General features: G+C 72.8%; 92 protein-coding genes, 1 tRNA gene, 3 pseudogenes and 1 riboswitch. Of the genes and pseudogenes, 47 read left to right on the top strand and 49 right to left on the bottom strand.

All coding sequences use genetic code 11. From position 1 onward, the window contains the following. Positions 1-138 precede the first annotated feature (138 nt). The gene (locus ACH5AO_RS28395) at positions 139-1,965 is read right to left on the bottom strand and encodes an endonuclease/exonuclease/phosphatase family protein (RefSeq protein ID WP_398929491.1); all 1,827 of its coding nucleotides are present in this window, start codon (positions 1,963-1,965) and stop codon (positions 139-141) included. Between the two features lie 184 nt (positions 1,966-2,149). On the opposite strand from ACH5AO_RS28395, the gene ACH5AO_RS28390 reads away from it, so the two are divergent. From ACH5AO_RS28390 to ACH5AO_RS28370, 5 genes are all read left to right on the top strand, one after another. After that, on the top strand, positions 2,150-3,586 hold the full coding sequence (locus tag ACH5AO_RS28390) for a hypothetical protein (RefSeq protein WP_398929489.1): 1,437 nt from the start codon (positions 2,150-2,152) through the stop codon (positions 3,584-3,586). Positions 3,587-3,731: 145 nt separating this feature from the next. Further along, entirely contained in the window at positions 3,732-5,189 is a 1,458-nt protein-coding gene (locus ACH5AO_RS28385) for an alkaline phosphatase PhoX (protein ID WP_398929487.1), read from the top strand. A 45-nt stretch (positions 5,190-5,234) separates the two neighbouring features. After that, positions 5,235-5,304 (top strand) — tRNA-Met (locus tag ACH5AO_RS28380). Between the two features lie 363 nt (positions 5,305-5,667). Continuing rightward, on the top strand, positions 5,668-7,251 hold the full coding sequence (locus ACH5AO_RS28375) for a TROVE domain-containing protein (protein WP_398929485.1): 1,584 nt from the start codon (positions 5,668-5,670) through the stop codon (positions 7,249-7,251). A gap of 79 nt (positions 7,252-7,330) precedes the next feature. Next, complete coding sequence (locus ACH5AO_RS28370) at positions 7,331-7,897, top strand: TetR/AcrR family transcriptional regulator (protein ID WP_398929483.1); 567 nt, start codon at positions 7,331-7,333, stop codon at positions 7,895-7,897. A 30-nt stretch (positions 7,898-7,927) separates the two neighbouring features. Here the strand turns inward: ACH5AO_RS28370 and ACH5AO_RS28365 are convergent, their stop codons facing one another. The 7 genes from ACH5AO_RS28365 to ACH5AO_RS28335 form a co-directional block, all read right to left on the bottom strand. Further along, positions 7,928-9,121 carry a TerD family protein gene (locus tag ACH5AO_RS28365; protein ID WP_398929503.1) on the bottom strand — a complete coding sequence of 398 codons (1,194 nt, stop codon included), beginning with the start codon at positions 9,119-9,121 and terminating at the stop codon, positions 7,928-7,930. A 206-nt stretch (positions 9,122-9,327) separates the two neighbouring features. Then, positions 9,328-10,317, bottom strand: coding sequence for a zinc-dependent alcohol dehydrogenase family protein (locus ACH5AO_RS28360; protein ID WP_030858624.1), 990 nt, complete (start codon positions 10,315-10,317; stop codon positions 9,328-9,330). Next, on the bottom strand, positions 10,314-11,165 hold the full coding sequence (locus ACH5AO_RS28355; protein ID WP_030858622.1) for a carbohydrate ABC transporter permease: 852 nt from the start codon (positions 11,163-11,165) through the stop codon (positions 10,314-10,316). Before ACH5AO_RS28355 ends, ACH5AO_RS28360 begins: the two co-directional genes overlap by 4 nt. Further along, complete coding sequence (locus ACH5AO_RS28350) at positions 11,162-12,103, bottom strand: carbohydrate ABC transporter permease (protein WP_398929481.1); 942 nt, start codon at positions 12,101-12,103, stop codon at positions 11,162-11,164. Before ACH5AO_RS28350 ends, ACH5AO_RS28355 begins: the two co-directional genes overlap by 4 nt. Continuing rightward, positions 12,100-13,473, bottom strand: coding sequence for an ABC transporter substrate-binding protein (locus tag ACH5AO_RS28345; protein WP_398929479.1), 1,374 nt, complete (start codon positions 13,471-13,473; stop codon positions 12,100-12,102). Before ACH5AO_RS28345 ends, ACH5AO_RS28350 begins: the two co-directional genes overlap by 4 nt. A 90-nt stretch (positions 13,474-13,563) precedes the next feature. Beyond that, on the bottom strand, positions 13,564-14,334 hold the full coding sequence (locus tag ACH5AO_RS28340; protein ID WP_030858617.1) for a DeoR/GlpR family DNA-binding transcription regulator: 771 nt from the start codon (positions 14,332-14,334) through the stop codon (positions 13,564-13,566). A 282-nt stretch (positions 14,335-14,616) separates the two neighbouring features. Further along, complete coding sequence (locus ACH5AO_RS28335) at positions 14,617-15,426, bottom strand: NAD-dependent epimerase/dehydratase family protein (protein WP_398929476.1); 810 nt, start codon at positions 15,424-15,426, stop codon at positions 14,617-14,619. A gap of 242 nt (positions 15,427-15,668) precedes the next feature. Between ACH5AO_RS28335 and ACH5AO_RS28330 the strand changes: the two genes are divergently transcribed. Both ACH5AO_RS28330 and ACH5AO_RS28325 read left to right on the top strand, forming a co-directional pair. Beyond that, positions 15,669-16,610 carry a 5-dehydro-4-deoxyglucarate dehydratase gene (locus ACH5AO_RS28330; RefSeq protein ID WP_398929475.1) on the top strand — a complete coding sequence of 314 codons (942 nt, stop codon included), beginning with the start codon at positions 15,669-15,671 and terminating at the stop codon, positions 16,608-16,610. Then, the gene (locus ACH5AO_RS28325) at positions 16,607-17,770 is read left to right on the top strand and encodes a hypothetical protein (RefSeq protein WP_398929473.1); all 1,164 of its coding nucleotides are present in this window, start codon (positions 16,607-16,609) and stop codon (positions 17,768-17,770) included. The genes ACH5AO_RS28330 and ACH5AO_RS28325 overlap by 4 nt, the downstream gene beginning before the upstream one ends. Here ACH5AO_RS28325 and ACH5AO_RS28320 read toward each other — a convergent pair. Beyond that, entirely contained in the window at positions 17,707-18,939 is a 1,233-nt protein-coding gene (locus ACH5AO_RS28320) for an MFS transporter (protein ID WP_398929471.1), read from the bottom strand. The two genes, ACH5AO_RS28325 and ACH5AO_RS28320, sit on opposite strands and share 64 nt — an antisense overlap. A gap of 131 nt (positions 18,940-19,070) precedes the next feature. Here ACH5AO_RS28320 and ACH5AO_RS28315 point away from each other — a divergent pair, with 131 nt between their 5' ends. From ACH5AO_RS28315 to ACH5AO_RS28245, 15 genes are all read left to right on the top strand, one after another. Then, positions 19,071-19,664 (top strand): TIGR03086 family metal-binding protein, encoded by a 594-nt coding sequence (locus tag ACH5AO_RS28315; RefSeq protein WP_398929469.1) that lies wholly within the window; start codon positions 19,071-19,073, stop codon positions 19,662-19,664. An 89-nt stretch (positions 19,665-19,753) separates the two neighbouring features. Continuing rightward, positions 19,754-20,512 carry an MBL fold metallo-hydrolase gene (locus ACH5AO_RS28310; protein ID WP_398929467.1) on the top strand — a complete coding sequence of 253 codons (759 nt, stop codon included), beginning with the start codon at positions 19,754-19,756 and terminating at the stop codon, positions 20,510-20,512. Between the two features lie 145 nt (positions 20,513-20,657). After that, the gene (locus ACH5AO_RS28305; protein ID WP_398929465.1) at positions 20,658-21,344 is read left to right on the top strand and encodes a GntR family transcriptional regulator; all 687 of its coding nucleotides are present in this window, start codon (positions 20,658-20,660) and stop codon (positions 21,342-21,344) included. Further along, positions 21,341-22,249 carry a dihydrodipicolinate synthase family protein gene (locus ACH5AO_RS28300; protein WP_030858603.1) on the top strand — a complete coding sequence of 303 codons (909 nt, stop codon included), beginning with the start codon at positions 21,341-21,343 and terminating at the stop codon, positions 22,247-22,249. Before ACH5AO_RS28305 ends, ACH5AO_RS28300 begins: the two co-directional genes overlap by 4 nt. Continuing rightward, on the top strand, positions 22,246-23,976 hold the full coding sequence (araD, locus tag ACH5AO_RS28295; protein ID WP_398929463.1) for an L-arabinonate dehydratase: 1,731 nt from the start codon (positions 22,246-22,248) through the stop codon (positions 23,974-23,976). Before ACH5AO_RS28300 ends, araD begins: the two co-directional genes overlap by 4 nt. 99 nt (positions 23,977-24,075) lie before the next feature. After that, positions 24,076-25,008, top strand: coding sequence for a carbohydrate ABC transporter permease (locus ACH5AO_RS28290; protein ID WP_398929461.1), 933 nt, complete (start codon positions 24,076-24,078; stop codon positions 25,006-25,008). Then, positions 25,005-25,901: a carbohydrate ABC transporter permease gene (locus ACH5AO_RS28285; protein ID WP_398929459.1), complete on the top strand. Its 897-nt coding sequence runs from the start codon at positions 25,005-25,007 to the stop codon at positions 25,899-25,901. Before ACH5AO_RS28290 ends, ACH5AO_RS28285 begins: the two co-directional genes overlap by 4 nt. Beyond that, the gene (locus ACH5AO_RS28280; protein WP_398929457.1) at positions 25,898-27,091 is read left to right on the top strand and encodes a Gfo/Idh/MocA family protein; all 1,194 of its coding nucleotides are present in this window, start codon (positions 25,898-25,900) and stop codon (positions 27,089-27,091) included. Before ACH5AO_RS28285 ends, ACH5AO_RS28280 begins: the two co-directional genes overlap by 4 nt. Next, positions 27,088-27,933: a PmoA family protein gene (locus ACH5AO_RS28275; RefSeq protein ID WP_398929455.1), complete on the top strand. Its 846-nt coding sequence runs from the start codon at positions 27,088-27,090 to the stop codon at positions 27,931-27,933. Before ACH5AO_RS28280 ends, ACH5AO_RS28275 begins: the two co-directional genes overlap by 4 nt. Continuing rightward, complete coding sequence (locus ACH5AO_RS28270; protein WP_398929453.1) at positions 27,930-29,495, top strand: family 43 glycosylhydrolase; 1,566 nt, start codon at positions 27,930-27,932, stop codon at positions 29,493-29,495. Before ACH5AO_RS28275 ends, ACH5AO_RS28270 begins: the two co-directional genes overlap by 4 nt. Before the next feature lie 74 nt (positions 29,496-29,569). Continuing rightward, the gene (locus tag ACH5AO_RS28265; RefSeq protein ID WP_398929451.1) at positions 29,570-30,931 is read left to right on the top strand and encodes an ABC transporter substrate-binding protein; all 1,362 of its coding nucleotides are present in this window, start codon (positions 29,570-29,572) and stop codon (positions 30,929-30,931) included. 135 nt (positions 30,932-31,066) lie between these two features. Further along, positions 31,067-31,864, top strand: a complete 798-nt coding sequence (locus ACH5AO_RS28260; RefSeq protein WP_398929449.1) for a rhamnogalacturonan acetylesterase — start codon at positions 31,067-31,069, stop codon at positions 31,862-31,864. 33 nt (positions 31,865-31,897) lie between these two features. Continuing rightward, on the top strand, positions 31,898-33,232 hold the full coding sequence (locus tag ACH5AO_RS28255; protein ID WP_398929447.1) for a polysaccharide lyase family 1 protein: 1,335 nt from the start codon (positions 31,898-31,900) through the stop codon (positions 33,230-33,232). A gap of 85 nt (positions 33,233-33,317) precedes the next feature. Next, entirely contained in the window at positions 33,318-34,439 is a 1,122-nt protein-coding gene (locus tag ACH5AO_RS28250) for a pectinesterase family protein (RefSeq protein WP_398929445.1), read from the top strand. Then, positions 34,423-35,499 carry a dienelactone hydrolase family protein gene (locus ACH5AO_RS28245; RefSeq protein ID WP_398929443.1) on the top strand — a complete coding sequence of 359 codons (1,077 nt, stop codon included), beginning with the start codon at positions 34,423-34,425 and terminating at the stop codon, positions 35,497-35,499. Before ACH5AO_RS28250 ends, ACH5AO_RS28245 begins: the two co-directional genes overlap by 17 nt. Here ACH5AO_RS28245 and ACH5AO_RS28240 read toward each other — a convergent pair. From ACH5AO_RS28240 to ACH5AO_RS28230, 3 genes and pseudogenes are all read right to left on the bottom strand, one after another. Continuing rightward, positions 35,480-35,809 (bottom strand): annotated as a pseudogene (locus ACH5AO_RS28240) (family 43 glycosylhydrolase); the annotation flags it as partial. The gene ACH5AO_RS28245 and the pseudogene ACH5AO_RS28240 overlap by 20 nt on opposite strands. A 35-nt stretch (positions 35,810-35,844) precedes the next feature. Then, the gene (locus tag ACH5AO_RS28235; protein WP_398929441.1) at positions 35,845-37,041 is read right to left on the bottom strand and encodes an RNA-guided endonuclease InsQ/TnpB family protein; all 1,197 of its coding nucleotides are present in this window, start codon (positions 37,039-37,041) and stop codon (positions 35,845-35,847) included. 181 nt (positions 37,042-37,222) lie between these two features. Then, positions 37,223-37,405 (bottom strand): annotated as a pseudogene (locus ACH5AO_RS28230) (family 43 glycosylhydrolase); the annotation flags it as partial. Between ACH5AO_RS28230 and ACH5AO_RS28225 the strand changes: the two are divergent. Next, positions 37,391-37,636, top strand: a pseudogene (locus ACH5AO_RS28225) (zinc ribbon domain-containing protein); the annotation flags it as partial. The pseudogenes ACH5AO_RS28230 and ACH5AO_RS28225 sit on opposite strands and share 15 nt — an antisense overlap. A gap of 35 nt (positions 37,637-37,671) precedes the next feature. Here ACH5AO_RS28225 and ACH5AO_RS28220 read toward each other — a convergent pair. The 6 genes from ACH5AO_RS28220 to ACH5AO_RS28195 all read right to left on the bottom strand — a co-directional run bounded on the left by ACH5AO_RS28220 (position 37,672) and on the right by ACH5AO_RS28195 (position 43,301). Beyond that, entirely contained in the window at positions 37,672-38,502 is an 831-nt protein-coding gene (locus tag ACH5AO_RS28220; RefSeq protein ID WP_398929439.1) for a pectate lyase, read from the bottom strand. Between the two features lie 85 nt (positions 38,503-38,587). Further along, positions 38,588-39,454: a hypothetical protein gene (locus ACH5AO_RS28215; protein ID WP_398929437.1), complete on the bottom strand. Its 867-nt coding sequence runs from the start codon at positions 39,452-39,454 to the stop codon at positions 38,588-38,590. Then, on the bottom strand, positions 39,451-40,053 hold the full coding sequence (locus ACH5AO_RS28210) for a SigE family RNA polymerase sigma factor (protein ID WP_398929435.1): 603 nt from the start codon (positions 40,051-40,053) through the stop codon (positions 39,451-39,453). The genes ACH5AO_RS28215 and ACH5AO_RS28210 overlap by 4 nt, the downstream gene beginning before the upstream one ends. A gap of 446 nt (positions 40,054-40,499) precedes the next feature. Further along, positions 40,500-41,957 carry a peptidoglycan D,D-transpeptidase FtsI family protein gene (locus ACH5AO_RS28205; protein ID WP_398929433.1) on the bottom strand — a complete coding sequence of 486 codons (1,458 nt, stop codon included), beginning with the start codon at positions 41,955-41,957 and terminating at the stop codon, positions 40,500-40,502. Positions 41,958-42,050: 93 nt separating this feature from the next. Then, entirely contained in the window at positions 42,051-42,524 is a 474-nt protein-coding gene (locus tag ACH5AO_RS28200) for a GNAT family N-acetyltransferase (protein ID WP_398929431.1), read from the bottom strand. Between the two features lie 3 nt (positions 42,525-42,527). Next, positions 42,528-43,301, bottom strand: coding sequence for an IclR family transcriptional regulator (locus ACH5AO_RS28195; protein ID WP_030224445.1), 774 nt, complete (start codon positions 43,299-43,301; stop codon positions 42,528-42,530). Positions 43,302-43,443: 142 nt separating this feature from the next. On the opposite strand from ACH5AO_RS28195, the gene ACH5AO_RS28190 reads away from it, so the two are divergent. Then, positions 43,444-44,973, top strand: a complete 1,530-nt coding sequence (locus ACH5AO_RS28190) for an aldehyde dehydrogenase (NADP(+)) (RefSeq protein WP_398929429.1) — start codon at positions 43,444-43,446, stop codon at positions 44,971-44,973. A gap of 3 nt (positions 44,974-44,976) precedes the next feature. On the opposite strand, the gene ACH5AO_RS28185 is transcribed toward ACH5AO_RS28190, so the two are convergent. Together ACH5AO_RS28185 and ACH5AO_RS28180 are read right to left on the bottom strand one after the other, a co-directional pair. Next, positions 44,977-45,639, bottom strand: a complete 663-nt coding sequence (locus tag ACH5AO_RS28185; protein ID WP_030858561.1) for a response regulator transcription factor — start codon at positions 45,637-45,639, stop codon at positions 44,977-44,979. 92 nt (positions 45,640-45,731) lie between these two features. Next, positions 45,732-47,453 (bottom strand): histidine kinase, encoded by a 1,722-nt coding sequence (locus ACH5AO_RS28180; RefSeq protein WP_398929427.1) that lies wholly within the window; start codon positions 47,451-47,453, stop codon positions 45,732-45,734. Between the two features lie 273 nt (positions 47,454-47,726). Here ACH5AO_RS28180 and ACH5AO_RS28175 point away from each other — a divergent pair, with 273 nt between their 5' ends. The 4 genes from ACH5AO_RS28175 (at position 47,727) to ACH5AO_RS28160 (ending at position 50,923) form a co-directional block, all read left to right on the top strand. Continuing rightward, positions 47,727-48,314, top strand: a complete 588-nt coding sequence (locus ACH5AO_RS28175; RefSeq protein WP_398929501.1) for a hypothetical protein — start codon at positions 47,727-47,729, stop codon at positions 48,312-48,314. A 53-nt stretch (positions 48,315-48,367) separates the two neighbouring features. Continuing rightward, positions 48,368-48,976 (top strand): DUF1349 domain-containing protein, encoded by a 609-nt coding sequence (locus tag ACH5AO_RS28170; RefSeq protein ID WP_398929425.1) that lies wholly within the window; start codon positions 48,368-48,370, stop codon positions 48,974-48,976. Between the two features lie 87 nt (positions 48,977-49,063). Beyond that, the gene (locus ACH5AO_RS28165) at positions 49,064-49,774 is read left to right on the top strand and encodes a DsbA family oxidoreductase (protein ID WP_398929423.1); all 711 of its coding nucleotides are present in this window, start codon (positions 49,064-49,066) and stop codon (positions 49,772-49,774) included. Positions 49,775-49,870: 96 nt separating this feature from the next. Next, entirely contained in the window at positions 49,871-50,923 is a 1,053-nt protein-coding gene (locus ACH5AO_RS28160; protein WP_398929421.1) for an aminotransferase class V-fold PLP-dependent enzyme, read from the top strand. An 80-nt stretch (positions 50,924-51,003) separates the two neighbouring features. Here ACH5AO_RS28160 and thpD read toward each other — a convergent pair whose 3' ends face one another. From thpD to ACH5AO_RS28135, 5 genes are all read right to left on the bottom strand, one after another. Next, entirely contained in the window at positions 51,004-51,903 is a 900-nt protein-coding gene (gene thpD / locus ACH5AO_RS28155) for an ectoine hydroxylase (RefSeq protein WP_398929419.1), read from the bottom strand. A gap of 6 nt (positions 51,904-51,909) precedes the next feature. Continuing rightward, positions 51,910-52,308 carry an ectoine synthase gene (locus ACH5AO_RS28150; protein ID WP_398929417.1) on the bottom strand — a complete coding sequence of 133 codons (399 nt, stop codon included), beginning with the start codon at positions 52,306-52,308 and terminating at the stop codon, positions 51,910-51,912. Between the two features lie 35 nt (positions 52,309-52,343). Continuing rightward, a complete protein-coding gene (gene ectB / locus ACH5AO_RS28145; protein ID WP_398929415.1) occupies positions 52,344-53,615 on the bottom strand; it encodes a diaminobutyrate--2-oxoglutarate transaminase in 1,272 nt (423 codons plus the stop codon). A gap of 77 nt (positions 53,616-53,692) precedes the next feature. Further along, complete coding sequence (gene ectA, locus ACH5AO_RS28140; protein WP_398929413.1) at positions 53,693-54,199, bottom strand: diaminobutyrate acetyltransferase; 507 nt, start codon at positions 54,197-54,199, stop codon at positions 53,693-53,695. 560 nt (positions 54,200-54,759) lie between these two features. Next, positions 54,760-55,860, bottom strand: coding sequence for a pyridoxal-phosphate-dependent aminotransferase family protein (locus tag ACH5AO_RS28135; protein ID WP_398929411.1), 1,101 nt, complete (start codon positions 55,858-55,860; stop codon positions 54,760-54,762). A 186-nt stretch (positions 55,861-56,046) separates the two neighbouring features. Between ACH5AO_RS28135 and ACH5AO_RS28130 the strand changes: the two genes are divergently transcribed. The 4 genes from ACH5AO_RS28130 to ACH5AO_RS28115 are packed head-to-tail and all read left to right on the top strand — an operon-like array spanning position 56,047 to position 59,646. After that, positions 56,047-56,898, top strand: coding sequence for a transporter substrate-binding domain-containing protein (locus tag ACH5AO_RS28130; protein WP_398929409.1), 852 nt, complete (start codon positions 56,047-56,049; stop codon positions 56,896-56,898). A 4-nt stretch (positions 56,899-56,902) separates the two neighbouring features. Beyond that, complete coding sequence (locus tag ACH5AO_RS28125) at positions 56,903-57,739, top strand: amino acid ABC transporter permease (RefSeq protein WP_398929407.1); 837 nt, start codon at positions 56,903-56,905, stop codon at positions 57,737-57,739. After that, the gene (locus ACH5AO_RS28120) at positions 57,736-58,533 is read left to right on the top strand and encodes an amino acid ABC transporter ATP-binding protein (protein WP_398929405.1); all 798 of its coding nucleotides are present in this window, start codon (positions 57,736-57,738) and stop codon (positions 58,531-58,533) included. The genes ACH5AO_RS28125 and ACH5AO_RS28120 overlap by 4 nt, the downstream gene beginning before the upstream one ends. A gap of 21 nt (positions 58,534-58,554) precedes the next feature. After that, on the top strand, positions 58,555-59,646 hold the full coding sequence (locus tag ACH5AO_RS28115; RefSeq protein ID WP_398929403.1) for an amidohydrolase family protein: 1,092 nt from the start codon (positions 58,555-58,557) through the stop codon (positions 59,644-59,646). A gap of 154 nt (positions 59,647-59,800) precedes the next feature. On the opposite strand, the gene cobC is transcribed toward ACH5AO_RS28115, so the two are convergent. Genes cobC through cobM form a run of 6 tightly spaced genes read right to left on the bottom strand, consistent with a single transcriptional unit; the run spans position 59,801 to position 66,088 of the window. After that, positions 59,801-60,868 carry an Rv2231c family pyridoxal phosphate-dependent protein CobC gene (cobC, locus tag ACH5AO_RS28110; protein ID WP_398929401.1) on the bottom strand — a complete coding sequence of 356 codons (1,068 nt, stop codon included), beginning with the start codon at positions 60,866-60,868 and terminating at the stop codon, positions 59,801-59,803. Next, positions 60,858-61,778, bottom strand: a complete 921-nt coding sequence (locus ACH5AO_RS28105; RefSeq protein WP_398929399.1) for a sirohydrochlorin chelatase — start codon at positions 61,776-61,778, stop codon at positions 60,858-60,860. Before ACH5AO_RS28105 ends, cobC begins: the two co-directional genes overlap by 11 nt. After that, positions 61,775-62,362 (bottom strand): precorrin-8X methylmutase, encoded by a 588-nt coding sequence (locus tag ACH5AO_RS28100; protein ID WP_398929397.1) that lies wholly within the window; start codon positions 62,360-62,362, stop codon positions 61,775-61,777. Before ACH5AO_RS28100 ends, ACH5AO_RS28105 begins: the two co-directional genes overlap by 4 nt. Then, entirely contained in the window at positions 62,359-64,041 is a 1,683-nt protein-coding gene (gene cobJ, locus ACH5AO_RS28095; RefSeq protein WP_398929395.1) for a precorrin-3B C(17)-methyltransferase, read from the bottom strand. The genes ACH5AO_RS28100 and cobJ overlap by 4 nt, the downstream gene beginning before the upstream one ends. After that, positions 64,038-65,273 (bottom strand): precorrin-6y C5,15-methyltransferase (decarboxylating) subunit CbiE, encoded by a 1,236-nt coding sequence (gene cbiE / locus ACH5AO_RS28090; protein ID WP_398929393.1) that lies wholly within the window; start codon positions 65,271-65,273, stop codon positions 64,038-64,040. Before cbiE ends, cobJ begins: the two co-directional genes overlap by 4 nt. Next, complete coding sequence (gene cobM, locus ACH5AO_RS28085) at positions 65,270-66,088, bottom strand: precorrin-4 C(11)-methyltransferase (protein WP_398929391.1); 819 nt, start codon at positions 66,086-66,088, stop codon at positions 65,270-65,272. The genes cbiE and cobM overlap by 4 nt, the downstream gene beginning before the upstream one ends. Before the next feature lie 95 nt (positions 66,089-66,183). Between cobM and ACH5AO_RS28080 the strand changes: the two genes are divergently transcribed. Beyond that, a complete protein-coding gene (locus ACH5AO_RS28080; protein WP_398929389.1) occupies positions 66,184-66,912 on the top strand; it encodes a ZIP family metal transporter in 729 nt (242 codons plus the stop codon). A gap of 17 nt (positions 66,913-66,929) precedes the next feature. Here ACH5AO_RS28080 and cobI read toward each other — a convergent pair whose 3' ends face one another. The 9 genes from cobI to ACH5AO_RS28035 all read right to left on the bottom strand — a co-directional run bounded on the left by cobI (position 66,930) and on the right by ACH5AO_RS28035 (position 79,797). Then, positions 66,930-67,661, bottom strand: coding sequence for a precorrin-2 C(20)-methyltransferase (gene cobI, locus ACH5AO_RS28075; protein ID WP_398929387.1), 732 nt, complete (start codon positions 67,659-67,661; stop codon positions 66,930-66,932). Next, positions 67,658-69,115, bottom strand: coding sequence for a cobyrinate a,c-diamide synthase (locus tag ACH5AO_RS28070; RefSeq protein WP_398929385.1), 1,458 nt, complete (start codon positions 69,113-69,115; stop codon positions 67,658-67,660). Before ACH5AO_RS28070 ends, cobI begins: the two co-directional genes overlap by 4 nt. After that, a complete protein-coding gene (cobO, locus tag ACH5AO_RS28065; protein ID WP_398929383.1) occupies positions 69,109-69,708 on the bottom strand; it encodes a cob(I)yrinic acid a,c-diamide adenosyltransferase in 600 nt (199 codons plus the stop codon). Before cobO ends, ACH5AO_RS28070 begins: the two co-directional genes overlap by 7 nt. After that, complete coding sequence (locus ACH5AO_RS28060) at positions 69,708-71,726, bottom strand: putative cobaltochelatase (RefSeq protein WP_398929381.1); 2,019 nt, start codon at positions 71,724-71,726, stop codon at positions 69,708-69,710. The genes cobO and ACH5AO_RS28060 overlap by 1 nt, the downstream gene beginning before the upstream one ends. Beyond that, positions 71,723-75,376 (bottom strand): cobaltochelatase subunit CobN, encoded by a 3,654-nt coding sequence (cobN, locus tag ACH5AO_RS28055; RefSeq protein WP_398929379.1) that lies wholly within the window; start codon positions 75,374-75,376, stop codon positions 71,723-71,725. Before cobN ends, ACH5AO_RS28060 begins: the two co-directional genes overlap by 4 nt. Beyond that, positions 75,373-76,920, bottom strand: coding sequence for a cobyric acid synthase (locus ACH5AO_RS28050; protein ID WP_398929377.1), 1,548 nt, complete (start codon positions 76,918-76,920; stop codon positions 75,373-75,375). The genes cobN and ACH5AO_RS28050 overlap by 4 nt, the downstream gene beginning before the upstream one ends. Further along, positions 76,917-77,858, bottom strand: a complete 942-nt coding sequence (locus ACH5AO_RS28045) for a cobalamin biosynthesis protein (RefSeq protein WP_398929375.1) — start codon at positions 77,856-77,858, stop codon at positions 76,917-76,919. Before ACH5AO_RS28045 ends, ACH5AO_RS28050 begins: the two co-directional genes overlap by 4 nt. 120 nt (positions 77,859-77,978) lie before the next feature. After that, a riboswitch (cobalamin riboswitch) is annotated at positions 77,979-78,117 on the bottom strand. 164 nt (positions 78,118-78,281) lie between these two features. Continuing rightward, positions 78,282-78,503 (bottom strand): hypothetical protein, encoded by a 222-nt coding sequence (locus tag ACH5AO_RS28040; protein WP_030858504.1) that lies wholly within the window; start codon positions 78,501-78,503, stop codon positions 78,282-78,284. 31 nt (positions 78,504-78,534) lie between these two features. Next, positions 78,535-79,797 carry an anion permease gene (locus tag ACH5AO_RS28035; protein WP_398929373.1) on the bottom strand — a complete coding sequence of 421 codons (1,263 nt, stop codon included), beginning with the start codon at positions 79,795-79,797 and terminating at the stop codon, positions 78,535-78,537. Positions 79,798-80,442: 645 nt separating this feature from the next. On the opposite strand from ACH5AO_RS28035, the gene ACH5AO_RS28030 reads away from it, so the two are divergent. The 6 genes from ACH5AO_RS28030 to ACH5AO_RS28005 all read left to right on the top strand — a co-directional run bounded on the left by ACH5AO_RS28030 (position 80,443) and on the right by ACH5AO_RS28005 (position 88,113). Beyond that, entirely contained in the window at positions 80,443-81,171 is a 729-nt protein-coding gene (locus ACH5AO_RS28030) for a class II aldolase/adducin family protein (protein ID WP_398929371.1), read from the top strand. 247 nt (positions 81,172-81,418) lie between these two features. Then, positions 81,419-82,546 carry an alpha/beta hydrolase gene (locus ACH5AO_RS28025; RefSeq protein ID WP_398929369.1) on the top strand — a complete coding sequence of 376 codons (1,128 nt, stop codon included), beginning with the start codon at positions 81,419-81,421 and terminating at the stop codon, positions 82,544-82,546. A gap of 243 nt (positions 82,547-82,789) precedes the next feature. After that, positions 82,790-84,214 (top strand): hypothetical protein, encoded by a 1,425-nt coding sequence (locus ACH5AO_RS28020; protein ID WP_398929499.1) that lies wholly within the window; start codon positions 82,790-82,792, stop codon positions 84,212-84,214. Positions 84,215-85,027: 813 nt separating this feature from the next. Then, on the top strand, positions 85,028-86,626 hold the full coding sequence (locus ACH5AO_RS28015) for an ABC-F family ATP-binding cassette domain-containing protein (RefSeq protein ID WP_398929367.1): 1,599 nt from the start codon (positions 85,028-85,030) through the stop codon (positions 86,624-86,626). A gap of 355 nt (positions 86,627-86,981) precedes the next feature. Continuing rightward, complete coding sequence (locus ACH5AO_RS28010) at positions 86,982-87,203, top strand: helix-turn-helix domain-containing protein (protein WP_016826854.1); 222 nt, start codon at positions 86,982-86,984, stop codon at positions 87,201-87,203. A gap of 106 nt (positions 87,204-87,309) precedes the next feature. Next, positions 87,310-88,113, top strand: a complete 804-nt coding sequence (locus ACH5AO_RS28005; RefSeq protein ID WP_398929365.1) for an enoyl-CoA hydratase/isomerase family protein — start codon at positions 87,310-87,312, stop codon at positions 88,111-88,113. A gap of 299 nt (positions 88,114-88,412) precedes the next feature. Here ACH5AO_RS28005 and ACH5AO_RS28000 read toward each other — a convergent pair whose 3' ends face one another. Then, a complete protein-coding gene (locus tag ACH5AO_RS28000; RefSeq protein WP_398929363.1) occupies positions 88,413-89,165 on the bottom strand; it encodes a nucleopolyhedrovirus P10 family protein in 753 nt (250 codons plus the stop codon). A gap of 86 nt (positions 89,166-89,251) precedes the next feature. Here ACH5AO_RS28000 and ACH5AO_RS27995 point away from each other — a divergent pair, with 86 nt between their 5' ends. The 5 genes from ACH5AO_RS27995 to amaP all read left to right on the top strand — a co-directional run bounded on the left by ACH5AO_RS27995 (position 89,252) and on the right by amaP (position 91,586). Then, positions 89,252-89,746: an Asp23/Gls24 family envelope stress response protein gene (locus ACH5AO_RS27995; protein ID WP_398929361.1), complete on the top strand. Its 495-nt coding sequence runs from the start codon at positions 89,252-89,254 to the stop codon at positions 89,744-89,746. An 85-nt stretch (positions 89,747-89,831) separates the two neighbouring features. Beyond that, positions 89,832-90,017, top strand: coding sequence for a hypothetical protein (locus ACH5AO_RS27990; RefSeq protein ID WP_398929359.1), 186 nt, complete (start codon positions 89,832-89,834; stop codon positions 90,015-90,017). Next, positions 90,014-90,394: a hypothetical protein gene (locus ACH5AO_RS27985; protein ID WP_398929357.1), complete on the top strand. Its 381-nt coding sequence runs from the start codon at positions 90,014-90,016 to the stop codon at positions 90,392-90,394. Before ACH5AO_RS27990 ends, ACH5AO_RS27985 begins: the two co-directional genes overlap by 4 nt. Continuing rightward, entirely contained in the window at positions 90,391-91,005 is a 615-nt protein-coding gene (locus ACH5AO_RS27980) for a DUF6286 domain-containing protein (RefSeq protein ID WP_398929355.1), read from the top strand. The genes ACH5AO_RS27985 and ACH5AO_RS27980 overlap by 4 nt, the downstream gene beginning before the upstream one ends. A 2-nt stretch (positions 91,006-91,007) precedes the next feature. Then, positions 91,008-91,586 carry an alkaline shock response membrane anchor protein AmaP gene (gene amaP, locus ACH5AO_RS27975; RefSeq protein ID WP_398929353.1) on the top strand — a complete coding sequence of 193 codons (579 nt, stop codon included), beginning with the start codon at positions 91,008-91,010 and terminating at the stop codon, positions 91,584-91,586. 172 nt (positions 91,587-91,758) lie between these two features. Here amaP and ACH5AO_RS27970 read toward each other — a convergent pair whose 3' ends face one another. From ACH5AO_RS27970 to ACH5AO_RS27960, 3 genes are all read right to left on the bottom strand, one after another. Continuing rightward, positions 91,759-92,514 (bottom strand): SDR family oxidoreductase, encoded by a 756-nt coding sequence (locus ACH5AO_RS27970; RefSeq protein ID WP_398929351.1) that lies wholly within the window; start codon positions 92,512-92,514, stop codon positions 91,759-91,761. Positions 92,515-92,518: 4 nt separating this feature from the next. Next, positions 92,519-94,300: a glycoside hydrolase family 15 protein gene (locus ACH5AO_RS27965; RefSeq protein WP_398929349.1), complete on the bottom strand. Its 1,782-nt coding sequence runs from the start codon at positions 94,298-94,300 to the stop codon at positions 92,519-92,521. 120 nt (positions 94,301-94,420) lie between these two features. Next, positions 94,421-95,215: an SURF1 family protein gene (locus ACH5AO_RS27960; RefSeq protein WP_398929347.1), complete on the bottom strand. Its 795-nt coding sequence runs from the start codon at positions 95,213-95,215 to the stop codon at positions 94,421-94,423. A 247-nt stretch (positions 95,216-95,462) separates the two neighbouring features. Between ACH5AO_RS27960 and ACH5AO_RS27955 the strand changes: the two genes are divergently transcribed. After that, positions 95,463-95,711: a hypothetical protein gene (locus tag ACH5AO_RS27955; protein WP_398929345.1), complete on the top strand. Its 249-nt coding sequence runs from the start codon at positions 95,463-95,465 to the stop codon at positions 95,709-95,711. Between the two features lie 183 nt (positions 95,712-95,894). On the opposite strand, the gene ACH5AO_RS27950 is transcribed toward ACH5AO_RS27955, so the two are convergent. From ACH5AO_RS27950 to ACH5AO_RS27930, 5 genes are all read right to left on the bottom strand, one after another. Next, the gene (locus ACH5AO_RS27950; protein ID WP_398929343.1) at positions 95,895-96,878 is read right to left on the bottom strand and encodes a DEDDh family exonuclease; all 984 of its coding nucleotides are present in this window, start codon (positions 96,876-96,878) and stop codon (positions 95,895-95,897) included. 339 nt (positions 96,879-97,217) lie between these two features. Continuing rightward, positions 97,218-98,204, bottom strand: a complete 987-nt coding sequence (locus ACH5AO_RS27945; protein WP_398929497.1) for a CopD family protein — start codon at positions 98,202-98,204, stop codon at positions 97,218-97,220. A 199-nt stretch (positions 98,205-98,403) separates the two neighbouring features. Further along, entirely contained in the window at positions 98,404-99,765 is a 1,362-nt protein-coding gene (locus tag ACH5AO_RS27940; RefSeq protein WP_398929341.1) for a CoA transferase, read from the bottom strand. 99 nt (positions 99,766-99,864) lie between these two features. Beyond that, entirely contained in the window at positions 99,865-101,397 is a 1,533-nt protein-coding gene (locus ACH5AO_RS27935) for a S8 family peptidase (RefSeq protein WP_398929339.1), read from the bottom strand. 59 nt (positions 101,398-101,456) lie between these two features. Further along, positions 101,457-102,986 (bottom strand): S8 family serine peptidase, encoded by a 1,530-nt coding sequence (locus ACH5AO_RS27930; RefSeq protein ID WP_398929337.1) that lies wholly within the window; start codon positions 102,984-102,986, stop codon positions 101,457-101,459. Between the two features lie 267 nt (positions 102,987-103,253). Between ACH5AO_RS27930 and ACH5AO_RS27925 the strand changes: the two genes are divergently transcribed. Beyond that, on the top strand, positions 103,254-103,610 hold the full coding sequence (locus tag ACH5AO_RS27925) for a DUF485 domain-containing protein (RefSeq protein WP_398929335.1): 357 nt from the start codon (positions 103,254-103,256) through the stop codon (positions 103,608-103,610). Next, the gene (locus ACH5AO_RS27920) at positions 103,607-105,235 is read left to right on the top strand and encodes a cation acetate symporter (RefSeq protein WP_398929333.1); all 1,629 of its coding nucleotides are present in this window, start codon (positions 103,607-103,609) and stop codon (positions 105,233-105,235) included. Before ACH5AO_RS27925 ends, ACH5AO_RS27920 begins: the two co-directional genes overlap by 4 nt. Positions 105,236-105,365 lie beyond the last annotated feature (130 nt).

Raw genomic sequence — 105,365 nt, 5'->3', positions numbered from 1 at the left:
GGGGGGGCGGCCCGCGGGCCGGCGCCGGCCCGGGCGGGCCGCGGGGGGGCGCGGGGGGGGCGCCGCCGGGGGGGGGGGGGGGGCGGCGCGGGGCGCCCCCCCCCCCCCCCCCCCCCCCCCCCCCCCGCCGCGCGGGTGCTACGGTCGGAAGCGGAGCACCTGCGGGTCGTGGTCGCTGATCTGGTCGTGGAACTCCGCGTTGATGTGCACGCTGTCGTACGCGAAGGTGCCGCGGCGGATGGACGGGCTGATCAGGATCTGGTCCAGGGCCTGGCTGTTGCCCTGGTAGACGTACGAGTAGCGCTCGCTCCGGGGGAGCGACTTGATCGCCGACCAGAGGGTGCCCCTGCCTTCGAGGAGCTCGGTGGTCTTCGAGAACTCGAAGTCGTTGATGTCGCCCAGGGCCACCACGTCGGCGTTCTTCTGGGTCTTGAGGATCTTCGCGGTGAAGTCGTGGACCGCCTTCGCCTGGAGGTGGCGCTGGGTCTCCGAGCTGCGGGACGGGGGCTGGTACTGGGCGGTCAGGCCCTGGTCGCCGCCCTTCGACGCGAAGTGGTTGGCTATGACGATGACCGTGCGGCCCCGGAAGCCGAACTCGCCGGCGAGGGGCTTGCGGCTGTTGGCGAAGGCCTCGGAGGCGGGGTCGATCCGGCCCGGGGAGAGGGTCAGGGCCGCCTTGCCGCGGACCTTGGTGACGCCGGTGGCCGTGGTGGCGTCGCCGCCCGCGCGGTCGGTGAACGAGACCCGGGCGGGGTTGAAGAGGAAGGCCTGGCGGATGTTGCCGCCCGGTTCGCCGCCGTCCTGCTTGTCGGCGGGGTCGACGGAACGCCAGTCGTAGCGGGGGCCGCCGGCCGCCTCGATGGCCTCGATCAGCTCGGCCATCGTCAGGTCGGCGGCGACCGTGCCGTCGTCGGTGGCGCCGTTGTTGTCCTGGATCTCCTCCAGGGACACGATGTCGGGCGACTTGAGGTTGTGCACGATCGCGGCGGCGTGGGCGGCGAAGGTGTCGTCGCCCGGGTCGAGGTTCTCGACGTTGTAGGTGGCGACGGCCAGTTCGTCGCCGCGCTGCTCGCGGGTCGTCTCGCGCCGCAGACCCGCGCTCTCGAGCGTGCCCAGCTCGCTCGCCACGAGGGTGTAGCCGCCGTACTGGTTGTAGTCCAGGGGGCCCGCGGTGGTGCCGGCGAGGGTGTCACCGACGTTCGCGTCGGGGAAGTCGGACGCCTTGCCCAGCGACTGGATCTGGAGACGGCCGGTGTTCTGGGCGCCGTAGGAGCCGTAGACCGTGCCGCCCCGGTGGTTGCGGTGCTCGTGGGGCTTCACCGTGACCCAGAGTTCGGTGTACGGGTCGGTGGCGCCCACCACACGGGTGTCGGAGACCTGGACGTTCATGCCCTCCAGGGACTCGTAGAAGTCCAGGGCGTACCGGGTGGGGCGCAGGGGGAGCGCGTTGACCGAGCCGCCGGCGGCGGGGTCGCCCGCGGGGGTGTAGGCGGCGGGGACGGAGCGGGCGTCGACGGTGGTGGCGGCCGGGAGCGGGTTGCCGCTGGAGGTGACCGTGAACGTGGGGCGGGTGATCTCCGTCAGGGACTGGTTGCCCGAGGACGTGCCGCCGGGGACGTACTCCGAGACCGTGCCGGAGACGGTGACGGCGTCGCCGACCGCCACGCCCTTCGGGGTGGAGCTCGTGAAGACGAAGACGCCCTCGCTGGTGGCCGGGTCGGCGTCCGGGGCGGGGTCCTGGATCCAGAAGCCGCGGGACGAGCCGTAGGTGCGGACGCCGGTGACGACGCCGGTCACGCCGGTGACCTGCTCGCCCGCCAGCGGCGAGATGCGGGTGTCGCCCTGGATGTCGTGGACGCGCACGGTGTCGGCGTGCGCGGGCGACGTGAGGACGACGGTGGATGCCGCGGAACACACGGCGGCGACGGTGAGCGCGGCGAGGCGCGCGGACGACTTGCTAGGCAAGGGATTCCCTCCGGGAAACGTGTGATCCGCCCATTTCTACGCGCGTCAATCTCCAGCCGGGCCGGGCCGCTTGTCAAGGTTTCGGCCATGTACGGCGCCTGAAGGGGAGATGAAGCGGGCGGCATGGGTGGAAATCCGTCTAGGCTGAGCGGCTGAGTCGTTCACGGGCTAGGAGAAACAGCCGATGTCAGACAGCTCCATCATGCCGCCCGCGCGGCTGCGACCCCAAGCGGAGCTGGCGCGCGACGCCCTGTCCACCCCGGTGCTCTCCCGGGCCGCCAGGCTCGCCCGCTGGGCCGGACCGGACACCAGGGTCGACGCCGGCGGTGGGCTCGTCGACGAACAGGTGCCGGCGGCCGCCGCGGAGCTGGGGCTGACCGGGGAGGACGCCGCGGCCGACGCCGGTGAGGCCTGGCGCGTCGCCGTGGACACCGGACTCGTCGAGGTGACCGACGAGGAGGAGGGAACCGTCACCGCGGGGGCCGCACTGGCGCTGCTCACCGGCGGTTCGCCGCAGGACGTGCTCGAGGTGTGGCTCGCGGCCCTGGAGACGGTGCTCGGTGACGCGAGCGTCCCGGACCTGGGCGGACTGGTCGACGCCATCGCCGAGGGGGAGGGGTCCGGAGAGCTCGACCTCACCGCGCTGGACTGGGACCCGGAGGCCGAGGCGGAGTTCCTGGACGGGGTGCTCGGCAACCTCTACTTGCTGACCGTGGGCGGGGAGGGCGTCGAGGGCGCGATGGTGCCGTTGCCCGGGCTGGCCGCGTCGGTGATCGTGCCCGGTGACATGGCCGAGCCCACCAACGACGTCCTGCAGCAGGTGTCCGACGCGATGATGCGGCTGGACGACCAGTTCCGGATGCTGGAACCGGTCGGGCTGGTGGAGTACCGGCCGGTGGACGAGGCGCTGATGGCCGACACCGACGAGGAACCCGCCGCCCCGGGCGACGACACCGACGTCGCCCGGTACGGCATGGTGCGGCTGACCCCGCTCGGGCTGTACGGGCTGCGCGCCCGGCTGCTGGAGGCCGGGTTCGAGGCGCCCGCGGTGGGCGACCTCGTGGACAAGGGCGCGGACGCGCTGCTCGACGGCACGGCCGTCTTCCCGCCGGCCGCCGCCCACGCGGAGACCGAGCAGTGGCTGGCCCGGCGTGAACCGCTCGCCTCCGCACGCGAGTTGCTGGCGGCGGCACGGGGAGCGGACGAAGGCGCGCCGCTGCGGCGGCTGCGGTGCCAGCAGGCGCTGTCGCTGGTCGGCGCCTCGGCGGAGCCCGCGCTGCGGGAGGTGCTGGACGATCCCGAACTCGGCGGGCTGGCCCGGGTGTGGCTGGCCGAGCACGGGGCGACCGACGTACCGCCGCCGTCCGAGGCCCTGATCTTCTGGCTGACCGTCGACACGGTCGCCGCCCAGCTCGCCGCCGAGGGCAACTCCGAGGAACTGCGCTCCCTGGTGGAGGGACTGGCCCGGCAGCACAGCGGCTTCTTCGACACGGCCTGGCGGGTGGAGCACCCGGCCACCGCCGACGTGCTGGAGGCCATGGGACGGCTGCACCCCGACAAGAGGATCGCGAAGGAAGCGCGCAAGGCGGCGTTCAAGGCGCGGTCGCAGCACGGGAACTGAGCTCCGCGGCGGGACCCGCGCGGTTCACGGAAAGGAGGAACTCCGTGACCCTCGGTGTTCAACCGGCGTTCAGGCATGGGCGGGAGCGTGGCGGGCGCACGAGGTTCGCCACCCTCCACGGCCCAGCCACGTCACAGGAGACAGCATGTCGCTCACCCGCAGGGACTTCGCCAGAACGTCCGCGATCGCCGGCGCCGGTGTCGCGCTGACGGGCAGTGTGGCCGCCCTCGCTTCCGCACCCCACGCCCTCGCCACCGCCGACACCGAGAGCGCGGACGACGGAGCGCGGGAAGCGGCGGAGCGGCACGACGGGGTCGGCTACGGGCCGCTCGTCGCGGACCCGGACGGACTCCTCGCCCTGCCCGCCGGGTTCACCTACCGCGTCCTCACCCATGCCGGCAGGACCCGGCTGGAGACGGGCGAGTTCACGCCCGCCGACCACGACGGCACCGCCGCCTTCCCCGGACCTCGCGGCAGCACCCTCCTGGTCAACAACCACGAGATGGACGGCCCGCGCGAGGAGGCCGAGTTCCCCGTCCCGCTCACCGAGGGCCTCGTCTACGACCCGGCCGCACCCGGCGGCTGCACGATCGTCGAGGTGCGCCGCGACGGCGGCGTCGCCGAGTGGGTCGGCATCGCCGGCACCGCCAACAACTGCGCCGGCGGCAGCACCCCCTGGGGCACCTGGCTCACCTGCGAGGAGAACTCCGACCGGGCCGGCGAGAACGGCATGACCAAGGACCACGGCTACGTCTTCGAGGTCGACCCCGCCGACCGGCGCGCCAACCGCGACCCCAAGCCGCTGAAGTTCTTCGGCCGTTACGACCACGAGGCCGTCGTCATCGACGTCAAGCGCGGCCACGCCTACCTCACCGAGGACGCCGACGAGCCCAACGGCCTCTTCTACCGCTGGACCCCGCCGGAGGGCTTCCGCTACGGACCCGGCACCCTGCGCACCCTCGCCGACGACGCCGGCGTCCTCCAGGCGCCCAGGTGCTACGACTCCGGCGGCCGGTACGTCGACGACCTCTCCCGCGCCACGAGGACCGGCACGGTGTACGGCGTCGACTGGGTGGACGTACCCGACCGCGACGCGCGGACCGTCGACGTGCGCGAGCAGTTCGCGGAGGGCGAGGTCACCCGCGCCCGCAAGCTGGAGGGCATGTGGTGGGGCGACGGCGGGGCGTACATCGTCTCCTCGTACGCCCGCGAGGAGAGCCCCGTGCAGCACGACGGCCAGGTCTGGTTCTACGACCCCGGGCGCCGCACGCTGACCCTGAAGGTCCTGCTCGGTGTCAACAGGGACCCGTCCGGGGACGGCGCCTTCGACGGCCCGGACAACATCACCGTCTCGCCGTACGGCGGCCTGATCATCGCCGAGGACGGCGAGGGTGCGCAGCACCTGTTCGGCGCCACCGACAGCGGGCGCACCTACCCCATCGCCCGCAACGAACTCAACATCGGCACCGAGGACGAGCCGGAGTTCAGCGAATTCACCGGCGTCACCTTCTCGCCCGACGGGAAGACCCTGTACGCCAACATCCAGGAACCCGGCATCATGCTCGCCATCACCGGGCCCTGGAAGCGGCAGAAGCGCCGCTGATTAATTCGCTCGCCCGACCGAGGACCGCCCTCCTAGAGTGATGCACGTCCAGGTGCGAAGGCAGGACCTACTTCCACTCATAATGGGGCGGTCACGGGTTCGAGTCCCGTCACCGGCACAACGCGCCGGTGTAGCTCAGGGGTTAGAGCACCATCGTCGGTTCCGCCGGCCTTGATCTCTGGACACCACAACTTCACGCACCTCCCGGTGCGTGGGCGACGGCTCCTTCGCTGCAGACGAATCCAGGCCGCCGCCGACTTGATCTCGGGAGGTGCGGCATTTGGTGGGTGCCCGGTGCGCAGGCAGCGGGTACTTCTCGGATCGGGTTCACTGCGGGTTCGAATCCCGTCATCGGCTTCGGGCCGGTGTGGCGGAAGTGGAAGACGCGCCCGACTTGTTCCGCGGCCGACTCGTTTCTCGGGCACCCTCCTTTGTCGCGCCTCCCTCCGACAGCAAGAAGAATTCGGGGGAATTCACCATGGCGCGATTCAACACCCGGACTGCCAAGGCGCAGCCGGCGTCGCGCGTGACGTCGACCGGCCGTGTGCTGCGTACGTACGAGGGCGGCCGGGGCCGCGAGCGGGAGCCGCGCTCCGAACTCTTCCTGCTCGCCGTGTCCAACTTCGTGACGCAGCAGACCTTCTACGAGACCGGCGACGACCGCGACGACCGGTTCGCGGAGCTCGTGCGCGAGCTCGCCGTGAGCGATCCGTCCTGGACGGCCGGGCTGCTCGGCTGGCTGCGCGGCGAGGGCAACCTGCGGACCGCGTCGATCGTGGGCGCCGCCGAGTACGTCAAGGCCCGCCTGGACGCCGGCGCGACCGACGGCCCCTCGAACCGCCAGGTCGTGGACTCCGTACTGCGGCGCCCCGACGAGCCCGGCGAACTCCTCGCGTACTGGACCTCCCGGTACGGGCGCGGCATCCCCAAGCCCGTCAAGCGCGGTGTCGCCGACGCCGTACGACGGCTCTACGGCGGCAAGGCCCTGCTGAAGTACGACACCGCGTCCAAGGGCTACCGCTTCGGCGACATCCTCAACCTGGTGCACGCGGCACCCGACCCGGACAAGCCGTGGCAGGGAGAGCTGTTCCGGTACGCCCTCGACCGCCGGCACAACCCGGACACCGCGGTGCCGCCCGCCTCGGACCGTGTCCTCACCGCGCACCGCGAGCTGATGGCGCTGCCCGTCGAGGAGCGGCGCGCGGTCGTCACGGCGCCCGACGGGGCCGAGCGGCTCGCCGCCGCGGGTCTCACCTGGGAGGCGCTGGCGGGCTGGCTCCAGGGACCGATGGACAAGGCGGCCTGGGAAGCCGCGATTCCCTCCATGGGGACGATGGCGTTGATCCGGAACCTGCGGAACTTCGACGGGGCCGGGGTCTGCGACGAGGTGGCGGCGCGGGTCGCCGCCCGCATCGCCGACCCGGCGGAGGTCGCGAAGTCCCGGCAGTTCCCCTTCCGGTACCTCGCCGCGTACCGGCACGCGCCGTCGCTGCGCTGGTCGTACCCGCTGGAGCAGGCGCTCGGCCACTCGCTGGCCAACGTGCCCGCGCTGCCCGGCCGCACCCTGGTGCTCGTCGACCGCTCCGGCTCGATGTTCTACTCGCGGATGTCGGACCGCTCCGAGCTCACCCGCGCGGACGCGGCGGCGGTCTTCGGCACGGCGCTCGCGCTGCGGGCCCGGAAGGCGGACCTCGTCGAGTTCGGCTCGACGAGCAGGCCGGTGCCGTTCCGCCGGGGCGAGTCGGTGCTGAGGATCCTCGGCCGGTTCGGCGACCTCGGCGGCACCGACACCACCGAGGCGGTGCGCCGGCACTACCGGGGGCACGACCGGGTGCTGATCGTCACCGACGAGCAGTACGCCCACAGCCACCACGGCGACCCGACCGAGCAGGTCCCGGCGGACGTGCCGGTCTACACCTGGAACCTCGCCGGGTACCGCGCGGGCCACGGCCCGTCGGGCACCGCGAACCGGCACACCTTCGGCGGTCTCTCCGACGCGGCCTTCCGGATGGTTCCGCTGCTGGAGGCCGGCCGGGACGCCGACTGGCCGTGGGCCGTGTGAGGCGGTGCTCCGTTCCGGGACCCTCCCCGCTGCCCGCTCGGTAGGGTACGGGGAGGGTCCCCGGGGTGAGGAGTGGGTGATGGCGCAGGTCAGGTCCATGCGCGCGGACGCCCGCCGCAATCGTGAACTGCTGCTCCAGGCCGCGGTGGAGGCGTTCGCCGCGCACGGTGAGGGCGCTTCGCTCGACGACATCGCCAAGCGGGCGGGCGTCGGATCCGGCACGCTCTACCGGCACTTCCCGACCCGTCAGGCGCTGCTGGAGGCCGCCTACGTCGACCGCATCGAGTCGATCGCGGCCAGTGCCGGCGACCTGGCCGGGCGGCTGCCGCCGGGCGAGGCGCTGGTGGAGTGGCTGAACGAACTCGGCGCCGGGATGCTCCGGATCCGGGGGCTGCGGGCGCTGCTGGGTGCCGCCGTCGGGGACGGCGGCACGGAGTGCTGCGATCCGCTGAAGGGCGCGGTGGGCCGGCTGGTCGGGGCGGCGCGGGAGGCGGGCGTGCTGCGGCGCGACGTCGAGCCCGTCGACGTGCTGCGGCTGGCCCACGGGGTGGCGACGGCCTCGGAGCTGGCGGGCGGGGAGGGCACGCAGATCCGCCGGTACCTGGAGCTGCTGATGACCGGGCTGCGGGCCCCGGACGCCCCCTGAGCGGGGGACGCCCGACGGCTCGCGGAGTGGTTACAGTGCCTGGCCGGCCGGCTTCACCATCCCCCGTACGGTGCGGGACTTCACGAAGTCGCCCATCGCGGTCATCTCCCACTCGCCGGAGTACTGCCGGATCAGCTTCGCCATCATCACGCCCGTCTGCGGTTCGGCGCTGGTGAGGTCGAAGCGGACCAGCTCCTCGCCCGTGGTGGCGTCCAGGAGGCGGCAGTACGCCTTGGCGACCTCGGTGAACTTCTGGCCGGAGAAGGAGTTGACCGTGAAGACCAGGCCGGAGACCTCCTGGGGGAGGCGGCCGAGGTCCACGGTGATCACCTCGTCGTCGCCGCCGCCCTCGCCGGTGAGGTTGTCACCGGAGTGCCGGATCGCGCCGTTCACGATCTGCAGCTTGCCGAAGTAGCAGCTGTCGATGTGGTTGCGCTGCGGGCCGTAGGCGATGACCGAGGCGTCGAGGTCGATGTCCTTGCCGCGGTAGGCCGGCTCCCAGCCGAGGCCCATCTTGACCTGGGAGAGCAGCGGCCGGCCGCCCTTGACCAGGGAGACCGTCTGGTTCTTCTGGAGGCTGACCCGGCCCTTGTCGAGGTTGATCTTCCCGGTGCCGGGGGCGGCGGCGGGCGGGGCCGGGGGAGCGGCGGGCGCGGCGGGTGCCGTGGGAGCGGCGGCCGGCATGGGGGGTGCCTGCGGGGCGGCGGCCGGCTGGGGCGGGGCGGCGGCCGGTTCCTCGACCGTGACGCCGAAGTCGGTGGCGATGCCGGCCAGGCCGTCGGCGTAGCCCTGGCCGACGGCGCGGGCCTTCCAGGCGCCGTTGCGCAGGTAGATCTCGACGATCACCAGGGCCGTCTCGGTGCCGAGGGCCGGGGGTGTGAAGGTGGCCAGGACCGTGTTGTCGTCCGCGTTGCGGAGGGTGGCGGTCGGTTCGATGCCCTGGAAGGTCTGGCCGGCGGCGTCGGGGCTGGCGGTGACGACGATCTTCTCGATGCCGGGGGGTACGGCCGAGGTGTCGACCGTGATGGCGTCGGGGGCGGTGCCGCCCCCGGACCGGTAGGTCACGCCGGGGCCGGCGGGCTGGTTGTAGAAGATGAAGTCGTCGTCGGAGCGCACCTTGCCGTCGGCGGTGAGCAGCAGGCCCGATACGTCGAGCCGCACGGGGGCGGCGACGTCCACCGTCACGCGGACGGCGGGAAGAGGGATGTTCGAGCCGGGGGTCATAGCGGTCATGCGGGGTGAACGAGCGGGGGCGTTTTGCCGTTCCCTTACCTGGGCCCGATCGGGTCGGAGGGAGGTCGCCCCCGCCGCCCCTTCCCGTCCCGAACCCGGGGCTCCGCCCCGGACCCCGCTCCTCAAACGCCGGAGAGGCTGGATTCCAGCCTCTCCGGGGAGTTCGAGGAGCGGAGGTCAGGCGGGGGCGAAAACCCCTACGGCACCACCACGATCTTCCTGCCGACGCCGGACGCGAACTGCTCCAGCGCCTGCGGGTACTGGTCGAGCGGCAGACGGTCGCTGATGAAGACGTCCGGGTCCAGGACGCCCCCGGCGAACAGCTCCGCCGCCCGCTCGTAGCTGTGCAGCACGGCCATGGACCCCGTGATGGTGATCTCCTGGTTGTAGATCCGGTACGGGTCGATCGTCACCCGCGTCGCGTAGTCGGCCACCCCGAACTGGAGGAACGTACCGGCCTTGGCGACCCGGTCCAGGCCGTCCTGGATCGCCGCCGCGTTGCCCGTCGCGTCGATGACGAGGTCCCAGCCCTGGGGCCGGTCCAGCTCGTCCGGCGACGCCGCCGCCGCGGAGACCCCCAGCTGCCGCGCCGTCTCCAGCCGCGCCGGGTTCAGGTCCACCACGTCCACGCTCGCGGCGCCGGTCCGCTTCGCCAGCTCCAGCATCATCAGGCCCATGGTCCCGGACCCGTAGATCAGCACGTGCGCGCCGAGGCGCGACTGGAGCACGTCGTAGCCGCGCACCGCGCACGACAGCGGCTCGATCAGCGCCGCGTCCTGGGTGCGGACGTGCTCGGGGAGCTTCACGCAGTTCGCCACCGGCGCCACCGCGTACTGGGCCGCGCCGCCCGCCGTGGTGACGCCGATCGCGGCCCACCGCTCGCACATGTTGTTGTGGCCGACGCGGCAGTAGCGGCACTCGTGGCAGTACAGGGAGGGGTCGACCGCGACCCGGTCGCCGAGCGACACCTCGGTGACCTGGGAGCCGATGCCGACCACTTCGCCGGCGAACTCGTGCCCCGGCACGATCGGCAGCTTCGGCGCGAACTCGCCCTGGAGGATGTGCAGGTCCGTGCCGCACAGCCCGCACGCGGCGACCTCGACGACGACGTCGCGCGGCCCTGGCGTCGGGTCCGGGACCTCGGCGACGACGGCCTTGCCCACGGACTCGATGACGGCGGCCTTCATTTCACGGCTCCCAACGACAGGCCCTGGACGAGTTTGTCCTGGGCGGCGAACCCCGCGGCGAGCACCGGCAGGGAGATGACGAGCGACGCGGCGCACACCTTGGCCAGGAACAGGCCCTGGCTGGTGATGAAGCCGGTCAGGAAGACGGGGGCGGTCTCGGCGACCACGCCCGTCAGGACCCGGGCGAAAAGCAGTTCGTTCCAGCTGAAGATGAAGCAGATGAGGGAGGTGGCGGCGATGCCGGGGAGCGCGATGGGCGCGACCACCCGGGCCAGGATCGTCGGCAGTTTCGCGCCGTCCACCCGCGCGGCCTCGATGATCGCGACCGGGACCTCGGCGAGGAAGGACTGCATCATCCACACCGCGATCGGCAGGTTCATGGAGGTGTAGAGGATGACCAGCAGCCAGATGTTGTCCAGCATGTCCGTGTTCTTGGCGAACAGGTAGATCGGCAGCAGGCCGGCCACGACGGGCAGCATCTTGGTGGAGAGGAAGAAGAAGAGGACGTCCGTCCACTTCTTCACCGGGCGGATGGACAGGGCGTACGCGGCGGGCAGCGCCAGGACCAGGACGAACAGGGTCGACACGATCGACGCCACCGCGGAGTTGATCAGCGCCGGCCAGGGGCTGGCGCCGCCGTCGGCGCCGAAGAACTCGCGGTAGCCGTCGAGGGTGAGGGCGGCGGTGAAGGACGGCGGGTTGGTGGCCGCGTCCGTCTCGGAGTGGAAGGACGTCAGCGCCATCCAGGCGATGGGCAGGAAGAACACGATGCCGGCCAGCCAGGCGACCAGGCCGAGACCCGCTCCGCCGCGGAACCGGCCGCCGGTGCGTACGGTGGTGCTGCTCATGCGCGGGACACCTCCTCGCGGAACAGGGACGAGACCACGCGCAGGGCGAAGGTCGCGATGATGATGGAGCCGATGACGACCAGGACGCCGGCGGCCGAGGCGAGGCCGTTCTCGTGGGCCTGGTAGAAGGTCTGGTAGACGGTGTAGGGCAGGTTGGCGGTGCCCAGGCCGCCGGACGTGATGGTGAAGACCGCGTCGAAGTTCTGCACGATGTAGATCGAGCCGAGCAGGGCGCCCAGTTCGAGGTAGCGGCGCAGGTGGGGCAGGGTGAGGTGGACGAAGATCTGCCAGTCGCTGGCGCCGTCGACGCGGGCGGCCTCGATCTGCTGCTGGTCCCGGCTCTGCAGTCCGGCGAGCAGGATCAGCATCATGAACGGGGTCCACTGCCACACCAGTGAGGCCTCGACGGCGAGCAGCGGGGTGCCCGAGATCCAGTCGGGCTGGGGGCCGCCGACGTAGTGCAGCAGGCCGTTGAGGAGTCCGTACTCGGGGTTGTAGAGGACGTGTTTCCACAGCAGCGCGGCCGCCACCGGGACCACCAGGAACGGGGCGATGAGCAGGGTGCGGACGATGCCCCGGCCGCGGAACTTCCGGTCCAGCAGCAGGGCGAGCAGCAGTCCGAGGACCAGGCTGGCGAGGACGACCGCGACGGTCAGCAGGATCGTCGTCCAGACCGACTTGCGCAGGGCCGCGTCGGTGAGGACCTCCTGGTAGTTCTCGAAGCCGGCGAAGTGACGGGCGTCGGGGTAGAGGGAGTTCCAGTCGAAGAAGGAGATCACCAGCGTCGCCACGAAGGGCAGCTGGGTCACCGCGATCATGAAGATCAGGGCGGGCAGCAGGGGGGCCCGGGTGGCCCAGGCGCGCAGCCGGGCGGAGGGCGGGCGGAGGGCGGAGCGTGTCTCCGGTGCGGCCACGGGGGCCGTTGTCGTGGCGGTCATCGTCCCTCGTACTCCTCGGCGATCTCTTCTGCCAGCTGCTGGGACTTCTTCAGGGCCGACTCGACGGACTGGCGTCCGGCGATGGCCGCGCTGATCTCCTGGGAGACCTTGGTGCCGAGATCGGTGAACTCGGGGATGCCGACGAACTGGATGCCGGGCGCCGGACGGGGCTGGACGCCGGGGTCGTCGGGCCGGGCCTGCTCGATGGCCGCCTTGGTCATCTCCTGGAAGGCGGCGGCCTCCGCGCGGTAGTCGGGGCTGGCGTAGGTGGAGGCGCGCTTTCCGGCCGGGATGTTCGACCAGCCGATCTCGTCGCCGACCAGCTGCTCGTACTCCTTGCTGGAGGCCCAGGAGACGAACTTCCAGGCGTTGTCGGGGTTGCGGGAGGCGTGCTGGATGCCCCAGGCCCAGGTGTAGAGCCAGCCGGAGGACTCGGTCTTCTCGACGGGCGCGGGGGCGTAACCGACCTTGCCCTTGACGGGGGAGTCGGCGGCCTCCAGGGAGCCGGCCGCGGAGGTGGCGTCGTACCACATGGCGACCTTGCCCTGGGTCATGTTGTTCAGGCACTCGGCGAAGCCGGCCTGGGGGGCGCCGGACTCGCCGTGCTCGCGGACCAGGCCGACGTAGAACTCCACGGCCTCCTTCCACTCGGGGGAGTCGAGCCGGGCCTTCCAGTCCTTGTCGAACCAGGTGCCGCCGAAGGTGTTGACCACGGTGGTCAGCGGGGCCATGACCTCGCCCCAGCCGGGCAGCCCGCGCAGGCAGATGCCCTTCATGCCCGGTTCGGCGCCGTCGAGTTCGGCGGCGAGGTCGGCGACCTGTTGCCAGGTGGGGTCGGCGGGCATGGTCAGGCCCTCCTTCTCGAAGATGTCCTTGCGGTACATCAGGAAGGACGACTCGCCGTAGAAGGGCTGGCCGTAGAGCTTGCCGTCGTCGCCGGTGAGGGACTGGCGCATCGGCTTGAGGACGTCCTGCTCGTCGTAGGAGGCGTCCTCGTCGACATAGGAGTCCATCTCGTGGAGCCAGCCGTTGCGGGCGTAGATGGGGATCTCGTAGTTGGACAGGGTGGCCACGTCGTACTGGCCGGCCTGGTTGGCGAAGTCCTGGCTGATCTTGTCGCGGACGTCGTTCTCCGGCAGCACGGTGAAGTTGACCTTGATGCCGGTTTCCTCGGTGAAGTGGTCCGCGGTCAGCTTCTGCAACTCGACCATCTGCGGGTTGTTGACCATCAGGACGTTGATGGAGTCACCGCCGGATCCGGCCCCGCCCGCTCCGACCCAGCAGCCGGAGAGCAGCGGGGCGAGCAGCGTCCCTGCGGCGGCCGCGGCGAGTGTGGCTCGCGGCGGCCTCCGTCGGCTCTGGGTTCGCATGGATCGCTCCTGGACATAGAGGGAGGTAACGGGCGCGACCCGGTGTGGGTCGGCCCGAGGGGGGGAGGTGGAACGGTGTGCTGATCTGGTTCAGACCCGGATGACCTGCGGCCCCAGCAGGGAGTAGCGATGGGCCTCGGCCGCCGGGAGCAGGGTGCTCGTGACGATCGCCTCCAGCGCGCCGACCTCGGCGAACCGGCAGAAGCTGACCGCCCCGAACTTGGTGTGGACACCGGCGAACACCACCCGGCGGGAGGCCCGGACCGCCTGTGCCTTGACCTCGCTGACCGCGGGGTCGGGCGTGGTCAGTCCGTGTTCGCGGGAGATCCCGTTGGCGCCGATGAACGCCAGGTCGATGACGAAACCGGAGAGCATCCTCGTCGTCCAGTGGTCGACGGTGGCGAGGGTTCCGGAGCGGACCCGGCCGCCGAGCAGCAGGACGGACGTGGTGCCGGTCTCCGCGAGCGCGCCCGCGACCGGCAGGGAGGCGGTGACCACGGTGAGCGGCCGGTCGGTGGGCAGGGCCTCGGCGATGAGCTGGGGGGTGAAGCCCTCGTCGACGAAGACCGTCTCGGCGTCCCCGATCAGCTCGGCCGCGGCGGCCGCGACCCTGCGCTTCTCGGGGACGTGGCTGGTGGCGCGGAAGGCGAGCGTCGTCTCGAAGCCGGCGCTCTCCACGGGATAGGCGCCGCCGTGGGTGCGGCGCACCAGACCGTGGTCCTCCAGGGCGCGCAGGTCCCGTCGCACGGTCTCCTTGGCCACGCCCAGGTCGGCGGCGAGCGCGCTGACGTCGACCGAGCCGGTGGTGCGCGCCACCCGTACGATCTCCCGCTGGCGTTCTTCGGCCGTCCTGTTGCTCATGGCCGGACTCCCGTTTCCTGGTCTCGCTGCCCGTTCGGGCCCGGTGGGACCCATGCAGGAAGTTCTACAGCGGGCTTTCGGAGCTGACCAGGCCTGTCGCGAGTCCGTTGCTGCCCGGTTGTGCCCGTTCGGATCGTCCGGTGTCCGGCTCGGACCTGGGAGGGCGCGGGGGAGCGGGTGGGAGCGGGCAGCGCGGATGCCCGAATGCCGCGGCGGGCGGGCCCGTTCGGTGCCCGCCCGCCGTCGGATGCGTCGATTTTCCGCCGGAGTTGCTCCGTCGGTTCAGTACGGCCAGATGGGCGGGTCGGTGACGAAGTGGCCGCCCAGGCGGGCGTGCGCCGGGTTGTCCGGGTCCAGTTCGCCCTGTTCGGCAATGAGCTTCTCGGCGTACGGCTCGGAGTCGTCCTGGGGTTCGTAGCCGAGCGCCCGCGCGGAGGAAAGGTCCCACCACAGGCGGGTGTTGGCGGAGGAGCCGTGGACGACGGTGTGGCCGACGTCCTCGGCGGTCAGGGCGGCGTGGAAGAGGCGGGCGCCGTCGGCGGGGCTCATCCACACCGAGAGCATGCGCACGCTGGTCGGTTCGGGGAAGCAGGAGCCGATGCGCACGGAGACGGTCTCGATGCCGTGCTTGTCCCAGTAGAGCTGGGCGAGGTCCTCGCCGAAGCACTTGGACAGGCCGTAGAAGGTGTCGGGGCGGCGCGGGGTGTCGACGGGGATGAGGGGGTCGTCGCCCCGCGGGCGCGGGGTGTAGCCGACGGCGTGGTTGGAGGAGGCGAAGACGACGCGCTTGACGCCCTCCTCGCGGGCGGCCTCGTACAGGTGGTACGTGCCCTCGATGTTGGCCTTCAGGATCTTCTCGAACGGGGCTTCCAGGGAGATGCCCGCGAGGTGGATGATCGCGTCGACGCCGCGGACCGCCTCGCGCACGGCGTCCCGGTCGGCGAGGTCCGCGACGATCGCGTCCGGTTCGCCGTCGATCGGGCGCAGGTCGAGCAGGCGCAGGTCGTAGCCGAGGTCCGGGAGCAGGCCCCGCATCAGCGTGCCGAGGCCGCCGGCGGCGCCGGTGAGCAGAACGGTGCGGGGAGCGGGCATCCTCGGGTCTCCTTGCCTCGCCGGCCGTGTCACCCCTACACGTGGGTGCACGATGTTCATATTCTTGGACACGCTAAGAAGGCGGGGTGTGGCGCGTCAAGTATTCCGCGACTTCCCGCGGAACGAAAGAATTCGCTGGTGTGTGGCGGGATGGAATGCTTGACCGGGGTCTCCGGGGAGTCTTAGCGTGGACATGTTCAAAGATGGGGACGTGAATCATAAATGTGGACCTGGGAGAGCTCGTGACGTCAGCCCCTCTCGCCGCCCGACTCGGTGTCCCCAGCGGGCCGCTGTTCTTCCCGGTCACCGCCTACGGACCGGACGGCTCCGTCGACCTCGACACCTACCGCCTCCATGTGCGGCGCGGGGTGGAGGCCGGGGCCGCCGCCGTGTTCGCCTGCTGCGGCACCGGTGAGTTCCACGCGCTGACGCCGGAGGAGTTCGAACTGTGCGTCACGGCCGCCGTGGAGGCCGCCGACGGGCGCGTCCCGGTCGTCGCGGGCGCCGGGTACGGCACCGCGCTCGCGGTCCGTTACGCCCGCCTCGCCGAACGCGCCGGGGCCGACGGACTGCTCGCGATGCCGCCGTACCTCGTCAAGGCCGCGCAGGAGGGACTGCTGCGGCACTACCGGCAACTGGCCGCGGCCACCTCCCTGCCGGTCGTCGTCTACCAGCGCGACAATGCCGTCCTCACCCCTGGGAGCGTCGTCGAACTGGCCCGCACCGAGGGGATCGTCGGCTTCAAGGACGGCCTCGGCGACCTCGACCTGATGCAGCGGATCGTCAGCGCCGTACGCTCCGAGGGCCCCGCCGACTTCCTGTACTTCAACGGGCTGCCGACCGCCGAACTGACCCAGCCCGCCTACGGCGGCATCGGCGTCACCCTCTACTCGTCCGCGGTGTTCTGCTTCGCGCCCGAGATCGCCCTCGCCTGCCACACCGCCTTCCGCACCGGCGACACGGACACCGCGCACCGCCTGATCGACGGCTTCTACCGGCCGTTCGTCGAACTGCGCGCCCAGGGCGCCGGCTACGCCGTCTCCCTGGTCAAGGCCGGCGTACGCCTGCGCGGCCTCGACGTGGGCGAGGTCCGGCCGCCGCTGCACGAACCGGCCGGGGATCATGTCAAACAGCTCGCTCGGCTGATCGAGCGGGGACACGCACTGCTGGAGGAGAGCCGGTGAAGGCGTCGGCGTTCGTCTACCCCTGGGACGTCAACGGGGACCCGGAGGCACCCGCGCGGATCGCCGCGCTCGGCACGGCGCAGGTGACGCTCGCCTCCGCCTATCACTCCACCCGTGCGCTGACCCCGCGCCACCCGCGCCACCGCGTCGTCACCGCCGAGCACGCGGCCGTGCTGTACCCGGCGGGCGACCACTGGTCCGGCCGCACCCCGCGCCCGTACCCGGCCGGCGACTGGGCTCCCGGGGACGCCTTCGGCGAGGCCGCCGCCGCGCTCGCGGACGCGGGCCTGGAGGTGCACACCTGGGTGGTGCTGGCGCACAACTCCCGCCTGGGCGCGGAGCATCCGGACACCTCGGTGGTCAACGCCTACGGCGACCGCTACCCCTGGGCGCCGTGTATCGCCCAGCCCGCCACCCGCGCGTACCTGACCGACCTGGCCGCCGAGGCGGCGGTACGTCCCGGGGCGCGCGGCACCGAGCTGGAGTCCCTCGGCTGGTACGGACTGGCCCATCTGCACGCCCACGACAAGATTGCCGGGGTCAGCCTCGGGGACGCCGGGCAGTACCTGATGTCCCTGTGCTTCTGCCCCTCCTGCCGGGAGGGTTACGGGGCGCACGGCCTGGACGCCGGCGAACTCGCCGCCGCCGTACGCGCCGCGCTGGAACCGGTGTGGCGGGGGGCGCCCTCCGACGGGGGCTGGGCGGGCGTCGAGAAGCTCCTCGGCGAGACACCGGCGAACGCCACGCGCGCGTGGCGCGACACGACGGCCCGCACGCTCCAGGAGGCCGCGGTCCGAGCCGTACGGGAGGCCGCGCCCGAGGACTTCCAGGTCCTCCTGCACGCGGACCCGGTCTCCTACCACTGCGGCGCCAACGCCGGCGTCGACCCGGCCCACGTCCTCTCCGTCGCCGACGGCGTGGTCGTGCCCTGCACCGGAGGCGCCGGGCTGCTGACACCGTTCGCGGGGGAGGCCCGCGCGGACACCGTCCTCGCCGCCAACCTCACCGTGGTCTCCGGCATGGGCGGCAGCCCCGGCACCCTGGCGGCGGACGCGACGGAGGCCCGCCGGCTGGGCGCGACGGAGCTGCGGCTGTATCACGCGGGGCTGGCGTCGGACGGGGACCTGGAGGCGGTGCGCTCGGCGCTCGCCGGCCTGTGAAACAGCATCGCCGACGTCACCGCCAGGACACCCCCGAGCACGGCCAGCGGCAGCCGGTGGTCGACGAGCTCGACCAGGGCCGCGCCCGCCGCCAGGCCGAGGACGTTCGGGGTGAACACCAGCGTGTCGGCGGTGGCGGTGACCCGGCCCAGCAGCGGTGGCGGGGTCTCGTGCTGCACGGCGGTCAGGGTGGCGATCAGCACGGCGGGCAGGCCCGCGCCGATCGCCGCGCTGCACACCCACGCCAGTGGGTCCTCCGGCACCGCGCGCAGCGCCACCGCGACCGCCAGTACGGCGATGCCGTACGCCGCGAGGCGCCGGGCGCCGAGGCGGCGCAGGGCCGGACCGGAGAGCAGGCCCACCGCCACCGACCCCGCGCCCTGGACGGCGTACAGCACACCGGCGTACGCGGGGGAGTGGCCGAGGGCGTCGACCACGGCGTGGAGCAGCGCCCCGCTCAGGCCCGCGCACAGCATCGTGGCGCCGCCCGCCAGCACCAGGGGGCGCAGTACCGGGTGCGCCCACAGGTGGCGGGCGCCCTCGGCCGTCCGCTTCCGGCGGTTGCCCGACGGGGGCGCCGTCCGGTCCTCCCGTACCCGCAGGAACGCGTACACGACCGCGGCGAGCAGGAAGGTGGCCGAGTCCAGTACGGCGACGCCCGCCCCGCCGTACGCCGCGTACAGGCCCGCGCCCGCCAGCGGGGCCAGCAGCTTCATGCCCTCGTCGGCGGTCATCCGCAGCCCGTTGAAGTCGCCGAGCAGGGAGCGGTCCACGGCGGTGGCGATCAGCGCCGACTCGGCCGCGTCGTGTACGACGCCCGCCGCGCCGTACACGAACAGCACCGCGTACAGCAGCCACAGCCCGCGCGGTGAGTCGACGGCGCAGAGGGTGAGCAGCAGCACCGCCATGAGCAGGCTCGCGGTGATCAGCAGCGGCCGGCGGCGGAACCGGTCGGCCAGGGTGCCCAGCAGCGGGCCGGCCAGGGTGGGTGCCCACATCGCCAGCAGGCACAGGGCCGCGAGACCGTCCGAGCCGGTGAGGTCCTTGACCCACACTCCGGAGGCCGGCCACAGCGCGGAGGTGCCGAACCCGGAGATCACCACCCCGGTGAGGTAGAGCCCGGCGTTGCGGTCCCGCACCACGCGGGTCACCGTCCATGTCGTCGTCATGCCTGCCCATCATGGACCTGAGGACCCTCCGTGGGGATCGGGCAGGTGCCTTGGATCCGGGACGGTCGGGCGATGAGTTTCGCGGCCGGGACAGGTCCACCTCCCAGGAGCACCGTCAGGAGGGCAGCGCGATGACCGACACCACCCTCGACCTCGGACCGCAGACCCGGATCGTGGCGCGTCTCGCCGAGGGCGTCACCGACGAGCAGCTGGCGGACGGGACGCCCTGTCCGCGGTACGCGGTACGGAACATGCTGGGCCACCTCCTCGGGCTGGCCGTCGCCTTCCGGGACGCCGGCCGCAAGAGCCCGGGGGCCACCACCGACACCGGCCCGGAGGCCGCCCTGCCGGACATCGGGCCCGGCTGGAGGGAGGAACTGCCCGAGGTGCTCGACGAGCTCGCCGGGGTCTGGCGGGACCCGGCGGCCTGGACCGGCATGACCCGCGCGGGCGGCCTGGACCTGCCGGGCGCCGTCACCGGTGCCGTCACCGCCGACGAGCTCGTGATCCACGGCTGGGACCTGGCCCGCGCGACCGGCCAGTCGTACGCGCCCGACCCCGCCCTGCTGCGGGCGTCGTACGACTTCCTCCTGGCCGCCGCCGCGGACTCCGACAGGGACGGCGGCGTCTTCGGCCCCGTCGTCCCCGTCCCGCCCGACGCCCCGCTCCTGGACCGGACGATCGGGCTGAGCGGCCGGGACCCGGGCTGGACGCGGCCCGCGTGAAGGGCGAGGACCGCGTTGAAGCAGGCGCGCGGGCCGAGGGCCGCGTAAAGCAGGCGCGCGGGCCGGGCAGCGCCTCATAGCCTCCCCGCATGACTCCCGATCTCACGCTCACCGTCCTCGGCACCGCCTCCCCGCACCCCGGCCCCGACCGCCCCAGCTCCGGGTACCTCCTGCGCGGCGGGGGCGCCGAGGTGTGGGTCGACGCGGGGTTCGGGACGTTCGCCGAGTTGCGGCGGCACACGGACCCGGCGCGCATCGACGCCGTGTGGATCTCCCATCTGCACGCCGACCACAGCGCCGATCTGCTCGCAGCCGTGTACGGCCTCGCGTACGGCGGACTCACCCCGCCCGCGCCGATCCCGGTCCACGCGCCGGCCGGCTGCGCACAGAGGCTCGCCGGGTTCTTCGGGCGCCCCGACGCCGGTTTCCTCAGCGGCGTATTCGACTTCCGGCCCCTGTTCGACGGGCAGACCGTCCGGTACGGCGGCCTGACCCTCACCTCCACCGCCGTCGTCCACGACGTCGAGGCCTACGGGCTGCGTGCCGAGTGCGCGGGGCGGGTCCTCGCCTACTCCGGGGACAGTGGGCCGTGCGACGCGCTCACCGGACTCGCCCGTGACGCCGACCTGTTCCTCTGCGAGGCGGACATCGACGAGCATCGCGAAAGCGAACAGGTCCACCTGACGCCCGAGGACGCCGGCGACACCGCCCGGCGGGCGGCCGTGCGCGCACTCCTCGTCACCCACGTCGGCCCCACGCTCACCCCCGAGGCCGCGACCGTCCGGGCCGCCTCCGCCTTCGGCGGACCCACCTCCACCGCCCGGGAGGGCCGTACGTACGCCATGTGAGGCAGCGGAAACTTTCTGTGTCAGAAGCATTGACGAAACATTGGGCCACTCCTACGGTCATCGCGTCGTACTCCGTACGTCATATATGAGACGCGATACGCGAGATCCGATACGCGAGATCCGACGCGACATCCGAGAGGCGCGCATGACCTCTGTGCCCACGCCGATCCCCTCCCGCACGCAGTACGTGCGGGAGGAGATCAAACGCCGCATCCTCACCGGCCGGTTCACACCGGGCCAGGCCCTGGTCGAGACCGACCTCGCCGCACAGTTCGGGGTGTCCAAGACCCCGGTGCGCGAGGCGCTCAAGACCCTGGCCGGCACCGGTCTGGTCGTGATGAGCCAGTACAAGGGCGTCACGGTGCGCATGGTCGACGCGGACATGGCACGCGAGGTCTACGACGTGCGGCTGCTCCTGGAACCCGAGGCACTCAGGCGCGCCGTGCGCCGCGGCGCCTCCCTGGACGCCGCACGTGACGCCCTGACCCGCGCCGACGAGGCCGATGACACCGCCGAACGGTCGCTCGCCAACCGCGAGTTCCACCGCGCCCTCTACCTGCCCTGCGGCAACCCGCTGCTCGGCCGGATGCTCGACGAGGTCCGCGACCAGGCCGCCCTCGTCTCGGCCGTCGCCTGGGCCGCCGACCCCTCCTGGGAACGGGAGGCGAGCGAACACCGCGAGATCCTGCGGCTCGCGCTCGACGGGGACGCGGACGGCGCGGCGCGCGCCCTGCACTCGCACATCGCGTCGTTCGTGCGACGGGCCTTCCCCGAGGTCGAAGCGGACCTCGAGGCGGCCCCGGAAGCCCAGAAAGAGGACGGTCAGGCATGACAACGACCTTCGAGACCCAGCGGGCGGCCCTGGCCGGCGTGGTGGCGATCCCGGTGACCCCGTTCGCCGAGGACGGCTCCGTCGATCCGGACACCTACCGGACCCTGCTGCGTCGTCTCCTCGACGGTGGCATCACGACCCTCACCCCCAACGGCAACACCGGCGAGTTCTACGCCCTCACCCCCGACGAGCGCCGGCTGGTCACCGAGCTGACCGTCGAGGAGGCCGGCGACCGCTCGGTGATCCTGGTCGGCGTGGGCCACGACGTGCCCACCGCCGTCGCCTCCGCGCGGCACGCCCGGGAGCTCGGCGCGCAGATGGTGATGGTGCACCAGCCCGTCCACCCCTACGTCTCGCAGAGCGGCTGGGTCGACTACCACCGCGCGATCGCCGAGGCCGTGCCCGAGCTCGGCGTCGTCCCCTACCTCCGCAACGCCCAGCTCACCGGCGCCCGGCTCGCCGAACTCGCCGACGCCTGCCCCAACGTGATCGGCGTGAAGTACGCCGTGCCGGACGCGGCGAAGTTCGCCGCCTTCGCCCGCGACGCGGGCCTGGAGCGGTTCGTGTGGGTGGCGGGACTGGCCGAGCCGTACGCCCCCTCCTACTTCTCGGCCGGCGCCACCGGCTTCACCTCGGGCCTGGTCAACGTCGCCCCGTCCGTCTCGCTGAACATGCTCGAGGCGCTGCGCTCCGGCGACTACCCGACCGCCATGAAGGTGTGGGAGCAGATCCGCCGCTTCGAGGAACTGCGCGCCGCCAACGGCTCCGCCAACAACGTCACCGTCGTCAAGGAGGCCCTCGCCTCCCTCGGCCTGTGCCGCCGCGAGGTCCGCCCGCCGAGCAGGCCGCTGCCGGAGAGCGAGCGCGCCGAGGTCGCCGCCATCGCCGCGGGGTGGTCGATATGAGCGCCAGGAAGTCCCCCGAGCAGCTCCGCAGCCACCAGTGGTACGGCACCGACGGCCTGCGCTCCTTCAGCCACCGCGCCCGCACCCGCCAGCTCGGCTACCTCCCCGAGGAGCACCTGGGCAAGCCGGTCATCGCGATCCTCAACACCTGGTCCGACATCAACCCCTGCCACGTCCACCTGCGCGACCGCGCGCAGGCCGTCAAGCGGGGCGTGTGGCAGGCGGGCGGCTTCCCCCTCGAGTTCCCGGTCTCCACCCTCAGCGAGACCTTCCAGAAGCCGACCCCCATGCTCTACCGCAACCTCCTCGCCATGGAGACCGAGGAGCTGCTGCGCTCCTACCCGGTCGACGGGGCCGTGCTGATGGGCGGCTGCGACAAGTCCACACCCGCCCTGCTGATGGGCGCCGCCAGCGCCGACCTGCCCACCGTGTTCGTGCCCGCCGGGCCCATGCTGCCCGGGCACTGGCGGGGCGAGACCCTCGGCTCCGGCACCGACATGTGGAAGTACTGGGACGACAAGCGCGCCGGCCTCATCGGCGACTGCGAGATGCAGGAACTGGAGAGCGGCCTGGCCCGCTCGCCCGGCCACTGCATGACCATGGGTACGGCGTCCACGCTGACCGCCGCCGCCGAGGCCCTCGGCGCCACGGTCCCGGGTGCGTCCAGCATCCCGGCCGTCGACTCCGGGCACGACCGGATGGCCGCCAGGGCGGGGATGACCATCGTCGACCTGGTCCACAAGGACCGGAGACTGAGCGACATCCTCACCGCGGACGCCTTCGAGGACGCGGTCACGACCGTCCTCGGACTCGGCGGCTCCACCAACGCCGTCATCCACCTGATCGCCATGGCCGGCCGCGCGGGCGTCAGGCTCACCCTCGACGACTTCGACCGCATCGCCCGCACCGTCCCGGTGCTGGCCAACGTGCGGCCCGGCGGACAGACGTACCTGATGGAGGACTTCCACTTCGCGGGCGGACTGCCCGGGTTCCTCTCCCGGATCCCGGACCTGCTCCACCTGGACCGTCCCACCGTCTGCCACGACACCCTGCGCGAACAGATCGCCGGCGCGCGGGTGCACGACGACGACGTCATCCGGCCCCGCGACAACCCGGTCGCGGACGAGGGCGGGGTCGCCGTACTGCGCGGCAACCTCTGCCCGGACGGCGCCGTCATCAAGCACATCGCCGCCGAACCGCACCTGCTGAAGCACACCGGCACCGCCGTCGTCTTCGACGACTACAAGCAGATGCAGCGCACCATCAACGACCCGGCGCTGAACATCACCGCCGACAGCGTGCTGGTGCTGCGTAACGCCGGGCCCAAGGGCGGCCCCGGCATGCCCGAGTACGGGATGCTGCCCCTGCCCGACCACCTGCTCAAGCAGGGCGTGCGGGACATGGTGCGGATTTCCGACGCCCGGATGAGCGGGACGAGTTACGGCACGTGCGTCCTGCACGTCGCCCCCGAGTCGTACGTCGGCGGACCGCTCGCCCTGGTGCGCACCGGGGACTCGATCACCCTCGACGTCGAGAACCGCGTCCTTCAGCTCAACGTCGACGACGAGGAGCTTCAGCGCCGCCGCGAGCGGTGGACGCCACCGCCCGTGCGCTACGAACGCGGCTACGGCGCGCTCTACAACGAGCAGATCACGCAGGCCGACACCGGCTGCGACTTCGAGTTCCTCGCCCGCCCAGGCACGGTCCAGGACCCGTACGCCGGCTGACCGGCCGCGGGTCCAGGCCCCCGCACATCTACGAAGAAAGCGCTTCCCCTCCCGTACACGCGCCACACAGCACGACGTACCGAGAAACGGAGAACAGTCATGGCCCATGCCGCAGCCGTGGCGAAACCGCCCAGGCCACCCCGGCGGCGCCGTGCCTCCGCCACGCCCCGCAGGCTCCCCTACCTGCTGATCGGGCCGGCCGCCCTGCTCATGCTGGGTTTCATCGCCTACCCGGTCATCAGCGTCTTCTACTACAGCCTGCAGAACTACAACCCCACCAAGCCCTGGCGGAACGGCTACGCGGGCTTCGACAACTTCACCCGCATCTTCACCGAGGACCCGCTGTTCTGGGACACCCTCGTCTTCAGCGCCAAGTGGGTCTTCGTCGAGGTCGGACTGCAGCTGCTGTTCGGCCTGGCCCTCGCCCTCATCGTCAACCAGACCTTCGTCGGCCGCGCACTGGGCCGCGCCATGGTCTTCTCGCCGTGGGCCGTCTCCGGCGTGCTGACCTCCGCGATCTGGGTGCTGCTCTACAACTCCCAGACCGGCATCACCCGTTACCTCGCGGACATGGGCATCGGCGACTACGGCGTCAGCTGGCTGTCGGACACCTCCACCGTCTTCCCGGCGGTGGTCATCGCCGACCTGTGGCGCGGCGTCCCCTTCTTCGCGATCCTCATCCTCGCCGACCTCCAGTCCGTCTCGAAGGACCTCTACGAGGCCGCCGAGGTCGACGGAGCGAGCCGCTTCAAGCAGTTCTGGCACATCACGCTGCCGCACCTGAAGGACGCCATCATCCTGTCCACGCTGCTGCGCGCGGTGTGGGAGTTCAACAACGTCGACCTGCTCTACACGCTGACCGGCGGCGGACCCGCGGGCGAGACCACGACACTGCCGCTGTACATCGCCAACACCTCGGTGGACGCCCACAACTTCGGCTACGCGTCGGCCCTGACCACGGTCGCGTTCCTCATCCTGCTCTTCTGCTCGATGGTCTACCTGCGGCTGAGCAAGTTCGGAGGCGAGAAGTGATCACCAAGGAGGCCACCGTGGCCGCCCCCGCCCCCGCCCGCACCGCCCCCGCGCCACCGCGGCCGGACAAGAAGCGCCGGGCCTGGGACGAGGCCCCCCGCTGGCAGATCTACCTGCCGCTGGGCATCTACCTCGTCTTCACCCTCATCCCCTTCTACTGGATCCTGCTCTTCGCGCTCCGCCCGGCCGGCTCCACCTCGCTGGTCCCCTGGCCGATGACGACCGTCCACTTCGAGAAGGTCTGGACGGACCGCAGCTTCGGCACCTTCTTCTACAACAGCGTGCTGGTCGGCGTCGCCACCCTGATCATGACGACGCTGGTCGCCCTGGCCGGCGGCTACGCCCTCGCCCGGTTCGACTTCAAGATCAAGCGGGGCTTCATGCTCGCCCTGCTCTGCTCCCAGTTCGTGCCCGGCGCGCTGCTCCTCGTCCCGCTGTTCGAGATCTTCGCCGAACTGCAGATGATCAACTCGCTCGGCAGCGTCATCATCGCCGAGACGGTCTTCCAGCTCCCCCTGTCGATCATCCTGATCAGCAACTTCATCAAGAACGTGCCGTACTCCCTGGAGGAGGCCGCCTGGGTCGACGGCTGCAACCGGTTCAAGGCCTTCCGGGTGGTCGTCCTGCCGCTGCTGCGGCCCGGTCTGATCGCCGTCGGCTCCTTCGCCTTCGTCCACTCCTGGAACCACTTCCTGTTCGCCCTGATGTTCCTCAACAACCAGGAGAAGCAGACCATCCCGGTCGGCCTCAACACCCTGATGAGCGCGGACAGCGTCGACCTCGGCGCGCTCGCCGCGGGCGGCATCATCGCGGCCGTCCCCGTCGTGATCGTCTTCGCCTTCATCCAGAAGTGGCTGATCACCGGGTTCAGCGCGGGGGCGGTGAAGGGATGACCGCGCCTCGGACCGCGCCCGGGACCGCCCCCGGCACCCCGCTGCCCGTCGTCCTCGCCGGCGCCCGCGGCCACGGCCGCTGGCACGTGGCGAACATCCGCCGCCTCGAAGCGGAGGGCATCGTACGGCTCGCCGGGATCTGCGAGCTCACCCCGCTCACCGAGGACGAGTTCGGCGGTGAACTCCCCGAGCAGTCCGCCGACTTCGGCGCGCTGCTGGAGTCCACCGGCGCCCGGATCGCGGTGATCTGCACCCCGATCCCGACCCACACCGACCTCGCCCTCACGGCGGCCGGGCGGGGCGTGCACATCCTGCTGGAGAAGCCGCCCGCGCCGTCGTACGCCGAGTACCGGCGGATGGCCGACGGGGTCGCCGCGGCCGGGGTCGCCTGCCAGATCGGCTTCCAGTCGCTGGGCTCGCACGCCGTGCCCGCCATCCGCGACCTGGTCGAGGGGGGCGCCGTCGGCCGGGTGACGGGGATCGGCGGAGCCGGCGCCTGGGTGCGGCCCGAGGAGTACTTCCGTCGGGCGCCCTGGGCGGGCCGGCGCCGGCTCAACGGCGTCGACGTCGTCGACGGCGCGCTCACCAACCCGCTCGCCCACGCCGTCGCCACCGCCCTCGCGCTCGCCGGCAGCACCCGCGCCGAGGACGTCGCCGGCATCGAGACCGAGCTGCTGCGCGCCAACGACATCGAGTCCGACGACACCTCCTGCGTACGGATCACCACCACGCGGGGCGGCTCGGTCACCGTCGCCGCGACCCTGTGCGCCGAGCGGGCCGACGAGCCGTACGTCGTGGTGCACGGCACCACCGGACGCATCACCTTCTGGTACAAGCAGGACCGCGTCCTGCTCCAGCGCGCCGGCCAGGGCCCCGAGGAGACGCGGTTCGACCGCACCGACCTGCTGGAGAACCTCGTCGCCCACCTCACCGACGGCACCCCCCTGCTGGTCACCCCGGACGAGACCGGCGCCTTCATGCAGGTCGTCGAGGCGATCCGGGAGGCCCCCGACCCGGCCCCGCTGCCCGACGGGGCCTGGCACCGCGTCCCCGGCGAGAACCGCCGGGTCGTGCCCGGCGTCGACGGCCTCGTCGCGGCCGCCGCCGACACCCTGTCCCTCTACTCCGAGCTGGGCGCCCCCTGGGCCCTGCCCGCCCACCACCTGCCGAAAGAGGTGAGCACCCGATGACCGGCAACGACTCCGTGGTGCTGTGCGTCGCGGGCCGGCCCGTCGGCCGGTACGTCACCCGGCCCGAACTGCCGGCCCGGCTCTCCCCGCGGCCGTACCTGCACCCCGTCACCACCCTGGCCGGCACGGCGGTCACCGAGCTGAGCCCCGCCGACCACACCCACCACCTCGGCGTCGGTGTCGCCGTTCCCGACGTCGAGGGCTTCAACTTCTGGGGCGGACGCACCTACGTCCGCGACCAGGGGCCGACCGAGCTGGACAACCACGGCTCCCAGCGGCACACCGCCTACCAGCTGCGCGACCCCGACGGGTTCGTCGAGGAGCTGCGCTGGACGGCCGCGCCGGGCGAGCTGCTGCGCGAGCGCCGCACGGTCGCCGCCACCGAACTCACCGACTCCGCCTGGGCGCTGGACTTCACCTTCTCCCTCACCAACGTCACCAGTGCGCCGCTCTCCGTCGGCAGCCCCGCCACCAACGGCCGTCCCGGAGCCGCGTACGGCGGCTTCTTCTGGCGGGCCCGCAAGGAGGAGACGGCACCGGACGTCTTCACCGCCTCGGCCGAGGGGGAGGGCGAGGCGCACGGCCGGCCGGCCGACTGGGTCGCGCTCGCCGGATCCACCTGGACGCTCGTCTTCGCGGGGGCCACCGAACAGACCCGGCGGGACCCCTGGTTCGTGCGCACCGCCGAGTACCCGGGCGTCGGCTCCTCCCTCGCCCACACCGACCGGCTGCCGCTGCCGCCCGGCGAGACCGTGGTCCGCCGGATCGTCACCGTCGTCGCCGACGGCCGCCTCGACCGCGGCGCGGCCGCGGCCCTGGTCCGCAAGGCGGTGAACCCGTGACCGCCGAGCAGACCGACCTCACCTACCGCAACCCGGTCCTGAACGCCGACTGGTCCGACCCGGACGTGATCCGCGTCGGCGACGACTTCTACCTGACCGCCTCCAGCTTCGGCCGCGCCCCCGGACTGCCCCTGCTGCACTCCCGCGACCTGGTCAACTGGACCCTCGTCGGCCACGCCCTCGAACGCCTGGAACCCGAAGCGGAGTTCACGACCCCCCGGCACGACTGCGGGGTCTGGGCCCCCTCCCTGCGCCACCACGACGACCGGTTCTGGATCTTCTGGGGCGACCCCGACCAGGGCGTCTTCCAGGTCAACGCCCCCGAGATCCGCGGCCCGTGGACCCGCCCGCACCTGGTCAAGGCCGGCAAGGGCCTGATCGACCCGTGCCCCCTGTGGGACGACGAGACCGGCGAGGCCTACCTCGTGCACGCCTGGGCCAAGTCCCGCTCCGGCGTCAAGAACCGCCTCACCGGCCACCGGATGCACCCCCACGGCACCGAACTCCTCGACGAGGGCACGGTGATCGTCGACGGCGACCGCATCCCCGGCTGGTTCACCCTGGAAGGCCCCAAGCTCTACAAGCACGACGGCTGGTTCTGGATCCTCGCCCCCGCCGGGGGAGTGGAGACCGGCTGGCAGGGAGCCTTCCGCTCCCGTACGTTCTTCGGCCCGTACGAGGAGAAGGTCGTCCTCGAACAGAAGGACACCGACGTCAACGGCCCCCACCAGGGCGGCTGGGTGCGCACCCCGTCCGGCGAGGACTGGTTCCTGCACTTCCAGCAGCGCGGCCCGTACGGCCGTGTCGTGCACCTCCAGCCGATGGGCTGGAGTCGTGGGGGCACCTCCCGCTCGAGCGAAGCCGAGAGTGGGGGAGGCTGGCCGGTGCTCGGGGAGGACGGCGCCCCCGTCGCCGTGCACCGCCGCCCGGACCTGCCGCCGCAGCCGCCCGCCGCGCCGGCCACCGACGACGACTTCCCCGGCGGACGGTTCGGCCGCCAGTGGACGTGGACCGCCAACCCGAAGGAGGGCTGGGCCACCCAGCACTCCGCCGACGGGCTGCGGCTGACCTGCGTCCGCTCCGCCGACGCGCACGACCTGCGCCGGCTGCCCCACGTCCTGACCCAGCGGCTGCCCGGCGACCCGTGCTCCGTCGAGGTGGAGCTGCGGCTCGACGGCGAGGAACCCGGGGCACGTGCCGGGCTCGCGGTCCTCGGGGACGCCTACCGCTGGATCGGGCTCCAGCGCGGCGCGGACGGCACGGTGCACGTGGTGCACCGGTTCGCCGAGACGGTCGCCGAGCAGGAACGCGACGCCGACCATCCGCGGCCCGCTCCCGACGGCCGGGCCCTGTTGCGCGTCGACATCGACGCCGGGGCGCGCTGCCGCTTCTCCTACGACACCGGGGACGGCTTCCGCCCCTCCGGCCAGGTCTTCGCCGCCACCCCCTGGCGCTGGGTCGGAGCCCTGCTCGGCCTGGTCGCCGTGGCACCCACCGGCCAGGGACACGCCGGTACCGCCACCTTCACCCGCTTCAGGATCGGCGCCCCGGCGCACGGCTGAACACCGCCGGACGGTCCTGACAGACCCCCCCACAACTTCACAGTCCGTTGGATCCAGAAGAAGAGAGCCGACCAATGAAGATCAGCATTCTCAGAAACAGCACAGGCGGACGCCGCGCGTCGGTCGCCGTCGCCCTGGGGGCCGTGCTCGCCCTGACCGCCACCGCCTGCGGCGACGACGGCAGCGGCGCCGGCGGCGACGAGGGCGCCGAGGGCAGCGGCAAGGGCAAGATCGTCTTCTGGGACAACAACGGCGGTGTCCGCACCGAGATCTGGAAGGAGGTCATCGCCGACTTCGAGAAGGCGAACCCGGACATCGACGTCCAGTACGTCGGCATCGCCTCCACCGAGTACCAGTCCAAGGTCGACACCGCCATCCAGGGCGGCGGCCTGCCGGACGTCGGCGGCATCAGCGCCTCGATGCTCGCGGGCTTCGCCGCCCAGGGAGCCCTCGAGACGCTGGACTTCCGCCTGGCCAAGTCGCCGCTGAACGGCAAGCTCAACGAGGACATGATCGAGTCGATGCGGGCCGCCGGCGGCGGTGACGACAAGCTGTACTCGATCCCGACCTCGGCGAACAACGGCGTCCTGTACTACCGCACCGACCTGTTCGAGAAGGCGGGCCTGGAGGAGCCGACCACCTGGGACCGGTTCTACGAGGCCGCCGAGAAGCTGACGGACAAGGGCAAGAACGAGTTCGGCTACACCATCCGCGGCGGCGCCGGCTCCATTGCCCAGGCCCTGGACGCGATGTACGGGCAGTCCGGCATCACCTCGTTCTGGGACGCCTCCGGCAAGAAGACCACGGTCAACGACCCGAAGAACGTCGAGGCCCTGGAGAAGTACGCGGCCCTGTTCAAGAAGGTCACCCCCGCGGCCGACCTGAACAACGACTTCACCAAGATGGTCGCGCAGTGGGACTCCGGCACCATCGGCATGCTGAACCACAACCTCGGTTCGTACCAGGACCACGTCAAGGCGCTCACCGCCGAGAAGTTCCGGGGCATCCCGCAGCCGATCGGCCCCGGCGGCAAGCGGGTCCAGGTCTCCAACCCGGTCGACGGCGTCGGCATGTTCAAGAGCTCCAAGAACAAGGAGGCCGCCTGGAAGTTCATCGAGTTCGCCACGTCGGCGCAGTCGAGCTCGAAGTTCAACGAGTCGGCCGGTCAGGTGCCGGCGCACACGGACGCGGCCAAGGACGAGTGGATCAGCAAGGCGGAGCCCACGAAGCTGGCGGCCGAGGCGTTGAGCGACGGTTCCACCACCATCGTCCAGCTGCCGTACTACCTGCCGGACTGGAACACCATCTCCAAGGCGGACAACGAGCCGAACTTCCAGAAGGTCCTGCTCGGGGACATGAGCGCGAAGGACTTCCTGGACACGATGGCCGAGCAGCTCAACGAGGCGCAGGCCGAGTGGCAGGAGCAGCGGGGCTGACGCCAGGTGCTTCTCGCCGTGGGACGGCCCGGTCCGCTTCGGGCCGCGAGCCGTCCCCGGCCGGACGCGGCCCGAAGCGAACCGGGCCGCGTCCCAGGTGAGTTCGTCAGTCCCCCAGCCGAAAGGGTCACCGGCGTGTCGCTCAGCCGCAGACAGGTCACCTCCGCCGCCGTCGCCTCCGTTCCCCTGGCGTTCGCCGCGACCGGCACCGCCCGTGCCGGCGGACACCGTCACCGCACCCTCTACATCGCCGGTGACTCCACCGCCGCCCAGAAGTACGCCGACGCCGCGCCCGAGACCGGGTGGGGCATGGCGCTGCCGTTCCTGCTGCACCGGCGTCTCACCGTCGCCAACCACGCCGTGAACGGGCGGAGTTCCAAGAGCTTCGCCGACGAGGGGCGGCTCGAGGCGATCCTCTCCTCGATCCGGCCCGGTGACCTCCTCCTCGTCCAGTTCGCGCACAACGACGAGAAGTCCGCCGACCCCACCCGCTACACCGAGCCCTGGTCGACGTACCAGGAGTACCTGCGGAGGTACGTGGAGGGGGCGCGGGCCCGCGGGGCGCGGCCCGTGCTGGCCACCGCCGTGGAGCGGCGGCGGTTCGACGCGGACGGGCGTGCCGTGCCGAGCCACGGGGAGTACCCGGCGGCGATGCGGGCGCTGGCCGCCGAGGAGCGGGTCGCGCTGCTCGACGTCCAGGCCCTGTCGCTGGCGCTGTGGCAGGAGCTCGGTGCCGAGGAGACCAAGAAGCACTTCAACTGGACGGCGACCGAGCAGGACAACACGCACTTCAACCCGCCGGGCGCGATCGCCGTGGCGCGGCTGGTCGCCCGGGAGCTGCTGCGCACCCGGGTGCTCGCGCCGCACGACGTGCGCCGGCTGGACGCGGAGATCCCCCAGGAGTGGATCACCTGGCCGGAGGCCGTCGCGTAACACCCCCTGGACCACGAGAAGGAGAGCCGCACCATGAGCACATCTGGATGGCATGGGCATGCCACGCTGAGAGTCGCGTCGCTGGCCGGCTGCACCGCCCTCGTGCTGGCCCTGACCGGCACCGGCGCCCAGGCCCACTCCCCGTCGCACCACCACCGCGACCCCGCCCGGCAGACCCTGGGCGCGGGCGACGGCTGGGCCTCCCACGGCACCGGCACCACCGGGGGCGCCGGCGCCGACCGCGCCCACGTCCACACCGTGCGCACCTGGGCCGAGTTCAAGGCGGCCCTGGCGGACGGCGGGGACGCCCCGAGGATCATCAAGGTGAAGGGGACCATCGACGCGGTCTCCGAGGGCTGCGAGGCGTTCGCCGCGCCCGGCTACGACTTCGACGCCTACCTGGAGGCGTACGCGCCGGAGACCTGGGGCCTGGAGCAGGACCTGAGCGCCGAGCCCGACGACAGCCCGGAGGGCCTGCGCCGGGCCTCCGCCGCCGCCCAGGACACGGCGATCAAGGTGAACGTCCCCTCCGACACCACGATCATCGGGGTCGGCCGGAACGCCGGCATCAAGGGCGCCAGCCTCCAGATCAAGGACGTGGACAACGTCATCGTCCGCAACCTCACCCTCGAGAGCCCGGTCGACTGCTTCCCCCAGTGGGACCCGACCGACGGCGACCGGGGCAACTGGAACTCCGAGTACGACACCGCCGTCGTCCACGGCTCCACCCACGTCTGGCTGGACCACAACACCTTCACCGACGGCGAGCACCCCGACAGCGAGGCCCCCACCTACTTCGGCATGCTGTACCAGCAGCACGACGGCGAGCTGGACATCGTCAAGGGCGCCAACTACGTCACCGCCTCCTGGAACGTCTTCACCGAGCACGACAAGACGATCCTCATCGGCAACAGCGACAGCGAGTCCACCGCCGCCGGCGACCGGGGCAAGCTGAAGGCGACCTTCCACCACAACCTGTTCTCCGGCCTGGTCGAACGCGCGCCCCGCGTCCGCTTCGGCCAGGTCGACGTCTACAACAACCACTTCGTGGCCACCGAGGGCTACTCCTACAGCTTCGGCATCGGCAAGGAGTCCCAGCTCGTCGCCGAGCACAACGCCTTCACCCTGGCGAAGGGCATCAGCCCGGCGAAGATCCTCAAGAAGTGGAGCGAGGCACCGCTCACCGCCGCCCACAACGTGGTCAACGGCAAGCGCACGGACCTGATCGCCGTGCACAACGCGGAGATCCCGGCCGAGACGCTCCAGTCCGGCGCCGGCTGGACGCCCACCCTGCGCACCGCCGTCCACCCGGCCCGCGCCGTCCCGTTCCTGGTCGGGCACGGAGCGGGCGCCGGCCGCCTCCGCTGACACCTCCCTCCCGGCAGCCGGGCCGGTGCGGCCCGCCCCCACTGCGGCCCGCACCGGCCCGGCCCCGTCCCCAAGGAGCACCCGCATGCCCTCACCCCTGTCCCGAAGGGCCTTCCTGCTCGCCGGCGCCACGGCCTCCGCCGCGCTCACCCTCTCCGCCGCCCCGGCCCACGCGGGCCACCGGCCCCGCCGCCCGTTCGGCCGGTACGGCTCACCGTCCGCCCGCCTCACCCCCGGCACCCTGTACGTCCACCCGCGCGGCGCCGGTGACTTCACCTCCGTCCAGGCCGCCGTCACCGCCGCCACCGGCACCGGACGCACCCTCGTCATCGCCCCGGGCACCTACCGCGAGACGGTCTCCGTCGACGCCGACCGCACCGGCATGACCTGGCTCGGCGCCTCCGAGGACCCCCGCGACGTGGTGATCGTCTACGACAACGCGGCCGGCACCCCCAAGCCCGACGGCTCCGGCACCCACGGCACCTCCGGCTCGGCGACCACCACCGTGCGCCCCGACGGCTTCACCGCCCGCTGGATCACCTTCGCCAACGACTGGCTGCGCACCGACCTCCCCGGCACCAGCGGCACCCAGGCCGTCGCCCTCAAGGTGCAGGGCGACCGCAGCGCCTTCACCCACTGCCGCTTCCTCGGCCACCAGGACACCCTGTACGCCGACACCCTCTCCCTCGACACCTTCGCCCGCCAGTACTTCGCCCACTGCTATGCCGAGGGCGACGTCGACTTCGTCTTCGGCCGGGCCACCGCCGTCTTCGAGCACTGCCACTTCCGCACCCTGGTCCGCCCCGACCTCACGGCACCGCCGTACGGCTTCGTCTTCGCGCCCTCCACCGCCGGCGCCAACCCGCGCGGCTACCTGGTCACCCGGAGCAGGATCAGCAGCGAGGCCCCCGACGGTTACTACAAGCTGGCCCGCCCCTGGGTGCCCAGCTCCGACCCCACCGCCCGCCCCATGCTCACCGTGCGCGAGACCCGCCTCGGCGCGGGCATCGACGCCGTCGCGCCCTACGCCGACATGCGGGACGCGTACCCCTGGCAGGACCAGCGCTTCGCCGAGTACCGCAACACCGGCCCCGGCGCGGTGATCACCGTGCCCGAAAACCGGCCCCAGCTCACCCGCGCGGAGGCCGCCTCGCACACCAGGGAGGCGTACCTCGGCGACTGGCGGCCGTATGACCGCCACCGGTGACCTGCCCGCCTTCCACGCGGCGCTCAAGGACGAGCTGACCTTCCCGCTCGCCTGGGGCACCTCACCGGTCCGGGACTTCGACGCGTGGCGGCGCACGGCCCGCGCGGTGGTCGAGGAGCACCTCCTCGTCGGCCGGCAGGACGGGACGCCGTACGCCCCGGAGTTCACCGCCCGCTCGGACGGCGACGGGTACGCGCGGGAGCTGGTCACCCTCTCCCTCACCCGCTACGGACGGGTCCGCGGCGCCCTGCTCACCCCGCGGGGCGTCGGCCCGTTCCCGGCGGTGCTGCTGCTGCACGACCACGGGTCCCGGTTCGACATCGGCAAGGAGAAGGGCGTCCGGCCCTGGTACGACGACACCCGCCTCGCCTCCGCCGAGGAGTGGGCCGGCCGGTACTTCGGCGGGCGCTTCGTCGGGGACGAACTGGCCCGGCGGGGATACGTGGTGTTCTGCGCGGACGCCCTCGGCTGGGGCGACCGCGAGCCGCTCGCCTACGAGCGGCAGCAGGCCCTGGCGAGCACCCTCTTCCACCTCGGCGGCTCCCTGGCCGGCCTGCTGGCCCGGGAGGACGTGCGCGCCGCCGGCTTCCTGGCCGGTCTCGACCAGGTGGACGCCCGGCGGATCACGGCCCTCGGCTTCTCCATGGGCGGCTACCGCGCCTGGCAGACGGCCGCCCTCAGCGACGACGTCGCCGCCGCCGCGAGCGTGTGCTGGATGACCGGGCTCAAGGAGATGATGGTGCCCGGCAACAACACCCTGCGCGGGCAGTCGGCGTTCCACACGCTCCACCCGGGGCTCGCCCGGCACCTCGACCTCCCCGACGTGGCGGGCATCGCCGCGCCGAAGCCGATGCTGTTCTTCCACGGCGGGCTCGACACCCTGTTCCCCGCCGACGGGGTGCGCGTCGCGTACGACAAGCTGCGGGCCGTGTGGCGCGCGTGCGGTGCCGGGGAGCGGCTGCGGCTGAAGACGTGGCCGGAGCGCGGCCACGTCTTCGACGCCGCGATGCAGGACGAGGTCTTCGCCTGGCTGGAGTCGGTCAGCGGCGCACCGGCCTGACCAACTCCAGGGTCGGCACCACCGGCTCGATCGTGCCGTCGGCGGCGAACTCCAGCCGGTCGACGGTGGTCTCCCGGTGCGTGCCGTCCCCGCCGGACCTGCCGGGGCCGTTCAGCGCGAACCGGTGGTAGACGATGTACCAGTCGTCGGTGCCGGGGATGTTGACCACGGAGTGGTGACCGGTGCCGAGGATGCCGTACTCGGGGCGCTTGGACAGGATCGTGCCGCGCTTCGTCCAGGGGCCGAGCGGGGACGGGCCGGTCGCGTAGGCCACGTGGTAGTCCTCGCTGCGGGTGTCGTCCTCGGACCACTTGACTTCCTTCCCCTCCCTGAGGAGGGGAAGTTCTACGGCTCGCGCCGTAGGGGTTTCTGCTTCATCGCCGACCGCCCGCCCGGAGTTCTCCGTTGAGGTCTTACACCGGCTCCACAGACAGACGCCGTCAGCCCGACGGCCAGGAGGTTCTTCGCCGCGTTCACGTCCCGGTCATGGGTCGTCCCGCAGTCACACGTCCACTCACGGACGTTCAGCGGCATCCTGTCCTGCAAGGTGCCGCAGACGGAGCACAGCCTGGAGGAGGGGAACCAGCGGTCGACCGCGATTACTTCGCGGCCGTACCACTGGGCCTTGTACTCCAGCATGCTCCGGAAGTCGGCCCACGCCGCGTCGCTGATGGCGCGGGCGAGCTTGCCGTTCTTCACCATGTTCCGGACGGCGAGGTCCTCGATCACGATCGTTTGGTTCTCACGAACGAGCCGAGTGGTGAGCTTGTGCAGCAGGTCACGCCTGCGATCGGCGATGCGGGCGTAGACCCTGGCGACCTTCCGGCGGGCCTTACGGCGGTTGGCGCCCTCGCCTTTGGCTTTGCGGGCAAGCTGTCGCTGGGCCTTGGCCAGACGGGCACGGTCACGCCGCTCGTGCCGGGGGTTGGAGACCTTCTCACCGGTCGAGAGGGTCAGCAGGTGGTCGAGCCCGACGTCGATTCCGACGGCCGTACCGGTGGCCGGCAGCGGCTTCACGGTGGGGTCCTCGACCAGCAGGGACACGAACCAGCGTCCGGCCGCGTCCTGCGACACGGTCACCGTGGACGGCGACGCCCCCTCGGGCAGCGGACGGGACCACACGATGTCCAGCGGCTGGGCCATCTTCGCCAGGGTCAACCGGCCGTCTTTGAACCGGAACGCGCTGGTGGTGTACTCCGCCGACTTTCGCGACTTCTTCCGCGACTTGAACCGCGGGTACTTGGCCCGCTTGCCGAAGAAGTTCGTGAACGCCGTCTGGAGGTGCCGCAGCGCCTGCTGGAGCGGGACGGAGGAGACCTCGCCCAGGTACGCGAGTTCCTCGGTCTTCTTCCAGGCCGTCAGCATCGCCGACGTCTGGTTGTAGTTCACCCGCTCCTGCCGCGCCCACGCCTCTGTGCGGGCGGCCAGGGCGAGGTTGTAGACCTTCCGCACGCATCCGAACGTGCGCGACAGCTCGGCTGCCTGCGCATCGGTCGGATAGAAGCGGTACTTGAACGCCCGCTTCACGTGAGTGGTCTTCACGGTTCACATACTAGACCATCAGTTTGTGACGGGCTGTCGGCGGTTGTGGGTGAACGCCGGTCCGCTCTGACGGTGAACCGGCTTTACCTGCCCTGCTCCGCAGAAGCTTCGTTTCTCCCCCGCAAGCGGGATGTGCTCCCACCCCGCCCTGAAGGACGGGGTATCCACGAAGGAGAACATCGATGAAGTAGTACGTGCCGTCGCGCTTCACCACGAAGGAGCCCTCGCGGAAGCCGTCCGGGGTGATGTCCTTCACCCGGGAAGCGTCGAAGGACACCATGCCGTCGTCGAGCGGGACCACGTAGCCGTGCCCATTGCCCCAGTACAGGTACGACTGCCCGTCGTCGTCCGTGAACACGGCCGGGATGTGTGTCCGGTGCATTCCGCGCACACCATCATGGACTGCGCCAGGTGCGGAGCGAGAGCCAAGCACGCCCTGCCACTGTCCGAACGTACCTACACCTGCACCGCGTGCGGAGCCGTCTCCCCCGGGGACAAGAACTCCGCCCGCGTGATGCTCCTCCGGGCAGGTCTGAACCCGGCTGGTGTCGAGGACGCAAGACCTCCCGGAGCGCAGCTCCGGGAGGCAGCCTGAGCCAGGAATCCCCTCCTTTCAAGGAAGGGGAGCGGTCAGTTGTAGGTGATGTCCGAGGAGGAGAACTTGCAGTACTTCCCGTCGGCGCCGGAGCCGAGGTCCTTCGGCTCCTTGCCCGTGTTGTTGCCCTGGTAACGGGTGCACGTCTTGATCTTCTTCTTGCTGTCGCCCTGGATGCGGATCTGCGACAGCGTGGCGGTGTCACCGTAGTTGGTGTTGATGCCGACGAGCGACTTGCCGGGCGCGACGACGTCGATGTCCTTCAGCACGATCGTGCGCTTGTACTGCGTCTTGCAGTTGCCGCAGGAACGCACCAGCTTGCCGAAGTCCTCGACCCGGAAGCCGCTCACGGTCAGCGTGCCCGCGCCGTTGAACTGCAGCACCTTGTCGTCGGCCTTCTTCGCGCCGCCGCCGATCACCTTGTACTGGGCCGACGAGGACTTCCCCTTGAAGCTGGCGGCGTCCTCGCCGACGTCCAGCCACCACACGTTCTGCAGGGTGCAGCTGCCCTTGCAGTGCACGCCGTCGGCGGCCGGGGTGCCGATGATCACGTTCTTCAGCGTGGCACCGTCGGCCAGTTCGAAGACCGGGTCCTGGCCCTCGTCCTGGCCGTCGCCGCCGAGGGCGCCGGTGCCGTAGAACTTCTTCATGCCGCCGTCGTACGTCCCGGAGACCGGGACGGTCTTCGACACCGGCTTGCTGCCGGTGTCCGAGGGCCAGGAGGAGGCGGCGCCCGCCGTGGAGAGCATCGACGTGGTGACGATCGCCGCGCCCGTGATGCCGAGCGCGGAGACTCCGGCGACCAGGGCCCGCCGCCTGGTGGTCCGGCGGCGGTGGGAGACGGGCTGTTCGGGTCGTGCGGTCATGCGCGATGTCCTTGCGTGGAGAGGGTTTTTACGTCTCCTGGTCGCCGCCGCCCCGGAAAGGGTTGCCGTCCCGGACGATCTTTTTTCACTCGTCCCGGTCGTCCGCCGCGTCCTCGTCGTCCCGGTCGTCCCGCGGCGCGAAGTCACCGCCGACCGCGAGCTCTCCGGAAGCGGTGCCGGCCCGTGCCGTATAGGTGTCCTCCCCGGCGTCCCGGCCGCCGCGCTCGTGGTCGTACTGCCCCGCGAAGATCCACTCGCCGGGCTCGACCGTCAGGCCGTCCTTGAGCGTCCAGACGTAGACGAGGAAGCCGTCCCGTTCGTCCACCGAGAGCTCGAAGTCGTCCTCGGGCAGCGAGCGCCAGGCGCCCGTGGAGGTCACCCCGCCGGTCTGCGCGATCCGCAGTTCCACGGTGAGCGAGGTCAGCCGCTCGGTGGTCTTCAGGGTGACGTTGCTCTGCGCCCAGAACTCGTTGCTGTGCGGGTCCACCGAGCCGTCCGACCACAGCGGCCCGTCCTCGACCCCGGCCGGGGGCTTCTCGGGGCCGCCGGACGAACTCGGCGTCCCCGCGGGCGGGGTGGCCGTGTTCCGGGGCCGCTCCGGGAGGTCCGGGGCGGGGTCCGCCGACGGCCCGGGCGGCCTGCTCGTCGCCTCCGGGGACCGCGTGGGTGTCGGTGAGGCGGCCACCTGCCGCTGCGGCGGCTCCTCGTCCCCCACCGACGACGCGACCGCGTAGCCGCCCACCACCAGCACCCCGGCCACCGCGGCCGTCGCGCCCGCCACCCGGAACCAGCCGAACACCGGTCGGCGCGCGGCCCGGTGCTCGGGGCGGGCCGGTCCGGTCATGCCCCGCTCCACCCGGGCCAGCATGCGCTCCCGGTCGGGCTCGTGCGCCCCGGCCGCCTCGTGCAGCCGGGCGCGCAGCTCCTCGTGCACGTCCCGCCGCATCGTCATCGGTTCCTTCCCCTGGCCCCGGTGGGGCGTTTCCGCGCGTTTCCGACCGCTTCCCCGCCCGCGGTGGCCGCCGCCGCGTGCACCTGACGCGGAACCTCCCGCGTGCCCAGCAGCCGCTGCAGTTCGGCCATCCCCTTCGAGGTCTGGCTCTTCACCGTACCCACCGAGACGCCCAGAGCCAGCGCGGTGTCCTTCTCCGACAGGTCGAAGGCGTGCCGCAGCACCACACACGCCCGTTTGCGGAACGGCAGCCGGCGCAGCGCCTCCTGCACGTCCACCACCCCCGGCACGTCGGGGTTCTCGGTCCGTTCCTCGCGCGGCGACCAGAACAGCGCGATCCGCCGCCGTTCGCGCACCGCGCTGCGGATCCGGGTACGGGCCAGATTGGCCACCACGCCCCGGGCGTACGCCACCGGATGGTCGGCGGCGCGCACCCGGTCCCAGCGGTGCCACAGCGCCAGCAGCGCGTCCGCGGCCAGATCGTCGGCGGCGTCCGCCTCACCCGTCAGCAGATGGGCCAGCCGGGACAGTTCGGCGTAGTGGCGTTCGAAGAACGCGTGGAACTCCACGGCGGCGGCGTCGTCGACGACGGTGCCCACGGGCGACCTCCCCTCGCAGTGGCGTCGGGCGCCCGACGGGCACCGGTGACAGTGTGTGTCATGTAGATGACACGTGAAAATCCGGAGTGACCGGCGTGAGTTCCGGAGCGTAGCAGTGATCATGTACGGGCTCGTGCGGAGGGCCGAACGGTGTCCGGCCTGTCGGTGTACGAATCCGTCACACGAGCCGCGCCCGCACGAGGTTCACCGCGGGCACGATCCGGCCGGTATCCGCCGGATCGATTTCCGGACACCGAGGGGTGGTCGTCCCCGACCTCGCCGCCGGCCGTCGTCCCGCTCCGGGCGGCGGCCCCCGCGCCGGCCGGTGCCGGCCTCGTCGCCCACGTCGTCGTCACGACGGTACCCGGCCGGGCGAGGCGACGGGCCGCCCCCGGGGGGAGGGGGCGGCCCGTCATCCGTACAGACGGCCTTCCGGCCGGGATGGTTCAGTCCCGCAGCGCCGCCTCCATCGCCGCCTTGGCGACCGGGGCCGCCAGACCGTTGCCGCTGACCTCCGAGCGGGCCGCGTCGGACTGCTCCACCACGACCGCCACGGCGACCTCCTCGCCCGAGGAGTCCGACGTCGCGTACGAGGTGAACCAGGCGTACGGCGTCTTGCTGTTGTTCTCGCCGTGCTGCGCGGTGCCCGTCTTGCCGCCCACGGTGGCGCCGGGGATCCGCGCGTTGGACCCCGTGCCCTCCTCGACGACCGTCTCCATCGCCGACCGGAGCTGCTCGGCGGTCGAGGCGCTGACGATCCGCTCCGCCCCGGCCCCGTCCTCGTACTCCTCCAGCACGTCGCCGCCGCTGTCGGTGACACGGCTGACCATGTGCGGCGACACCAGCTCCCCGCCGTTGGCCAGCGCCGCCGACACCATCGCCATCTGCAGCGGCGTCGCGGTCACGTCGAACTGGCCGATCCCGGTGAGCGCGGTCTGCGACGGCTCCATGTCCGAGGGGTACACGCTGGGGTAGGCGCGCACCGGCACGTCCTGCGTCTCGTCGTTGAAGCCGAACTTCTCCGCCATTGCCCGCACCTTGTCCTGGCCCAGGGCGACGGCCATCTTCGCGAAGACGTTGTTGCAGGAGTACTGCAGCGCGACCCGGATCGAGGCGTCCTCGCAGGGCGCGTCCGGGTTCTCGTTGGTGAGGTCCGTGACCGTGCCCGGCAGCGTGTACGGGTCGGGGCTGTCGGTCTCCTCGTCCACCGACCCGTACAGCCCGTCCTCCAGCGCCGCCGCCGCGACGACCAGCTTGAACGTCGAACCCGGCGGCAGCGGCTGGCGCAGCGCCCGGTTGGTGAGCGGCTTGTCCGGATCCGCGGTGAGCTCCTTCCACGCCTCGCCCGCGGTGTTGGCGTCGGTCAGCGACGTCGGGTCGTACGACGGGGTCGACACGGCCGCGAGGATCCGGCCCGTCCTCGGGTCGATCGCGACGGCCGCGCCCTTCTTGTCGCCGAGCGCCTCGTACGCCGCCTTCTGCACGGCCGGGTCGATGGTCGTCACCACGGTGCCCGGCTCGGCACGCCGGCCGGTGACGGTGTCCGCCACCGTCTTCAGCCGGGGGTCCGTGCCGTTGAGCAGGTCCTGGTAGATGCCCTCCAGCTGCGTCGGCGCGTACGCCTGCGAGGCGTAGCCCGTCACCGCCGCGTACAGCGGGCCGTTCTCGTACGTGCGCTTGTACGCGAGGTCGCCCCCTTCCGTCCGCGCCGAGCCGGTGATCGACTCACCGGCCACGACGATGTTCCCGAGCGGCTCCGCGTACGTCTCGATCGCGTTGCGCCGGTTGTCACTGCTGTCCGCGAGCGCCCGGCCCTCGTAGAACTGCACCCAGGTCGCCCTGACCAGCAGGGCGAACACCAGGAGCAGGATGAAGACGGAGGCACGCCTGATCGTCCTGTTCATTCCGTTCGGACAGACGAACGGCGGGCGTCGGAACGTTCCCTTCCGCCCGGTTTCTCATCGGACGTTCATCGAGCGGCCGTGCCGCCCCGGCGGTCAGCGGTCCAGCGTGAGCACGAGCTCCTCGATCTCCGCACCCCGCGCGGGCGCGTACGCCGTGGCCCGCGCGGAGACCTCGAAGCCGCACCGCTCCAGCACCCGCCGCGACCCCGCGTTGTCGGCGGCCACGCGCGCGTACAGCGGGCGTTCGCCCACCTCCGCCAGCAGCCCGCGCAGCGCGGCCGTGGCGATGCCCCGGCCCCAGTGGGCGCGGTCCACCCAGTACGTCACCTCGCGCTCGCCCTGCTCCTCGTACACCGCCGCGTGGCCCACCACGTCGCCGTCGCCCAGGACCGTGCGCACCACGATCTCCGGCGAGCTGCGGATCCTCGCCCAGTGGGCGTCGAAGCCGGCCCGGTCGGCCGGGTCCTCGGGGGTGAAGGCCGCCATGCGCAGCGCCTCCGGGTCGTTGAGCTGCCGGTAGAAGACCGGCAGGTCGCTGTCGTGCACCGGCCGCAGGGCGACGTCCACGGGTCAGAGCCTCCGGGTGGCCAGGGTCAGCCGGTCGCGGGCGTCGAACAGGGCATCCTTGACCATCTGCTCGTGCGCGGGCGTGAGCCGCGCCACCGGCACCGAGCAGCTGATCGCGTCCCGCGCGGGGGTGCGGTACGGGATCGCCACACCGAAGCAGCGCAGCCCCAGCGTGTTCTCCTCGCGGTCCACGGCGAAGCCCTGCTCCCGCACCAGGTGCAGCTCCTCGATGAGCTTCTCCCGGTCCGTGATGGTGTGCTCGGTCAGCGCGGGCAGCGTCTCCGGGAGCATCTTGCGCACCTGCTCGTCCGGGTACGTGCTCAGCAGCGCCTTGCCCAGCGACGTCGAGTGCGCGGGCAGCCGGCGGCCGACCCGGGTGAACGGGCGCAGGTAGTGCTGCGACTGGCGGGTGGCGAGGTAGACCACGTTGGTGCCGTCGAGCCGGGCGAGGTGGATGGTCTCCGTGGTGTCGTCGGAGAGCCGGTCCAGGGTAGGGCGGGCCGCCGCGACGACCTCGTCGCCGTCGATGTACGACGTGCCGACCAGCAGCGCCCGCACGCCGATGCCGTACCGCGTGCCCGTCGCGTCCGTCTCCACCCAGCCGAGGTCCACGAGGGTGCGCAGCAGCATGTAGAGGCTCGACTTGGGGTAGCCGACGGCCTCCTGGACCGCCGCCAGGGAGTGCATACCGGGGCGCCCGGCGAAGTATTCGAGCAGTTCAACGGTCCGCACCGCGGACTTGACCTGTGCCCCGCCGCCCGTCTCGCCAGCCGACATCGCCCTTGACCCCTTCGTTCGCCTGGAAATAGTCTCCAAAGTACATTCACCCACAGAGACAGTGTTCAGTATATCGAACAATCCTGTGGGGTGACGTACATACTGCGGCATTGCATGCGGCAATCAAGTGGAGGGACCCGCGGTGGCAGCAGCACCAGTCTGGAGTGTCGACCCCCGAACCGGGAAGCAGCGTGAACAGGTCGCGGTGGAGGCCACAGCCCAGGAGGTCGACGCCGCCGTCCGCGCCGCGCACGACGCGCGCGGCGCGCTGACGGACCGCACCGTCCGCGCGGCCTTCCTGCGCACGGCCGCCGACGAGCTGGAAGCGGCCAGGGACCAGCTCGTCGAGGCCGCCGACGCGGAGACCGCGCTCGGCCCGGTCCGGCTCACCGGGGAACTCGCCCGCACCTGCTACCAGCTGCGGGCCTTCGCCGGCATCGTCGAGGAGGGCGCCTTCCTCGACGTCGTCATCAACCACCCCGACGACACCGCGACCCCGCCCGTCCCGGACCTGCGCCGCTACAAGATCCCGCTGGGCGTCGTCGCCGTCTACTCGGCGTCCAACTTCCCCTTCGCCTTCTCCGTGGCCGGCGGCGACACCGCGAGCGCCCTCGCGGCCGGCTGCCCGGTCGTCGTCAAGGCCCACCCCGACCACCCCGGACTGTCCGAGCTGGTCGCCAAGGTGCTGCGCCGCGCCGCCGCCCGCCACGACCTCCCCGAGGGCGTGCTCGGCCTGGTGCACGGCTTCGAGGCCGGCATCGAGCTCATCAAGCACCCGCTGGTCTCGGCGGCCGGCTTCACCGGCTCGGTCCGCGGCGGCCGCGCCCTCTTCGACGCGGCCGCCGCCCGGCCCGTCCCGATCCCCTTCCACGGCGAGCTGGGCTCCCTGAACCCGGTCGTCGTCACCGAGGCCGCCGCCGCCGAGCGCGGCGAGGCCATCGGCACCGGGCTGGCCGGTTCGATGACGCTGGGCGTCGGCCAGTTCTGCGTGAAGCCGGGCCTCGTCCTCGCGCCGTCCGGCGCGGCCGGTGACGCGCTGGTCAAGTCCCTGACGGACGCCGTCAGCGACACCGACGCCGGCGTCCTGCTCGACCACCGCATGCGCGACAACTTCGTCGCCGGGGTCGCCGAGCGCGCCCAGCTCCCCGACGTCGAGTCCCCGGTGACCCCGGGCGCGGGCGGCGAGCACACCGTCAGCGCGGGCTTCCTCACCGTCCCGGCGAGCCGGCTGGCCCAGGAGGGCGAGCACGACCTGCTGCTCGAGGAGTGCTTCGGCCCGGTCACCGTCGTCGCCCGCTACGAGGACGACGCCGAGGTGCGGAGCGTGCTGTCGCGGCTGCCGGGCAACCTCACGGCGACCGTGCAGCTCTCCGCCGAGGAGGCGGCCGGGGAGGGCCGCGGGGCGGAGCTGGTGCGGGAGCTGACGCCGCTGGCCGGGCGGGTCCTGGTCAACGGCTGGCCGACGGGCGTCGCGGTCGCCCCGGCCCAGCACCACGGAGGGCCGTACCCGGCGACGACCTCCACCTCCACGTCGGTGGGCGGCACGGCCATCGAGCGGTGGCTGCGGCCGGTCGTCTACCAGGGGACGCCCGAGGCGCTGCTGCCCGCGGAACTCAAGGACGACAACCCGCTGGGGCTGCCCCGCAGGTTCAACGGCAGGCTGGAGCGCTGAGGATCACCCCGCGCTCGGCTCCAGGCCCGCGTCGCGGGCCAGGAGCGCCGCCTGCACCCGGTTGTCGCAGTCGAGCTTGGTCAGGATGCGGCTGACGTACGTCTTCACCGTGGCCTCGCTCATGTGCAGGCGGGCGCCGGCGTCCGCGTTGGACAGGCCCTCGCCGAGCAGGGCCAGCACCTCGCGTTCGCGTGCCGTCAGCCCGGCCAGGCGGCGGCGCGCCTCCTCGCCGCGCACGGTGGCGGCGGGGGAGGCGAGGGAGTCCACCACGTGCCGGGTGGCGGCCGGGGACAGATAGGCGTCGCCGGCCGCCGCCGCGCGGACCGCGTGGATCAGTTCCTGCGGCGCGGAGTCCTTCAGCAGGAAGCCCGCGCTGCCGTGGCCGAGCGCCCGCAGGACGTTGTCGCGCTCCCCGAACGTGGTCAGGATCAGCACGCGCACCCCCGGCGCGGCGCGGCCCAGCTCGGCCAGCGCGGTCAGCCCGTCCATCACGGGCATCTGGATGTCCAGCAGGGCCACGTCGACCGCGGTGCTCCGGGCGGTCTCCACCGCCTCCCGGCCGTCCCGCGCCTCGGCGACGACGTCGATGTCGTCGGCCGAGGTGAGGATCATCCTGATGCCGGCCCTGATGAGCGGCTCGTCGTCGGCGACGAGGACCCGGATCACACGGCCTCCTGCGCGGTGTCGGTGGGACGGGCGGACGGTGGGGCCCGCCCATCATGCCCGATCCGGCCGCGGGCACGGCCACGGACGGCCGGTCACACCTCGTGCGCGTAGGACTCCTTGGCGGACAGCTTCCCGTCGCGGAAGCAGAACCGGTAGACGATGTCCTCCTCGTCGTCCACGAAGTGCTCGCAGACGGCGTCCTCGGGCAGCGGCGGGCCGTCCTTCTCCACGCCGTCGGTGAGCAGCGAGCCGCCTTCCGGGAACTTCTTCCGCAGTTCCGCCTCGTCGTCGCCGACCCGGGCCGACTCGTACACGCTCGCCGGGATGAGGCCCTTCTCCACCTCGTCCATCAGCTTCCACACCCCCCACACCAGGAGGGCGCCGGCGCCCACGACGAGGACCACGGTGGTGAGGGCGCATCCCAGGGCGGCGTTCTTCTTGCTGCTCATGATGGTGGTGAACTCCTTCTGCGGATCGGTGCGTGCGACGTGGTCACCACCCTCGCCCGCGGAGCCCCCGCCGATCTGCCCCCGGAAGTCGTCGTCCGCGTCGACCGAAGTCGCACCGTCCGGACGGGGCCGCGGCTCGCCGTCGCCGTACGGCAGCACACCGGCGAGCCGGAAACCCCCGTCGGGGGTGGGGCCGGTGTGCACCATGCCGCCGACCAGCCGGGCCCGCTCCCGCAGCCCCGTCAGCCCCTGGCCGCCGCTGATCGCGGGCGGCCCGGCCGGCACCCCGGCCGGCACCGGCCCGTTGGCCACCTCGACCACCAGGCTGTCCGGTTCGTAGCGCAGCGCCACGGTGATCGGGGCGCCCGGCGCGTGCTTGTGCGCGTTGGTCAGGCCCTCCTGGGCGATGCGGTACGCCGCGCGGTCGGCGGCGGGCGCGAGGGCCCGTTCGGTGCCGGACCGGCGCAGTTCCACCGCCGCACCCGCGGCCCGTGACGACGCGACCAGCGTGCCGACGGAGGCCGCCGTGCGGTCCGCCGAGGGCCCGGCCGCCTCCTCGGGGCCGGGCACGGACGCCTCCACGCCGTCCCGCAGGATGCCCACCGCCTCGCGCAGCTCCCGCATCGCCGACCTGGCGGCCTCCCGGAGGATGCCCACCCCTTCCCGCTGGCGGCCGTTCAGCTCCGGGTCCACCTCCAGCGCCCCGGTGTGCACGGCGATCAGGGCGAGCTGGTGGCCGAGGCTGTCGTGCATGTCCTGGGCGATGCGCTGCCGTTCCAGCAGCCGGGCCTGGCGCGCCACCATCGCCTGCTCGCGCACCAACTGGGCGTTGTGCCGCCGCAGGGCGTCGAGCAGGGCGCGGCGCTGGGCGCGGTAGCGGGAGGCGAGCCCCGGCATGACCGCCAGCACCAGGAACGGGCTCCCGCTCAGCACGGCCGTCATCAGCGGCGACAGCCCGAGCCCGTCGTCGCCCGCGGTGATGACGCCCAGGACGAGGTGGAGCGCGAACCCGGCCGCGTACGCGCCCAAGGCGCGCGCCGGACGCTCGATGCGGCCGCCCGCCGACCAGCCGGCGCAGATCAGCAGCGGGAACGTGCCGACGGCCGCTCCGGCCAGCGCCGACGACACCATCAGCACCGTCGCCGGTAGGGCGCGGCGGGCCAGGGACAGCACGGCGACGAACAGGGCCAGGGCACCGCCCCGCGCCACGGATCCGGTCTCCGTCGTGTGGAGGAGGCCCGCGATCCCGGAGAGCGCCACGGCGAGTACGGCCTCCCCGGCGATCCGTCCGCGGGGCCAGGGGGAGGCGGCGGCGAGCCGGGAACGGAGCGGCAGGCCGGTGCGGGGTGTCTCTGCTACGTCCACGCGCAGACGATAGAGGGCCGCCCCCGGGCGCCCGCGTCCCCCCTTCGGCGCGGTCCCGGACGACGAAAGTGGACTCCCGGCCGCCAAGGGGCCTGTCCTCTTTGGTCGTTGCCGGTGACGACTTCCGGGGACTGCTCCGGGGCGGGGCGCACGGCGACGATGGCTCCGCCGGACGCACACGGGCGACGGCGCGGGACCGAGGGCTTGGGGAGCGGAACGGTGAACGGTGCGAAGCAGTGGACCGGCGGCTCGGGGAACGGAACGGCGGACAGCGTGCGGCGGTGGACCGGCGGACGTTTCACCGTCCGGCAGGAGACCGCCCTCACGGCCGACCGCTACACCGTGAGCGAGCTGCTGCCGGACGGTTCCGACGGCGAGGTCCTCGCCTTCGCCGAGCTGAAGCGGTTCTCGCTGAAGGAGGAGGTGACCTTCTACACCGACGGGTCCAGGACGCGGGTCTCCTTCACCGTCGGGGAGCGCAGCCTCTCCGACCTCGACGACGGCTACGACGTGCGGGACGCGGAAGGCAACCCCGTCGGCGCGTTCGCGAAGAAGTCCCTCGCCTCCCTGCTGCGCTCGACGTGGGTGCTGGACCAGCCGGGTTCGCCCGCGGCCGTCGGACGGGAACGCAACCGGTTCGTGGCCGTGCTCCGCCGCGTCTGGGACTTCCTGCCGCTGGACCTGGTGCCGTTCCTCTGGCCGTACCACTTCGACTTCGAGACGGACGGCAAGCCGGTGATGAGGGTCGACAAGAAGTTCGGGACGCGCGACCGCTATGTGGTGGAGGTGATCGCGCCCGGTCTGGACCCGCGCCTGGCCATCGCCCAGGCCGTGGCCCTGGACACGTTCCAGGACCGCTGACCGGGACCACCCCCGGGCTCCCGGCACCGGGCCCGGCCTGGAAGACTTCCGCCATGGATCTGGACATCCCCGAACTGCCCTTCCCCCTGCGCGCCTACGGCCCCGACGGCCACTGGTCCCACGAGGACGGCGTCCTCACCGGACGGGCCGGAGCCCGGCAGGACCGTTTCGTGCCGCCCACCGGCGAGGCGCTGGACCCGGCCTCCGACGCGCCGCGCCTGCTGGGCGCGCCGGAGGGGGACTTCCAGCTGATCGCACGGGTCACCGTCGGGTTCGCCGGGGCCTTCGACGCCGGGGTGCTGTACGTCCATGTCGGTGAGCGGGCGTGGGCCAAGCTCTGTCTGGAGTACTCGCCGGACGTGCCCACCGTCTGCACGGTGGTCACCCGGGGGCACTCCGACGACGTCAACTCCTTCACCGTCGACGGAAGTTCCGTCTGGCTCCGGGTGAGCCGCACCGGTCGTGCCTTCGCCTTCCACGCCTCCCGGGACGGCGAGCGCTGGACCTTCGTCCGCCTCTTCACCCTCGGCGACGAGAAGGAGACCGGGGCCGCGCTGGTCGGCTTCATGACCCAGTCGCCCATGGGGGAGGGGTGCGCGGTGACGTACGACCACATCGAATACCGGCCCCACTGGCCGAGTGACCTGCGGGACGGCAGCTGAGGGAAGGGAATGAAGGCGGCTCGTTGAATGTTCACGTAACCGCCGGAGGGAGTCTCCGTACCCGTACGAGCTGGAGTGCCGATCACGATGCGCGTCGAAATCTGGTCCGATATCGCATGCCCCTGGTGTTATGTCGGAAAGGCCCGTTTTGAGAAGGCGCTGGCCGCCTTCCCGCACCGGGAGCAGGTCGAGGTCGTGCACCGTTCCTTCGAGCTGGACCCGGGCCGCGCCAAGGACGACGTCCAGCCGGTGATCTCGATGCTCACCAGGAAGTACGGCATGAGCGAGGCCCAGGCCGAGGCCGGTGAGGACAACCTGGGCGCCCAGGCCGCCGCCGAGGGCCTGCCCTACCGCACCCGGGGCCGCGACCACGGCAGCACCTTCGACATGCACCGCCTGCTGCACTTCGCCCGCGAGCGGGGCCGCCAGGTGGAGCTGCTCGACCTGCTGTACCGGGCGAACTTCGCCGAGGAGCGGTCCGTCTTCGACGACGACGAACGGCTCGTCGAGCTCGCCGTCGCCGCCGGCCTCGACGCCGGCGCGGTGCGCGAGGTCCTCGCCGACCCGGAGGCGTACGCCGACGAGGTCCGCACCGACGAGCGGGAGGCCGCGCAGCTCGGCGCCAACGGCGTGCCGTTCTTCGTGCTGGACCGCACGTACGGCGTCTCCGGCGCCCAGCCCGCCGAGGTGTTCACCCAGGCGCTGACCCGGGCCTGGGGCGACCGTCCGCCGCTGACCCTGGTCGACGGCGACGCGGAGGCCTGTGGCCCGGACGGGTGCGCGGTGCCGCAGCAGTAGAACGCGCAGGTCAGCGCGTACGCATAAGGGTTCCTTTGCGATATCGCACAGAATTCGGCCATGGACGGGGAGGTCTCGGGGCCGCACAGTGGTCCCATGGAGACCTTCGAGAACCTCGTCCGTGCCGAGTTCACCCCGAAGAACACCTACCTGAACACCGCGAGCAGCGCCCTCCTGCCCGCCCGTACCGTGGCCGCGCTCCAGGACGCCGTACGGCTGCGCGCGGAGGGCCGTGCGCTGGATCCGCTCTTCGCCGACGTCGAGGCGTGCCGGGCCGCGTACGCCCGGCTGGCCGGCGTCCCGGTCGAGCGGGTGGCGGCCGGGGCCACGGCCGCTCTGCACACCGCGCTGATCGCCGCCTCGCTGCCGCCCGGTGCCGAAGTCCTCACCGTCGAGGACGACTTCGCCTCCGTCCTCAACGCCTTCCACACCCGTGGCGACCTCAAGGTGCGGGCCGTGCCGCTGGAGCGGCTCGCCGACTCCGTCCGGCCCGGCACCGCGCTGGCCGCGGTCAGCGCGGTGCAGTCCGCCGACGGCCGGATCGCCGACCTCGCCGCGCTGCGCGAGGCCGCCCGGGACCACGGGGCCCGTACCTACGTCGACTTCTCCCAGGCGGCCGGCTGGCTGCCGGCGTGGGCCGACGCGTTCGACTACTCCGTCGCCATCGTCTACAAGTGGCTGCTCGGCCCGCACGGGGCGGCTTTCCTGGTGGTGCCCGAGGACCTCGGCGATCTGCCGCCGGTGCAGGCGAGCTGGGTCGCGGCGGAGAACCCCTGGGACAGCTGCTACGGACCGGTCGCCGAACTGGCCCGCTCCGCACGGCGGTTCGACTCCAGTCCCGCCCTGTTCACCTACGCGGGACTGCGCGCCTCCCTCGAACTGCTCGAGGAGATCGGCGTGGACACCGTCCGCGCCCACGACCTGGCCCTCGCCGACCGGTTCCGTACGGGGCTGGCGACCCTGGGCCACACGCCCGTGCCCGCACCCGGCTCACCGATCGTGTCCGTGCCCGGACTCGGGCACCTCCAGCCGGAGCTGGCCGAGGCCGGCATCGCGGTGTCGAACCGCGCGGGCCATCTGCGGGCGTCCTTCCACCTCTACAACACGGCCGCCGACGTGGACCGGCTGCTGGACGCGCTGTCCGGCTGACCCCGCGCCGGGCACACGGCAGCGGGCCGGTACCTCCTTGTCCCACACGAGGAGGCCCGGCCCGCGGTCTTGTGGTGCGCCTACCTCACTGGAGTGAAGTCCCGCGCCCCGATGAACTCGGGCCGCCGGATCGGGGCCGCGAAGGGCTCGACCGCCGTGTTCTCCACGCTGTTGAACACGATGAACACGTTGCTGCGCGGGAACGGCGTGATGTTGTCGCCGGAGCCGTGCATGGCGTTGCAGTCGAACCAGGTCGCCGAGCCGGCCTTGCCGGTGAACAGCCTGATGCCGTACTCCGACGCCATCCTCGTCAGCGCCTCGTCGGACGGCGTCCCCGCGTCCTGCATCTGCAGGGACTTCTTGTAGTTGTCCTTCGGCGTGGCCCCCGCGCATCCGAGGAACGTCTTGTGCGACCCCGGCATGATCATGAGACCGCCGTTGGTGTCGTAGTTCTCGGTGAGCGCGATCGAGACCGAGATGGTGCGCATGTTCGGCAGGCCGTCCTCGGCGTGCCAGGTCTCGAAGTCGGAGTGCCAGTAGAAGCCGCTGGCGCCGAAGCCGGGCTTGACGTTGATCCGCGACTGGTGGACGTAGACGTCCGAACCGAGGATCTGCCGGGCGCGCCCGACGACCCGCTCGTCGCGCACCAGCCTCGCGAAGACCTCGCTGATCCTGTGCACCTCGAACACGGACCGGATCTCCTGGGACTTCGGCTCCACGATGGAGCGCTCGTCCGCGCGGATCGCCGGGTCGCCGATCAGCCGCTCCAGCTCGCGCTGGTACTCGCCGACCTCGTCCGGGCCGATGAGCTGGTCGACGGCGAGGAAGCCGTCGCGGTCCAGGGCCTCCAGGTCACCGGCGGAGACGGGACCGGGCGTGTCCGGGCCGCCCCACACCACCGGGTCCTGCCGGGGCGTCGCCACCTCGGTGGCACCGCGGGTGGGGTAGAGGTCGGTGACGTTCGTGGTCGTGGTGGTCACGGTGACTCACACCTCCTCGGTGAGCAGCGGGTAGACGCCGTTCTCGTCGTGGTCCTCCCGTCCGGTCACGGGCGGGTTGAACACGCAGATGCAGTGGAAGTCCTCCTTGACCTTGAGCGTGTGCCGCTCGTGGCCGTTCAGGAGGTACATGGTGCCGGGGGTGATGTGGTACGTCTTCCCGGTCTCGCGGTCGGTCAGCTCGGCATCGCCCTTGGTGCAGACGACGGCCTCGATGTGGTTCGCGTACCACATCGACGTCTCCGTACCCGCGTACAGGATCGTCTCGTGCAGGGAGAAGCCGACCTTCTCCTTGGCGAGGACGATGCGCTTGCTCTCCCAGGTGCCGGACGCCGATTTCACGTGCCGGTCGGTGCCTTCGAGCTCCTTGAACGAACGGACGATCACGGTGTTGCGATGCCTCCTCGGCTCGGATGTGTGTGTCAGGCGGTTTCCCGGACGGCGCGGGCGAGGGTCCTGAGGCCCTCGTCCAGCTCGTCCGGGGTGATGGTCAGCGCGGGGAGCAGCTTGACGACCTCGCTCTCGGGGCCGGACGTCTCGATGAGCAGCCCGAGTTCGAAGGCCCGCTTGGCGATGCGGCCCGCGCGGTCCTTGTCGTGGAACTCCATGCCCCACACCAGGCCGCGGCCGCGGTACTCCTTGACGTCGGCGGGGTTCTCCTCGGCGACGGCGATCAGCGCCTGCTCGACCTGCTCGCCGCGCGCACGGGTCTGCTTCTCCATCGCGGAGCCGTCGGCCCAGTACGCCTCCAGGGCGGCGGTGGCCGTGACGAAGGCGGGGTTGTTGCCGCGGAAGGTGCCGTTGTGCTCGCCCGGCTCCCAGACGTCGAGCTCCGGCTTGAACAGGGTCAGCGCCATGGGCAGCCCGTAGCCGCTGATCGACTTGGAGACGGTGACGATGTCGGGCGTGATGCCGGCCTCCTCGAAGGAGAAGAAGGCGCCGGTGCGGCCGCAGCCCATCTGGATGTCGTCGACGATCAGTAGCATGTCCTGGCGTGCGCACAGGTCGGCCAGGGCGCGCAGCCACTCGGGCCGGGCGACGTTGATGCCGCCCTCGCCCTGCACGGTCTCGACGATCACGGCGGCGGGCTTGTTGAGGCCGGACCCCTGGTCCTCCAGGAGCCGCTCGAACCACAGGAAGTCCTCGACCTTGCCGTCGAAGTAGTTGTCGAACGGCATCGGAGTGCCGTGCACCAGCGGGACGCCGGCGCCGGCCCGCTTGAAGGCGTTGCCGGTCACGGCGAGCGAGCCCAGCGACATGCCGTGGAAGGCGTTGGTGAACGACACGATCGCCTCGCGCCCCTTCACCTTCCGGGCCAGCTTCAGCGCGGACTCCACGGCGTTGGTGCCCGTCGGGCCCGGGAACATGACCTTGTACGGCAGGTCGCGCGGGCGCAGGACGTAGTTCTGGAAGGACTCCAGGAAGGCGCGTTTGGCCGTCGTCGACATGTCGAGGCCGTGGGTGACGCCGTCGCGCTCCAGGTAGTCGATCAGGGCCCGTTTCAGCACGGGGTTGTTGTGCCCGTAGTTGAGCGAGCCGGCTCCGGCGAAGAAGTCGAGGTACTCGTGGCCGTCCTCGTCGTACATGCGGCTGCCGTGCGCACGGTCGAAGACGGTGGGCCAGCCGCGGCAGTAGCTGCGCACCTCGGACTCGAGGGTCTCGAAGACACTGAGGTCGGGCTGGGTGATGGTCACGACGAATCGCTCCTCGGTGGCGTGGGAGGTCAGAGGGAGTCGGAAGAAGTCGAAAGGCCGAAGGCCGGGCCGCGCGGTCAGCGGGTGAGCGGCCCGATGCGGTACAGCACCTCGGGGTCGTGCGGCCCGTCGGGGAACTGGCCGGCGTCGAACAGCACCTCGCGCTCCAGCAGGGCGCCGTGACGCTCCGCGAACGCGGTGAACAGGCGCTCGGAGGCGGTGTTCCCCGGGGCGATGGTGGTCTCCACGGTGTCCACCGCGTGCTCGTCGGCGGTCCGGGCGGCCAGTGCGTCGAGCATTGCCGCGGCGAGGCCCCGGCCGCGGTACGACGCGTCGACCGCGACCTGCCAGACGAGCAGGGTGCGCGGGCTGTCCGGCCGCAGGTATCCGCTGACGAAGCCGATCGGCTCTCCGTGCTCGTCGCGGGCGACGGCCGAGGTGGCGGCGAAGTCACGGCACCACAGCAGATAGCTGTACGACGAGTTCAGGTCGAGGACCTTCGAGTCCCTGGCTATCCGCCACAGCACGGCTCCGTCCGCCACGGTGGGGCGGTCGATTTGCAGGTCTGCTTGTGCGGCAGTCATGCGAATTGAACTTACCCAGGTAAATGCAAAAATGCATCGCCTGTCGGGGTTACGTGCGCGCTTGATCTGTGTTATCGCGCGGGCGGGCGGGTCCGCGCGAAAGTCCGGCAGGATGCCCTATTTTTCCTGGTGCATAGGGTGCAAAGCGGGCCCGGTGTGGAACCGGTCACAACTGTGTAACTCCCGTGACGCCCCTCGGAATGCTCACGAAATCGTGGCGTTTAGGGTCGGTGAAACCGGGCAGGAGAATACGGGAAGCTATTCCGAAAGGTTATCGGGAAATGGGGCCGAGAATGCTTGGGGAGGGATTTCAATAATCTCACGCAATTCACTGACCGGTCACCCCGTCGATACGCCCCCGCCGCCCCTTCCCGTCCCGAACCCGGGGGCTGCGCCCCCAGACCCCCCTGTCGGCCCTTCGGGCCTCGTCCTCAAACGCCGGACGGGCTGAAACTCAGCCCGTCCGGCGTTTGAGGAGCGGGGGTCCGGGGGCAGAGCCCCCGGTGCGGGACGGGAAGGGGCGGCGGGGGCGAAGAAGAACGGACGACCCCGCCCCGCGCTCAGCGCCAGGCCTTCTCGGCAGCGCTCAGCGCCGCCGGCAGGTCCACGACCGCACCCGCCTCCGCCAGCGCGGTCCCCAGCCCCGCCAGACACGCCCGCACCGCACCCGGCGTCGCCTCGGGACCGTAGTGGTTGACCCGGATCATCTCCTGGGCGAGCGTGCCCCCGCCCGCGGCCAGCGGCAGTGCCGGGTCGGCGGCCAGGGCGCGGGCCACCAGCTCCGACGTCACCGTCCCGGACGGCGCCCGCAGGGTCGTGGCGACCGGCGCCGCCTGAGCCGCGTCACGCACGTACGGCTCGAGACCTCCGCCCAGCGCGACCGCACCCGCCCGCGTCGCCGCCGCGGCGGCCGCGTGCCGCGCCGTCACCACGTCGAGCCCCGCCGCCTCGATCCGCTCCACGCACGCCTCGAGCGCCAGCATCTCCAGCTGCGCCGGAGCGTGCGGCAGCGCCTTGCGGCCGCCGCCGATCCAGCGTTCCTTCCAGTCCAGCAGCGACAGGTACGAGCGGCGCGGCGCCCGCGGGTTCGCCGCCATCCGCGCCCACGCCCGCTCGCTCACCGAGACCGCCGACACCCCGGCCGGACCGCCCATCGCCTTCTGCGCCCCGATCACGCACAGGTCCACGCCCCACGCGTCCGGCAGCACCGGCTCCGCCCCGATCGACGCCACCGCGTCCAGGTAGAACAGCGCCCCGTGCGCCCGCACCACCTCGCCGATCTCCGCGACCGGGTTGGTGTTCCCGGTCGCCGCCTCCGCGTGCACCAGGGACACGAAGTCGATCTCCGGGTGCTCGGCGAACGCGGCCCGGACCTGCTCGGCCGTCACCGCCGTGTGGAACGGCACCGCCAGATCGATCACGGTGGCGCCGCAGTCCCGCAGCCAGTCGCCGAAGGTCTGCCCGTAGGGGCCGGTGATGACGTTCAGCGCGGTCGTGCCGGGGCCGGCCGTCGCGCGGATCGCGCCCTCCAGCGGCAGCAGCGCCTCACCCTGCATGATCACGACGTCCTGCCCGGTGCCCAGCAGCCGTGCCACCCGGTCCTCGATCGAGGCGAAGCGCGCGGCGTCCAGCGGGGGCAGATCGAGGAGGAGGTGGGTCACGGCGGTGCTCTCTTTACTTCACGACTGCGCGGGTACGTACGACGGAGTCGAGGGTAAACCTTCGCCCGGGGTGCGGACCGACCACAGGGTTCTCAGGCCGGACGCCCTCGCGACCATCGGTTTGGTTTGAGGACCTCAAACCTCTCCTTATAATCGGAACTCACAGTTCCCTGACAGGAGGCTCCCGTGAAGACGCTCCTCGGCCGCCGCACCCGTGTGCTGGCCGCCACCACCGCGACGGCCGGGCTGGTCCTCCTGTCCGCCTGCACCTCCAGCGACGACGGGGGCAGCGGCTCGAAGACCGCAGCCGGCGGGGTCGAGGTCGTCAAGGCGGGGCAGCTCACCACCTGCACCCATCTCCCGTACCCGCCCTTCCAGTCGGAGATCGACGGCAAGGTGCAGGGCTTCGACGTCGCGCTGATCGACCTGGTCGCCGAGGACCTGGGCGTGAAGCAGGAGATCCTCGACACGCCGTTCGAGAACTTCAAGACCGGCGCCTTCCTCAACTCCGGCGAGTGCGACCTGGCCGCGGCCGGCATGACCATCACCGAGGAGCGGAAGAAGAACGTCGACTTCTCCGACCCGTACTTCAACGCCACCCAGGCCGTCCTCGTCGACAAGGACAGCGGGGTCACCTCCCTCGCCGACGTGAAGTCGAAGAACGTCAAGCTGGGCGCGCAGGCGCAGACCACCGGCGAGGACTACGTCAAGGGGCAGGGCTTCGACCCGGTCTCCTTCGAGTCCTCCGACGCCGTCCTCAACGGCCTGCGCACCGGCCAGGTCAAGGCCGTCGTCATCGACTACCCCGTCGTCCAGGGCTGGCTGAAGGACAAGGCCAACGCCGGCGCCTTCACGGTCGCCGAGCAGATCGACACCGGCGAGGAGTACGGCTTCACGGTGAAGAAGGGCAACACTAAGCTGCGCGAGGCCGTGAACAAGGCGCTCGCGGACGCCAAGGCCGACGGCACGTACAAGAAGCTGTACGAGCAGTGGATCGGCCCGTACGACGAGTCCGCCGCCTCCCCGGCCGCGTCCTGATCCCATGGCCGACACGGAGGAGCCGCCGCTCCAGCCGAAGAAGAAGGGCCTGACGCGGCGCCAGAAGCGCAGCCTGTCGCGCGGCATCCAGTACGCCGTGTTCGTCGCGGCCGTGATCGCCTTCGCGGTCACGGCCGACTGGGGACGGCTGCAGAACCAGTTCGCGCAGGCCGACATCGCCGAGCGGATGTTCCCCGAGGTCATCACGCTGGCGCTGAAGAACACCGTGCTCTACACGGTCACCGGCTTCGCCGTCGGGCTCGCCCTCGGCATGGTGATCGCGCTGATGCGGCTGTCGTCCGTCGGCCCGTACCGCTGGCTGGCCGGCGTCTACATCGAGATCTTCCGGGGCCTGCCCGCCCTGCTGATCTTCATCTTCATCGGCGTCGCCGTGCCGCTCGCCTTCCCCGGCACGGAGATCGTCGGCGGTACGTACGGCAAGGTCGCCCTCGCGCTCGGCCTGGTGGCCGCCGCCTACATGGCGGAGACGATCCGGGCCGGCATCCAGGCGGTGCCCAAGGGGCAGATGGAGGCGGCCCGTTCGCTGGGCTTCTCGCCCGCCCGCGCCATGGTCTCCATCATCATCCCGCAGGCCTTCCGCATCATCCTGCCGCCGCTCACCAACGAACTCGTCCTGCTCTTCAAGGACTCCTCGCTGGTGCTGTTCCTCGGCGTCACCCTGGAGGAGCGCGAACTCTCCAAGTACGGCCGCGACCTGGCCAGCCAGACCGCCAACTCCACCCCCATCCTGGTGGCAGGCCTGTGCTACCTGCTGATCACCGTCCCGCTCGGCTTCGTCGTGCGCCGCATGGAGGCCAAGGCCCAGGAGGCCGTGAAATGAGCACGAGCCGACCGGAGGTCCGCGTCAGCGGTCTGCACAAGTCCTTCGGCGACAACCAGGTGCTGCGCGGCATCGACCTGGAGATCGGCCAGGGCGAGGTCGTCTGCGTCATCGGCCCGTCCGGGTCGGGCAAGTCGACCCTGCTGCGGTGCGTGAACCTCCTGGAGGAGCCCAGCAAGGGGCAGGTCTTCGTCGGCGGGACGGAACTCACCGACCCGGACGTCGACATCGACGCCGTACGCCGCCGCATCGGCATGGTCTTCCAGCAGTTCAACCTCTTCCCGCACCTCACGGTGACGGAGAACCTCACGCTGCCGCAGCGCAGGGTGCTGCGCCGGGGCAAGGCCGAGGTGGCGAAGGTCGCCGCGGAGAACCTGGGGCGCGTCGGCCTCGCCGAGAAGGCGGACGCCTACCCGTCCTCCCTCTCCGGCGGCCAGCAGCAGCGCGTCGCCATCGCCCGCGCGCTGGCCATGGGCCCCGAGGTGATGCTGTTCGACGAGCCGACCTCGGCGCTCGACCCCGAACTGGTCGGCGACGTCCTCGCCGTCATGCGGATGCTCGCCGACGAGGGCATGACGATGATGGTCGTCACCCACGAGATGACCTTCGCCCGCGAGGTCGCCGACCGGGTCGTCTTCATGGACGGCGGAGTGATCGTCGAGGACGGCACCCCCGAGGAGGTCATCGGCCGGCCCCGGCACGAGCGCACCCGCCACTTCCTCTCCCGCCTCCTCGACCCCGCCATGGCGGACGTCGAGGAGGAGAGCTCCGACCAGGTGGGCAAGTCCGGGTAGCGGGTCACTAGGGTGCGGTGCATGAGCGAACGCGCGGTGCTGCACGTGAAGGGACGGATCCTCGTCGGCCCGGACGAGGTCCGTGACGAACTGTGGGTCGTCGGCGGGCGGATCTCCTACGACCGTCCCGCCGGCGCCCACGACGTCCGCACCGTCACCGGCTGGGTACTGCCCGGCCTGGTCGACGCCCACTGCCACGTGGGCCTCGACCGGCACGGCGCGGTCCCCGCGGACGTCGCCGAGAAGCAGGCGCTCACCGACCGCGACGCCGGCGCCCTCCTGCTGCGCGACGCCGGCTCGCCCTCCGACACCCGCTGGACCGACGACCGCGACGACCTCCCGAAGATCATCCGGGCCGGGCGGCACATCGCCCGCACCCGCCGCTACATCCGCGACTACGCCTGGGAGGTCGAACCCGACGACCTCGTCGCGTACGTCGCCCAGGAGGCCCGGCGCGGCGACGGCTGGGTGAAGCTGGTCGGCGACTGGATCGACCGCGACCTGGGCGACCTGTCGGCCTGCTGGCCGCGCGGCGCGGTCGAGGCGGCGATCGCCGAGGCGCACCGGCTGGGCGCCCGCGTCACCGCGCACTGCTTCGCCGAGGACTCCCTGCGGGACCTGGTCGAGGCCGGCATCGACTGCGTCGAGCACGCCACGGGCCTCACCGACGACACCGTCCCGCTCTTCGCCGAACGGGGCGTCGCGATCGTCCCCACCCTCGTCAACATCGCCACCTTCCCCGCGCTCGCCGACGGCGGCGAGTCCAAGTTCCCCCGCTGGTCGGCCCACATGCGCCGGCTCCACGCGCGCCGCTACGACACCGTGCGCTCCGCGTACGACGCCGGTGTCCCCGTGTTCGTCGGTACGGACGCCGGCGGCACCCTCCCGCACGGCCTGGCGGCCGAGGAGGTCGCGGAGCTGGCCAAGGCGGGCATTCCGCCGGTCGAGGCGCTGGCCGCCGGGACCTGGGCGGCCCGCGCGTGGCTGGGCCGGCCGGGTCTGGAGGAGGGCGCGCCGGCGGACCTGGTGGTCTACGACTCCGACCCGCGCGCGGACCTGCGCGTGCTGACGGCTCCGCGCCGGGTGGTGCTGAACGGGCGCGTGGTCGGGTGACGGTGCGGCGGCGTCCCTCCGGGGGCGCTGCCCCCCCCCCCGGACCCCCGCTCCTCAAACGCCGGAGGGGCTAACTCCAGCCTCTCCGGCGTTTGAGGAGCGGGGTCTGGGGCGGAGCCCCGGGTTCGGGACGGGAAGGGGCGGCGGGGGCGAATCAAACTGTCCCCAGAGCCTCCCCCAGCGCGCCCAGGAACCCGTCCGCCGTCCCCCGCCCCCGCACCGCCACCCGCAGCCACTCCTCGTCCAGCCCCGGAAACGTGTCCCCGCGCCGCACCGCGTAACCGAGCGCCCGCAGCCGCCGCCGTACCGCCGCCGCCCCCGGCAGCCGGACCAGGACGAAGGGCCCCTCCGCGGGTTCCACGACCCGCAGACCGCGTCCGGCGAATCCCCGCAGCCCCGCGACCAGATGCGCGCGGTCCACCGCGACACGACGGGCCGCGTCGGCCGCCTCCGCGAGGCCCCGCGCCCCCACGCACGCCTCCGCCGCCACCAGCGCCGGCGTGGACACCGGCCACAGCGGCTGCGCCCGCTCCAGTTCCGCGACGGTCTCCGGGGCCGCCAGGACGTAACCGATCCGCAGCCCCGCCAGCCCCCACGTCTTGGTGAGGCTGCGCAGGACGACGAGGCCGGGCACGTCCGTCCGCCCGGCCAGCGCCTCGCGCTCGCCCGGCACCGCGTCCATGAACGCCTCGTCCACCACCAGCGTCCGCCCCGGCCGGGCGAGCCGGGCGACCGCCCCGGCCGGGTGCAGCACCGACGTCGGGTTCGTCGGGTTGCCGATCACCACCAGGTCCGCCTCCTCCGGCACCGCCGCCGGGTCCAGCCGGAAGCCGTCCGCCGCCCGCAGCAGCACCCGGTCGACCGTGTGCCCGGCGTCCCGCAGCGCCGCCTCCGGCTCCGTGAACTGCGGATGCACCACCACCGGCCGGCGCACCTTCAGCGCCCGTGCCAGCAGCACGAACGCCTCCGCCGCCCCGGCCGTCAGCAGCACCCGTTCCACCGGCAGCCCGTGCCGTGCCGCCACCGCCGCCCGCGCGGCCCGCCCGTCCGGGTAGGCGGCGAGCCCCGACAGCGACCCGGCGATGTGCTCCCGCAGCCAGCCCGGAGGCGTGTCCGCGCGGACGTTCACCGCGAGGTCGACCAGCGCGGAGCCGTCGTCGCGGACCTCGGCGTCCCCGTGGTGCCGCAGATCGTGCCCACCGGCCGCAGGCTCAGTGCGCATGGGAGTGCGCGTGCCCGTGCCCGTGGTGATGCCCGTGATGGTGGTGGCCGTCGTCGTCCGGGTGGAAGTGCGGCTGCTGCGGCTGCCCCACCTTGTCCTCGAAGCCCGGCAGCGCGATCCGGTACACGCACGAGTCGCAGTTCATCCGCAGATCACCCCGCACGGCCTCCTCGTACCGCTCCCACACCAGATCCAGCAGCTCCGGCTCGGGTCCGATGACGTCCGCCGACCGCACCTCGGTCTCCGGGTGCGCCGCCGCCCACTCCTCGGTCTGCTGCCGCACCCGGTCCGGCAGGATCCCGGTGAACAGGAAGTACGGCAGCACCACGACCCTGCGCGCCCCCAGCCGCGCACAGCGCTCCAGCCCGCTCGGCACGTCCGGCGCCGCCAGCGACACGAACGCCGTCTCCACACCGGCGTACCCGCGCCCCTCCCACAGCAGCCGCGCCGCCTTGAACACCTCGGCGTTGGCGTCCGGGTCCGTCGACCCGCGCCCCACAAGCAGCACGGTCACCTCGGCCGGGTCCCAGGACGGGTCGACCGCCTCCGCCAGCCGCCGCTCCAGCACGCTCAGCAGCGCGGGGTGCGGGCCCAGCGGACGGCCGTACGTGTACGAGATCCCGGGGTGCCGTTCCTTCTCGCGGGCCAGCGCCGCCGGGATGTCCCCCTTGGCGTGCCCGGCGGACACCAGCATCAGCGGCACGGCGGCGAACCGCCGCGCCCCCCGCTCCACCAGCTCGGCGACGGCCTCGCCCAGCGGCGGCGGGGACAGCTCGATGAAGCCGCCCGCGACGGGCAGTCCGGGGTGGCGGAGCCCCAGCTCCCGCACGAAGTCGCGGAACGCCTCCGCTCCGGCGTCGTCCCGGGTGCCGTGACCGGCGATGAGCAGGGCGGGCGGCGGGGTGGTCACAGGTTCTCCTCAGGTGAGATCGGGTGGTACAGCAGGGCGTTGAGCGCGGCGGCGGCGACCGCCGACCCGCCCTTCTCGGACACGTTGCTCACGGCGGGCAGCCCGCTCTCCCGCAACGCGGCCTTGGACTCGGCCGCCCCGACGAAACCGACGGGCAGCCCGATGACGAGCGCGGGGGAGGTGTCCAGGGTCAGCAGCTCCTCCAGGGCGGTCGGCGCGCAGCCGATCACCCACAGGGCGCCGGGCCCGACCTCCTCGTACGCCAGCCGCACGGCGTGCGCCGAACGCGTCAGCCCCGGCCCGGACCTCGCGTCCCTCAGCCGGCACACGGTCTCCCGCCGGGTGATCCCGGCGGCGACCATCTCCACGTCCGTCACGACCGGCGCCCCGGCGTGCAGCGCGGCGTGCGCCTTCGTCAACTCGCCCTCGTCCATGACGAGATCGGACGCGTACTCCAGGTCGGCCGCGGAATGAACGACCCGCTCCACCACCGCCCGGGTCAGCGGCGGGAAGCGCGAGGTGTCGAGGCGGGCGCGCAGCCGCCGGAAGGACTCCTGCTCGATGGGGTGCACCACGCGGTTCACCGCGCCTCCTCCTGCCAGCGGTAGCCGCGCGGGGTGACCATGCGCCCCGCGATCTCACGGGTCGCCGTGTTGCCCACGGTCACGACCGTCATCATGTCGACCGTCGCCGGGTCCAGTCCGGCCAGCGTGGTCAGCCGGCTCGACTCGTCCGCGCGGGACGCGTTGCGCACCACCCCGACCGGCGTGGCCGGCTCCCGGTGCTCCGCGAGGATCGCGAGCGCCTTCGGCAACTGCCAGTGGCGGCCCCGGCTGCGCGGGTTGTAGAACGTCACCACGAGGTCCGCCTCGGCCGCCGCCCGCACCCGCCGCTCGATGACCTCCCACGGCGTGTGCAGGTCGGACAGGCTGATCGACACGTGGTCGTGGCCCAGCGGCGCCCCCAGGACCGCCCCGGCCGCCAGCGCCGCCGTCACGCCCGGCACCCCGACCACGTCGATGTCGTCGGACGCCTCCGCGAGCGCCGGGGACGCCATGGCGTACACCCCGGCGTCCCCGCTGCCGATCAGCGCGACCGCCCGCCCGCGCCGGGCCTCGGCGACGGCCGTGCGGGCCCGTTCCTCCTCCGCCCCGAGACCGGACTCCAGCACCCGCGTGCCCGGCCGCAGCAGATCGCGGATCTGGTCGACGTACTGGTCGAGCCCCACCAGCACGGAGGCGCGCCGCAGTTCGGCCTTCGCCCGCGGGGTGAGCAGGTCCCGGGCACCCGGCCCCAGCCCCACCACCGCGAGCCGCCCGCGCCCCGGCCGCCGTACGACGGCACAGGTCGCCATCGCGGGCCGCGCCGCCGACTTCCGCTTCGGCACGAGGAGTCCGCCCCCACCCGCCAGCGCGGCGGCCTCCGCGACCGAGGGTGTGCCGACGGCGGCGAGCGGCGCGTCGGACGGGTTGGGCACCTCGACGCGCGCCAGTTCCTCGGCCGCGTACGTCACCAGCGGCACCCCGAGCCGCCGCGCCGCCTCCACGATGCCGGGCTCGCCGGCCTTGGCGTCCACGGTGGTCAGCGCGGCGACCGACGCCGCCGACAGCCCGGCCCCGCGCAGGGCGTCCTCGACCAGGCCGAGCACCTCGTCCACGGGGGCGCCCTTCGAGGCCCCGACGCCGACGACGAGCGTGGGCGGCCGCAGCACCGCCTCCCGCTCGCCCGGCTCGACCAGCCGGTCCGTGACCCGGATCGTGTACGCGCCCTCGTCCGCGACCGGGAGCGGCGGCAGCGGCCAGGTCACCTCGGCGCGCAGCGCCACCGCCTCGCCGTCCAGCAGGGCCCGCGACACGGCGGCGACGTTCCCCTCCACCGGCAGGCCGAGGGTGTCCAGACCCGGCAGACCGACCGCGTCGGTCGCCGTCGTCACCACCGGCTCGGCGCCCAGCACCTCGCCGACCGCGCGGGCCAGCTCGTTCGCCCCGCCGCCGTGCCCGCCGACCAGCGACACCGCGAACCGTCCGCCCTCGTCGACGCAGACCACCCCCGGATCGCTCGCCTTGCCGCCCAGCAGCGGCGCCACCAGCCGCACCACGGCCCCCGTGGCGAGGAAGCACACGAGCTGCTCGCACTCGGCGAACGCGGCCCGTACGGCGTCCGGCACGGGACCCTCGTACACGCGTGTACGGTCCGGCCACACGGCGGCCAGCCGGTCCCGCGCGGCCGCTCCGGCGGCGGTGGCGGAGATGAGGCCGATCACTCGTCGACTCCTTCGTTGTGCGCCGGGAGCCTGACGCCCCACAGCAGGAAAACAGGATTGGTCGCCGCGAGCCGGGTCACGTCCCCGGGCAGCGGCGCGAGCCGCGACGACTGCACCAGCACGCCGTCGCAGGAGAAACCGGCGTCCGTCAGCGCCGCACGGGCCGCCGGCACCCGGTCGAGCGCGGCCATGGCGACGACGACCGTCCGCCGCGCCCGCCGCGCGCACGCCGTGACGACGGCCGGCAGCTCCCGCCCGCCTCCGCCGACGAACACCGCGTCGGGTTCCTCGCCGAGACCGGCCAGCACGTCCGGCGCCGTCCCGTGCACCACGCGCACGTCGACCCCGTGCGCGGCGGCGTTGGCGCGGATCCGCGCCACCCCGTCCGCCGCCTTCTCGACGGCGGTGACGGCGGCCCCCAGCCGCGCGCACTCCACGGCCACGGACCCCGACCCCGCGCCGACGTCCCACACCAGCTCACCGGGGCGCGGCCCGAGCCGGGCCAGGGCCAGGGCCCGCACCTCGAACTTGGTGATCATGGAGTCGCGGTGGTCGAACTCCGCCTCGTCCAGCGCCCAGCCGGTGGGCCGCCCCGGCCCGCCCGCGACGGTCCGTACGGGCCCCAGCGCCCGCGCCTCGTCCAGGCACAGCACCACGCTCACCGCCGCACCCCAGTCCCGCGCGGCGGCCTCGTCGGGCGTCACCCGCTCCACCCGCTCCTCGGCAAAACCCAGCGCGGAGGCGACGACCAGCACGCGCCCGGTGTCCCGCAGGGCCGCCCCGAGCTCGGCCGGACCGGCCCCGGGACCCGTCAGCACGGCGACCTTCGGATGCGCCCGGCACAGATTCACCGCCGTCCGCGGATCCCGCCCGTGCGCGCTCACCACCACGGCGTCGTCCCACGTCAGCCCGGTCCGCGCGAACGCGGCGGCGACGGAGGAGACACCGGGCCGCACATCGAGCCGCTCCGGCCCGAACCGCTCGGCCAGCGCCCGCACGATCCCGAAGAACCCGGGATCCCCGGACGCCAGCACCACCACCGGCCGTTCCTCGGCGAGGTACTTCTCCACGGTGTCGAGCGCGGGCGCCAGCGGCCCGAGCACGACCCGCTCGGCCCCCGCCGGCAGCCGTACGGCGTCCAGGTGCCGCCGCCCGCCGACGACCAGTTCCGCCCCCGCCGCCACCTCGGCGTCGACCGCCGCCCCGGCCCCCATCCCGACGACGGTGATCACGTGCTCGCACCCCGCGCACGCAACGCCCGCCGCGCCTCCGGATCGGCCTTGCGGAAACCGTGGAAGTGACCCGGGTGGTACAGATGCGAGCGGGTGCCGTGCGCGGCGAGCGCCGGACCGACGAGGAACAGCGTGTGCTTCCACAGCTTGTGCTCCTTGACCGTCTCCTCCAGCGTGCCGATCGTGCACTTCACGACCAGCTCCTCCGGCCAGGTCGCCTGGTAGGCGACGACGACCGGCGTGGACGTCGGATAGCCGCCCTCCAACAGCTCCCGCACCAGCTGCCCGCTGCGGGCGGCCGACAGGAAGACCGCCATGGTGGTGCCGTGCCGCGCGAACTCGCGGACCTCCTCACCCGGCGGCATCGGCGTCTTGCCGCCGCCGAGCCGGGTCAGCACGACCGACTGCGCCACCTCGGGGATGGTCAGCTCGCGCTGCGCGAGCGCCGCGACGGCCGAGAAGGACGACACCCCGGGCACGATCTCCGTCGCGATGCCGAGCTCCGCGCACCGGTCGACCTGCTCCTGCGTCCCGCCCCACAGCGCGGGGTCGCCCGAATGGATCCGCGCGACCCTCAGCCCCTCCGCGCGGGCCCGCTCGTAGACGGCCACGACGTCCTCCAGGGACATCGTCGCCGAGTCGAGGATCTCCGCGCCCTCCCGGGCGTGCTGGAGGACCTCCTCCTGCACCAGGCTGGCGGCCCAGATCACGACATCGGCCTCGGCGATGGCGCGGGCGGCACGGAACGTCAGCAGATCGGCGGCGCCGGGCCCGGCCCCGACGAAGGTCACCTTGCCGGTGGGGGCGTCGGCCATGGAAATCGGTCCTCTCTGGCGAATGATCAAAGACGGTGGGTGGTGAGCGGCTGTCACGCGTGCGCGAACGGCCGCCGATCGGATACGAAGAACACATGGCGGTCCTCGTCGCGCTCGGCGCGTTCCTGATGACGCTGGCCGGCGGCTGGGCGGCGCACCGCGTCACCGACCGCCGCCACCTGGTGCTGGGCCTGGCCGGCGGCCTGATGCTCGGCGTCGTCGGCCTCGAACTCCTCCCGGAGTCCCTGGAGGCGGCCGGCACCGAGGTGTACGGCGTCCCCGCGGCCCTGCTGCTCTTCGTCGCCGGCTTCCTGCTGGCCCATCTGGTGGAACGCCTGCTGGCCCACCGGCAGGCCGCGCACGGCGCCGAGGAGACGAACGGCCGCACACCCGAGGTGGGCCTCACGGCCGCCGCCGCGATGGTCGGCCACAGCGCCATGGACGGCGTGGCGATCGGCGCCGCCTTCCAGGTCGACGAGGGCATGGGCGCCGCCGTCGCGGTGGCCGTGATCGCCCACGACTTCGCGGACGGCTTCAACACGTACACGCTCACGCGCGTCTACGGCAACGCCCGCCGCCGCGCGCTGACAATGCTGTTCGCGGACGCGGCGGCACCGGTCGTAGGAGCCGCGTCGACGCTGTTCCTCACCATCCCCGAGCCCCTGCTCGGCGGCTACCTCGGCCTGTTCGGCGGGGCCCTGCTCTACCTCGCGGCGGCCGAGATCCTGCCCGAGGCCCACCACGAACACCCGGCCCGCTCCACCCTGCTGTGCACGATCGCGGGCGCGCTGTTCATCTGGCTGGTGGTGGGCACCGCGCACTGAGCGCGACCCGGCCCGGCTCACAGTTTGCCGCCCCGCCCGCCGTCCCGCCGCGGCGGCGCGATGAGCGTCGACAGGTACGGCAGCGGCGCCCCGTCCAGCTCGGCGGCCGGCCGCACCGACTCCTCCGGCAGCCCCAGCGCCGACCCCCACACCGCGTCACCGATCCGCCCGGTCTCCCGCAGCGCCTCGGCGACCTCACCGGCCTGCCGCCCGAACTTGTACGCGACGACGGTCCCGGGCCCGGCCAGGGCATCCTTGAGCACGGCGGCCCCCGCGGTCACCGGAACCAGCGTGAGCGGCTCGGTCCCCTCGGTCAGCACCGCCCCGGAACGCGCCGCGAGGTCCTGCATGGCGGTGATCCCCGGAACGGTCTCGACGACGGTGTCCGGCACCAGCTCCACGAGGGTCTGGGCGAGATACGTGAACGTCGAGTACACGTTGGGGTCCCCGATGGTCGCGAAGGCGACGGACCCGTGCTCCCGCAGCAGCCCGGCGACCCGCTCACCGGCGGCGTCCCAGGCGGCCTCGCGCCGCGTCCGGTCGGTCCGCTCGTTCAGCGCGAACACCACCCGGACGACCTTCTCGGCGGGCACGTAGTGCAGCACGGTCGCCTCGGCCCGCCCCCGCTCACCGCTGTCCAGCACCGGTACGACGACGACGTCGGCGTCCCGCAGCGCGTTGACCCCCTTGACGGTCACCAGCTCCGGATCCCCGGGACCGACCCCGACCCCGATCAGCCTGCTGTTCATGATGTCCGGCACCTCTCCACGAACCGACGGGCGACACCGGGCTCGGACGCCCAGTGCGTGTGCAGATAGCTCGCGTGCACACCACGCTGTACGAATCCCTCGACGCGCCGCTCGGGCACCCGCATCCCCCAGGCGGGGGCGTCCCCCGCCCCCGGCTCGACGACGGTCCGGTGGAACTCGTGCCCCCGCATCCGCGTCCCGGCGCCGGCCAGCGCGCTGTCGCTCACGGCGACCGCGTCCCGGTATCCCAGCGTCAACCGCTCCGACATCCGCGCGGAGGCGTCCAGCACCCCGCACATGGGCAGCCCGTCCAGCTCCCGGCACAGATACAGCAGCCCCGCACACTCGGCCGCGACGGGAGCCCCACTGAGGGCGAGTTCGGCAACGGCCTTGCGCAGCGACTCGTTGGCGGACAGCTCGGAGGCGTACACCTCGGGAAATCCCCCACCGATGACCAGCCCGGCGGTCCCCTCGGGCAGTTCCTCGTCCCGCAACGGATCAAAGGTGACGACCTCGGCCCCGGCGGCGGAGAGCAACTCGGCATGCTCGGCATACGAGAACGTGAACGCAGCCCCACCGGCAACAGCCACAACCAGCCCGTCTGGGGGTACCCCCTCTGGGGGAGCTTGAGGACGAGGCCCGTCCAGGGCCGAAAGGGGGTCTGGGGGCGAAGCCCCCAGGGACGGGACGGGAAGGGGCGGCGGGGGCGAGGAAACCAAAACCTCACCCGCATCCCACCCCGCACCGTGCAATGCCCCCGCACTCCGAGCAAGCGAGACCAACGCCGACAGATCGCACCCGCCGGCCACCTGCGCGGCCATCGCGGAAACAGCCTCGACAGCCACAGCCCCCCGCTCGGCCACCGGCACCAGCCCCAGATGCCGAGACGGCGTCTCCACCTGAGCGGCCCGCCGCAGAACCCCCATCACCGGCACCCCGACGGAGTCCAACGCCTCCCGCAACAACCCCTCGTGCCGGTCCGAGGCGACCTTGTTCAGGATCACGCCCCCGACCCGCACCTCCGGATCCCAGCTCACGAACCCGTGCACCAGCGCCGCCACCGAGCGCGACTGCGACGACGCGTCGACGACCAGCACGACCGGCGCCCGCAGCAACTTCGCCACCTGCGCGGTGGACGCCAGCTCCCCTTCCCCCGCGGCCCCGTCGTACAGCCCCATCACACCCTCGACGACGGCGATGTCACACCCGTCCGCACCGTGCGCGAACAGCGGAGCCACCAGCTCCGGCCCGCACAGATACGCGTCGAGGTTCCGCCCCACCCGCCCGGTGGCCAGCGCGTGGTACCCGGGATCGATGTAGTCGGGCCCCACCTTGTGCGGAGACACGGCGAACCCCCGCGCGGACAGCGCGGCCATCAACCCCGTGGCGACGGTGGTCTTGCCGCTCCCCGACGAGGGCGCGGCGATCACCAACCGTGGGACGGAACTCACCACTCGATGCCCCTCTGCCCCTTCTGTCCGGCATCCATGGGGTGCTTCACCTTGGACATGTCGGTCACGAGGTCGGCGAACCCGACGAGCTTCTCCGGCGCGTTCCGCCCCGTGATCACCACGTGCTGCGTCCCCGGCCGCTCCCGCAGCACGGACACGACCTCGTCGGTGTTCACCCACCCCCAGTGCATCGGGTAGGCGAACTCGTCGAGCACATAGAGCTTGTACGTCTCGGCGGCGAGGTCCCGCTTGACCTGCTCCCAGCCCTCGCGGGCCTTCTCCTCGTTGTCCATCTGCGCGTCGCGCTGGACCCAGGACCAGCCCTCGCCCATCTTGTGCCAGTCGACGGTCCCGCCCTCACCGGAGGCACCCAGCACCCGCAGCGCGTTCTCCTCGCCGACCTTCCACTTCGCCGACTTGACGAACTGGAACACCCCGATCGGCCACCCCTGGTTCCAGGCCCGCAGGGCGAGCCCGAACGCGGCCGTCGACTTCCCCTTCCCGATGCCCGTGTGCACGACGACCAGCGGACGGTTACGCCGCTGCCGCGTCGTCAGCCCGTCGTCCGGTACGACACTCGGCTGTCCCTTCGGCACTACGCGGCCCTCCTCGACGTCCCCTGCACATCCCTGACCAACCCGGCGATCGAGTCGGCCCGCAACTCGTCCAGCGTCACGGCACTGCCACCCAGCTCACCGGCCAGCCGCCCGGCGAGCCCCAGCCGCACCGGCCCCGACTCACAGTCCACGACCACCGACGCGACACCCTCGGCGGCGAACAACCGCGCCGCACGCGAGGCCAGCGCCACCGGCTCCGGGCCGCCGGTCGCCCGCCCGTCCGTCACCACCACGACCAGCGCCCGCCGCGCGGGATCCCGCAGCCGCTCCACCCGCAGCACGTCGTGCGCCTTGAGCAGCCCCGCCGCCAGCGGGGTCCGCCCACCGGTCGGCAGCGACTCCAGCCGCGCCGCGGCCGCGTCCACCGACGACGTCGGCGGCAGCGCCACATCGGCCGCCGACCCCCGGAAGGTCACCAGACCCACCTTGTCCCGCCGCTGATAGGCGTCCAGCAGCAGCGACACCACGGCACCCTTCACGGCACTCATCCGCTGCCGCGCCGCCATGGACCCGGAGGCGTCCACGACGAACAGCACGAGGTTCGACTCGCGCCCCTCGCGCGTGGCCTGCCGCAGATCGTCCCGCCCCACCACCAGCCCCGGCCCGGTCCGGCCCCGCGCCCGCTGATGCGGCGCGGCGGCCTGGACGGTGGCGGCCAGGTGCAGCTTGGTCAGCGCACCGCTGGGCCGTCGCGCCCCCGTCGTCCGCCCGTGCTCGGTCCGCGCCCGCGACCGCCGCCCGGCGGCACCCTCACCGATCCCGGGCACGCTCAGCACCTTGGTACGGAACGGCTCGCCGGCACCCACCGGGGACCGCTCACCGGAGCCGGCACCCGAGGGCTGCCCGGCCTCCCCGGCTTCCCCGGCCTCGGCCGACGCCTCCGCGTCACCACCGCCCTCCGGGCTCTCCGGACCCTCCGCGGGCGGCTGCCCGCCACCCCCGTCGGGCCCGTCCGGCCCGTCCGGATCGGTGTCGGGATCGTCGCCGCCCCCGAACTCCTCCAGCGTCTCGTCGAGCTTGTCCTCGTCGAGGCCCGGCGCGTCGAACGGGTTTCGCCTCCGCCGGTGGGGGAGGGCCAGCAGGGCCGCCTGCCGCACGTCCTCAGCGAGTACGTCCGTCCGCCCCGCCCAGGCGGCCAGCGCGGTCGCCGTACGCGCCATCACGATGTCGGCCCGCATGCCGTCGACCTCGAACGCCGCACAGGTCGCCGCGATCTGCCGCAGCGCCCCGTCCCCGAGCCGCACCTTCGGCAACAGCTCCCGCGCCGCCACGATCCGCGCCCGTACGGCGGCCTCCTCGTCGGCCCACCGCGCGGCGAAGGCGGCGGGGTCGTCGTCGTACGCGAGCCGCCGACGCACGACCTCGACGCGCTGGTCGGGTTCGCGCGAGGCGGCCACCTCGACGGTCAGTCCGAAGCGGTCCAACAGTTGGGGCCTCAATTCCCCCTCTTCGGGGTTCATGGTGCCGACGAGCAGGAACTTCGAGGCGTGCCGCACGGAGACGCCCTCGCGCTCGACGTAGGAGGCCCCCATGGCGGCGGCGTCCAATAGAAGGTCCACGAGGTGGTCATGCAAGAGGTTGACCTCGTCGACGTACAGGATGCCCCGGTGCGCGTCGGCCAGCAGTCCCGGCTCGAAGGCCTTCACACCCTCACTCAGCGCCCGTTCGATGTCGAGCGCGCCGACCAGCCGGTCCTCGGAGGCACCGACGGGCAGCTCGACCATGCGGGCGGGCCGCGCGGCACCGCCGCCGCTCTCGTGCGGCCCGTCCGGGCAGGCGGGGTCGGGGGAGGCGGGGTCACAGGAGAACCGGCACCCGGGCACCACGGCGACCTCGGGCAGCAGCGCCGAAAGCGCCCTGACAGCTGTGGACTTGGCGGTGCCCTTCTCACCTCGGACGAGTACTCCACCGACCGCGGGACTCACCGCGTTGAGGAGCAGGGCCAGCCGTAGATCGTCCTGGCCGACGACGGCCGTGAACGGAAAGGGGGTGGTCACTGGTCGTCGCCCTCCAGATCGCCTTCGAGTTCCAGATAGGTGGCACGCAGCCGCTCCAGCGTGTCCGCGTCGGGCTCGGCCCACAGCCCGCGGTCGGCGGCCTCCAGCAGCCGCTCGGTGATGCCGCGCAGCGCCCAGGGGTTGGACTTCTTCATGAAGTCCCGGTTCTCCGTGTCGAAGACGTACTCGGCGCTGAGCTTCTCGTACATCCAGTCGTCCACGACCCCGGCCGTGGCGTCGTAGCCGAAGAGGTAGTCGACGGTCGCCGCCATCTCGAAGGCACCCTTGTAGCCGTGCCTCCGCATCGCCGCCATCCAGCGCGGGTTGACCACGCGGGCCCGGAAGACTCTGTGCGTCTCCTCGCCCAGAGTCCGGGTTCTCACCTGGTCCGGAGTCGCCGAATCCCCTACGTACGCCTCGGGACTGGCCCCCGTCAGATGCCGCACCATGGCGACCATGCCGCCGTGGTACTGGAAGTAGTCGTCGGCGTCGACGAGATCGTGTTCCCGTGTGTCGACATTTTTCGCCGCCACCGCGATCCGCCGGAACGCCGTCTCCATGTCCCCGCGCGCCGCACGCCCGTCGAGTCCGCGCCCGTAGGCGTAGCCGCCCCACACCGCGTACACCTCGGCGAGGTCCGCGTCGGAGCGCCAGTTGCGGGCGTCGATCAGCGGGAGCAGACCCGCCCCGTACGCCCCCGGCTTGGAGCCGAAGATGCGGGCCGTCGCGCGCCGCCGGTCGCCGTGCTCGGCGGTGTCCTCGTCGGCGTGCGCCTTCACGAAGTTGGACTCGGCCGGCTCGTCCAGCTCGGCGACCTTGCGTACGGCGTCGTCGATCAGCCCCACCACGTGCGGGAACGCGTCCCGGAAGAAGCCGGAGATGCGGACCGTGACGTCGATGCGCGGCCGGCCCAGCTCCTCCAGCGGGACGACCTCGAAGCCGGTCACCCGGCGCGAGGCGTCGTCCCACACCGGACGGCAGCCGAGCAGCGCCAGGATCTCGGCGATGTCGTCACCCTGGGTGCGCATCGCCGACGTGCCCCACACCGTCAGGCCGACGGACTTCGGATACTCGCCCGTGTCCTGCAGGTACCGCTGCACCAGTGAGTCGGCAAGCGACTGCCCGACCTCCCAACTCAGCCTGGACGGAATCGCCTTGGGGTCGACGGAGTAGAAGTTCCGCCCGGTCGGCAGGACGTTGACCAGCCCGCGCGTCGGCGACCCCGACGGTCCCGCCGGGACGTAGCCGCCGTCCAGCGCCCGCAGGATGTGCCCGATCTCGTCCGTCGTCCGGGCCAGCCGGGGCACGACCTCCTCGCACGCGAACCGCACCACGGCCACCGCGTCGGGCAGTTCCGTGCCCAGCACCTCGCGCACCAGCGCGGGGGCGGCGTCGGCCGCCCAGTCGCGCTCCTCCATGCCCTCCGCGATCCGCCGGCAGAGCTGCTCCAGCAGGTCGATCGCGTCCGCCGCCGACCGCGCCGGGCCGTCCACCAGGTCCGTCAGCTCCACCGGCGCCTTCACCGGCGCGCCCGGTTCGGCCAGCAGTTCCTTCTCGACCAGCCCGAAGTGCTCGGCCAGCGTCGCTCGCAGCCCCGGCAGGGCGTTCGCCTGCCCGCCCCACACCTGCGAGGCGCGCAGCACCGCCAGCACCAGGTTCACGCGCGGCTCGCCGACCGGGCCGCCGCCGAGGATGTGCAGGCCGTCGCGGATCTGCACGTCCTTGATCTCGCACAGATAGCCGTCGATGTGCATGACGAACTCGTCGAAGTCGTCGTCGTCCGGCTGGTCGTCCACGTGCAGGTCGTGGTGGAGCTCGGCCGCCTTCACCAGCGTCCAGATCTGCGCGCGGACCGCCGGTGCCTTCGTCGGGTCCAGGTCCGAGACGAGCGCGTACTCGTCGAGGAGCTGCTCCAGCTTCGCGAGGTCGCCGTAGGTGTCGGCGCGCGCCATCGGCGGTACCAGGTGGTCGACCACCGTCGCGTGCCCGCGCCGCTTGGCCTGGGTGCCCTCGCCGGGGTCGTTGACGATGAACGGGTAGATCAGCGGCAGTTCGCCCAGTACCGCGTCCGGCGCGCAGCCAGCGCTCAGGCCGAGGCCCTTGCCGGGCAGCCACTCCATCGTGCCGTGCTTGCCCATGTGCACGATGGCGTCGGCGCCGAAACTGTTCTCCAGCCAGCGGTAGGCCGCCATGTAGTGGTGGGAGGGCGGCATGTCGGGGTCGTGGTAGATCGCGATCGGGTTCTCCCCGAAGCCGCGCGGCGGCTGGATCATCACCACGACGTTCCCGAACCGGAGCGAGGCGAGGACGATGTCCTCCCCGTCGACGTACAGCGACCCCGGCGGCTCGCCCCACGCCTCCCGCATCCCCTCCCGCAGCTCCGGTTCGAGCTTCTCGAACCAGGCCCGGTAGTCCGCCAGCGGCACCCGCGCGGGCGCGGCGGCCAGCTGCTCCTCGGTCAGCCACTCGACGTCGTGGCCGCCGGCCTCGATGAGCCGGTGGATCAACTCGTCGCCGTTGTCGGGGTATTCGGTGAGGGAGTACCCGGCGTCCCGCAGCGCGTCCAGCACCCGTACCGCCGAGGCCGGGGTGTCGAGCCCCACCGCGTTGCCGACGCGCGAGTGCTTCGTCGGGTACGCGGTGAAGACCAGCGCCAGCTTCTTCTCGCCGTTCGGCTTGTGCCGCAGCCGGGCGTGCCGTACGGCGATCCCGGCCACCCGCGCGGCCCGCTCAGGGTCGGCGACGTACACCGGGACGTCGTCGGGGCCCTGCTCCTTGAAGGAGAACGGGACGGTGACGATCCGGCCGTCGAACTCGGGGATGGCGACCTGCATCGCCGCGTCCATGGGGGACAGGGCGGCGTCGGACTCCTCCCACGCGGCGCGCGACGACGTCAGGCAGAGCCCTTGCAGCACCGGCACGTTCAGGTCGGCGAGCGCCCCGATGTCCCAGGCCTCCTCGTCACCGCCCGCCGACGCCTGCGAGGCGTGCGTGCCGCCCGCCGCCAGCACGGTGGCGACGAGGGTGTCGGCCTTCGCCAGCAGCTCGTACAGTTCCGGTTCGGCGCCGCGCAGCGAACCGCAGTAGACGGGGAGGGCGTTGGCGCCCCGCGCCTCGATCGCGTCGCACAGCGTGTCCACGAAGGCGGTGTTGCCGCTCAGTTCGTGCGCCCGGTAGAAGAGCACGCCGACCGTCGGGCGGCCGTCCGCGAGGTCCCGGGAGCCGTGGACGCCGTACTCCGGCATCGCGCGCGGCGGTTCGAACCCCTCGCCGGTCAGCAGCACGGTGTCCGACAGGAACCGGGCCAGCTCGGTGAGGTTCTCCGGGCCGCCCTCGACGAGGTACCGCAGTGCCTCCGCGACCACGCCGGCCGGCACCGTCGACTCGGCCATGAGTTCGGCGTCCGGCACGCTCTCCCCGCCGAGCAGCACGGTCGGGATCCCGGACGCCTTCAGCGCCGCGAGCCCGTCCTCCCAGGCGCGCTTGCCGCCCAGCAGCCGTACGACGGCGAGGTCCGCCCCGTCCAGCAGCGCGGGCAGCTCGTCCGCGACGTCCACGCGGGTCGGGTTGCCGATCCGGTAGGAGGCGCCGGAGGCACGGGCCGCCAGCAGGTCCGTGTCGGCGGTCGACAACAACAACACAGTGCTCATGCGGGCGCTCCCGGTGGAATGAAGGGCAGTCCTTGCGGCGCGCCGGACTCGATGAGCCGCCACAGCGCGTCCGTGTCCGCGTGCTGTTCGATCAGGTCGCCGAGCCGGTCGAGCTGCTCCTCGCGCAGCGCGGCGAACGAGGTGTCGGGGGCTGGCACGAAGCGGCGGCCCGCGGCGGCGGCCACCTCGCGCAGGAAGGCCCGCCGGAAACCGTCCGACTCCAGTGAGCCGTGCCAGTGCGTGCCCCAGGTCTGTCCGACCCGGCAGCCGTCCAGGAAGGGGGCGCCTCCGAGGACTTCGGCGACCCCGTGATGGATCTCGTACCCCTCGACGGGCTCCCCGAGGGCTTCCCCCGCGGGCCGGGTGAGGGTCTTCTCGCGGGCGAACCGCACCCGTACGGGCAGCACGCCGAGCCCGTCGACCCGCCCCCGCCGGCTCTCGACGTCGTCCTCGATGTGCTCGCCGAGGACCTGGAAGCCGCCGCAGATCCCCAGCACGGGCCGTCCCTCGACGGCCCGCCGCTTCAGCGCGTCCGCCAGCCCGCGCTGCCGCAGCCACTCCAGCGCCCGTACGGTGCCGCGCGTCCCCGGTACGACCACGAGGTCGGCGTCGGCCAGTTCCTCGGGACGGTCCACGAACCGCACCACGACGCCCGGTTCGGCGGCGAGCGCGTCCACGTCGGTGAAGTTGGACATCAGCGGCACCGCGCACACCGCGACCCGCAGCACGTCCTCGCCGACCGGCGCGGCGACCACGGACTCCCGCACGGTGCCGCGCAGCGACACCCTCCCCCGCTCTCGGCTTCGCTCGAGCGGGGGGACCCCCATCCCGTCCTCCTCGTCGATGCCGAGCCCGTGCCGGAAGGGCAGCACGCCGTACGTCCGCCGCCCGGTCAGACCGCGCAGCATGTCCAGGCCCGGTTCCAGGAGCGAGACGTCGCCCCGGAACTTGTTCACCAGGAACCCGGCGACCAGCCGCTGGTCCTCGGGGGAGAGCAGCGCGACGGTGCCGAAGAAGGACGCGAAGACGCCGCCCCGGTCGATGTCGCCCACCACGAGGACCGGAAGCCCCGCACCCCGGGCGATCCCCATGTTCACGATGTCGGTGCGCCGCAGGTTGATCTCGGCCGGGCTGCCGGCTCCCTCACAGATCACCGCGTCATACGTGCCCCGCAACCGCTCCAGACAGTCCAGCACGGTGCCGAGGAGTCGCTGCTGCCGTCCGCCGTGGTACCCGCGGGCGCTCATCTCCCCGACCGGCTTGCCCAGCAGCACCACCTGGCTGGACCGTTCGCCGCCCGGCTTGAGCAGCACCGGGTTCATCAGCGCGGTCGGCTCGACGCGGCAGGCCTGGGCCTGCATGGCCTGCGCCCGCCCGATCTCGGCGCCCTCCCGGGTCACGAACGAGTTCAGCGACATGTTCTGCGCCTTGAACGGCGCGACCTTCACACCCTGCCGCACCAGCCACCGGCAGATCCCGGCGGTCACCACGCTCTTGCCGGCGTCCGAGGTGGTCCCGGCGACCAGCAGCCCCCCACCGCTCACGATGCACGTCCCTTCATGACGCTCCGCGCGAGGACGCCGGCGCCGAGCGCGAGCCAGCCGACCCGCCGCGAGAGCCGTACCGCCCGGTCGATGTCGGACACGGCGACCGCACGTCCGCCGCCGTTGAGTACGGGCCGGTGCTCGACCCGCCCGCCGTAGGAGAGGGTCCCGCCGAGGCGTACGCCGAGCGCGCCCGCGAAGGACGCCTCGACGGGCCCGGCGTTGGGGCTGGGGTGCTTCGCCGCGTCCGCGCGCCACGCCCGTACGGCCCCGCGCGGGTCCGGTCCCGCGAGCGCGGCGAGTACGGCGGTCAGCCGCGCCCCCGGCCAGCCGGCGACGTCGTCGAGGCGGGCGGAGGCCCAGCCGTAGCGGAGGTGGCGGGGGGACTTGTGGCCGACCATCGCGTCGAGGGTGTTGACGGCCCGGAACCCGAGGAGGCCCGGCACCCCGGCGACGGCACCCCACACCAGCGCGCCCACCACGGCGTCGGAGGTGTTCTCGGCGACGGACTCGACCACCGCGCGGGCGATCCCGTCGGCGTCCAGCGCCTGCGGGTCCCGGCCGCACAGGTGCGGCAGCCGGGCCCGGGCCGCCTCGACGTCCCCGGCCTCCAGCGCCCGCCCGACGGCGCGGGCCTCCCGGGCCAGCGAGGTGCCGCCGACGACGGCCCAGGTGGCGACGGCGGTCAGGGCCGTGGAGGCGGCGGGGGAGGAGCGTACGCAGCGGGCGGCGAGGGCGCCCAGCGCGACGGTCCCGCCGACGCACACGGCGGTGTGCACCGCGCCCCGGCCCCGGTCGTCCCGCCACAGCACCCGTTCCACGGCGGCCGCGGCCCGCCCGAAAGCGGCGACCGGATGCCCTCGGCGGGGATCGCCGAACAGCAGGTCGCCGAGGAGGCCGGCGGCGGCGCCGTACGCGAACACGCGATCGGCACCCATGGGTCAGCCGGCCGAGGATCCGGAGGGGAAGGCCCCGGGAAGGGGCGGAGCGTCGCTGATCGACCTCGGCAGGCAGCCGCGCATGGCGTTATGTCCTCACTCAGGGTGTCCACGCCCTGGTTCGACGAGACCGGCGGTGAGAGTTCCTGGCTCCCGGGGTGTCTACCCCGGTGACAGTGGCGGGACCGCGCCGGAATCGCACCGGCTTCCTCTCCTGCCGCCGTAGTGGCTGAGGCAGTCCACCACGGCCCCGGAAGGGCCGTCAACTTGCCGTTGACCTGCGAGGCTGAAGTGTGCTCAGGCCCACAGAGGGGCCCCGGTGGGTGAACCGCGGGTGGACGCGCGCATACGCGAGCGGGCGGTGCGGGGGCCGGGGCTCCCGCACCGCCCGCCGGACGGAGACGATCGGTGATCAGGCCGTGATCAGGCCATGATCAGGTAGATCCCGTATCCCACCGCCGCCGCGCACGCCGCGAAGCAGGCGTAGGCGCCGGTGACCGCCAGGGCCGCGGACTGGCCCTGCGCGGCGGCCCGCTCGCGGCGGGACAGGCCGTTGATGCCGAGGGTGAACAGACCCACCAGGGCCACGGTGACCACGAGGCTGACGCCGAAGACGGAACCGAGGGCCGCCCAGTCGATCTTCATGGTGTTCCTTTTCCTTCGTACCGGGGCGCGGTCAGACGGCGGTCGCGGCCGGTGGGGCCGTCGGGGTCGTCGGGTCGGTGGGGGCCGGGGCCGGGATGGTGGCCGAGAGGTTCTCGGTCACGGCGCCCGCCGGGGGCGGGGTGACGGCGGCCATGGCCGTGGTCACCACACCGGCCGGCTCCTGGTCGGCCCCGTCGTGGTCGTTGACGTTGGTGTGGTCGACGACCTCGCGCCGGGAGATCTTCCAGATCGCGGCGCTGGAGGCGATCAGGAAGACGGCCACGAGGGCGGTGCCCAGGTCGCCGAAGCCGCAGACCCACTCGGCGAGCGCCGCGACCAGGGCCGCGGCCGGCAGGGTCAGGCCCCAGGCGACGAACATCCGGGTGGCCGTCGACCAGCGGACGACACCGCCCTTGCGGCCCAGGCCGGCGCCCATCACGGAACCGGAAACGGAATGCGTGGTGGAGAGGGAGAAGCCGAGGTGCGAGGAGGCCAGGATGACCGTCGCGGCGCTGGTCTGGGCGGCGAAGCCCTGCTGCGGCTGGAGGTCGGTCAGGCCCTTGCCCATGGTGCGGATGATGCGCCAGCCGCCGAGGTAGGTGCCCATCGCGATGGCGGCGCCCGCGGAGAGGATGACCCACAGCGGCGGGTCGGAGTCGGGGGCGACGGCGCCGCCGGCGACCAGGGCGAGGGTGATGATGCCCATCGTCTTCTGGGCGTCGTTGGTGCCGTGGGCCAGGGAGACCAGGCCGGCGGAGGCGATCTGTCCGGCGCGGTAGCCCTTCGCGGAGGCGTTGGCCTCGGTCTTCCGGCCCAGGCGGTAGGTCAGCCGGGTGGCGAACATCGCGGCGATTCCGGCCACCAGCGGGGCGGCGATCGCGGGGATCAGGACCTTGGTGACGAGGACGTCGCCGTGCACCGCGCCGATGCCGGCGGAGGCGACGGTGGCGCCGATCAGACCGCCCATGAGGGCGTGCGAGGAGCTGGACGGCAGACCGACCAGCCAGGTCAGGAGGTTCCAGAGGATCGCGCCGACCAACGCGGCGAAGATGACCTCGGGACGGATGCCGGACTCGTCGACGAGTCCTTTGGAGATCGTGTTGGCGACCTCCACCGACAGGAAGGCGCCCACAAGGTTCAGCACGGCGGACATGGCCACCGCGACCTTGGGCTTGAGTGCACCGGTCGAAATGGTCGTCGCCATCGCGTTCGCGGTGTCGTGGAAACCGTTCGTGAAATCGAACGCGAGTGCGGTCACCACCACAATCGCGAGGATCAGCGAGAAGCTTTCCATTTACCCAGGCATTCGTTCGAGGTCATTGACTGGTCGAACGTAGGTAACCAGGGTGAACGGAAGATGAACTGGAACGGGCATCGCGGTGACCGTAAGAGGGGGCTGGCGCTCCGCCGGATGGCGCAGCCGCCGCCGTGTCCGCCGTGCCGTACGAAAGGCCCCGCGGCGCGGGCCTTCAGGCGCCCCGGGCGAACCTTTTCAGCCGGTCGGGTGAGCCGTTGAGGGGATCCTGGTCACCCGGAAGCGCGCCGCCGCCGTTGGCGTGTTGCCGGAGGGTCCACGTCGACCGGCCGGTGGGCGGCGGGCCGGGGTCCGACGCGCCGTACCGGGCGAGCCACGGGGCGTGGTCGGCGGCGAAGGCGCGGCTGTTCCCGGTGCGGGTGTTCCGCCGGTGGGCGGTCGTGCGGATCGCCGGGCGGCGGACGCGGAGGCGGGGCGACGACGTGTGATCGCGGGCCGTGTCTCCCCCGGAGCGGCGACGTGGCGCACGAGAGGCCCCGGACGTCACTGGAAGATCGTTGAACGGCTGACGATCTCCGGCCAAGAGGACCCGAAGGGATGTATGTGCCGGTACGCACCCTTACGGAGGGTCGGCTTCCGGCCTGCGGCGCCCCGGTCCGGGCAGTCGCCTGGCAGGATCGCGGCATGGCTGAGCGGCGACGGGACGGGCGGGAAGCGGGGGGCGCCGGGGTCGGCGCCCGGGACGCGGGAGATCCGCGGGGGAGACGTGTGGGCGAGGAGGAGGCGCGCGCCTGGGCGGACCTCGTCGACACCGCGCGCCGGACCGTGGCAGACGGGCTCGTCGTCGGCACCTCCGGCAACGTCTCGGTACGGGTCGGCGAGACCGTCCTGGTCACACCGTCGGGAGTGCCGTACGACCGGCTGACGCCGGACGACGTGACGGGCGTCGACCTCACCGGCCGGCAGGTCCTCGGCACGCTCGTCCCCACCAGCGAGCTGCCCATGCACCTGGCCGTCTACCGGACCACCGGCGCGCGGGCCGTCGTGCACACGCACGCCGTGCACGCGACGGCCGTCTCCACGCTCCTCGACGAGCTGCCGCTGATCCACTACATGGCCGCGGCCCTCGGCGGACCCGTCCGGGTCGCCCGCTACGCGACGTACGGCACGGACGAACTGGCCGAGAACATGCTCCGCGCCCTCGACGGCCGCACCGGCTGCCTCCTGCGGAACCACGGCACCGTCACCCACGGCACGACCCTCGACCAGGCCTACGACCGCACGGCCCAGCTGGAGTGGATGTGCCGCCTCTGGCTGACCGCGTCATCCGTCCCGGGCCTCTCCCCGCACCTGCTGACCCCGGAGCAGCTGACGGAGGTGGGGGAACGGCTGCGGGGGTACGGGCAGCGCTGAGCCCGTCCGACGCTCGAGGGCGAGGCACGCGCAGGGCCGACGGGAGTCCGGGGGCGCGGCCCCCGGGGAAGGGAAAGGGCGGGAAAGGGCGGCGGGGGCGAAAATCCCACCCACCCCAGGAGACCCCCCGCCCACCCCAGGACCCCACGCCCGCGTGACGGCGTCCCACGGCCGGGAGACGCCGGGCACCGCCCCACCGTACGGTGCCCACTGGCCGGGTACACGTTCCGCCATGACACTGGAGAACGTGCGCACTGCCAGAGCGACGGCCGCCGCCGTCACCGCCGTGATAGGGGCCGGCGCCGCCGCGGTGGCCGTCGGCCGGTTCGCCAGCGACGCCGCGCTCAGGACGCCCCCGGGCGGTCCCCTGCCCACCGAACCCGGACTCACCGTCCACGCCACCGCCGCCGGCCAGGTCGCCCTCACCCGGGACTTCGCCACCCTGCGGCCCGGACGCCACGGCCTCACCGGGGACGGCTTCCACGCGGTCGTCGGACCCGTCCTGCCCGGCACCCCGGACTCCGCCGACACCGTCGTACGCCGCCTCGAACGCGTCACGTACGGCACCCTGGAGCCCGGCGACCGTGCCTGGCTCACCCCGAACCTGTACGTCGGCGACCCGGGCGGCGCCCTCGGCCTGGACCACACCGACCTCGAGATCCCCGGCGAACTCGGCCCCCTGCCCGCCTGGTTCGTGCCGGGTGCCCGGGACACCTGGGTGATCACCGTCCACGGCCTCGGCACCACCCGGGAACACACCATGAACCTCATGGAGTTCCTGCACCGCCACCGCTTCCCGGTGCTCGCCCCCGCCCACCGGGGCGACCCCGGCGCGCCGCGCTCCCCGGACGGCCTCAGCCACCTCGGCGAGACCGAGTGGCGCGACCTCGACGCGGCGCTCCACCACGCCGTGGACTCCGGCGCCCGCCAGGTCGTCCTGTACGGCTGGTCCACCGGCGCGACCATGGCGCTGCGCGCCGCCGCCCGCTCCGAGGTGCGCGCACGCGTCGCCGGTCTCGTCCTCGACTCCCCGGTGCTCAGCTGGGAGGCGACCCTGCGCGCCCTCGCCGCCGCCCGGCACACCCCGGGCGCGCTGCTGCCGCTCGCGGTCCGCGCCGCCCAGGGCCGCACGGGCCTGTACGGCGACCGCAGGCCCGGCGCCGTCCACCTGGACCGGATCACGGTCCCCACGCAGATCTTCCACGGCCCCGACGACACGGTGGCGCCGTGGCGGTTCTCCCGCCGCCTCGCCGCCGACCACTCGAACACCATCACCCTGCACACCGTCAGGGGCGCCCCGCACGGCGCCATGTGGAACGCCGACCCGGCGGCCTACGAAGAGGCGCTGCGGCGCTTCCTCACCCCGCTGATGTGACCGCCCGGAGGGAGCACCGGACGCCAGTGACGAGGATTCCGTTTACGGTCGTACCAGTGGCCTGAATCGCTCCCCGCGACCCTCTCCGGGGCGGACGCGCGTGCCGTCCCGGAGCCTCCGTCGACATTCCGTTTGGGTTTTCGGACCGTCAACCGCGAGACTGCACCCGTGACGTCCCGTATCCCGCGCGACTCCAGGCTCCGACTCGTCCGCCCGCGACCCCTGGCCGCCGCCCCCAGAGCGATGAACCAGCGGCGCTCGCGCCGCCCCGCGCCACGCCCCCCGGAGGGCACGCCGGCACCGGCGGAGCTGGCCAGAATGGCGCGCTCCGGTCTGGCCGCCGCAGCCCGCGTCGCCCGCTGGGCCGACGCCGCCCTCGGCCCCGGCGGGGACAGCGCCACCGCCGACGGCAAGGCCACCCTCTCCGACGCGACCGCCGAACGGGCGGCCCGTGCCCTGGGCCTGACCCCCGCTCAGGTCCGCGCCGACTGGGACACCGCCCGTCTGGCCGGCCTCATCGAGGTGCACGGCGACAGCGCCCGCCCGGGCTGGCGGCTGCGCGCCTGGGATCGCGACGACAGCGCCGTGCTGCGCGGCTGGGTCGCCCTCTGCGACGCCTGGTCGCTCGCCCACCCGGAACCCGAGGAGTACGAGGCCGCCGCCGTCGCCGAGGTCGTCACGGCCATGCCGCAGGTCCTCTCCTTCCTCCAGCTCTCCGCCGGCCCGGTCCCCGTGTCCCAGCTCCTCGACCTCCTCCAGCAGCGGGTCACCGAACTCCGCACGGAACGCTGCGAGGTCGACTACGCCCCACCGCCCGAGGCCTCCCGGCCGTCCGACGCGCCGGGGCCGGACGCGTCCGGAGCCGCCGGGACCCGGTCCGAGCCCGGACTCGGACCCAGGGTGCCGCTCCAGCGGCCCCGGCCCGCGCTCGCCGCGCCCACCGCCGACGCCCCGCTCGAGCCGCTGCTCGACTGGGCGCTGCGCGCCCTCGCCTCCGTCGGGGCCCTCACCTACGGCGACGGACAGGCCACGCTCACCCCGCTCGGCAGCTGGGCGGTGTGGGTCAAGCTGGAGCAGATCTGCGTCGCCGCGCAGAGCCCCGCCGGGAACATCGAGCAGGGCGCCGAGGACATGCTGCGCGGCTGCGCCCAGCTGCGCCCCAACGCGGCCCGCGCCGAATACCGCGCCTGGCTCGCCGCCCGGCCGGTCGGCAGCGCCGTCACGGAGCTGATCGACGCGGCCCGGGGCGAGGACGCCCTGCTGCGCGGCCTCGCCTTCGAGGCGCTGCGCGTGGTCGGCGCCCCCGCCGAGCCCGAGGTCCGCGCCGTGCTCGACGAGCCGACGCTGCGGCCGTACGCCCTGCTGTGGCTCGCCGAGCACGACGGCGCCGACCCCGAGGACGCCCACGAGGTCCTCACCCGCGAGGAGGCCACCTGGCTGTGGGTGGACACCGCGGCCGCCGTCGCCGACCACGGCGAGGCCCCGCTGCTGGTCCGCCACCTGGAGTCCGCGGTCCAGCCGACCGTCCCCGCGCTGCTCACCGAGGTGCGCGCCGTCGGCCACCCGCGCACCGTCCAGGTCCTGGTCGCCCTGGCCGCCGCCCACCCCGACCCGGCCCTGGCCAAGGCGGTCCGACGGGCCGCCTTCCAGGTACACAGGGGCGGCTGACCGGGCTCGGGCGCCGCACTCCGGGCCCGAGCTCCGGCCTCGGGCCCCGGGCTCCGGCTCCGGGCTCCGGCTCCGGGTTCCGTTCCGGGTGTGGCGCCGGGCTTCCGCCTGGGCCCCGGCTCCGGGCTCCAGGTACCGGCTCCGGGTCCGAGCTCCCGCCTCGGGCTCCGGCTCCGGGGCCTGTTCCGGGTGTGGCGCCGGGCTTCCGCCTGGGCCCCGGCTCCGGGCCCCAGGCCCCGGCTCCGGGCTCGGACTCCGGCTCCGGGCCCCGTTCCGGGTGTGGCACCAGGCTTCCGCCTTGGGCCCCGGCTCCCGGCTCGGGCCCCGGCTCCGGGCTTCGCTCCGGGTTTCCCGCCTCGGGCTCCCGCTCCGGCGCAGGGTCCGGGCTCCGGCTCCGGCTCCGGAGACCGTCCTCGAGACCGCGCGGGCCGCAGACCGCAGCCTGTGGCCCGCGCTGGGCGAGGAAGCCGCGCCCCCGGTCCGTCGGGCACCGGGATCCCCCGTGCCCGCCCCGGCCCACCGCGCGCCGGTGGTGTGCGCCGGAGCCGTCCACGACGGCGTACGCCCCGGCCCGGGCCCGCGCCCTCCACCACCGTGTCGAACACCCTGTCGCGCCCCCTCGCGCCCGGCGTCACGGTGCCGTCCCCGCCCTCGCGCCCCGGCCGCCGACGGCCGCCGGGCACACCCGCACCCAGAAAAAGTGGTTGCACGACCCCGTTAGAATGGCTCGCATGGCCATTCTCCTCGCGCATTAGACGGCGGGAACGTCCTCAGCCGCCCACCGCCACCCACACCCCGCCCAGGAGTCTGTCCGTGATCTCCGCCTCCGGCATCGAGCTGCGCGCCGGTGCCCGCGTCCTCATCGAAAGCGCCACCTTCCGCGTCGCCAAGGGCGACCGCATCGGCCTCGTCGGCCGCAACGGTGCGGGCAAGACCACCCTCACCAAGGTCCTCGCCGGCCAGGGCATCCCCGCCGCCGGCAACGTCACCCGCTCCGGTGAGGTCGGCTACCTGCCCCAGGACCCCCGCACCGGCGACCTCGACGTCCTCGCCCGCGACCGCATCCTCTCCGCCCGCGGCCTCGACGTACTGATCCGCAAGATGCGCGAGAACGAGCAGCGCATCGCCAACGGTCAGGGCGCCACCCGCGAGAAGGCGCTCAAGCAGTACGAGCGCCAGGAGACCGAGTTCCTCACCAAGGGCGGATACGCCGCCGAGGCCGAGGCCGCCACCATCGCCGCCGCGCTCAACCTGCCCGACCGCGTGCTCGGCCAGCCCCTGCACACCCTCTCCGGCGGTCAGCGCCGCCGCGTCGAGCTCGCCCGCATCCTGTTCTCCGACGCGGACACCCTGCTCCTCGACGAGCCGACCAACCACCTCGACGCCGACTCGATCGCCTGGCTGCGCGACTACCTCAAGACCTACCGCGGCGGCTTCATCGTGATCTCCCACGACGTCGACCTGGTCGAGACGGTCGTCAACAAGGTGTTCTACCTGGACGCCAACCGCGCCACGATCGACGTCTACAACATGGGCTGGAAGCTCTACCAGCAGCAGCGCGAGGCCGACGAGAAGCGCCGCCGGCGCGAGCGGCAGAACGCCGAGAAGAAGGCCGCCGCGCTCAACGCGCAGGCCGACAAGATGCGCGCCAAGGCCACCAAGACGGTCGCCGCGCAGAACATGGCCCGCCGCGCGGAGAAGCTGCTGTCCGGCCTGGAGGAGGTCCGCCAGTCCGACAAGGTGGCCAAGCTGCGCTTCCCCGAGCCCTCGCCCTGCGGGAAGACCCCGCTGATGGCCGAGGGCCTGTCGAAGTCGTACGGCTCCCTGGAGATCTTCACCGACGTCGACCTGGCCATCGACAAGGGCTCCCGGGTCGTCATCCTCGGCCTCAACGGCGCCGGCAAGACCACCCTGCTGCGGCTCCTGGGCGGCGTCGAACAGCCGGACACCGGCACCGTCGTCCCCGGCCACGGCCTCAAGCTCGGCTACTACGCCCAGGAACACGAGACCCTCGACCCCGACCGCACGGTCCTGGAGAACATGCGCTCCGCCGCGCCCGACATGGACCTCGTCGAGGTCCGCAAGGTGCTCGGCTCGTTCCTGTTCTCCGGCGACGACGTGGACAAGCCGGCCGGTGTCCTCTCCGGCGGCGAGAAGACCCGTCTGGCGCTGGCGACCCTCGTGGTCTCCTCCGCCAACGTGCTGCTGCTCGACGAGCCGACCAACAACCTCGACCCGGCCAGCCGCGAGGAGATCCTCGGCGCGCTGCGCACGTACAAGGGCGCGGTCGTCCTCGTCACGCACGACGAGGGCGCCGTCGAGGCGCTCCAGCCGGAGCGGATCATCCTGCTGCCGGACGGCGTCGAGGACCTGTGGGGCGCCGGCTACGCGGATCTGGTCGCCCTCGCCTGAGAGACGTCAACCGGGATTGATCGAAAAGATGATCCACCATGTATGGATCATTCGGCCCATCGGTGATCCATCATTCGTGTGAGATCTCCTCATCCCGAGGTGTGTCCTACACGGATTTCACGGCCGAGCTCCCGGAATACCGGGGCTCGGCCGTCGTGCCTTTCTGACCTGGCATTTCATGGAAGAACCCGTTCGGAGGTACCGCCGGCGCACTGCGGAATTCTTGATTCCGTATGTGGGGACGCACTCCCGTCGTCACAACCTTGTCCCACCGACCTTGCCGAATGGGTGGCCATGTGGGCCGGGAGGGGTGATCATGAGGAGACCAGAGCGCACTTCCCATGAGGAGGCACGGGTGGCCGAGACTCTGAAGAAGGGCAGCCGGGTGACCGGCGCCGCGCGCGACAAGCTCGCGGCAGACCTGAAGAAGAAGTACGACGCCGGTGCGAGCATCCGGGCGTTGGCCGAGGAGACCGGCCGCTCGTATGGCTTTGTGCACCGCATGCTCAGCGAATCGGGCGTCACGCTGCGAGGGCGTGGCGGGGCGACACGGGGCAAAAAGGCTCCTACGGCCTGACCTCGGGCGCCCCGCTCTCCCGATGGTGGCCACCCGGTCGGCCGACTGACCGGCCGGGTGGTTACTGTGCAGTCACTTGGATGACCGCACCCATCGGAGGCGCCCCATGGCTTCGTCCGCCCAGGACCTCGGTCCCGTACTCGACAAGGACGGCGTACGGCTCACCGTCGACGACGCGATCGCCACGGTGACGCTGACCAACCCGGCCAAGCGCAACGCGCAGAGCCCCGCTCTGTGGCGGGCGCTGACCGAGGCGGGTCGGCTGCTGCCCGGCTCCGTCCGGGTCGTGGTGCTGCGCGGGGAGGGCAAGTCCTTCTCCGCCGGGCTCGACCGGCAGATGTTCACGCCGGAGGGAATCGAGGGCGAACCGTCGTTCCTCGACCTGGCGCGCCGCGACGACGCCGCGCTGGACGCGACCATCGCCGGGTACCAGGAGGCGTTCACCTGGTGGCGGCGCAGCGACATCGTGTCGATCGCGGCTGTCCAGGGGCACGCGATCGGAGCCGGGTTCCAGCTGGCCCTCGCCTGTGACCTGCGCGTCGTCGCGGACGACGTGCAGTTCGCCATGCGCGAGACCAGCCTCGGTCTCGTCCCCGACCTGGCCGGCACGCATCCGCTGGTCGGTCTCGTCGGATACGCCCGCGCGCTGGAGATCTGCGCGACCGGGCGCTTCGTCACGGCCGAGGAGTCCGTGACCACCGGCCTGGCCAACCTCGCCGTGCCCGCGGCCGACCTGGACGCGGCGGTCCAGGACCTCGCCGCGGCCCTGTTGGCCGCACCCAGGGACGCGGTCATCGAAACCAAGGCCCTGCTCCGAGATGCCCGGACCCGCACCTACGACGAACAGCGCACCGCCGAACGAGCCGCCCAGTCCCGCCGCCTCCGCGACCTGGCCGACCTGGACGACTGACCCACCCCCACGAGCAGCACCTCCACCGCTTCCCGCGGGCAGCGTCGCCGCGCCTCCGTTCCCTGCGCGCTGCCGCGCCGTCGTTCCCGCGGGCCGTCGCGCCTCCGTTCCCGCGGGCCGTCGCGCTCCCGTTCCCGCGGGCAGTCGTGCCTCCCCCAGTGCCTTAAGGGCCTGGGAGGTACCCCCAGGGCGGCACGGGTGGGCGCGACGGCACCCCGTAAGCGCCGGGCCGCGCGAGCACCCCCCGCCCCACACCAGCGCGGCCCAGCGGAAAACTCCCCACCGGCCGAGGGCCCTGCTCAGTCGACCGCTGTGATCAGCACGGCCACCGTGGGCCCACCCGACAGAGCTGACGCCACCGCCGAACGAACCCCCCGAGCCACGTCCAACGGACGGGCATCCGCCGCAACCGCGAGTTCCACCCGCACGTGACGACGGGACAGCGCGTTCTCACCCGAACGCTCAACCAGGTGCACGGACCGCCCCAGCGCACCCGCCAACCGGCTCACCCCCGGCACAGCGCGCGCCACCACCGCGACCCGCCCCGCCTCGGAACCGGAATCCGACGGCTCGGCCACCGCTTCCCGCCCCGGCTCTACAACAGGCTCCGCAACCAGCCCCGCAACCGGCCCGGGCCCCGACCCCGCATCCAGCAACTCCGTCACCCGCAGATCCACCGACGTGACGGCCAACCCGACCCACCCCACCGCCGCCTCCGCCAGCACCGCCCGCAGCCGCGACGCCGTCACCGGCACCGGCTCCGCCGCCGTGGCCGCGAACTCGACGGCCAGCCGCAACGGCCCCGGCGGCAGCGCGCTCGGCGGAGGCGGCACCACCGGCTCCGCCGAGCGCGCCGCCGCCCCCGGATCGGCGAGCCCGATCCGCACACCGTCCAGGCGCACGCCCGGCACATCCCGCACCACCGCACGCCGCAGGACCGTCTCCGCCGCCCGCTCCGTGATCCACGCGCCGTCGCGAGCTCCTCCCAGGGGCAGGATCCTGCCCAGCCCCACCTGGTGCCGTACCGCCCGAGTCCACCGGTCCACCGTCATTCCTCCAGCCTGACGCATCTCCGGCGCGGTACCGGGCAACCGCGCATACGGTGGTCGAAGGAGGACGATCGAAGGGATATACGGCGATGACCGACATGACCGAGGGAGGCCCGGTACGGGCACCCGACCCGGAGAAGAACCTCTTGGAGACCACCCCCCGCAGGGGCCAGGGAACCCGGCGCGGCGGCGGTGACCCCGCGACCCGCGGCCGCACCACCATCGCCGACGGCGTCGTGGAGAAGATCGCGGGGCTGGCCGCACGGGACGTGCTCGGCGTGCACGCCATGGGCAGCGGCCTGTCACGGACCTTCGGCGCCGTGCGCGACCGGGTGCCCGGCGGCTCGAAGTCGGTGACGCGCGGCGTGAAGGCCGAGGTCGGCGAGGTGCAGACCGCGCTAGACCTGGAGATCGTCGTCGACTACGGCGTGTCCATCGCCGACGTCGCCAGGGCCGTACGGGAGAACGTCATCGCGGCGGTCGAGCGGATGACCGGCCTGGAGGTCGTCGAGGTCAACATCGCGGTGAGCGACGTGAAACTGCCCGAGGAGGAGGACGAGGAGCCGGAGACCCGCCTTCAGTGAGGCTCAGTGAGGCTCAGTGAGGTTCGGTGAGGCTCAGTGAGGCTCAGTGAGGTTCGGTGAGGTTCGGTGAGCGGAGGAGCGCACCATGAACATGGCCGTGGTCGGCATGATCGTCGGCATGGCGTTGGGCTTCGCCGGATACTTCGGCGGATTCGGGGCCTTCCTGCTGGTGGCGGCACTGGGCGCCGTCGGCTTCGTCGTCGGGCGGTTCCTCGAGGGGGACCTGGAACTCGGCGACTTCTTCCGTCCCCGTGACGAACGGCGGCGGTGACGGCGGTGAGCACGATCGCCGAGCCCGGCCGGGGTCCGGCCGCCGTCGCGCCGGGTGAGCGCGGGGCGACCAGGATCGCCGACCGGGTGGTCGCGAAGATCGCCTCCCAGGCGGCCCGAGAGGCGGTCGGCTCCCTGCCGCCGGGCGCCGCTCCGGCGCACGCCACGGTGGTGGTGCGCCACGAGGCCGCCCGGGTCCGGGTGCACGTCGAACTCGGCTACCCCGGTGACATCGGCGCCCGGTGCGCGCGGGTGCGGCGCCAGGTGGTCGACCGGGTGCGCTCCCTGGCGGGGATGCACGTGCCGGAGGTCGTCGTCCTGGTCGAACGGCTGCACCTGACGACCGCGCCGGAAGCGGCCCGGGGGAGGACGCGATGAGCGGCCCCGAGGGCACGGTCCTGGAGAAGGACCCGCCGCCCGCGGAGGCACCCGGCGGCTCCGGCGTCCACCGGCGCTTCTGGTCGGCCCGCCGGGTCCCCGCGGGCCTGGTCGCGCTGCTGATCCTGCTGATCGCGGGCGTGTTCCTGTACGACGTCGTCGCGGTACGGACCCACCGTGCCACGCCGGGCTGGCGCCGGGAACTGGCCCGGCAACTCGCCGAACGGCCCCTGGACGACATCTGGGTGCTGACCGGCGCCGGGATCGCCGGCGCCCTCGGACTCTGGCTGCTGCTGCTCGCCCTGACCCCCGGTCTGCGCGCCCTGCTGCCGATGCGTCCCGTGGATCCCGACGTCCGCGCGGGGCTGCACCGGGACGCCGCCGCCATGGTGCTGCGGGACCGGGCCCTGGAGGTGGCCGGCGTACGGTCGGTGCGGGTCAGGGTGAAACGCGCCCGCGCGGACGTCCGCGCGGTGTCGCACTTCCGTGAACTGGACGACGTACGGGCCGACTTGACCGCGACGCTCGACGACGCCGTGGCAGGGCTCGGCCTGGCCCGGCCGCCCTCGCTGTCGCTGCGCGTACGGCGGCCCGGCCGGAAGGGGCGGTAGGGATGCTCAAGGGCGTCAACCGGGTGCTGCTCGGGATCACGGGGCTGGTGCTGTTCGTCCTCGGCGGGTCCGTGCTGGCGATCGGGCTGGGGGCTCCGGCGCCCTCCTGGTGGCCGCACGACGGACGGCACGACGTGCTGCTGGACGAGGCCGAGCGGACCCGGTGGCGGGACGAGGGCTGGTGGTGGCCGGCGGTCATCGCCGTGCTCGCCGTCCTGGTGCTGCTCTCCCTGTGGTGGCTGCTCGCGGTGCTGCGCAGGCGGCGACCGGCGGAGGTACTCGTCGACACCGGCGACGACGAGGGCGCGTCACTGCGCGGAAGGGCCCTGGAGCAGGCCCTCGCCGAGGAGGCGAGCCACCTGGACGGCGTGGACCGGGCCCACGTCCTCCTCACCGGCCACAGGAACGCCCCCAGAACCCGCGTACTCCTCCGCCTGCACCCCCACATCGACCCGGTGACCGCCCTGCGCGCCCTGGCGAAGGGCCCCCTCACCCACGCCCGGACCTCCACAGGCCACCCCACCCTCCCCACGGAGGCCCGCCTGCAAGCCGTGAAGCACCCCCCGGAACGAGTAACCTGACCGCGCCCCCGCGTCCCCCGCGACCGCGGGCAATCGTGCCGCAGGGCGGCACGGGTGGGCGCGACGGCACCCCGTAAGCGCCGGGCCGCGCAACCCACCCCCGCCCAGCACCGGCACCGGCACAGCGCACCGGCACAGCGCCCCGGCGTCACCGCACCCGCCGAACAGGGCGTCAGAACCCGTGCCGCACCCCGCCGTCCACCGGCACCATCACCCCCGACAGATACGACGCCGCCGGTGACAGCAAGAACGCGGCCGTACGGCCGAATTCCTCCGGCGTCCCGTACCGCCGCAACGGAATCCGGGACTCCGCCGCCTGCCGCGTGGCCTCCGGATCCGCCGACAACGAGTCCAGCTCCCGCACCCGGTCCGTGTCGATGCGCCCCGGCAGCAGCCCCACCACCCGGATCCCCCGCGGCCCCAACTCGTCCGCCAGCGACTTCGCGAACCCCGCCAGCCCCGGCCGCAGCCCGTTGGAGATGGTCAGCCCGGGAATCGGCTCGTGCACCGACCCCGACAGCACGAACCCGATGACACCCCCCTCACCCAGTTCCGCCGCGGCCGCCCGCGCCATCCGCACCGCACCCAGGAACACCGACTCGAACGCCGCCCGCCACTGCTCGTCGGTGGTGTCGGCGACGAACCCCGGCGGCGGCCCGCCCACGCTGACGAGGATGCCGTCGAAGCGCCCGAACCGCTCCCGCGCGGTGGCGATCAGCCGTGCCGGCGCCTCGGGGTCGGCGTTGTCGACGGCCACCCCGACCGCGTCCGGCCCCAGCGCGGACGCCGCCTCGGCGACGGACTTCTCCTCCCGCCCCGTGACGACCACCTTCGCGCCGTCGGCGAGGAGCTCCCGCGCGGAGGCGTTGCCCAGCCCGCGGGTCGCCCCGGTGACGACGTACACCCGGTCCTTCAGTCCAAGATCCATGGCCCTATCCTGCCCCTTCGTCCCCGAACAGGGCGAGCGCGGTGTTGACCAGGCCGATGTGGCTGAACGCCTGCGGGAAGTTGCCCAGCAGCCGCCCGCCCACCGGGTCGTACTCCTCCGCCAGCAGACCCACGTCGTTGGCGAGCCCCATCAGCCGCTCGAACAGCGCGCGCGCCTCCTTCGTCCTGCCGGTCATGTGCAGGGCGTCCGCGAGCCAGAACGAACAGACCAGGAACGTGCCCTCCCCGCCGGGCAGCCCGTCGACGGCCGTCGCGTCCGGCGTGTAGCGGCGCACGAACCCGTCCTGCCCCAGCTCCGCGCGGACCGCCTCGATGGTGCCCAGCACCCGGGGATCGTCGGGCGGCAGGAAACCCACCCGGGGGATCAGCAGCAGCGCGGCGTCGAGTTCGCGCGAACCGTACGACTGCGTGAACGTGTTCCGCGCGGGGTCGTAGCCCTTCTCGCACACCTCCCGGTGCACCTCGTCGCGCAGCTCCCGCCAGCCGTCCAGGTCCCCGTCGAAGTCCGGGTGTTCCTCCAGGGTGCGCACCGCGCGGTCGGCGGCCACCCACACCATCACCTTGGAGTGCACGAAGTGGCGCCGGCCGCCGCGCACCTCCCACAGTCCCTCGTCGGGCTGCCGCCACGCCGTGCGCAGGAAGTCCATCAGCACCGACTGCAACGCCCACACGTCCGGCTGCGGGGACAGCCCCGAACTCCGCGCCAGCGCCAGGGAGTCCATGACCTCGCCGTACACGTCCAGCTGGAGCTGGTTCACGGCGTCGTTGCCGACCCGTACGGGCGCGGCGCCGCCGAAACCGGACAGCCACGGCAGTTCGAACTCGGGAAGCCGCCGCTCGCCCGCGAGCCCGTACATGATCTGCAGGTCCGCCGGATCGCCCGCGACCGCGCGGAGCAGCCAGTTGCGCCAGGCCTCCGCCTCGTCCTGGTACCCGGCGGCCAGCAGCGCGTTCAGGGTCAGCGTGGCGTCGCGCAGCCAGCAGAAGCGGTAGTCCCAGTTGCGCACCCCGCCCGGCTCCTCCGGCAGCGAGGTGGTGGGCGCGGCGACGATGCCGCCGGTGGGACGGTAGGTGAGCGCCTTGAGCGTGATCAGCGACCGGACGACCTCGTCCCGGTACGGGCCGTCGTAACGGCACCGGGCCGCCCAGGCGCGCCAGTCCTTGACGCTGTGCCGCAGCGAGGAGTACGGGTCGACCAGCGGGGGCCGCGGCTCGTGGGAGGGGTGCCAGGTGAGCACGAACGCGACCCGCTCGCCCTCCCGCACCGTGAACTCCGAGACGGTGCACCGGTCCTCGCCCCAGGTCTCGACCTCCGGGACGCTGCGCAGCCACGCCGAGTCCGGCCCGGCCACCGCCACCCGGTGGCCGTCCTCCCTGCGCACCCACGGCACGACCGAGCCGTAGTCGAAGCGCAGCCGCAGCGTGCTGCGCACGGTCACCTCACCCCGTACGCCCTGCACGATCCGCACCAGGTCCGGCGCGCGGTGGCGCTGCGGCATCAGGTCGGTGACCAGCACCGCCCCTCCGGGGGTCTCCCACTCGGTGTCCAGGACCAGGGTGTCCTCGCGGTAGGAGCGGCGGGCGCACCGGTCCGCGCCGGCCGGGGCGATGCGCCAGTGCCCGTTGTCCTCGTCCCCGAGCAGCCGCGCGAAGCAGGCCGCGGAGTCGAAACGGGGCAGGCAGAGCCAGTCCACTGAGCCGTCCGTGCCCACCAGGGCAGCGGTCTGTTCGTCGCCGATGAGCGCGTAGTCCTCGATACGGTGCACGGGGTGCGGGTTCCCGGCAACCGGGGGCGGCAATCAGGGGCGGGCCCGGGGAGTGACGGCCCGTCGGTTGCCGCGGCGCCGTCACCGGAGGAGGACGGCACCGGGGTCCGCCGGGGAGGGCTACACCGCCGCCGGTTCCGTCGCCTCGGCGTCCGTCTTCGCGGCCGCCGCCCGGGCCCGCTCCCGGGCCTCGCGGCGGGCCAGCACGAACCAGCCGACCGGCACGGCCGCCGCGAACAGCCACCACTGGACGGCGTACGCGTAGTTCAGCGCCGCGTTCTCCTTGCCGGGGTTCCCGAGCTGCTCCGGGGTGCCGTCCTTCGGCTCGGGCGCCGTCTGCGCCACGTAGCCGCCGAGCACCGGGGCGCCGAGGCGCTCCGCCTCCCGCTCGCTGTTGATCAGCATGATCTGCCGGTCCGGCAGGCCCTCGAGGTCCTTGATGCCGCTCGCCTCGGTCGTCTCGTCGGGCATCAGCCGGCCCTTGATCGTGGTCTCGCCGCGCGGTGGCGCGGGGACCTCGGGGAACGAGGTCTGGCCCGCCTCCGAGGGGATCCAGCCCCGGTTGACGAGGAGGACCTTGCCGTCGTCGAGGACGAAGGGGGTGAGGACGTGGAAGCCGACCCGGTCGTCGGCGTTGGTACGGCGGCGGACGACGACCTCGTCATCGGTGTCGAAGCGTCCCGTGGCGGTCACGGTGCGGTACCGCTCGGCGCGCGTCACGGTGTCCCCCGGCGCGGCCAGCCGCTCCACCGGCACCGGATCGGCGGCCAGCGCGTCGGCGACCAGCCGGTTGCGGGCGTCGCGCTCCCCGTAGCGGTCCATCTGCCAGAAGCCCAGCCAGATCATCGTGGGGATGAGGAGCAGGGCGACCAGTGTGATGGTCACCCATTGGCGGGACAAGAGAAAGCGGTACACCCCACGACCGTACAACTCGGTCGCGGGGTGTTTTGAGGCGGGTACGTCCCTTCGGGTCCGGTCGACGGTCCCCGTCCTCCCCTCCGCGGGGACGGCTGCCGGGAGCCCCGGCCCTCACCGAGACGCGCAGGGACGGGATCGCCGAACCGACGGACACGGAACGACGCCGCGCGGGCCGGGCGCGGCACCCGGCCGACGCGGCGCCGTCGGCTTGCGGGCCCCCTCCCGGCGGCTGACCATGCTGGCTATGACACATTGCGAAGTGTGCGGGAACGACTACGCGCTGGCGTTCACCGTGGAGACCCAGGACGGTGCTCGCCACGTCTTCGACTCGTTCGCCTGCGCGATCCACCGCATGGCCCCGATCTGCGAGCACTGCCGGGTGCAGATCATCGGCCAGGGCGTCGAGGCCGACGGCCACTGGTACTGCGGCGCCCACTGCGCCCGCGCGGAGGGAAAGACGGGCATCGTCGACAAGGTGGGATCCCCGGCGTAGGGAGCGGTCCCTTCCGCGGGATCGAACCCGCCTCCCCGGCTCCCGGCCGGACGAACGAGCACTGCCCGGAGCGCCTTCCGAATCCGGAACCCGGACCAGCCGTCGCCGCGTACTCCGCCTGCCGCCGCAGGGCGATCCGTCGGCCCGGTGCGGGTGAGCGGGCTGCGAGGAGCCGCCCCCCGGTCAGCCCTCCGACGCGGGTTCGACGTTCCCGAGCAGCTGACCGAACGCGGCCTCGTCGACGACCGGGGTGCCGTACTGCCGGGCCTTGACCACCTTGGACGTGCCCGAGTCCGGATCGTTGGTGACGAGGAGGCTGGTGAGCCGGGACAGGCTGCCGGCGACGTGCAGCCCGGCCTCGGTCGCACGGTCCTCCAGCAGGTCCCGCTCGATCGAGGTGTCCCCGGAGAACGCCACCCGCATGCCCTGCTTGAGCTGCCCGCCCGGTGCGTACCGCCCGGGGTTGGGGTACGGGCACGCGGGCCGCTTGCGGGACGGGCGCCAGCCGGCCGTCCGGTAGCCGCCGGAGCCCGCCTGCTGCCCGGTGCGGGGCCCGTCCGTCCACTCGGTCAGCGGCCGGCACTCGTGCAGCGGCAGCCGTACGCCGCCCGCCGCCGCGGCCCGCAGACTGGGCCGGAACGCCTCCGCCAGCACCCGTGCGTCGTCCAGCGCGTGGTGCGCCCGCCGCTGCACGACACCGAAGTGCGCGGCGAGCGACTCCAGCTTGTGGTTGGGCAGCGGAAGCTTCAGCTCCTTGGAGAGGGCGATGGTGCACAGCCGCTGCTTCACCGGCGCCTCGCTCCGCGCGCGGGCGTACTCCCGGGCGATCATCTGCCAGTCGAAGACCGCGTTGTGCGCGACCAGCACCCGGCCCTCCAGCCGGGTCGCGAACTCCGCGGCGATCTCCTGGAAGAGGGGCGCGCCCTCGAGCACGTCGCTCGTCAGACCGTGTATCCACACCGGGCCCGGGTCCCGCTCCGGATTGATCATCGTGTACCAGTGGTCCTCGACCTCGCCGCGCGCGTCCAGCCGGTAGACGGCCGCGGAGATGATGCGGTCGTCCCGGGCCAGCCCCGTGGTCTCCACGTCGACGACCGCGTATCCCTGCGGGTACGCGGTCGGCCACTCGGTGGGGGAGGACGCTGCGGTCGTGAGGTCGTCGAGCATGGTTCACGAGGATACGGGCCCGGACTGACACCGCCGGCCCTCAGGCCCCCGGCGCACGGCCCGCACCTCCGAGCGCCGGGAACGTCCGTACGGGCCGTGGAACCCCGTTCACCAGCGGATCGGTACCGGTAGCGCGGTCAGCAGGCCCGACACCGCGACCACCATGCCGAGCGCGTACACCTCCGCCCGCGCGGGGGAGCAGGCGGTCAGCGGGTCCCGCGCGCGGGCCAGCCGGATCCGGGCCCAGGGGGTGAGGACGGCGACCCCGGTCGTCAGGTCCCCGGCGCACGGTTCACGCCCTCGGGTGCCGGGAATGTCCGTGCGGGGCGTGGGCCCCGTTCACCAGCGGATCGGTACCGGTAGCGCGGTCAGCAGGCCCGACACCGCGACCACCACGCCGAGCGCGTACACCTCCGCCCGCGCGGGGGAGCAGGCGGTCAGCGGGTCCCGCGCGCGGGCCAGCCGGATCCGGGCCCACAGGGCGAGGACGGCGACCCCGGCCGTCAGGACCACCTTGGCGAGCAGGACACGCCCGTACGCCGTGTCCGTCAACTGCTCCAGGACTGTCTCCGGCGGCATCCGGCGCAGCGAACTGCACACGCCCGTCGCGGTGATGGCGGCGAGCAGCACGGCCGCCACGCGCGCGTAGCGTCCCAGCAGCGCGGCGCCCGCCTCCGCGCGCGGCCACAGCCGCAGGGTGCGCAGCACGTGCAGCAGACCGCCCGTCCAGAGCGCCGCGCAGACCAGGTGCACCAGGGTCAGCGCGGAGCCGACGAGCGGGCTGTACTCGGTCGTCGGATGCGCGCGCAGCGCCTCCGCGACGATCACCGCGGCCAGTGGCCACACCTGGGTGCCGGGGCGGCCGGACGCCGCGCACAGGGCCGCCGCGAGGAAGGCGTTGACCTCGAGGAGGGCGAGTTTGCCGTCCCTGGAGTCGTAGAGGCCGCCGACGTCGATGTCGGCGAGGCCGTCGGGCACCAGGTTGCCGGTGGCCACGACGGAGGCCAGGCCGAGGGCGGCCACGAAGCCGACGGAGTTCGCCGCGGTGGACCAGCCGCGGGGCAGGGCGGGGGGAGCGCCGGGCACGGAACGTGCCAGCCGCCGCACGAACGACTCGCCCACGGACACGGACAGCGCCGCGAACAGCACCGCCCGCAGCAGGGCTATGCCACCGGTACCGGGCGCGTCGGCCTCCCCGGTGCCGTGCAACGCGGGCGACGGCCCGAACAGCGGTATCACCGCCCCGAGCGTCACCAGCACGAGCACGGCGACGGCCCGCCCCCGCCCGCCCCCGTCGACACCGTCCGTCTTGTCCCCGGCCCTCATCGAACTCACCCCGGGATCTTCACAAGCTCCCGCAGAACAGGGCAAGTACGGGGCTTCCCCCTGCGGGAAGTCGTACCGACGTAGCATGCGGGAAGTCGTGCCGACGTAGCTGCGGGCACCCGTGCCTCCCCCCAGGCCGGTACGGGCGGGCGCAGCGGCATCCTGCCGACGCCGGCGAGTGACACCCCCGCGCGGTCCCTCAGACCCACCGCGCCGGATCGGCTCCCCAACGCCCCGGCGCCCGCCCCCAGTCACGCGGCCCGCCCTCGAACACCACCGGCGACAGGGCGTACCGCAGCCTCCCCAGCGCGCTGTCCCGTTCCGCGAGCCACCGGGCCGCGGGCACCCCGGCGGGCGCCCCGCCGCTCCGGGGCCCCTCCAGCAGCCACCCGGCCGTCCGCGCCAACGCCACCCGCACGACCCTGCTCCCGCCCGTCTCCGTCTGCTCACCGAGCGCCCGCAACACCCCCGCCGCCAGCAGGTACCCCGTACCGTGATCGAGCGCCTGCGCGGGCAGCACGCCCGGCCGCCCCGCCCGAGCACCGCGCTCGACCGCCGCGATCCCCGTGGCCACCTGCACCAGGCTGTCGAAGCCGCGCCGCCCGCCCCACGGCCCGTACGCGCCCCACGCCGACAGCTGGGCCACCACCACTCCGGGCCGCCGCTCGGCCAGCGCGCCGGGCGTCAGCCCGAAGCGGTCCAGGGCGCCCGGACGGTACCCCGTCACCACCACGTCCGCCGTCGCGAGCAGTTCCTCGAACACCTCCCGGCCGGCCGAGAGGTCCAGCAGCGCCGAGCGCTTCCCGAAACCCGTGTCGGCGTGCTGGCCGACGAGTTCGGGCAGCCCCGGCGCGTCCACGCGCAACACGTCCGCGCCGAGCAGGGCGAGCGTGCGGGTGGCGACCGGGCCCGCGATCACCCGGGTGAGGTCCAGCACCCGCAGCCCTGCCGCGGGCAGCAGCGGATCCCGGCCCACCGGAGCGAGCACCCGCGCGGGGGCCGCGTCCAGCCGCTCGCGTTCTACGAGGGGCCGCTTCGCCACCTCCACGCCCTGCTCGTGAACCGCCCACTCCTCGGGTGTCCGCAGGGCGACGGCGAGGCCCCCGGCCGCGCTCACCGCCTCCTCGACCTCACGCGCGGAACGCTCCGCGAGCGCCTCCGCCACCGCCTCCGGGTCCTCGGGCACGCCCAGTACGGACAGCAGCCGGGCCCGGTGGTGCGGGTAGTTGGCGTGCGTGCGCACCCACCCGTCGGCCGTGCGCCAGAACCGTGACAGCGGCGCGAAGGTCTCCGGGGCCCGCCCGCCGACCAGCAGGTGCCGCTCGCTGACGAACGCCGTGGCCACCGCCCCGTCGTCCACCCGCACCGCCGGGACCTCGCCGCCCGTCCGCCGTGCCCCCAGCTCGGCGGCGGCCAGCGCGCACGCGCCCACCCAGGCGCGCGCCGCCTCCCGCACCGGCAGCCGGGAGGGGAGCACACCGGGCCGTTCGACGGCCGACACGCGCGTGAGGAGGGCGGGATCGCCGCCCAGGGCGGACCACACGGCCGCGAGATCGTTCATGACCGCACTATGCCGTACCACGTCGTACCACGCCGTACCACGACGCGGCGGGGGCCGGACGCGAACGCCCGGCCCCCGCCGCCCACACTTCCCGCGCGACTACCGCGTCACCGCGTCCAGCGCGTCGGCCATACCCCAGCCGTAGAAGCCGTTGCGGTTCTTCGGGCCCTCGCACACCGCGTCGACCTTGCCGTCGCCGTCGATGTCGTACGGGTCCGTGCACGCGGTGGCGTCGGCCTCCGCGTACAGCAGGGCCTTCACCAGCGCCGGCGAGGCGTGCGGGTGCGTCGACCTGATCAGCGCGGCGACGCCCGCGACGTGCGGGGACGCCATCGACGTACCCGCCATGTAGCCCCACTCGCCGCCGGGCAGCGTGCCCAGGATCAGACCGCTGGTGGCGGGCGGCTCCGGCGTCTGGTACCTCGTTGAGTCGCCGCCGGGCGCGGCGATGTCGACGACACCCAGGCCGTAGTTGGAGAACGACGACTTCAGGCCCTTCGCACCGGTCGCCGCGACCGTCACCACACCCGGCAGCTGGGTCGGTATGTCGTAGCACTCGGACGGGTCGATCACCCGGTCCGACGGGGTGGAGTCGTTCGGGGAGACCGGGTCGGTGATCTCGTCGGCCGCGAGGTCGTAGTTCTCGTTGCCGGCCGCGGCCACGTTCACCGCGCCCTTGCGCTCCGCGTACCTCGACGCCCGGGTGACGGCCTCGACGAGCGCCTTCTGGTCCGGGTCGTCGGTGCAGTTGAAGTACCAGGGGTCGGTGTAATAGCTGTTGTTGGTGACGTCGACCCCGTGCTCGGCCGCCCACACGAAGCCGCAGACCACGGCCTCGGTGTAGAAGAAGCCGTCCGGGTTGGACACCTTGATGCCCGAGACCTTCACGCCGGGCGCGACACCGGTCATGCCGACGCCGTTCTTGGCGGCGGCGATCTCACCGGCGACGTGCGTGCCGTGCGCGCTCTCCGAGGGGCCGGGACGCCAGGCGCCCTCGCTCGTGTCCGGCTTGCCCGACACGCAGTTGACCGACGCGGCCCGGTCGAAGTTGGGCGCTATGTCCGGGTGGGTGTCGTCCACGCCGGTGTCGATGACGGCGACGGTCACCTTGGAGCTGCCCAGCGACTTCTCGTGCGCCTTGTCCGCCTTGATGGCGGGCAGGTCCCACTGCAGGCCCTGGAGCGGGTCCTGGCCCTCGGCCGCCGCGGACTCGGCCCGGGCGATCTCGGCGTCGCTGAGCGCCTTCGGGGTGACCGTGTCGGTGGTGGCCGCCGACGGCAGCGGCGCGGTGCGGGTGGCACCGGCCGACTGCACTCCGCGCACCGTGCGGACGGTCTTGGCGAAGTCGGCGTTCGAGGAGTGGACGACGATGACGCCGATCCTGTCGTACGAGGCCACGATGGTCCCGCCGGCCCTGCCGATCGCCTTCTTCACGTGCGCCGCCGTGCCGTGTCCGCCCTTGACGTTGACCACGTAGCTGAGCGGGGCCGAGTCGGCGGAGGCCGCGGCGGGCCGCTCGGGGGCCGGGGCGGCCGTGGCCGCGGTGTTCGGCAGGAAGGCGAGCGCGGTCGCCATGGCCATCCCGGCCGGGACGACGAGCGCGCGGCGGTGGCGCGGGTGGGACGCGGTCATGGAGTCTCCAGTTCGTTCACGGATGCGGTCGGAGGGCGGGAAGGGGGAGGCGGCGGCGCTCACTTGACGGCGCGCAGCGCGTCGACGATGCCGAAGCCGTAGAAGCCGTTGACCCGGTCGCCGCCCTCACAGGTGGCGTCCTGCGCGCCGTCGCCGTCCTGGTCGTAGGAGTCGGGGCAGCCGGGGTTGTCCGCCTGGGCCTTCAGCAGCGCCCGCAACTGGGCGGGCGTGGCCCGCGGGTGCTCGGACTTCAGCAGCGCGGCGACACCGGCGGCGTGCGGGGATGCCATCGAGGTGCCCTGCAGCCAGGCGTACTCGCCGTTCGGCATGGTCGACAGGATGCGGCCGTCCTTCGACGGCGTGTCCGGCAGCTGGTAGCGGCGGTCGCCGCCCGGCGCGGCGACGTCGATGACGCCCTTGCCGTACGTGGAGTAGTACGACTTGAGGTTCCGCACGCCCGTCGCGCTGACCGTGACGACGCCCGGCAGCTGGGTCGGTACGTCGAAGCACTCGTGCGGGTCGATGGTGCGCGGCACCGGCGTGGAGTCGTCGGGGCTGGAGTCGTCGACGATCGCGTCGGAGTCCAGGTCGTGGTTGGAGTTGCCGGCCGAGGCCAGGTGCAGGGTGCCCTTGCGCTGCGCGTACAGCTGGGCCCGGTTGACCGCGTCGACGATCGCCCTCTGGTCCGGGTCGTCCGTGCAGTTGTACAGCCACGGGTCGACGTAGTAGCTGTTGTTCGTGATCTCCACGCCGTGGTCGGCGGCGAACACGAAGGCGCAGACGACGTTCTCCGGGTAGAACAGGCCGTTGTCCGGGTCGCTGACCTTGATGCCCGAGACCTTCACGCCGGGGGCGACACCGGCGACGCCGACGCCGTTGCGGGCCGCGGCGATCTCACCGGCCACGTGGGTGCCGTGGTAGTCCTCGGCCGTGTACGGGCGCCAGGCGCCCTCGCTGGTGTCCGCCTTGCCGCCGACGCAGTTGGCCGACTGGGAGGCGGAGAAGTTCGGGGCGAGGTCCGGGTGGGTGTCGTCGACGCCGGTGTCGATGACGGCGACGGTCACCTTGCGGCTGCCGTCGTTGATCCTCGCGGCCTTGTCGGCGCCTATCGCCCGCAGGTCCCACTGGTCGGCCTCGAGCGGTTCGCTGCCGGGTGTCCGCGCGGAGGCGGCCCGCGTCCGCGCGGCCTCGGCGTCGCTCAGGCGGTCGGCGGCGCCCTCGTCCGTCGTCCCGGCCGCGGTCAGCGGCGCGGTGCGGGTGGCGCCGGCGGACCGGACCCCGCGGGCCCCGCGTATCTCCTCGCCGAAGTCCGGGTCGGCCGAGTGGACGACGATCACGCCGATCCTGTCGTACGTGACCACGACCTTCCCGCCGGCCGCGGCTATCGCCCGCTCCACCGACGCGATCGTGCGGCGGTCCACGTCGGTGTTGACGACGTACGCCAGGGCGGGCGCGTCCGCGGCCTGCTCGGCCGGTGCCGTCCGCGGGGCCGCCGAGGCCGCCGCCGGAAGGAAACCGAGCGAGGCGGTCAGGGACAGCACGAGGGGCACGGCGAGGGCGAGCCGGCGTCTGGCACGCAGATGAGCCATGGGGTCTCCACATCATCCGGAAACGGAACCGGCCCGGCGCACAAGGGTGGTGCTCGGGCAGGTACATGACGGGGGTGCAGGGTGAAGCTATCCCGCGCTCTCGCTGGTCAGCAATGTTTTGCCGGAAACGGCTTCGCAAAGCGCCGGGGGAAAAGAACGGCGGAGAGTTGAACCGGTCCTCGCGTGGCGCCGTGCCCTTGGGCAGGAAGCGCGAGGACACTCGCCTTTCGTCCCCGCCCGAACCGGAACGCACCGCGAGGAGACCCCGTGGCCGCCGAAGCACCGCCCCCCTCGACAGAACGACGCAAACTCCCCACCCCCGAGGAGTTCACCGAGGTGCAGGAGAGCGCTGAGTTCGGTGAACTGCGCCGCTCCCACCGCTCCTTCGCCTTCCCGCTGACCATCACCTTCATCATCTGGTACCTGCTGTACGTCCTGCTCTCCAACTACGCGGGCGACTTCATGGGCGCCAAGCTGTTCGGCAACATCAACGTCGCCCTCGTCTTCGGTGTCCTGCAGTTCGTCACCACGTTCCTCATCGCGTGGTGGTACTCCCGGCACGCCGCCGCCAAGCTCGACCCCAAGGCCGAGGCCATCAAGACCCGTATGGAGGGCGGCGCATGAGCCCCGCGATCACCCATGTCACCCTCGCCGCGAACGAGGCCAGCGAACACCGCGGACTCATCATCACCCTGTTCGCGCTGTTCGTCCTCGCCACCCTCGGCATCACCGTCTGGGCGGGCCGGCAGACCAAGGACGCCGCCGACTTCTACGCGGGCGGACGCCAGTTCAGCGCCTTCCAGAACGGACTCGCGGTCTCCGGCGACTACATGTCGGCCGCGTCCTTCCTCGGCATCGCCGGCGCCATCGCCCTCTTCGGCTACGACGGCTTCCTGTACTCCATCGGCTTCCTGGTCGCCTGGCTGGTGGCGCTCCTCCTGGTGGCCGAGCCGCTGCGCAACTCCGGCCGCTACACCATGGGCGACGTCCTCGCCTACCGCATGCGCCAGCGCCCGGTGCGCACCGCCGCCGGCACCTCCACCATCGTCGTGTCGATCTTCTACCTGCTGGCCCAGATGGCGGGCGCGGGCGTCCTCGTCTCGCTGCTGCTCGGCATCACCTCCGACGCCGGCAAGATCCTCATCGTCGCCCTCGTCGGCCTCCTGATGATCGTGTACGTCTCCATCGGCGGCATGAAGGGCACCACCTGGGTCCAGATGGTCAAGGCCGTGCTGCTCATCGGCGGCACGCTCCTCATCACGTTCCTGGTGCTGCTGAAGTTCAACTTCAACATCTCCGACCTGCTGGGCAGCGCCGCCGAGAACAGCGGCAAGGGCGACGCCTTCCTCGAGCCCGGCCTGCAGTACGGCGCCGACGGCACCACCAAGCTGGACTTCATCTCCCTCGGCATCGCCCTGGTCCTCGGCACCGCCGGTCTGCCGCACATCCTGATCCGCTTCTACACGGTGCCCAACGCCAAGGCCGCCCGTAAGTCCGTCAACTGGGCCATCGGCATCATCGGCGGCTTCTACCTGATGACCATCGCCCTCGGCTTCGGCGCCGCCGCGCTGATCTCCCAGGACGAGATCATCGCGTCCAACCCGTCCGGCAACACGGCCGCCCCGCTGCTCGCGCTGCACCTGGGCGGCGTCGACTCGGCCTGGGGCGCGATCCTGCTCGCCACCATCTCGGCGGTCGCCTTCGCGACGATCCTCGCCGTGGTCGCCGGACTGACCCTGGCCTCCTCGTCCTCCTTCGCGCACGACATCTACGCCAACGTCATCCGCAAGGGGCAGGCCACGGAGAAGGAGGAGATGAGGGCGGCCCGCTGGGCGACTGTCGCCATCGGCGTCGTCTCCATCGCGCTCGGCGCCCTCGCCCGCGACCTGAACGTGGCCGGCCTGGTCGCGCTGGCCTTCGCGGTCGCCGCGTCCGCCAACCTGCCGACCATCCTCTACAGCCTGTTCTGGAAGCGGTTCACCACCCAGGGCGCCCTGTGGTCGATCTACGGCGGTCTCGTCGTCGCCGTCGGCCTGGTGCTGTTCTCGCCCGTCGTCTCCGGCGACCCCAAGGCGATGTTCCCGGACGTCGACTTCGCCTGGTTCCCGCTGAAGAACCCGGGCATCATCTCCATCCCGTTCGGCTTCCTGATGGGCTGGCTCGGCACCGTCCTGTCGAAGGAGGAGCCCGACGTCAAGAAGTACGCGGAACTGGAGGTCCGGTCCCTGACCGGAACCGGCGCCCACTGATCCACACCCCGCGCGGCCGCGGGGGGGGGGCCCCCCCGGGGGGGGGGCCCCCCCGCGCGGGCCCCCCCCCCCCCCCGCCGGGGGGGGGGGGGGGGGGGGGGGGGGGGGGGGGGGAGGGCCAACCCCGCAC

This window comes from Streptomyces sp. NPDC018964 (assembly GCF_044390325.1).
Taxonomy (GTDB): Bacteria; Actinomycetota; Actinomycetes; order Streptomycetales; family Streptomycetaceae; genus Streptomyces.
This window is presented reverse-complemented; position numbering and strand designations above follow the sequence as displayed.

Bases quoted from the DNA above. Each gene is read 5' to 3' on its own strand.
- ACH5AO_RS28390 (WP_398929489.1), top strand. From the start codon at position 2,150: ATGTCAGACAGCTCCATCATGCCGCCCGCGCGGCTGCGACCCCAAGCG.
- ACH5AO_RS28385 (WP_398929487.1), top strand. From the start codon at position 3,732: ATGTCGCTCACCCGCAGGGACTTCGCCAGAACGTCCGCGATCGCCGGC.
- ACH5AO_RS28375 (WP_398929485.1), top strand. From the start codon at position 5,668: ATGGCGCGATTCAACACCCGGACTGCCAAGGCGCAGCCGGCGTCGCGC.
- ACH5AO_RS28370 (WP_398929483.1), top strand. From the start codon at position 7,331: ATGGCGCAGGTCAGGTCCATGCGCGCGGACGCCCGCCGCAATCGTGAA.
- ACH5AO_RS28365 (WP_398929503.1), bottom strand. From the start codon at position 9,121: ATGACCCCCGGCTCGAACATCCCTCTTCCCGCCGTCCGCGTGACGGTG.
- ACH5AO_RS28360 (WP_030858624.1), bottom strand. From the start codon at position 10,317: ATGAAGGCCGCCGTCATCGAGTCCGTGGGCAAGGCCGTCGTCGCCGAG.
- ACH5AO_RS28355 (WP_030858622.1), bottom strand. From the start codon at position 11,165: ATGAGCAGCACCACCGTACGCACCGGCGGCCGGTTCCGCGGCGGAGCG.
- ACH5AO_RS28350 (WP_398929481.1), bottom strand. From the start codon at position 12,103: ATGACCGCCACGACAACGGCCCCCGTGGCCGCACCGGAGACACGCTCC.
- ACH5AO_RS28345 (WP_398929479.1), bottom strand. From the start codon at position 13,473: ATGCGAACCCAGAGCCGACGGAGGCCGCCGCGAGCCACACTCGCCGCG.
- ACH5AO_RS28340 (WP_030858617.1), bottom strand. From the start codon at position 14,334: ATGAGCAACAGGACGGCCGAAGAACGCCAGCGGGAGATCGTACGGGTG.
- ACH5AO_RS28335 (WP_398929476.1), bottom strand. From the start codon at position 15,426: ATGCCCGCTCCCCGCACCGTTCTGCTCACCGGCGCCGCCGGCGGCCTC.
- ACH5AO_RS28320 (WP_398929471.1), bottom strand. From the start codon at position 18,939: ATGACGACGACATGGACGGTGACCCGCGTGGTGCGGGACCGCAACGCC.
- ACH5AO_RS28315 (WP_398929469.1), top strand. From the start codon at position 19,071: ATGACCGACACCACCCTCGACCTCGGACCGCAGACCCGGATCGTGGCG.
- ACH5AO_RS28310 (WP_398929467.1), top strand. From the start codon at position 19,754: ATGACTCCCGATCTCACGCTCACCGTCCTCGGCACCGCCTCCCCGCAC.
- ACH5AO_RS28305 (WP_398929465.1), top strand. From the start codon at position 20,658: ATGACCTCTGTGCCCACGCCGATCCCCTCCCGCACGCAGTACGTGCGG.
- ACH5AO_RS28300 (WP_030858603.1), top strand. From the start codon at position 21,341: ATGACAACGACCTTCGAGACCCAGCGGGCGGCCCTGGCCGGCGTGGTG.
- araD (WP_398929463.1), top strand. From the start codon at position 22,246: ATGAGCGCCAGGAAGTCCCCCGAGCAGCTCCGCAGCCACCAGTGGTAC.
- ACH5AO_RS28290 (WP_398929461.1), top strand. From the start codon at position 24,076: ATGGCCCATGCCGCAGCCGTGGCGAAACCGCCCAGGCCACCCCGGCGG.
- ACH5AO_RS28280 (WP_398929457.1), top strand. From the start codon at position 25,898: ATGACCGCGCCTCGGACCGCGCCCGGGACCGCCCCCGGCACCCCGCTG.
- ACH5AO_RS28275 (WP_398929455.1), top strand. From the start codon at position 27,088: ATGACCGGCAACGACTCCGTGGTGCTGTGCGTCGCGGGCCGGCCCGTC.
- ACH5AO_RS28265 (WP_398929451.1), top strand. From the start codon at position 29,570: ATGAAGATCAGCATTCTCAGAAACAGCACAGGCGGACGCCGCGCGTCG.
- ACH5AO_RS28255 (WP_398929447.1), top strand. From the start codon at position 31,898: ATGAGCACATCTGGATGGCATGGGCATGCCACGCTGAGAGTCGCGTCG.
- ACH5AO_RS28250 (WP_398929445.1), top strand. From the start codon at position 33,318: ATGCCCTCACCCCTGTCCCGAAGGGCCTTCCTGCTCGCCGGCGCCACG.
- ACH5AO_RS28245 (WP_398929443.1), top strand. From the start codon at position 34,423: ATGACCGCCACCGGTGACCTGCCCGCCTTCCACGCGGCGCTCAAGGAC.
- ACH5AO_RS28220 (WP_398929439.1), bottom strand. From the start codon at position 38,502: ATGACCGCACGACCCGAACAGCCCGTCTCCCACCGCCGCCGGACCACC.
- ACH5AO_RS28215 (WP_398929437.1), bottom strand. From the start codon at position 39,454: ATGACGATGCGGCGGGACGTGCACGAGGAGCTGCGCGCCCGGCTGCAC.
- ACH5AO_RS28205 (WP_398929433.1), bottom strand. From the start codon at position 41,957: ATGAACAGGACGATCAGGCGTGCCTCCGTCTTCATCCTGCTCCTGGTG.
- ACH5AO_RS28195 (WP_030224445.1), bottom strand. From the start codon at position 43,301: ATGTCGGCTGGCGAGACGGGCGGCGGGGCACAGGTCAAGTCCGCGGTG.
- ACH5AO_RS28170 (WP_398929425.1), top strand. From the start codon at position 48,368: ATGGATCTGGACATCCCCGAACTGCCCTTCCCCCTGCGCGCCTACGGC.
- ACH5AO_RS28165 (WP_398929423.1), top strand. From the start codon at position 49,064: ATGCGCGTCGAAATCTGGTCCGATATCGCATGCCCCTGGTGTTATGTC.
- ACH5AO_RS28160 (WP_398929421.1), top strand. From the start codon at position 49,871: ATGGAGACCTTCGAGAACCTCGTCCGTGCCGAGTTCACCCCGAAGAAC.
- ectA (WP_398929413.1), bottom strand. From the start codon at position 54,199: ATGACTGCCGCACAAGCAGACCTGCAAATCGACCGCCCCACCGTGGCG.
- ACH5AO_RS28125 (WP_398929407.1), top strand. From the start codon at position 56,903: ATGGCCGACACGGAGGAGCCGCCGCTCCAGCCGAAGAAGAAGGGCCTG.
- ACH5AO_RS28120 (WP_398929405.1), top strand. From the start codon at position 57,736: ATGAGCACGAGCCGACCGGAGGTCCGCGTCAGCGGTCTGCACAAGTCC.
- ACH5AO_RS28115 (WP_398929403.1), top strand. From the start codon at position 58,555: ATGAGCGAACGCGCGGTGCTGCACGTGAAGGGACGGATCCTCGTCGGC.
- cobC (WP_398929401.1), bottom strand. From the start codon at position 60,868: ATGCGCACTGAGCCTGCGGCCGGTGGGCACGATCTGCGGCACCACGGG.
- cobM (WP_398929391.1), bottom strand. From the start codon at position 66,088: ATGGCCGACGCCCCCACCGGCAAGGTGACCTTCGTCGGGGCCGGGCCC.
- ACH5AO_RS28080 (WP_398929389.1), top strand. From the start codon at position 66,184: ATGGCGGTCCTCGTCGCGCTCGGCGCGTTCCTGATGACGCTGGCCGGC.
- cobI (WP_398929387.1), bottom strand. From the start codon at position 67,661: ATGAACAGCAGGCTGATCGGGGTCGGGGTCGGTCCCGGGGATCCGGAG.
- cobN (WP_398929379.1), bottom strand. From the start codon at position 75,376: ATGAGCACTGTGTTGTTGTTGTCGACCGCCGACACGGACCTGCTGGCG.
- ACH5AO_RS28045 (WP_398929375.1), bottom strand. From the start codon at position 77,858: ATGGGTGCCGATCGCGTGTTCGCGTACGGCGCCGCCGCCGGCCTCCTC.
- ACH5AO_RS28040 (WP_030858504.1), bottom strand. From the start codon at position 78,503: ATGAAGATCGACTGGGCGGCCCTCGGTTCCGTCTTCGGCGTCAGCCTC.
- ACH5AO_RS28035 (WP_398929373.1), bottom strand. From the start codon at position 79,797: ATGGAAAGCTTCTCGCTGATCCTCGCGATTGTGGTGGTGACCGCACTC.
- ACH5AO_RS28030 (WP_398929371.1), top strand. From the start codon at position 80,443: ATGGCTGAGCGGCGACGGGACGGGCGGGAAGCGGGGGGCGCCGGGGTC.
- ACH5AO_RS28020 (WP_398929499.1), top strand. From the start codon at position 82,790: ATGAACCAGCGGCGCTCGCGCCGCCCCGCGCCACGCCCCCCGGAGGGC.
- ACH5AO_RS28005 (WP_398929365.1), top strand. From the start codon at position 87,310: ATGGCTTCGTCCGCCCAGGACCTCGGTCCCGTACTCGACAAGGACGGC.
- ACH5AO_RS28000 (WP_398929363.1), bottom strand. From the start codon at position 89,165: ATGACGGTGGACCGGTGGACTCGGGCGGTACGGCACCAGGTGGGGCTG.
- ACH5AO_RS27995 (WP_398929361.1), top strand. From the start codon at position 89,252: ATGACCGACATGACCGAGGGAGGCCCGGTACGGGCACCCGACCCGGAG.
- ACH5AO_RS27990 (WP_398929359.1), top strand. From the start codon at position 89,832: ATGAACATGGCCGTGGTCGGCATGATCGTCGGCATGGCGTTGGGCTTC.
- ACH5AO_RS27980 (WP_398929355.1), top strand. From the start codon at position 90,391: ATGAGCGGCCCCGAGGGCACGGTCCTGGAGAAGGACCCGCCGCCCGCG.
- amaP (WP_398929353.1), top strand. From the start codon at position 91,008: ATGCTCAAGGGCGTCAACCGGGTGCTGCTCGGGATCACGGGGCTGGTG.
- ACH5AO_RS27970 (WP_398929351.1), bottom strand. From the start codon at position 92,514: ATGGATCTTGGACTGAAGGACCGGGTGTACGTCGTCACCGGGGCGACC.
- ACH5AO_RS27955 (WP_398929345.1), top strand. From the start codon at position 95,463: ATGACACATTGCGAAGTGTGCGGGAACGACTACGCGCTGGCGTTCACC.
- ACH5AO_RS27950 (WP_398929343.1), bottom strand. From the start codon at position 96,878: ATGCTCGACGACCTCACGACCGCAGCGTCCTCCCCCACCGAGTGGCCG.
- ACH5AO_RS27945 (WP_398929497.1), bottom strand. From the start codon at position 98,204: ATGAGGGCCGGGGACAAGACGGACGGTGTCGACGGGGGCGGGCGGGGG.
- ACH5AO_RS27940 (WP_398929341.1), bottom strand. From the start codon at position 99,765: ATGAACGATCTCGCGGCCGTGTGGTCCGCCCTGGGCGGCGATCCCGCC.
- ACH5AO_RS27935 (WP_398929339.1), bottom strand. From the start codon at position 101,397: ATGACCGCGTCCCACCCGCGCCACCGCCGCGCGCTCGTCGTCCCGGCC.
- ACH5AO_RS27930 (WP_398929337.1), bottom strand. From the start codon at position 102,986: ATGGCTCATCTGCGTGCCAGACGCCGGCTCGCCCTCGCCGTGCCCCTC.
- ACH5AO_RS27920 (WP_398929333.1), top strand. From the start codon at position 103,607: ATGAGCCCCGCGATCACCCATGTCACCCTCGCCGCGAACGAGGCCAGC.